Annotated in this window: 77 protein-coding genes and 4 pseudogenes; 40 read left to right on the forward strand and 41 right to left on the reverse strand. The window is 63.1% G+C overall.

The window, feature by feature from the left end:
• Positions 1-285 precede the first annotated feature (285 nt).
• Positions 286-1,569, forward strand: a complete 1,284-nt coding sequence (locus CXY73_RS09260) for a DUF1524 domain-containing protein (protein ID WP_104135451.1) — start codon at positions 286-288, stop codon at positions 1,567-1,569.
• Positions 1,570-1,706: 137 nt separating this feature from the next.
• Here the strand turns inward: CXY73_RS09260 and CXY73_RS09265 are convergent, their stop codons facing one another.
• Together CXY73_RS09265 and CXY73_RS09270 are read right to left on the reverse strand one after the other, a co-directional pair.
• Positions 1,707-3,362, reverse strand: coding sequence for an AarF/ABC1/UbiB kinase family protein (locus tag CXY73_RS09265; RefSeq protein ID WP_104177565.1), 1,656 nt, complete (start codon positions 3,360-3,362; stop codon positions 1,707-1,709).
• A gap of 55 nt (positions 3,363-3,417) precedes the next feature.
• Complete coding sequence (locus tag CXY73_RS09270; RefSeq protein ID WP_104177566.1) at positions 3,418-3,966, reverse strand: PadR family transcriptional regulator; 549 nt, start codon at positions 3,964-3,966, stop codon at positions 3,418-3,420.
• 125 nt (positions 3,967-4,091) lie between these two features.
• On the opposite strand from CXY73_RS09270, the gene CXY73_RS09275 reads away from it, so the two are divergent.
• Positions 4,092-4,418: a hypothetical protein gene (locus CXY73_RS09275; RefSeq protein WP_104177567.1), complete on the forward strand. Its 327-nt coding sequence runs from the start codon at positions 4,092-4,094 to the stop codon at positions 4,416-4,418.
• 74 nt (positions 4,419-4,492) lie between these two features.
• Here CXY73_RS09275 and CXY73_RS23550 read toward each other — a convergent pair whose 3' ends face one another.
• From CXY73_RS23550 to CXY73_RS09300, 6 genes are all read right to left on the reverse strand, one after another.
• Positions 4,493-4,588, reverse strand: a complete 96-nt coding sequence (locus tag CXY73_RS23550; protein WP_146071711.1) for a hypothetical protein — start codon at positions 4,586-4,588, stop codon at positions 4,493-4,495.
• A 209-nt stretch (positions 4,589-4,797) separates the two neighbouring features.
• Entirely contained in the window at positions 4,798-5,721 is a 924-nt protein-coding gene (locus tag CXY73_RS09280; RefSeq protein ID WP_104177568.1) for a hydroxymethylglutaryl-CoA lyase, read from the reverse strand.
• A complete protein-coding gene (locus CXY73_RS09285) occupies positions 5,721-6,959 on the reverse strand; it encodes a CaiB/BaiF CoA-transferase family protein (protein ID WP_104135456.1) in 1,239 nt (412 codons plus the stop codon). Before CXY73_RS09285 ends, CXY73_RS09280 begins: the two co-directional genes overlap by 1 nt.
• A gap of 30 nt (positions 6,960-6,989) precedes the next feature.
• Entirely contained in the window at positions 6,990-8,030 is a 1,041-nt protein-coding gene (locus CXY73_RS09290; RefSeq protein ID WP_158254089.1) for an ABC transporter substrate-binding protein, read from the reverse strand.
• A 30-nt stretch (positions 8,031-8,060) separates the two neighbouring features.
• Complete coding sequence (locus CXY73_RS09295) at positions 8,061-8,924, reverse strand: ABC transporter permease (RefSeq protein WP_199185325.1); 864 nt, start codon at positions 8,922-8,924, stop codon at positions 8,061-8,063.
• Position 8,925: 1 nt separating this feature from the next.
• The gene (locus tag CXY73_RS09300) at positions 8,926-9,744 is read right to left on the reverse strand and encodes an ABC transporter ATP-binding protein (RefSeq protein ID WP_104177602.1); all 819 of its coding nucleotides are present in this window, start codon (positions 9,742-9,744) and stop codon (positions 8,926-8,928) included.
• Between the two features lie 169 nt (positions 9,745-9,913).
• On the opposite strand from CXY73_RS09300, the gene CXY73_RS09305 reads away from it, so the two are divergent.
• Both CXY73_RS09305 and CXY73_RS09310 read left to right on the forward strand, forming a co-directional pair.
• Positions 9,914-10,663 (forward strand): IclR family transcriptional regulator, encoded by a 750-nt coding sequence (locus tag CXY73_RS09305; protein WP_199184270.1) that lies wholly within the window; start codon positions 9,914-9,916, stop codon positions 10,661-10,663.
• Positions 10,660-11,034 carry a YccF domain-containing protein gene (locus tag CXY73_RS09310; protein WP_104135458.1) on the forward strand — a complete coding sequence of 125 codons (375 nt, stop codon included), beginning with the start codon at positions 10,660-10,662 and terminating at the stop codon, positions 11,032-11,034. The genes CXY73_RS09305 and CXY73_RS09310 overlap by 4 nt, the downstream gene beginning before the upstream one ends.
• Positions 11,035-11,046: 12 nt before the next feature.
• On the opposite strand, the gene CXY73_RS22755 is transcribed toward CXY73_RS09310, so the two are convergent.
• The gene (locus CXY73_RS22755) at positions 11,047-11,502 is read right to left on the reverse strand and encodes a hypothetical protein (RefSeq protein WP_233198244.1); all 456 of its coding nucleotides are present in this window, start codon (positions 11,500-11,502) and stop codon (positions 11,047-11,049) included.
• Positions 11,503-11,519: 17 nt separating this feature from the next.
• On the opposite strand from CXY73_RS22755, the gene CXY73_RS21960 reads away from it, so the two are divergent.
• Positions 11,520-11,669, forward strand: coding sequence for a hypothetical protein (locus CXY73_RS21960; protein WP_158253045.1), 150 nt, complete (start codon positions 11,520-11,522; stop codon positions 11,667-11,669).
• Positions 11,670-11,890: 221 nt separating this feature from the next.
• Here the strand turns inward: CXY73_RS21960 and CXY73_RS22760 are convergent, their stop codons facing one another.
• The 3 genes and pseudogenes from CXY73_RS22760 to CXY73_RS09330 form a co-directional block, all read right to left on the reverse strand.
• Positions 11,891-12,178 carry a DUF3253 domain-containing protein gene (locus CXY73_RS22760; protein ID WP_255411380.1) on the reverse strand — a complete coding sequence of 96 codons (288 nt, stop codon included), beginning with the start codon at positions 12,176-12,178 and terminating at the stop codon, positions 11,891-11,893.
• Positions 12,161-12,301 (reverse strand): annotated as a pseudogene (locus CXY73_RS22765) (DUF2256 domain-containing protein); the annotation flags it as partial. The pseudogene CXY73_RS22765 and the gene CXY73_RS22760, both read right to left, overlap by 18 nt.
• Before the next feature lie 448 nt (positions 12,302-12,749).
• The gene (locus tag CXY73_RS09330) at positions 12,750-13,085 is read right to left on the reverse strand and encodes a hypothetical protein (protein WP_104135460.1); all 336 of its coding nucleotides are present in this window, start codon (positions 13,083-13,085) and stop codon (positions 12,750-12,752) included.
• Positions 13,086-13,576: 491 nt separating this feature from the next.
• On the opposite strand from CXY73_RS09330, the gene CXY73_RS09335 reads away from it, so the two are divergent.
• From CXY73_RS09335 to CXY73_RS22775, 3 genes and pseudogenes are all read left to right on the forward strand, one after another.
• Entirely contained in the window at positions 13,577-13,909 is a 333-nt protein-coding gene (locus CXY73_RS09335) for a helix-turn-helix transcriptional regulator (protein ID WP_104177571.1), read from the forward strand.
• A pseudogene (locus tag CXY73_RS23555) lies at positions 13,902-14,843 on the forward strand (type II toxin-antitoxin system HipA family toxin); the annotation flags it as partial. The gene CXY73_RS09335 and the pseudogene CXY73_RS23555, both read left to right, overlap by 8 nt.
• A gap of 74 nt (positions 14,844-14,917) precedes the next feature.
• Positions 14,918-15,127: a hypothetical protein gene (locus tag CXY73_RS22775; RefSeq protein WP_233198246.1), complete on the forward strand. Its 210-nt coding sequence runs from the start codon at positions 14,918-14,920 to the stop codon at positions 15,125-15,127.
• Positions 15,128-15,197: 70 nt separating this feature from the next.
• On the opposite strand, the gene CXY73_RS09345 is transcribed toward CXY73_RS22775, so the two are convergent.
• The 6 genes from CXY73_RS09345 to CXY73_RS09370 form a co-directional block, all read right to left on the reverse strand.
• Positions 15,198-15,416 (reverse strand): hypothetical protein, encoded by a 219-nt coding sequence (locus CXY73_RS09345; protein WP_104135462.1) that lies wholly within the window; start codon positions 15,414-15,416, stop codon positions 15,198-15,200.
• Complete coding sequence (locus CXY73_RS09350) at positions 15,413-15,652, reverse strand: hypothetical protein (RefSeq protein WP_104177573.1); 240 nt, start codon at positions 15,650-15,652, stop codon at positions 15,413-15,415. Before CXY73_RS09350 ends, CXY73_RS09345 begins: the two co-directional genes overlap by 4 nt.
• A gap of 101 nt (positions 15,653-15,753) precedes the next feature.
• Positions 15,754-18,540 carry a UvrD-helicase domain-containing protein gene (locus CXY73_RS09355; RefSeq protein ID WP_104177574.1) on the reverse strand — a complete coding sequence of 929 codons (2,787 nt, stop codon included), beginning with the start codon at positions 18,538-18,540 and terminating at the stop codon, positions 15,754-15,756.
• A 318-nt stretch (positions 18,541-18,858) separates the two neighbouring features.
• Entirely contained in the window at positions 18,859-21,756 is a 2,898-nt protein-coding gene (locus tag CXY73_RS09360) for a DUF3427 domain-containing protein (RefSeq protein ID WP_104177575.1), read from the reverse strand.
• The gene (locus tag CXY73_RS09365; protein ID WP_104177576.1) at positions 21,753-22,151 is read right to left on the reverse strand and encodes a (deoxy)nucleoside triphosphate pyrophosphohydrolase; all 399 of its coding nucleotides are present in this window, start codon (positions 22,149-22,151) and stop codon (positions 21,753-21,755) included. Before CXY73_RS09365 ends, CXY73_RS09360 begins: the two co-directional genes overlap by 4 nt.
• A gap of 85 nt (positions 22,152-22,236) precedes the next feature.
• A complete protein-coding gene (locus CXY73_RS09370) occupies positions 22,237-22,971 on the reverse strand; it encodes a nuclease-related domain-containing protein (protein WP_158253046.1) in 735 nt (244 codons plus the stop codon).
• 441 nt (positions 22,972-23,412) lie between these two features.
• Here CXY73_RS09370 and CXY73_RS09375 point away from each other — a divergent pair, with 441 nt between their 5' ends.
• The 4 genes from CXY73_RS09375 to CXY73_RS09385 are packed head-to-tail and all read left to right on the forward strand — an operon-like array spanning position 23,413 to position 29,467.
• Complete coding sequence (locus CXY73_RS09375; RefSeq protein ID WP_104135470.1) at positions 23,413-24,615, forward strand: DUF6361 family protein; 1,203 nt, start codon at positions 23,413-23,415, stop codon at positions 24,613-24,615.
• The gene (locus CXY73_RS22290) at positions 24,608-25,138 is read left to right on the forward strand and encodes a hypothetical protein (RefSeq protein ID WP_199185328.1); all 531 of its coding nucleotides are present in this window, start codon (positions 24,608-24,610) and stop codon (positions 25,136-25,138) included. The genes CXY73_RS09375 and CXY73_RS22290 overlap by 8 nt, the downstream gene beginning before the upstream one ends.
• Positions 25,131-26,363: a phospholipase D family protein gene (locus CXY73_RS09380; protein WP_199185330.1), complete on the forward strand. Its 1,233-nt coding sequence runs from the start codon at positions 25,131-25,133 to the stop codon at positions 26,361-26,363. Before CXY73_RS22290 ends, CXY73_RS09380 begins: the two co-directional genes overlap by 8 nt.
• Positions 26,360-29,467, forward strand: a complete 3,108-nt coding sequence (locus CXY73_RS09385; protein ID WP_104177577.1) for a helicase-related protein — start codon at positions 26,360-26,362, stop codon at positions 29,465-29,467. The genes CXY73_RS09380 and CXY73_RS09385 overlap by 4 nt, the downstream gene beginning before the upstream one ends.
• A 24-nt stretch (positions 29,468-29,491) precedes the next feature.
• On the opposite strand, the gene CXY73_RS23230 is transcribed toward CXY73_RS09385, so the two are convergent.
• Positions 29,492-29,623 carry a hypothetical protein gene (locus CXY73_RS23230; protein ID WP_255411378.1) on the reverse strand — a complete coding sequence of 44 codons (132 nt, stop codon included), beginning with the start codon at positions 29,621-29,623 and terminating at the stop codon, positions 29,492-29,494.
• Between the two features lie 134 nt (positions 29,624-29,757).
• Here CXY73_RS23230 and CXY73_RS09390 point away from each other — a divergent pair, with 134 nt between their 5' ends.
• Together CXY73_RS09390 and CXY73_RS09395 are read left to right on the forward strand one after the other, a co-directional pair.
• Entirely contained in the window at positions 29,758-30,585 is an 828-nt protein-coding gene (locus tag CXY73_RS09390) for a hypothetical protein (RefSeq protein WP_104177578.1), read from the forward strand.
• Positions 30,586-30,681: 96 nt separating this feature from the next.
• Complete coding sequence (locus tag CXY73_RS09395; RefSeq protein WP_104135474.1) at positions 30,682-31,305, forward strand: LysE family transporter; 624 nt, start codon at positions 30,682-30,684, stop codon at positions 31,303-31,305.
• Positions 31,306-31,413: 108 nt separating this feature from the next.
• On the opposite strand, the gene CXY73_RS09400 is transcribed toward CXY73_RS09395, so the two are convergent.
• The 8 genes from CXY73_RS09400 to CXY73_RS09435 all read right to left on the reverse strand — a co-directional run bounded on the left by CXY73_RS09400 (position 31,414) and on the right by CXY73_RS09435 (position 40,585).
• Entirely contained in the window at positions 31,414-32,595 is a 1,182-nt protein-coding gene (locus CXY73_RS09400; protein WP_104135475.1) for a mandelate racemase/muconate lactonizing enzyme family protein, read from the reverse strand.
• Entirely contained in the window at positions 32,592-33,701 is a 1,110-nt protein-coding gene (locus CXY73_RS09405) for a tartrate dehydrogenase (RefSeq protein ID WP_199185331.1), read from the reverse strand. The genes CXY73_RS09400 and CXY73_RS09405 overlap by 4 nt, the downstream gene beginning before the upstream one ends.
• Positions 33,702-33,765: 64 nt before the next feature.
• Entirely contained in the window at positions 33,766-34,182 is a 417-nt protein-coding gene (locus tag CXY73_RS09410) for a carboxymuconolactone decarboxylase family protein (protein WP_104135476.1), read from the reverse strand.
• Complete coding sequence (locus CXY73_RS09415; protein ID WP_104135477.1) at positions 34,175-35,092, reverse strand: NAD(P)-dependent oxidoreductase; 918 nt, start codon at positions 35,090-35,092, stop codon at positions 34,175-34,177. The genes CXY73_RS09410 and CXY73_RS09415 overlap by 8 nt, the downstream gene beginning before the upstream one ends.
• A 35-nt stretch (positions 35,093-35,127) precedes the next feature.
• Positions 35,128-36,312 carry a CynX/NimT family MFS transporter gene (locus tag CXY73_RS09420; protein WP_146071712.1) on the reverse strand — a complete coding sequence of 395 codons (1,185 nt, stop codon included), beginning with the start codon at positions 36,310-36,312 and terminating at the stop codon, positions 35,128-35,130.
• Between the two features lie 3 nt (positions 36,313-36,315).
• Entirely contained in the window at positions 36,316-37,719 is a 1,404-nt protein-coding gene (locus CXY73_RS09425; RefSeq protein WP_158254090.1) for an MmgE/PrpD family protein, read from the reverse strand.
• 20 nt (positions 37,720-37,739) lie between these two features.
• Positions 37,740-39,398, reverse strand: coding sequence for a FumA C-terminus/TtdB family hydratase beta subunit (locus CXY73_RS09430; RefSeq protein ID WP_104177580.1), 1,659 nt, complete (start codon positions 39,396-39,398; stop codon positions 37,740-37,742).
• A complete protein-coding gene (locus CXY73_RS09435) occupies positions 39,398-40,585 on the reverse strand; it encodes a CaiB/BaiF CoA-transferase family protein (protein WP_104177581.1) in 1,188 nt (395 codons plus the stop codon). Before CXY73_RS09435 ends, CXY73_RS09430 begins: the two co-directional genes overlap by 1 nt.
• A 149-nt stretch (positions 40,586-40,734) precedes the next feature.
• On the opposite strand from CXY73_RS09435, the gene CXY73_RS09440 reads away from it, so the two are divergent.
• Entirely contained in the window at positions 40,735-41,418 is a 684-nt protein-coding gene (locus tag CXY73_RS09440) for a GntR family transcriptional regulator (RefSeq protein WP_158254091.1), read from the forward strand.
• Between the two features lie 65 nt (positions 41,419-41,483).
• Here CXY73_RS09440 and CXY73_RS09445 read toward each other — a convergent pair whose 3' ends face one another.
• Both CXY73_RS09445 and CXY73_RS09450 read right to left on the reverse strand, forming a co-directional pair.
• Positions 41,484-42,344 (reverse strand): CoA ester lyase, encoded by an 861-nt coding sequence (locus CXY73_RS09445; protein ID WP_104135483.1) that lies wholly within the window; start codon positions 42,342-42,344, stop codon positions 41,484-41,486.
• Between the two features lie 38 nt (positions 42,345-42,382).
• Positions 42,383-43,582, reverse strand: a complete 1,200-nt coding sequence (locus tag CXY73_RS09450; RefSeq protein WP_104135484.1) for an acyl-CoA dehydrogenase family protein — start codon at positions 43,580-43,582, stop codon at positions 42,383-42,385.
• 168 nt (positions 43,583-43,750) lie between these two features.
• Here CXY73_RS09450 and CXY73_RS09455 point away from each other — a divergent pair, with 168 nt between their 5' ends.
• The 3 genes from CXY73_RS09455 to CXY73_RS09465 are packed head-to-tail and all read left to right on the forward strand — an operon-like array spanning position 43,751 to position 46,213.
• On the forward strand, positions 43,751-44,314 hold the full coding sequence (locus CXY73_RS09455; RefSeq protein WP_104135485.1) for a MaoC family dehydratase: 564 nt from the start codon (positions 43,751-43,753) through the stop codon (positions 44,312-44,314).
• Between the two features lie 3 nt (positions 44,315-44,317).
• Positions 44,318-45,460, forward strand: coding sequence for a CaiB/BaiF CoA-transferase family protein (locus CXY73_RS09460; RefSeq protein WP_104177583.1), 1,143 nt, complete (start codon positions 44,318-44,320; stop codon positions 45,458-45,460).
• Between the two features lie 48 nt (positions 45,461-45,508).
• Complete coding sequence (locus tag CXY73_RS09465; protein ID WP_104177584.1) at positions 45,509-46,213, forward strand: GntR family transcriptional regulator; 705 nt, start codon at positions 45,509-45,511, stop codon at positions 46,211-46,213.
• A gap of 22 nt (positions 46,214-46,235) precedes the next feature.
• Here the strand turns inward: CXY73_RS09465 and CXY73_RS09470 are convergent, their stop codons facing one another.
• The 3 genes from CXY73_RS09470 to CXY73_RS09480 all read right to left on the reverse strand — a co-directional run bounded on the left by CXY73_RS09470 (position 46,236) and on the right by CXY73_RS09480 (position 49,187).
• Positions 46,236-47,516: a TRAP transporter large permease gene (locus CXY73_RS09470; protein WP_104135488.1), complete on the reverse strand. Its 1,281-nt coding sequence runs from the start codon at positions 47,514-47,516 to the stop codon at positions 46,236-46,238.
• Entirely contained in the window at positions 47,513-48,034 is a 522-nt protein-coding gene (locus tag CXY73_RS09475) for a TRAP transporter small permease (protein ID WP_158253049.1), read from the reverse strand. The genes CXY73_RS09470 and CXY73_RS09475 overlap by 4 nt, the downstream gene beginning before the upstream one ends.
• A gap of 97 nt (positions 48,035-48,131) precedes the next feature.
• Positions 48,132-49,187: a DctP family TRAP transporter solute-binding subunit gene (locus CXY73_RS09480; RefSeq protein WP_104177585.1), complete on the reverse strand. Its 1,056-nt coding sequence runs from the start codon at positions 49,185-49,187 to the stop codon at positions 48,132-48,134.
• Between the two features lie 295 nt (positions 49,188-49,482).
• On the opposite strand from CXY73_RS09480, the pseudogene CXY73_RS22780 reads away from it, so the two are divergent.
• Together CXY73_RS22780 and CXY73_RS09490 are read left to right on the forward strand one after the other, a co-directional pair.
• Positions 49,483-49,800: pseudogene (locus CXY73_RS22780) on the forward strand (LysE family translocator); the annotation flags it as partial.
• A gap of 121 nt (positions 49,801-49,921) precedes the next feature.
• The gene (locus CXY73_RS09490; protein ID WP_104177586.1) at positions 49,922-50,413 is read left to right on the forward strand and encodes a DNA alkylation repair protein; all 492 of its coding nucleotides are present in this window, start codon (positions 49,922-49,924) and stop codon (positions 50,411-50,413) included.
• A 218-nt stretch (positions 50,414-50,631) separates the two neighbouring features.
• On the opposite strand, the gene CXY73_RS09495 is transcribed toward CXY73_RS09490, so the two are convergent.
• On the reverse strand, positions 50,632-51,345 hold the full coding sequence (locus CXY73_RS09495; protein WP_104177587.1) for an SDR family NAD(P)-dependent oxidoreductase: 714 nt from the start codon (positions 51,343-51,345) through the stop codon (positions 50,632-50,634).
• A gap of 146 nt (positions 51,346-51,491) precedes the next feature.
• On the opposite strand from CXY73_RS09495, the gene alr reads away from it, so the two are divergent.
• Positions 51,492-52,661: an alanine racemase gene (gene alr, locus CXY73_RS09500; protein ID WP_233198247.1), complete on the forward strand. Its 1,170-nt coding sequence runs from the start codon at positions 51,492-51,494 to the stop codon at positions 52,659-52,661.
• Positions 52,662-52,676: 15 nt separating this feature from the next.
• Here the strand turns inward: alr and CXY73_RS09505 are convergent, their stop codons facing one another.
• The gene (locus CXY73_RS09505; RefSeq protein WP_104177589.1) at positions 52,677-53,885 is read right to left on the reverse strand and encodes a CdaR family transcriptional regulator; all 1,209 of its coding nucleotides are present in this window, start codon (positions 53,883-53,885) and stop codon (positions 52,677-52,679) included.
• A gap of 292 nt (positions 53,886-54,177) precedes the next feature.
• Between CXY73_RS09505 and ald the strand changes: the two genes are divergently transcribed.
• From ald to CXY73_RS09540, 7 genes are all read left to right on the forward strand, one after another.
• Entirely contained in the window at positions 54,178-55,314 is a 1,137-nt protein-coding gene (gene ald / locus CXY73_RS09510) for an alanine dehydrogenase (protein WP_104177590.1), read from the forward strand.
• A gap of 179 nt (positions 55,315-55,493) precedes the next feature.
• Positions 55,494-56,960 carry a D-serine/D-alanine/glycine transporter gene (gene cycA / locus CXY73_RS09515; protein ID WP_104177591.1) on the forward strand — a complete coding sequence of 489 codons (1,467 nt, stop codon included), beginning with the start codon at positions 55,494-55,496 and terminating at the stop codon, positions 56,958-56,960.
• 78 nt (positions 56,961-57,038) lie between these two features.
• The gene (locus CXY73_RS09520) at positions 57,039-57,551 is read left to right on the forward strand and encodes a hypothetical protein (RefSeq protein ID WP_104135497.1); all 513 of its coding nucleotides are present in this window, start codon (positions 57,039-57,041) and stop codon (positions 57,549-57,551) included.
• A gap of 581 nt (positions 57,552-58,132) precedes the next feature.
• On the forward strand, positions 58,133-59,101 hold the full coding sequence (locus tag CXY73_RS09525) for a carbohydrate ABC transporter permease (RefSeq protein ID WP_146071714.1): 969 nt from the start codon (positions 58,133-58,135) through the stop codon (positions 59,099-59,101).
• Positions 59,098-59,997, forward strand: coding sequence for a carbohydrate ABC transporter permease (locus tag CXY73_RS09530; RefSeq protein ID WP_199185333.1), 900 nt, complete (start codon positions 59,098-59,100; stop codon positions 59,995-59,997). Before CXY73_RS09525 ends, CXY73_RS09530 begins: the two co-directional genes overlap by 4 nt.
• A 106-nt stretch (positions 59,998-60,103) precedes the next feature.
• Entirely contained in the window at positions 60,104-61,327 is a 1,224-nt protein-coding gene (locus tag CXY73_RS09535) for an ABC transporter substrate-binding protein (protein WP_158254093.1), read from the forward strand.
• Positions 61,324-62,088 carry a glycerophosphodiester phosphodiesterase family protein gene (locus CXY73_RS09540; RefSeq protein ID WP_104177593.1) on the forward strand — a complete coding sequence of 255 codons (765 nt, stop codon included), beginning with the start codon at positions 61,324-61,326 and terminating at the stop codon, positions 62,086-62,088. Before CXY73_RS09535 ends, CXY73_RS09540 begins: the two co-directional genes overlap by 4 nt.
• A gap of 106 nt (positions 62,089-62,194) precedes the next feature.
• On the opposite strand, the gene CXY73_RS09545 is transcribed toward CXY73_RS09540, so the two are convergent.
• On the reverse strand, positions 62,195-62,410 hold the full coding sequence (locus CXY73_RS09545) for a hypothetical protein (RefSeq protein ID WP_146071715.1): 216 nt from the start codon (positions 62,408-62,410) through the stop codon (positions 62,195-62,197).
• A gap of 158 nt (positions 62,411-62,568) precedes the next feature.
• On the opposite strand from CXY73_RS09545, the gene CXY73_RS09550 reads away from it, so the two are divergent.
• Positions 62,569-63,546 (forward strand): NAD(P)H-quinone oxidoreductase, encoded by a 978-nt coding sequence (locus CXY73_RS09550; protein ID WP_104135502.1) that lies wholly within the window; start codon positions 62,569-62,571, stop codon positions 63,544-63,546.
• A gap of 136 nt (positions 63,547-63,682) precedes the next feature.
• Here CXY73_RS09550 and CXY73_RS09555 read toward each other — a convergent pair whose 3' ends face one another.
• Positions 63,683-63,877 (reverse strand): hypothetical protein, encoded by a 195-nt coding sequence (locus CXY73_RS09555; RefSeq protein ID WP_146072794.1) that lies wholly within the window; start codon positions 63,875-63,877, stop codon positions 63,683-63,685.
• A 225-nt stretch (positions 63,878-64,102) separates the two neighbouring features.
• Positions 64,103-65,893 carry an NAD(P)/FAD-dependent oxidoreductase gene (locus CXY73_RS09560; RefSeq protein ID WP_104177594.1) on the reverse strand — a complete coding sequence of 597 codons (1,791 nt, stop codon included), beginning with the start codon at positions 65,891-65,893 and terminating at the stop codon, positions 64,103-64,105.
• A gap of 145 nt (positions 65,894-66,038) precedes the next feature.
• Here CXY73_RS09560 and CXY73_RS09565 point away from each other — a divergent pair, with 145 nt between their 5' ends.
• Positions 66,039-67,355 carry a helix-turn-helix domain-containing protein gene (locus CXY73_RS09565; RefSeq protein ID WP_104135505.1) on the forward strand — a complete coding sequence of 439 codons (1,317 nt, stop codon included), beginning with the start codon at positions 66,039-66,041 and terminating at the stop codon, positions 67,353-67,355.
• Positions 67,356-67,414: 59 nt separating this feature from the next.
• Here CXY73_RS09565 and CXY73_RS09570 read toward each other — a convergent pair whose 3' ends face one another.
• Positions 67,415-68,176 (reverse strand): IclR family transcriptional regulator, encoded by a 762-nt coding sequence (locus CXY73_RS09570; RefSeq protein WP_104135506.1) that lies wholly within the window; start codon positions 68,174-68,176, stop codon positions 67,415-67,417.
• Between the two features lie 193 nt (positions 68,177-68,369).
• On the opposite strand from CXY73_RS09570, the gene CXY73_RS09575 reads away from it, so the two are divergent.
• From CXY73_RS09575 to CXY73_RS23560, 5 genes are read left to right on the forward strand one after another with little or no spacing between them, the layout of a single operon-like run.
• A complete protein-coding gene (locus CXY73_RS09575; RefSeq protein WP_104135507.1) occupies positions 68,370-69,158 on the forward strand; it encodes a hydroxypyruvate isomerase family protein in 789 nt (262 codons plus the stop codon).
• A gap of 43 nt (positions 69,159-69,201) precedes the next feature.
• The gene (locus CXY73_RS09580; RefSeq protein WP_104135508.1) at positions 69,202-70,125 is read left to right on the forward strand and encodes a 2-hydroxy-3-oxopropionate reductase; all 924 of its coding nucleotides are present in this window, start codon (positions 69,202-69,204) and stop codon (positions 70,123-70,125) included.
• Positions 70,118-71,896 (forward strand): glyoxylate carboligase, encoded by a 1,779-nt coding sequence (gene gcl / locus CXY73_RS09585; RefSeq protein ID WP_104135509.1) that lies wholly within the window; start codon positions 70,118-70,120, stop codon positions 71,894-71,896. The genes CXY73_RS09580 and gcl overlap by 8 nt, the downstream gene beginning before the upstream one ends.
• Before the next feature lie 50 nt (positions 71,897-71,946).
• On the forward strand, positions 71,947-74,121 hold the full coding sequence (locus tag CXY73_RS09590; protein WP_369831231.1) for an FAD-binding and (Fe-S)-binding domain-containing protein: 2,175 nt from the start codon (positions 71,947-71,949) through the stop codon (positions 74,119-74,121).
• Positions 74,114-74,881 (forward strand): (Fe-S)-binding protein, encoded by a 768-nt coding sequence (locus CXY73_RS23560; protein ID WP_369831232.1) that lies wholly within the window; start codon positions 74,114-74,116, stop codon positions 74,879-74,881. The genes CXY73_RS09590 and CXY73_RS23560 overlap by 8 nt, the downstream gene beginning before the upstream one ends.
• 156 nt (positions 74,882-75,037) lie before the next feature.
• Here the strand turns inward: CXY73_RS23560 and CXY73_RS09595 are convergent, their stop codons facing one another.
• Positions 75,038-76,831 (reverse strand): L-lactate permease, encoded by a 1,794-nt coding sequence (locus CXY73_RS09595; protein ID WP_104177595.1) that lies wholly within the window; start codon positions 76,829-76,831, stop codon positions 75,038-75,040.
• A 177-nt stretch (positions 76,832-77,008) separates the two neighbouring features.
• Here CXY73_RS09595 and CXY73_RS09600 point away from each other — a divergent pair.
• A pseudogene (locus CXY73_RS09600) lies at positions 77,009-78,382 on the forward strand (L-lactate permease); the annotation flags it as partial.
• Here CXY73_RS09600 and CXY73_RS09605 read toward each other — a convergent pair.
• Positions 78,379-78,588 carry a hypothetical protein gene (locus CXY73_RS09605; protein ID WP_104177597.1) on the reverse strand — a complete coding sequence of 70 codons (210 nt, stop codon included), beginning with the start codon at positions 78,586-78,588 and terminating at the stop codon, positions 78,379-78,381. The pseudogene CXY73_RS09600 and the gene CXY73_RS09605 sit on opposite strands and share 4 nt — an antisense overlap.
• A 588-nt stretch (positions 78,589-79,176) precedes the next feature.
• Between CXY73_RS09605 and CXY73_RS09615 the strand changes: the two genes are divergently transcribed.
• The 3 genes from CXY73_RS09615 to CXY73_RS09625 all read left to right on the forward strand — a co-directional run bounded on the left by CXY73_RS09615 (position 79,177) and on the right by CXY73_RS09625 (position 82,359).
• Entirely contained in the window at positions 79,177-80,454 is a 1,278-nt protein-coding gene (locus tag CXY73_RS09615) for an ABC transporter substrate-binding protein (protein WP_104135513.1), read from the forward strand.
• Between the two features lie 91 nt (positions 80,455-80,545).
• Complete coding sequence (locus tag CXY73_RS09620) at positions 80,546-81,436, forward strand: carbohydrate ABC transporter permease (RefSeq protein WP_104177599.1); 891 nt, start codon at positions 80,546-80,548, stop codon at positions 81,434-81,436.
• Positions 81,433-82,359, forward strand: a complete 927-nt coding sequence (locus CXY73_RS09625; RefSeq protein ID WP_104135515.1) for a carbohydrate ABC transporter permease — start codon at positions 81,433-81,435, stop codon at positions 82,357-82,359. Before CXY73_RS09620 ends, CXY73_RS09625 begins: the two co-directional genes overlap by 4 nt.
• A gap of 117 nt (positions 82,360-82,476) precedes the next feature.
• Here the strand turns inward: CXY73_RS09625 and CXY73_RS22785 are convergent, their stop codons facing one another.
• Positions 82,477-82,779, reverse strand: coding sequence for a hypothetical protein (locus CXY73_RS22785; protein WP_104135516.1), 303 nt, complete (start codon positions 82,777-82,779; stop codon positions 82,477-82,479).
• Between the two features lie 660 nt (positions 82,780-83,439).
• Between CXY73_RS22785 and CXY73_RS09640 the strand changes: the two genes are divergently transcribed.
• Complete coding sequence (locus tag CXY73_RS09640) at positions 83,440-84,102, forward strand: hypothetical protein (protein ID WP_104135517.1); 663 nt, start codon at positions 83,440-83,442, stop codon at positions 84,100-84,102.
• Positions 84,103-84,199 lie beyond the last annotated feature (97 nt).

The raw sequence follows: 84,199 nt of genomic DNA on the forward strand, positions 1-84,199 counted from the left end.
GCTCCGGGATTGAACCGGCTGCTGCGGGCGGGGCGGTGAGGGTCATGGCGACGGCGCCTCCTTCACCCACAATTATAGCGCGAATCGCCCCTAAACACGAGAAAATATCATTAATATAGTGAGCTAGTATAAGAATTACTTACACCCCCGTGCCCCACAAGGGCCCGGCACAAACCGCAGCCGGTGACGCCGCGACCAAACCCGCGTCCCCGAAGGTGGAAGTGCCCACGCCGTGGAACAACGGATAAGTTCGTCTGGTTGTCGCAACACTGCCAGAGGAGCTCCATGTTCGCAGAACCCCGCCTTCGCGGACCGAAATTCTCCACGCTCACCTGGACCGTGCTCGGCCTGTCACAGGTGCTGTTGCTCGTGGCCGCATCGACCGGCGGGTTTTCCGGCCTGTTCCTGATGATTGGCGCGATCGGCGCCTTTACCGCCATCTATGTGCTGGCCACCGGTCGGCGCTCGTGGGCCGTCATCCCCACACGCAAGATTGCGAGTGTCGTTCTGGCCGGGGCGCTCGTCGCGGTCTTCGTCGGGTCGTCGCTGGCGCCGGCATCCGTCGACGCGAACCTGGCCAGCACGAGTGCGCAACCGACCGCAACGGCCACCCCTTCTGCGACGCCGAGCCCGACGCCGAGCCCGACGCCGTTGGCGTTCACCGACGAAGCGCCAACCGATCCAGCCACAAGCACACCGGCACCGGAGGCCGCAAGCATCGTTCTGGCCGATACGTCAGGGACCGACACCACAGCGGTCGCGCTGCTGGCAACCCTGCCAATCAAGGGCCGCGCGCCCAAGACCGGCTACGACCGCAGCGGCGGCTTCGGCACGGCCTGGCTCGACGTTGACCAAAACGGATGCGACACCCGTAACGACATCCTGACCCGCGACCTGACCAACATCGCCAAGCAAGGCGACTGTCGGGTCGTGACCGGCACACTGACCGGCCCATACACGGGAAAAACGATCAACTTTGTGCGCGGAACGGCGACGTCGTCGCTCGTTCAAATCGACCACGTCGTGGCACTATCAAATGCGTGGCAGACCGGAGCTCAGCAACTCAGCCAAGCCCAACGGGTGTCGCTCGCGAACGATCCGCTCAATCTGCTAGCCGTGGACGGTCGCACGAACTCGAGCAAGGGTGACGGCGATACGGCCACCTGGTTGCCGCCGCTAAAACCATACCGATGCGCTTACGTGGCACGGCAGATTTCTGTGAAGGCGACCTACGGGCTATGGGTGACGCAGGCCGAGCACGACGCGATGACCCGTATTTTGACTGCTTGCCCCGACGAGCGGGCGACGGCATCCGTTTTCGCGCCGGCTCCCGCTCCCGTTGTCGTCGTCCCTATACCGGTTGCCGAGCCTGCGCCCGTGGTCGTGGTGCCCGTTCCGGTCGCCGTCGAGCCGGCGCCCGTGGCACCGGTTGCGCCGGCACCCGCCAGCGCCTATTACAAGAACTGTGACGCGGCGCGTGCTGCTGGAGCAGCTCCGGTACACACGGGCGACGCCGGGTATGGGCGTCACCTCGACCGGGACGGCGACGGCGTCGGCTGCGAAAGCTAGCTGACCAGGCTGGCCGAACCAGCCGTTATGGCGTGCGCACCCCCGACCATAGAGCGGATGCCGCCCCGCCGGTCTGCCAGGTAGCCTCCGCGTCGACGGCTACCGCAACCACCCGCTCAAAACCCGCGACCGCCCGCTCAGAACCCTCGGCGCCCTGCAAACAGCGCGTGCAGCAGGGGGACGACCGACGCGACCATCAGAACGGTACCCAGCACCGTGTCATCCGCTCGCAGCAGGACGCCGGCGATGAGCAGCGCAGCGAACAGCAGCGCCGATACCGCTTGCCGCATAGTGCGCTCGAGTCGGGCGACACGTTTCTCGAGACCCGGGCTGGCCACCGCCACAGAGCCGTCTTCGACGCGGGTGATGAGCGCATCGAGGCGCTTTGGCAGACGAAAGGCGATGCCGGCGGTCTCCATCGCCTGCTTCGCGAGGTCCTGCACCAGATTGCCGCTCTCATCGCGCAGCAGCTGTGCCGCGTAGGGCTCGACGGAGTCCCAGAGGTTGAAGGCCGGGTTGAGCGCGCTGGATACTCCGGAGGTGAGCGACATAGCCCGAATGATGAGCAGAAAGTTCTCGGGCAGCTGAAACGGCAACGAGCGCACAACGTCGCCGAACTGCACCGCGAAGTCGCGAAACTCCCGCGGGTCCACCTCGCGCAGCTCAGCGAAACCCATGCCGCCGAACCGGGCGAACAGAGTGGTCATGGCCCGTTCGAGCTCGGTCGTCTCGGCCGAGGGAAGGAGCACGCCGACGTCGTTCATCGCATTGACCAGGCCGCGCCCATCGCGCGAGGCGGCCGCGATGAGCATTTTGCGCAGGCCAGTGCGCGTACTGGTGGGCACCTCGCCCATCATGCCGAAGTCGATGAACGTCAACTTCCACCCACGCTCACTGTCGGCGACCGGGGTGACGAAGATGTTTCCGGGGTGCGGATCGGCGTGAAAGAACCCCATGGTGAACATCTGGTCGAACATGACCTCAGCAAAAACTGGGGCCACCCTAGTCGGGTCGATGCCCGCCTTGATCAGGGCTTCAACGTCGGTGATCTTGATCGCCGTGACGTCTTCGAGGGTGAGCACCTTTCGGGTGGTGCGCTCCCAGACGACACCGGGCACGCCGACTCGGTCGTCATCGGCAAAGGCCGCCGCGAAGCGTTCGGAGCTGCTCGCCTCGTGCAAGTAGTCAATCTCCTCGAGGCTCGTCTGAGCGAACTCTTCGACCAACGCCGGCATGTCGACCCGGTTGGAGACGAGTTTCACATGGCTGAGCCAGCCGCCCACCTTGCGCAGCGCTGCCAGGTCGACGTCGATGATTTCGTCGATTCCCGGACGTTGCACCTTGATGATGACCCGGTCGAGCCCTGTGTCAGCAGCATCGAGCGAGATGAGCTGGGCTCGGTGCGCCTGCCCCAGAGATGCCGCCGCTACCGGCGTCTCGTCGACCGACGTAAAGGCCCGTTCGAGCGGCATGCCCAGCTCCGCCTCGATAGCAGCGCGAATGGCCACAAACGATACCGGAGCCACTTCATCCTGCAGCCCCTCGAGCTCTTTGGTGATCTCGGGCGGCAGCACGTCGAGTCGCGACGACATGAACTGCCCGACCTTGATCATGAGACCGCCAAGGTCGGCCGCGAGCACGTGAAAACCCTTTGCGAAGCGCTGCATCCGCTTAGAGCGGGTGCGCTCTGCGACTTTCACCAGCCCGATGCGAGGCAGGAACAACTCGAACCACCACGTTATGGCGAGATACCAGCTGGCAAAACGCAGAATGCGGCGGTAACGGGCGCGCATGTCGCCCGCGCCCGAATTCGAATCGTAGCTACCTCGACGAGCCAGTGGCACCCCGTCAGTCCTGGGCGAGGATCGAGTAGAGCTTGCGACGCGCGTCGTCGAGTACCGCGACGGCCTCTTTAACCTGCTCGGGCGAGCCGGTGCGGCCCACCTGCGCCGCCGCCTGGGCGAGCTCGATGCCGGCCTTCGGTAGTGCCGCATGGCGGTGGCCAGACGTCGACGCGGTAGATTCCCACGGCGCACTCGTGTCGGCGTCAGCGACAGCTGCGCGACCCTCTTCGGTCAGCGAATAGATCTTGCGCCCGTTGCTCTCTTCGGCGCTGATCAGGCCCTCATCGGCCAGCAGCTGCAGGGTCGGGTAAACCGAGCCGGCGCTGGGCTTCCAGCTGCCGCCACTGCGTTCCTCGATTTCGTGAATGATCTGGTAGCCGTGCATCGGTTGCTCGGCGAGTAGCGCCAGCACTGCCGTGCGCACCTCGCCACGACCGGCGCGGGTACCCGTGCCCGCTTGCTTCTCGAACCGAGAGCGGAACTGCTCCATCGCCTGCCAGATGCCGTCGATGTTGCCAGCGTTGAACCCGCCGGTTGGGAATGAATTGCCCATGATTGCCTCCTCAGTGTGACGTACGAACGATACTCAACGATACCCAGCGATGCGTCCGAACGATACATACAAACGGATGCTCAGGGCTGGCTCCCAGACACAACAGTCGGGTCTAGCGTTGAACCATGGAAGAGACAACGTCGCCCCTCACCCACATCGCCGACGTTCGAGCCGATGCCAGGGTCGAATTTGGCCGCCTCGGTCACAGCACGGTCCTAGCCTCCCCCGGCGTGCGTGTGATCGTACTCACTTTCGAGGCCGGCTTTACCCTCAAGAAGCACTCTGCTCCCAAGATTCTGCTCATGCAAGCCCTCGACGGACTCCTGCGCGTCACCGCCGGTGGCCAGATCACCGATCTCATACCCGGCGCCCTATTGAGGCTCGATGCCAACCTTGAGCATGAGGTCGAAGCGCTTGAGGAATCACGGCTGATGCTCACCCTGATCGGTTAGTCGCCACCATAAAAACCCTCCTCAACTTCATCTGGCGCGGTGGCAATCACCCGACCCGCACCTTCTGTCGCGCCCTACCGCAACCGCCGCAACCGAATCGCACCCTTCGCCGTCGACAGATTGACCACGACCTCACCCTGTCTGATCGGCAGTTTACCGCGGGCGACCATGCGGCGTGCAGCTCATCAGGCCAGCTCCATGACTTCACGCCATCCCCCGCCGCCGCCCACACGAGGCGCACGTCTTATCCGTCTTGCCCGGTGCAAGGTCGGCATCGGCGGGTTTTCGCTGACGGTGGACCATACCTACTATTTTGTGCGATAGCGCTGCTCGCGCGCGTGGCCTGCTTCTTGGCCGAGCGCCACTTTCGCCGGCCCAATCACATTACCCAGTCGAACGCCTTCGCGGGTGAGCGGGCGCCCTGGGCGGCTTTCGAACGATTCGGCTCGTCGAGCTCCATCAGCAACGCTTCCGATACGCGCACGAGCGACCCGAAAACGTCGGGCGTCAGCCACGGCGGGCGTGTGGCAAAGAGGATATCCTCGCTCGCGGTGTTGCCGCTGGCTCCCGGCGCGAAAGGGCATCCGCCCAGACCACCGAGTGCTCCATCCACCATCGTGGCCCCGGCGGAAATAGCCGCGAGCGTGTTCGCCACACCCAGCCCCCACGTGTCGTGCCCGTGAAAAACGATCTCGCGGGCCGGCGTCTCGAGGCGCACACGCGTAATGAGCGATGACACCTGAGCCGGAACCGCCTGCCCGAGCGTGTCACAGATCACCACGTGCGAAGCCCCGACTGCGCGTTCGTCTTGCGCAATCTCCACTACCCGCGACGGGTCGACCTGGCCGTCGAACGGGCAGGTGAACGAGGTCGCGATGCACAGCTGGATCTGCCCATCCACGTCACGGCTGATCTCCACGGCCACCGGCATGGCGGCGAGGCTCGCCTCTGTGGTGCGACCAATGTTGGCCTGGTTGTGGGCATCCGTTGCGGAGAAGCAGTATTGAAAGTTGCGGGCACCGGCGGCGGCGGCGCGCTCCACGTGCCGCGGCGTGGCGACCCACACCCAGCACCGCGCAAGCTCAGCGGGCGTGAGCTCCGCGAGTACCTCGAGAGTGTTCGCCATCGGCGGCACGAGGTCGGGCCGGGCCATCGACCCGATCTCCAGCGACTCCACCCCAAGCGCGAGCAATGACCGAATGGTCGAGAGTTTGCGTTCGGTAGAGAGCATGCCGCCGGTGAGTTGCAGGCCGTCGCGCAGGGTAACGTCGCGCAGCACCGCGGCGGGTTCGAGGGTGAACATCAGGCGGGCTGCAATTCGCTCAAAATGTGGTCTATCTCGGCAGAGGTCTTGCCCAAAACCCTAGACAGCACCTCTCGAGTGTGTTCCCCGAGGTCTGGCCCGAGGGTCTTTATATCGAGCGAGCGTTCGCCGATCACCGGCACAATGCCAGGGAAACCCACGCCAGGCAAAACCTGTGACCCGTCTGAGACATCGAAGCGCTGGATCATGTTGCGCGCCTCGTACTGCGAGTCCGCGCAGATGTCGGCCGCCGTATATATAGGACCAGACGGAACCCCCGCCTCTTCCAAGACGGCCAAAGCCGCGGCTGCCGAAAGCCCCAACGTCCACGCCCCGATGGCGGCGTCAAGCTCATCCCGCCGCAGCCACCGCGCCGCGTTGTTCTGCAACCCCGGGTCGCACCCGAGGTCGTCGCGGCCGATCACGTGCATGTAGCGCTGGTAGATTGCATCCGCGTTGCCGGCGATCACGATGCTGGCGCCGTCACTGCAGAGGTAGGCGTTGGTGGGGGCGATGCCGTCCATCCGCCCGCCGACACGTTCCCGCGTTACGCCATACGCCGAATAGTCGGGTATCAGCGATTCCATCATCGACAGCATCGATTCGTTGAGCGCCACGTCGATGACGCGTTCGTGCAACTCGATCGCAGCATCCGTTCGCCCCTGACGTACCTCGCGCTGAAACAGGGCCATTACCGAGCCGAAGGCCGCATAGAGCCCGGCGATCGAGTCGCCGATCGACACGCCGACCCGAACGGGAGGCCGGTCGGGGTCGCCCACGAGCTCTCGAAAGCCGCCCATCGCCTCGGCGACCGCGGCGAATCCGGGGCGCTGCGAGAGCGGCCCGGTCTGCCCGAACGCCGACACCCGGGTGAGAATGAGGTTGGGATTCACCGCGTTCAACTCGGCAGGCCCAAGCCCCCACTTCTCCAACGTGCCCGGCCGAAAATTCTCGAGCACCACGTCGCAGTGCGCCACGAGTTCAAGCACAGTGTCGCGCCCCAGCGCGGTCTTGAGATCGAGCACGATCGACTTCTTGTTGCGGTTGATCGTACGAAACAGCATTGACGTGCTGCCGGCGTGCAGCCGCCAATTGCGCAACTCATCTCCGGTTCCGGGGCGTTCCACCTTGATCACCTCTGCGCCGAAATCGGCCAGCATGCGCCCGGCCGTGGGCGCGGCGATGAAGTTACCGAGTTCGAGTACACGCACTCCGGCGAGCGGGGCCACGTTGGTCATATCAAGTCCTTTCGAGCGGATGCCGTGCGCCTATTTGCCGCCAACGAACTCGTTCGTGAAGGTGGTCGCCAGGTCGATCTCGGCGTCTCCGACCTCAGGGTTCGCGATGCGCTGCGTGTCGAGCACGGCCTTGGCACCGGCTTCTGAGTTGCGTCCGTCTTCGGTGAGCTGCGGCTTGAGCTGCTCAATGAGCGCGGCGTAGCGTTCGAGGTCTCCGCCGCTGAAGGTCTCCGGCATCTCGGCCGCGATCTCGGTGCCGGTGTGCTCGGCAATGTAGGCGAGCGTCTTGGTGAGCACGTTCGCGAGCTTCTGCGCGGTTTCGGGGTTCTTCTTGAGCCAGTCGCTCTGCGCGTAGAACGACGACGATGGCCACATGTCGGTGTCGTAATGCTCCTCCACGCCGGCGGGCGAGCGCAGGTCGGCGAGGCTCACGGTCTCGGCGCCGGTGCGCTCTGCGAGCACCGACACGTCGGGCTCGAGCATCACGCCGGCCACAACTCCACCCGACTCCATGGCGGCCACAGCGGATGCCCCGGCGCCCATCGCGACGACACTGACGCCATCGGGATTCAACCCCGCCTCCTCGAGCAAAAAGCGCAGCATGGTGTGGGTGGAGGAGCCCGGCGCGGTGACGCCAACGCTCTTGCCGATGAGGTCGTCGAGGGACTTGATCTCGGAAGTTGATCCTGGAGCCACGACGAGGGCAATGGCGGGCGACTTGCCCATCTGCACAAACGAGGTGATGCTCTGGTTCTTGGCCTGCATCTGAATGGTGTGCTCATAGTAGCCGCTCACCACGTTCACGCTGCCGCCGAGCAGCGCGGTGAGGGCCTTCGACCCGCCCTGCAGATCTTGCAGATCAACGTCGAGCCCCTCCTCCTCGTAGTAGCCGAGTTGCTCGGCGAGGGTGGTGGGCAGGTAGGTGAGCAGAGTCTGGCCGCCGATGCCGATGGTGACTTTGGGAATGGCTGCGGCATCCGCTCCCCTGCCTGCGGTACTACTGCAGCCGGCGAACAGGGTGGCGGTGAGCAACGCTGCGGCGGCCACTATGATTTTCTTGCGTAAGGACACGATGTTCTCTTTCTGTCGGAAGATCAGCATTTAGGCACCTGGAACCGGGCGCCAGCGCAGCAGGTAGCGTTCGATTCGGTTTACGCCGAGGTCGACGAAGAGCACCACGATCATGAGGATGAACATGCCCGCGAACACGCCTTCGGTGTCAAACACGCCCTGGGCCTGAGCGATCACGTAGCCGACCCCGGCGGCGGCACCGAGGTATTCGCCCACGACAGCGCCCACGATGGCGAAGCCCACGCTGATGTGCAGGCTGGAGAAGATCCAGGTGAGGGCGCTCGGCAGCACGACGTGCTGAATGAGGTGGCGTTCGGTGGCGCCGAGCATGCGGGCGTTGTCGAGCAGCACCTTGTCGACGCTTTTCACACCCTGCAGCACGTTGAAGAACACAATGAAGAACACCAGGGTGACGCCGAAAGCTACCTTGGATTCGATGCCGAGCCCGAACCACAACAGAAAGATGGGGGCAAGTACCACCCGGGGCAGGGCGTTAAACATCTGTACGAATGGTTCGAACAGCCGCTCGAGAAAGCGCACTCGGGCAAGTAGAAACCCGAGCACCAGGCCGAGCCCGGTGCCGATAATGAAGGCGTACAGGGCTTCCTGAAGCGTGATCCACAAGTGCGGAAAGATGAAGCCCGTGACGATCCAGTCCCACACGGCCTCGCCGATGGCACTCGGCAAGGAGAAGAAGAACGTGTCAATTATTCCCGCGCGTCCGAGAATCTCCCAGGCGCCAAGCACCAACGCGGTCAGCAGCAGCTGGTACACGCGCATCAGGGTTGCGGGGGTTTCGCTGCGGGAGTGGGCCGAGCCGCGGCGGGGCGTGCGAGGAGCGGATGCGGCGGACGCGGCGGACGCGGCATGTGCTCGAGTGGTCGTCGTTGACATGTCAGGCCGCCTTCGCCGCGTAGGTTTTGGCCACTTCGTCGCGCAGCCTGCCCCAGATCTCGCGGTGCAGCTCCACGAACCGCGGGTCGTCGCGAATTTCAAGCAGGTTGCGCGGGCGCGGCAGGGTGATGTCGTATCGGGCCACCACGTGGCTCGCGGGGCCGGCGCTGAGTAGCACGACCTCGTCGCTGAGGGCGATGGCTTCGTCGAGGTCATGGGTGATGAAAATCACGGCCTTGCCCGATTCCTGCCAGATATCAAGCAGCTCGTTCTCCATGATCTGCCGGGTCTGCACGTCGAGGGCGGAGAAGGGTTCGTCCATCAGCAGAATGTCGGGGTTCACGATCCAGGCCTGCGCGATAGACGTGCGCTTGCGCATGCCGCCGCTCAGCTGGTGCGGGTAGCGGTCTTCGAAGTTGGACAAGCCAACCTTGGCGAGCCAGCGGCGAGCCTCGGCGGCCGCTTCCTTCTTACCAACGCCACGCATGATGAGGCCGAGCGACACGTTGTCGAGCACGGTCTTCCACGGCAGCAGGGCGTCCTGCTGAAACATGTACGAGGCCCGGCGGTTGACGCCCACCACCGGGGCACCGAAGCTACGCGCCTCGCCCTCGCTCGGCGCCATCAGCCCAGCGGCCATGTTGAGCACCGTGGACTTGCCGCATCCTGTCGGGCCCACGATCGACACGAACTTGCCCGGCATCACCGTGAGGTCGATGCCCTTCACCGCGAAATACGAGCCGCCCTGGGGCGTCACGAACTCCTTGGTGCAGGCATCGAGTTGTACCGCCGGTACGTGCGCTGTTTCTGTTGACGTCATCGTCATGCATTCCTTACAGGCAGAGCGTGAGGTTTATCGCTCACATTGTGAGTGAGTCACTCACAATGTGGTTACATGAACCCTAGTGGCGTTATGTGCCCGACCGCAATGGATAATGGCGCTGTGACAAACGGATGCTTCGCTCGCCCCGCGCAGACAAGGACACCTCGTGACAGAAACAGCTGGTAATCGCATTCTGGTGCTGGGCAAGATTCGCCAGATCATGGATTGCTTCACCGTGGAGGAACCCACCCTGTCGCTCACCGCGATTCGCAAGCGCGCCGGACTACCCGAAAGCACCACGCAGCGTCTCGTGCAGAACCTGGTGTCGGAAGGATTTCTCGACCGTGACGGCAGCGGATACCGCATCGGACTGGCCGTGGCCCGCTGGGCCATCAATGCTACTCACGGCCTCGACGTGATTCAAGCCTCCCGCCCGGTTCTGCAAACCCTCCGCGAGCAGACGCAGGAGTCGTCGGTGCTCTACGTGCGATGGCGGCAGTACCGAACCGTGGTGGCCACGGCCCGCTCGCCGCGCGCCATCTCGCGCGTGCTCGAGGTGGGCACAGTCATGCCGCTGCACCTGGGCTCGGCCGGCAAGGTGTTTCTCGCTTTCGACGAGTTCGCTCGGCAGGAGCTGCTAACCGTTGCGCCGGAGGAGGCACTGCCCGCCCAGCTGCTGGATCAGATTCGCAACCAGGGCTGGGCGTCATCGTTTGAGGAGCGCGAGCCCGAAGTTGCCTCGGTGAGCTCCCCCGTATTCGACCACCATGGCAACGTGGTGGCTGTGGTGGGCATCGTGGCCCCGTTCTCTAGGCTCAACGAGGCGACCGCGATTCCAGGGTATACGGAGCCGGTCGTGGACGCCGCGGCGCTGATCTCGGAGGCGCTCGGGTTTGAGAGACTAGAACAATCATGAAAACCCTCCTCAACATCATCTGGCTCGTATTCTCGGGCTTCTGGCTGTTCCTCGGCTACATGTTCGCCGCGCTCATCATGTGCGTACTCATCGTCACGATCCCTTGGGGAATCGCAGCAGCACGCATCGGCGTCTACGCGCTCTGGCCGTTCGGCAAAACCGTGATTGAGACACCGAACGCCGGCATTGCGTCGTTGCTCGGCAACGTCGTCTGGGTCGTTCTGGCCGGCTGGTGGATCGCCCTCGAGCACCTGCTCTCGGGCATCGCGCTTTGCATCACCATCATCGGCATCCCCTTCGGAATCGCCAACTTCAAACTGATCCCGGTCGCGCTCATGCCGCTCGGCAAGCAGATCGTCGACACGCCCTAACGCTTGTAGGGGTCAGACAGTCGGCGCTGAAGCGCTGCGCGCGTGCGCGCGTTCCGCCATCCGCTTTGCGCGTGCACGTCGAAACAGAACGAGAAAGAGCGCGAGCGCCACGGCACCAACGCCGCTGGCGACCCACATGTACCAGGTCTGCCCGGCCATGGCGAAGAGCACTGCGCCAACCGTGACCACGAAAGCGAGAAAAGCTAGGGTGAGATAGCGGTCGTCGGCCCTCGCAAACGGATTCCGCACCTCAAGTGGCGGCTCAGTCACCGGCTCCCAGACCACGATGAAGAACGTGGCGACGGGCCCGAGAAACAGAGAAAGCACGAACCAGGTCCAGCGGGAACGGTTTTTCTGTTCGGCCAGGCCCGCATTGACGAGGGCCAGCACGAACCAGCCGCCGCCGTTGAGCCACCAGCTGTTCTGTTGGGGAGCCTGGTTGACTATCTCGCTCATGAAGTTGTGCATGCGTCATGCTCCCACGAATGGCGCGTGCAGGTACTCGTGAAGCAGCCGACCTGCGCTATCTCACCGTCCTGCGCACTGAACGCCTCGGCCAGCTCGTGGGCCATGTCAGCCGCAAGGAACTCGACGGCATCGATGATGCCCTACGTATCGCCCCGCAACTGGACTGATGATTCAGCCGCACACGACTCGTTCCGTGCGCAACCCGGTAAGTGACGTGCGTGACGCACTGCCGCTCGACCGAGCGGATGCTGCAGACCTTGATTCACGCCGGCCGCGTAGCCGTCTCCCGAGACCAGTGAGTCGCAGGTCACTGTCATGTCGATCTCCCCTGTCTCCGCCGCCACTGTGATTTGACACCCAGATCTGGCGCACGGCAAGTGGTGACCATTTACCGCGGTGTTCGCAACCGAATCGCACCCTTCGCGGTCGACGGATCGACCACGATTCCGCCCTGCGTGATCTGCAATTCGCCGCGGGCGACCATGCGGCGTGCAGCTCGGCGGGCCGGCTCCATCAGGTCGCGCCATTTTTCGCCGCCGATGGCTCGCGCCGCGTCAGACGGGCAGAAAGTGGAATCGTGCGCCCGGGCCTGGAGCAGTGTCACGATCGTCGCTTCGAGTTGCTGGTCTGTCGCGTTGACTCCGTGTGACCGGCACGCCGCCGAGCAATACTTCACCGAATCCCAGTTGTTGGCCCACTTCGCGCGCCACTCGATGCGACGCCCACACGAGGCGCACGTCTTATCCGCTCGGGCAACTGCGGGGTCAGCATCGGAGGGCTTTGGTTGACGGTGCGCCATGCCCTCTATCTTGCCGCGCGACCGGAGATAGTTGACACAAATTTCCGCATAAATGCTTCTCTCCGCTGCGCGCAACTATTTACCGGCAACCGGAGCAAGCGATCCCCGCATCGTGGTCTCGGTAAACGGACACGACGTCGTGGTCGATCTCAAGGCCGTCGCCTAATCCGCAAGAATTCCACGGCCAACAATGCTTTCCGCTCAGCGCGAGGGTGGCGCCTGACCTGCGAGCGGGAGAACCTCCGGCCGTGGTTTCTGCTTTTCGTTCCAAAGGTCGTAGGCAGTCTGCATTCCCCGCCAGAGTTCCGCGCTCGTCCCCAGAAGCAAGCCCAGCCGCACTGCCATGTCCGCGGCCGGTGATTTCGGGCAGAAAAAAGCGGATGTCGACGGCGGCACTGTGGGGCACAATGACGCGGTCGTGGCCTCCCGAGCGAGACAGTAAAGCCGTTCAGTCAAGGCTCGCTCGGTGGGCCGCCGCATCGAACCCCGCGGTGCGCTGCCTGAGTTTGAGCGACTTTAGGGACGCTGCGAAGGCTCGTTCAAACGCGGCAGCGTCCTTCGAGCGGATACCGTAGAGCCGACTCACCCACTCACCCACCTCGATCCGGATATGACTCCAGAACAGGCCGCGGGTGACGACGACAGCCTCAACATCCGCAATCGCGGTCACGATAGCGACGCCACCCAGGGTGACCGTGACGGAGTCACCGTGAAGTGCGAGTTTCCAGTCGCCTGCGCTGGTGAGGGCCTTGCCCCAGGCGGATGGCTGCCAAGTCGGCGGCATGCTGGTTGTCCTCTCGCTAGCTCGGCAAGTTCGATCCGGTTGCAGGACCCACGGCTGAATGGCCGTGTATTCCAACAATTGTCCTGAGTGCGCGAGGCGGGCTTCAGCCCGCACTCCGCACTCTAGTCAACACGTAGCCCGCCCACGGCCCTCAGACAGGGCTATTTTATGGAGGTTCTGGCAAATCAGAGCGCCATGGCCTTGATCGCCGCCGGCCGGCCCGCAGGCCGCTCATCGCGGAACGGCGCTGGCGCTCACGTGGCAGAGTGGACTACTTGGTCACCGCATTTTTCCGGGTGAAGCCGCTGGCGCGGCTCTGATTCCATTGTCGTTCCGCCCAGCCCTCCCCGAGATAGTCCTCAATGAACAGGCCTGGGCGAGGAGATACATTTCGATCATCTTCCAGGTTCTCTTTTGAATTCAATGAGTAGTATTCCGCTCATTATCCGTCTCAATGTGTAGAATACTGGTCATACAGAGGGTTGACTATCATGGCTGAAAAACGAATGACACCGATTCCTGTTCGGCGAGCCATCCGCGAACTCGGAAACGACACTCAAACCTGGCGCAAGCTTTTGGGATTGACTATGGAGCAAGTCGCAGACCGCGCCGACATAAGCCGCAGTACCCTCGCAAAATTGGAGTCCGGTAACGGCGGCGTCCGCCTCGAGACCGCGCTGCGCGTCTTCCGAGCCCTCGGAATTATGGACACGGTCGTCAACAGTGCCGACCCGTACCGCAGCGATGTGGGCCGGCTCCGATCCGAAGAGATTCTGCCGCAGCGCGTGCGTCAGAGCACGCCGAAGCGCGTGTCGGATGCCTGACGCCGAAGTCTGGGTGCAGCTGGGCGGCATAGATGTGCGCGCCGGAACCGTCTACTCACACCGTCGGCGTGGCTCCGTGAGCGCTACGTTTACGTACGCGCCTGAGTATCTGGCGCGGCCAGCCTCCTACGCTCTCGACCCAGCCCTTCCACTGTCGTCTGGCGCGTTCAATACAGCAGATGGGCATCACCTGTTCGGCGCGTTCACCGACTGCGCCCCTGACCGGTGGGGGCGCAGACTCCTCGAACGGTCTGAACGCCGTCGAGCTTCCCGAATTGGTGTTACCGAGCGCAGCTCTGGCGAACTTGACTTCACCCTCGGAGTCAGGGATGACCTACGCCAAGGAGCCATTCGGTTTCGCACGCCTGGCTCCGATGAATGGCAGGCCGAAGCGGCCGGAAGTGTGCCGCACCTCGTTGACCTGTCGCGGCTCCTTCGTGCCGTCGAATCGGTGGAGAGCGAAAACCCTGATGACGACGCCCTGCGCTTGCTGCTGGGAGCCGGAAGCTCGATCGGAGGTGCACGCCCGAAGGCGGCCGTGGTAAACGGCCAGGGTGATCTATTGATGGCAAAATTCCCGCGTGTGAGCAGTGACGAATGGGATGTCATGGCTTGGGAGCACCTATCCCTCACCCTCGCCTCCCGCGCCGGCATCAGCACTCCCCGCAACGAGTTGATGTCCGTGGCCGGTCGAAATGTCCTTCTCCTCAATCGGTTCGATCGGCAGGGCTCGCGCCGAATCGGGTACGCGAGTGCCATGACCATGCTCGAAGCGGTCGACGGTGAGCGGCGCAGCTATCTGGAAATCGCCGAGATCATCGAGCAGACATCGCCGTCGGCCACGAATGAGCTCAATGAGCTCTGGCGGCGAATTGCATTTTCCGTCCTTATTTCCAATACCGACGACCATCTCCGTAATCATGGTTTTCTGCGCTCAGACTCCGAAGGCAGTTGGAATCTGTCGCCAGTTTTTGACCTCAATCCCAATCCGGCACCGGGACCCAAAACTTGTCGACAGCCATCGACTTCGACACCTACGCCGCCAACACCGACACACTTCTTGAAGTGGCTCCCTATTTTCGTGTGCGCAGCCCCAAGACCGTGCTCGCAGAAATAGCCCATGCGGTCTCGGGATGGGTAGCCGAAGCACGCCGTCTGGGCATCACCGAGGGCGAGATTGACCTGATGTCCGGAGCTTTTGCACCGGGAAGCCGATAGGGCAGAGCGATTGCCCCAGCCGTCAGCAGATTCCCGTCGCCACCAAGCGGAGCGGCACCGATGGGCATCCTCACTCCGGAGAACAGAGCAGAGGAAACGCACCCGCCAGCCCGATGAGGGCCGCCTCCCCCACGATTGGAATGCCGTAGTCGCGGGCCTTGCGCGCCTTGCCCGAGAGGGAGTGCGGGTCGGCGGCCACGAGCAGTATGACCTTCTTGGTCACCGCACTCTTCGGGGCGAAGCCGCGGGCCAGCAGCTCCGATTCCCAGTCGCTGCGGGGTCGGTTCATCTCACCAGGCCGAGCTCCTCGGCCAGCTGTACAAGCGCCTGCGCTTCGTGCGCGGAGAGCTGCCGGTCGAGCAGGCAGCGGTCGAGCAGGACCAGGTAGTTCTGGTGTTCGGCCGGCCCGGTGATTTCGGGCAGGCGAAGGCTGATACGTTCCAGAAAAGCGGATGCCCTCTGCTCGGTCGCGAAATCCGGCCGCGCGTACCACGGGCGCTCCAAAAACAAGATCGTGGTCCACACGCGACTCTGCCTACGCGACCCAACAATCCCGTTGATCGAGCCTGCCGAGATCTCGATACGCCCACGGGATTTTGTCTGCGGGCAATTCTCTGGCAGCGGCGTCAGCGGTTGCGGCGGTACGGGGTGAATGGTTTGCGGTACCCGCCGGCCGGCTTCACAACCGGCATCGACGGGCTGCCATCGAGGGCGAGCGTGGTCTTGCAGCGCGGGTAACGCCGACAGCCGAGAAAAGCTCCGCGTTTGCTGGTGCGCTCGACCATGAACCCGAGGCCGCAGCGCGGGCAGACGATCGAGTGCAGCACCTCGCCGATGGCGTTCGTGCGCAACATGGCCTGGTCGCGGATGAGTTCCATCACGAAGCGCGATTCGCGATTGTTGATGGTGACCAGAAGCACGCCGCGGCGAGCTCGAGTGAGCGCCACGTAGAACAGACGACGCTCTTCGGCTTTCGGAAATTTTTCAGCGGCCGGCATAGCGAGCCGCAATACCGGGTCGTTGGGAATGGTGCTCGGAAATCCCCATTTTCCCGACACCATGCCGGGTATCACGATGTAGTCGGCCTCTCCTCCTTTCGACGCGTGGATCGTCATGAACGAGATGTCGAGCAGGTCAGCGAGGGTCTTGCAGCCCTCCAAGTAACTGCTCTGGTAGCGATACCGGCCGAGTACGAGCACCGATAGCTTGCGCCCCTGGACGCTCGGGATCTCGCCACTCGCCACGCGGGTATGCAGAGTCGTCAATCGATGGCGTACGGCTGCTGCCACGGCATTGTCCGTGTCGACCGTCATGATCTCCATCGTTGGCGCATACTCGGCGGTCGACGAAACGACGCTCTTCGTGATCTGCCCAGGGTTCTGCATGACGAAGGCGCTCGAGACATCCGCTATTGATTGTGGAAAACGAAAGGTGCGCTCGAGACGCATGGTCTCACTCGAGCCGAACCGGTTCTCGAAACCGGTCATGACTGAGACATCAGCGCCGGCGAAGCGGTTGATACTCTGCCAGTCGTCGCCGACCGCGAACAGATGGCGTCCGGGTGCGTCAACGAGCGCACGAGCCAGGCGGGCACGGGCAAAGCTGGCGTCCTGAAATTCGTCGACCATTACGAGGTCATATGGGCTTTCCCAGTCACCATCTTCAAGGTGCTGCGCCGACAGCGTCAGCATGTCCTCGAAGTCGATGCAGTCGTCAGCCGCCAGCTGCTCATTCCATTCCCGACGGATGGCCGTGAACAGTCTCAGGAACGACGCGTCCCGGTAGCGCACGGGGCCGTGGGCGAGCGCTGCGAGGTTCTCGCTCAGCTGCTCTTCGGTGAGGCAGTTGCTTTTGGCGTGGATGAGGAAGGTGCGAAATGTGCCCAGCAGGAGTGCGTTCTCGATCGGCTTCTGGCCGACGGCGAGCCGATCGGCGTTGGGCTGCAGGGAGATGCCCCGTTCGGTGAGCTCGACGCCCAGGCGGGTAAGGTCTCGTCCACCCCACAGCTCAGACGTCGTGGTCTCGAGCAGAGTAGTGCCGTTTTTGTGGTGGATTTTGCGCTTCCATGCAACGCCCTCGAGATAGCCTTCGAAGGGCGACGAGCCATCCGCATCAATCGCCCAATGCTCGTGGTAAACGTTGATCGCCGGGTAGAAGAAATCAGGGTGGTATTGCCCGTGCGTGGGGTCAGCGGTCTCAACTTCATAGCGCTTCTCGTAAATGTAGTCGACGCCATTGAAGAACAGCCAGTCAGCGATCATCCGCTCGCCAGCGCTCTTGACGGTTTCGCCGCGCGACGTCTGAAACCCCTCGCTCGCGTCGGCCTTCTCCCCGTTATCGTCAGGGTAGTCACGGGCCAGCACCGCGCGAAAAAAGTCCCACTCCGAGCGGAACATGACATCAGTAGCCCGAAGTCGGTCAACGATCCGACCGAGTTGCTCGATGTCCTTGCCACCCTCAAGCCACGGCGCCAGCGACGGCTTCTTGCCGGTGGCCTGACCGATGATGTCGAGGCCGAAGGCGTGAAACGTGCGGGCAACGACCTTGTCTGCGTCAAGCCCCAGCGGGGTGAGGCGGTCGCGAGTGCGCTGCTGCAGCTGTTTGGCTGCAGCCGAGTTGAAGGCGAGCATGAGTATTTTGTCGGCCGGAATGAGCTTGCGATGCAACGCGTAGCCGGCTTTGGCGACCATCGTGGACGTCTTGCCGGAGCCTGCGGATGCGATGACGAGCATGCGGTTGTCGAAACAGATCACGGCGCGCGTCTGCTCTGGGGTCAGCGGCGCGGATTCCACATTGTCGAAGAATTCGCGGCACTCATCCGATTCTCGCTCGAGATGGTTTTGGTTTTCACGTGCAATTACAGCCTGCAGGTCTTTCGACCAGTGGGCAATCATATCGGCGATGTCAGCCGGCTGGGCACCAATATGAGTTTGCAAGGCTTCGTCGTCGAGGAGGTGACTGAAGCCCACGACGGCCTTACGAGCGGCCCAATCCGTGCCGAATTCGGTTGTGATCCAGCCTTTGACCTGTAGGTGTTCGGTGAGCGCGTCAGTAAAGCTATTCAACCAGAGCGTCGCCTGGCGGGCTGCCGCATCGAACTCCGCAGTGAGCTGCAGCAGCTGCAACGACTGACGCGACACGGTGAAAGCGTGTTTAAAGGCAGCAGCGTCTTTCGAGCGGATGCCGCGGAACCGGCTCGCCCGCGCTCCCACTTGCAGCTCGATCCGACTCCAGAACAGGCCGCGGGTGACGATCACCGTCGCGACATCCTCGACCGCGGTCGAGGCAGCAGTACCTTCTATGGTGACCGTGACGATGTCGTCGTGGAGGGCAAGTTGCCAATCGCCCGCGTTGGTGAGGGCCTTGCCCCACGCGGAGGGCCGCCACGTGGGGAGGACGTGTCTGGTCTTCAAGAAGTGCTTCTTGAACTCATGGTTGGCCCCCGGTTAGGTCGTCCCGTAAGAGCTGATGGACGAGTAGCTATGAAGTACGCCTCATCGGATCCGCATTCCCATGAAGCAAACCGCGCTCGCGAGAAACTAATATATATGTCGCAATGTAGCGATACGCCGGCTAAGCTCGCGGCCCTCGGACGGGGCGTTTTTGCGGACAAGTGACCGATAGTTCGATTGTAGAAGACGATACGGCAATAATTGAGACACGAGGACGCGAGTCTTTCTCGACCGCTCCCTCGAGACGCCGGCGGCGAGCTGTGATGCTCCGATGGCGCGCTAGGACTCTAAAGCGCGAGCCGCGAAGTACTCATAAAGACTCGACTCAATAGGAATCGCCAGCCCCAACGTCATTGACACCACATCGTGGCCACCGACGCCCGACATCTTTGTCTGACGGGCGTCCTGAGATGTCGCTTGTCCGAGATAGTAGAAATCGGTTCCTTCTGCGTCATCCTTCTTTGCGAAAACATGAAGGGGAAGACTGTTTTCAACAATCGCTTTCACCTCACCGCTTGCAAGGGTGCGCCTACTTCGGGTGAACCAGGTCAACGTCGAAGGGTTGAGAAACTCGTCTCCATAGTTGGTGCTTTCGGACACCTCAGACCCCTTGTGGTACGTGACAAATATTGGGCAGGTGTTTGAGACAAAATCGACCTTGTAGCCGTATATCGTGCTTTGTTCGTTGGACTTCCAATTCAGCAGACGGCAAGCGTCCTTGCGGGAATAGCGTTGGCCCACCTCCAGACGTCCGGTCCAATTGTGTCGATGGCGCGCGAGGTATAGCCCGGTCTCTACAACGTCGTTAACGTGCTCTTGGAACACCAGATCAGCGTTCCAAACCGCGGCGAACTTTTCGCTGAGGTCGTACACGCCATCACTTACAGTGATGACCGGTGCGGCGCCGTACTTTTCGGCTTCTGCCGCGGTAAAGAATTCCAAACTCAAGATGCCCAGTACGGAGGCAAGTGTTGCCGGATCGGTTGCCAGAGCACTTTTCTCAAGCAGTCGCGTGAAGGCTTGCACCTCTAGACCGTCCGCGCTGGACAAAAGCTCCTTGAGCAGCAGTAGCTCATGAGGCCGCTTACCATTCAGTAATTCGCCGGAAAGAAAGGTCAAAACTCCGTCTGCGTACTCTCCGACCGGAACGTTCATGGCACCGACCTTTTGGAGAAACCGCCAATAATTCTTTGCTTTTGTTGCAATGACGGTGGGATCCACTAAGTCGAAACGCGCAAAGTCGATTAGTAAAGGCACTCGGCCTAGGCGGTTCTGCACCTCGAGGAAGGACTTCTTAAGGTTCGACATGCTGTCGAGAGTCGTCGTTGCAAGGGATGCAAAAATTCGCTCTCTTGCAATAGCGTCAAAGTTGACGCTGGAAAGGCCGGCTATGGCACCGGCCTCTTGTGCGTCGATGATTTTCTTGCGGATCGAATCCTTGTTCAGGCTGCTGTCTCCGAAGAGTGCTATGGGAATCAGATAGTTATTTTCATAGTTGCCGATGAAGTCGATAACTACTAGGTGATCTTTGCCCGCGGCCTTCCGAAGTCCCCGTCCGAGCTGCTGGGTAAACACGATACTTGATTGTGTCTGACGCAGCATAACGACCTGATTGACTGAGGGAATGTCGATCCCCTCATTGAAAATGTCGACAGTGGCTATGTAGTCAAGCTCGCCGCGCTCGAGCATCTGCACGACCGCCTCTCGTTCGTCCACCGAGTCGGACCCGCTCAGCGCGCGCGTTCGGAGATGCTTTCCATGAACCTCGCGCAAGTTGAGAAGTGCCGAAAGGGCCATCGCCTCATCGTTCCTGCTACAGAAGATTAGGCCGCGTACCGGTGCGCCCGCGTGTCCATACTTTTCGATCGAGGCCACGAGGTAGTCAATGCGTTCAGAGGCGACAAGGTGCTTGAGGTCCGAGAGCTTGTCTATTACCTCGCCGTCTTTGACGTAGTCGGTTACGCCGTAGTAGTGAAAGGGTGCCAGCATGTCTGCCTCTAGGGCCTTTTGCAATCGGATTTCGTATGGCACATTGAAATCGAACAGCTCAAAGACGTTGAAATCGTCGGTTCGCTCGGGCGTCGCTGTCATTCCGAGCAAAAATTCTGGCTGGAGGTGTTCGATCACACTCCGATAGCTCTCGGCGCCCGCCCGGTGGACCTCGTCGATCAGAACGTAGTCAAATGCATCGGGCTCAATCCCAGCGAGATTCGCCGGCCTCGATAGGGATTGAATCGTAGCGAACACATAACGACGATCGAGTTCCCTTTTCGTTCCCACAAATTTGCCAAAGTCGCTGTCCGGAGCTCCCAAGACGCGCTTGAATTCAAATATGGCACGGTCCAAGATCTGCTCACGATGCACCACGAACAACATCCGTTTCGGTGCGCATGCCCGCACGTCGAGCGCCGAGAGGATCGTCTTTCCAGTTCCCGTCGCAGAAATAACAACCGCGCGTTTCTCCCCATTATCACGCAGTGCTGCAATCTCAGCGAGTGCTTCGACTTGCATTTCGTTGGGCTGAATGACTCCGCTGACTGGCAGATCAGTCACCGGCTCAATCGGGCCGATTGCAGCTGACGATGCGCGTATGGGTGCGATCCACGTCAGCGCGTACGCGTCAATCCAGTCTTTGGTAAGGGGAATCGAGGCATCAATATGAACCTGCGCGGCGCGATTAAGCTGCTGGACGATGTCCCCGTTAGGCAGAGCCGAAAAGCGCAGATTCCACTCGTGGTTGTTCAGGAGTGCGCGATCCGTCAGGTTCGAGCTACCTACGATCGCCGTGGTACTCGCCTCCTGCTCAAAAATGTATCCCTTGGCATGAAAGCCGGCAGAGGAATCTGGGTGCACGAAAACGTTGATTCCATCGAGATTGACGAGTTCCCGAAAGGCTGCAGGCGAGTTGAATCCTAAGTACGTGGATGTAATGATCGTGCCCGAACCTCGAAAATCGATAATTGCCTGCTTGAGCAGGGCTATCGCGCTTGGTGTGACGAAAGCCACACTAAAGATAAAGCGACGCGAGCGCTTTAGCTCTTCACGAATCGCTCGAAGCATCGTGTTGCCGGCCGAATTTGAGACGAGCGTCGGGTTAAAGACTTGATCGGCCTTTACTTGCGAGTTAAGAAATCCAAAGTTGTTGTCGATGGTCAGTTGACGGCTAGTCGCGCTCACTCGCGAAAGTCTTTCATTACCTGCACGACTGCCGGAATGTCAGCAGGTGCCCAATCAAGCTGGTCCAGATCGGCAGCCTGAACCCACCGAATTTCTGAGTGCTCGGTAAGTCGAGGCTCTTCGCCGGTTAGGGAGCAGTAGTAAGTCGTCAAGATAACGATCCCGAAGTCGTACTCGTGCTCGGTGGTTTCGATGCGCGCTCCGATCTCTGCTGCACAGAGCAACTCTTCTTCGAGTTCGCGGAGCAAAGCCTGCTCGGGTGATTCGTTCGCCTCTATCTTGCCCCCGGGAAACTCCCACATATCGGGTAGGGACATTGTCGAACTACGACGTGCTGCGAGAATTGTCTGGCCTCGAGTGAGGACGGCGCCGACGACATTGATTCTCTTCTTCACAGGTGAACTCCGATGCCTAGCCGTCAATCCGTAACGCCAGCTTAGCCAGCGCGGTCCGCTGGTGATCAAAGCAGCCGCAGGAGCTTCAAAGACCGCCGATGACTCCGAGGACCAACTTGTTGTAAAGAGGCAAGCCCACGAACACCCCGAGTGTCGCAGCTAACGCGAAACTGAGCAGGGTCCATGAGACTCGCCGCACGCGCGCTGTCTTTACATGGCTGTCGATTACAGCGAATTTCGCCATCAGACTCGGAGTCGGTAGCGATGTGAGTGCAGTCCAAGTCGCTGACGCGTCAACTATCGCTGCAAGCTCAACCAGATCGCCTTCGACGAGAGAAACTGGTTGTTTTAGAAGCCAACGGCGCAAACCGACCGCATCCATCACAGTGACGATGGCGGGCCTCTTCTTGATCGTGATCGGCCCGGGGCTGACCAGCGCGATCACGGCCTGCGCTGCCGGGAGCTGAGGCATCCGCTCTCGCAGCATTTTGGTGACGCGGGTGGCTTCAAATATGGAGTTGCGAAGGTAGGGCTGTTTCTGTCCATTGACCATAATCGTCCGCTCGGCGACCCAGATCTTTTTGCCGCGGTGATGTTTGGTGTTGATGGTGCAAATTCCGCCGGGGCCCACTACGAGGTGGTCGATGGCGGCGCCGGCTTTGCCGATCGGGAGGGCGTGGAAGACTCGCCACTCGGGCGGGAGCCGGCGGAGAATCCTGCCAACCTTGATCTCGCCCTGGGCACCGCGGTACCAGGCGAGGCTGTCGGCGGCCAGCGGGGAGATTCCCCAGAACCGGGCGAAACGTGTGCGCGCTGGCACCGACAGGTGATGACCACGCCGTCATGGGTCGCCTCGACGCTGTCGACAAGAGTGGAGAGTTTGTCCTTCGCTTCACTCACTGCCATGGTTTGCAGGGGACGATTCTAGCCTGACCGCGAATGTAGCCGGGTGAGCATCGTCTATCGAAGCAGCTTCTCGCGATCCGTTTCGCCGCGGTCGAAGATACTGCTGTCGCGATCGAGCACTGCCGAAAGGGCCGCCAGGCTGGCTCCGGCGTTACTCCGCTCGAATTTATCGTCCCGTTCCAAGGAAGGGCCAACGCCCGCGCCGGGATTTCGCTGCTGGAGCTGCGCAGGTGCAGTGCCGCCAGCAGGTGTGGGCCGTCCAGGTGGGAGAGCGTATAGACTTCTGCGGTCCCAAACGAGCCTCCGTCGACGCGTAGTCTGACTTTATACACGGCCGTGGTCACAGGGGGAAGTAATGCCATCACTCGTTGCATGGCTCGATGCATCGAGCGAAGACCAGCGTCGCATGCGGGAAATCGTCAACCTCTTCAGCGAGCGCGATAGCCGCGACGAGCTCGGGTTCGGTCAGGTTCGAGACGCACTAAGCGATTCCCTCTTTCCTGGCACGTCGACGCTGCTCACCCGTGCCCGCTACATGCTCCTCATACCCTGGTGCTTCACTGCGGCACAGTCGACCGGTCGGTCCGCGGATGACATCAGCGTTGCCGTCACCGCCAACGAGCGCGACTTGATCTTGGCGCTCAGGACGGGCGGCGACGAGCAGGGGCTGCTCGGAAGGGTGGCTGGCGCGAATCTCAAGACTCTGCCGTCTAGCGTGTACTGGGCGGCGCTTCGCAAGTACGGCATTCTCAGCTCGCCGTCGATGGACCGCCAAGACGCGATCGCCTTTGATTCGGCGAGCTCGGTGAGCGACGGGGAGATCGACAACGACCGGATCGGCGCCTGGTCTCCGACCCTTCCCGTAGCGCCGAAGGGATTCCCGTCTGAATCAGCGGGCAATTTCGATCTGTCGCCGTCAGAGGCGAACTGGCTGCGCGACCGCATGGCCGAAGGCAGCGAAGGAACGCTTCTTGGCCATCTGGTGGAATATCGACCCGAGGCTGCGAGCATCACCCCCTGGGACGATCCAACTTCACGTGAAGTGACCGGTGCCCCGCAACAGGTCTTGCAACACGCCAAGCTGTTTTCGTTCGCAGCGCACGGCGCGGCCCTGCTCTACAACCTGATGCTGGCCGAACAGTACGAATGCGCCGGGTACAACCAGATCGTTGCGCCGGTGGACCGATACAGCGACAAGCTCAGGGAATGGCAGCAGGAACGTGATCTCCTTGCCGATGAACTGAGCTCGTGGGACCGAACCGACTTCTGGACCAACATCGACGCGGGAAGCGGCTCGGTGGCGCCGCGATCACGAATGTTCGTCAATGACTGGTTGGATGCGTCGCTCGTCCTGGACACTCACGACCTCTCCGGTGGTCGAGACATGATTCGGTCCCGCGAGCGCCAGCACAAAGGCGCCCAGTCACGGCTCACCAATCACAAGCTTCTGCAGTCCTGGCAAGGGGCATCCGGAGCGGGCCGATTAGCGTTTCGCTGGCCCCAGGTAAATCGGATTCTCACCGACCTGCACGACGGATTGGAACGAACGGATGCTTGAACCCGACGCGCGCGCCGCCCTCACTGAGCAGCTCCGCCCACCCGCCGGGTATGAGCTGCTCCACGCTGTCGGTACCACGTTCACGCTCGACCTCACCAGTGCTCTGGCCAGCCCCCTGTCGTTTGCGGCGCACCGTGTGCGCGAGAGCGACGATCCCATTGCAATTCTCGACGCGGTGCGGCGAGCCGCCGATCGGGTAGATATCTTTGCCCAGGCCGGCCAGATCGTCGCCCCCCGACAGGCCTCTGATCTAGTCGCCTTCCTCGAGCCGATGCTGCATCCGGTCACCGCACGGTGCCCCGGTGGGCTCTTCCACCCGAAAGTGTGGATTCTTGAGTATGGCCGCGGCAGCGACCGCGCGTACCGGCTGCTGTGCTCGAGTAGAAACCTCACCGCTGACCGCAGCTGGGACATGGTCGTGCGCCTCGCACGGTACCCCCACCAACGTAGATCAGCCGGCGAGTGCCCCGGCACGCGACTTCCTTACCGCGCTCCCCCGGCTTGCTGTCACTCCCTTGACTGAAAACCGAACGCTCCACATAGCGGACTTAGCGCACCGCGTCAGCCGCGTGCGCTGGGAGGCCCCTGGTGACGTGCGCGAGGTCGTGCTGCATGCCCTGGGCATCGGGCGCCCGACGACGGCAGACTTCGACGGTAAGCGCCACCTGATTGTTTCGCCGTTCCTGTCCGATGACGGCATCGCCCGGCTCGCCCCCGCCAGATCGACCAAGGTGCACGTCGTCTCCCGAGCAGAAAGCCTGGACCGACTCCGGCCGGAGACGCTGAAGCGGATCGTCCCCTATGTGCTCGACGACGCGGCCCGCGACACGGCAGAGGTCGACGGTGACCCACTCGAAGGCCTGCACGCCAAGACGTTCGTTCTCGACAGACGCGACGGGTCCCACGTCTTTATCGGGTCCGCGAATGCGACCAACGCTGCTTTCACGCAGAACGTCGAGTTCATGATCGAGTTGATCGGCCCCCTGCCCCGCATCGGCGTCGAGGCCGTCTTCGGCGAGAAATCGGCTCTGTTCCAACTGGTCGTGCCGTATCCGGCCACCGGCGGCGTAGAGCACAGCGACGACGACAAGGCTGATCATGCGTTGGAGTCGGCGATCCGGTCTCTCGCCACCTCGCGCCTGCGCAATACTGTGGTCGCATGCGACGAGTCGAACTTCGACATCCTCGTCGAGTCGCTCGATTCGACGCACCCACCGGCCGATCTCCAAATTTACGTACGTTTGCTGACGAGGCCGGGGAATTCGCATCCACTCCCGGTGGTCACTGGCGAGAGCGTACGGTTCGAGGCCATGCCGCTTACCGACGTGACCCCGTTTCTTGTGATTCGAGTCGTCGACACCCGCGGCGAAGAGCGCAGCACCGTCGTGCGGGTCGAGCTCGTCGGCGATCTCCCTGGGCGGCGGGACGCCGTGCTCGCGCGGCAGATCGACACTCCGGAGAAGTTCCTTCGCTTCTTGATGCTGCTGCTCGCCCAGGACAGCGATGATGGGGCGCTTTTCACTGCGGGTGGCGGGGGTAGTTTCGGTGACTGGGGCGCCGACGGTGTCGGTCTCTTCGAGGCGCTGGTGCGCTCGGTGGGCGCTCGCAACTCCGGACTTGACGACCTCGGTCATCTGATCGAGCGCCTCCAAGCGGATGCCGCGGCGACCGTTCTTCCCGCGGGTTTCGACGAACTCTGGGCTTCTGTCTGGTCGGCACATCTCACTTTGCAGGGCGCCCGGCTGTGACTGTGTTCAATGCTGAGGCTGTGCTCAGCGAGCTCAAAGGATTTCAGCGCGACGCCGTCGACCACGTCATTCATCGGTTCTATGGTTCTGCCGATGCGAGCCGCCGATTTCTCGTCGCCGACGAGACGGGGCTTGGTAAGAGCGTGGTGGCTCGCGGTGTGATTGCGCGAACCATCGAACAGCTACAACACGATGACACCGTCGACCGGATTGACGTGGTCTATATCTGTTCGAATACTGACCTGGCACAGCAGAATCTTCAGCGGCTCAACGTGACCGGCAACCCGCATCTCGCGTTCACCAGTCGGCTGACGCTGCTGGCTTTGGAGTCCCGACGTCTCGGCGGTACCGCGATCGACGGCAAGGTTGTGAATCTGGTGTCGTTCACTCCGGGAACGTCCTTCAACAACTCAAGTTGGCGCACCGGGTCGAAGGAAGAGCGTGCCCTGCTGCATGTGATTCTGAACGATGAGCTGCAGCACAATCTCGCTCAGAGTCACGCCTCACGGCTCTTCTTTCAAGGCACGGTGCGCACGGAGAAATCGTTCTCATACTGCGTGGAGTGGATCCGACGAGTGCTCGACGGCCCGGTTCACGAGCCGATCCTCACTGCGTTTCGCAGTAACGCGTCCAGCCTCGGCTTGCTAGCTCGGTACCAGCGCATCGTCGACGACATCGTGCAGAACGGGCTGCCGACGGAGATGAACGTCATCAAGGAAATCACCGCTGAGCTACGGGGGGCTCTTGCGCGTGCCAGTGTTGAGACACTGGAGCCCGACCTCGTCATTCTTGATGAGTTTCAGCGCTTCAGCCACTTGCTCGATCCGGAGACGGGAGGCGACGCCGCCGAGCTTGCGCATCACCTTTTTGACTACGGCCAAGCCAAGGTCCTGTTGTTGTCGGCGACGCCGTATAAGGCGTACACAGCCCCAACAGATGACTCCGACGACGACCACTACACCGATTTCATTGCCGTCCTGAGCTTTCTCGCGGGAGGAGCGACGGCGGATCTGTCCGAGGTGAAACGGCTCTTCGAAGAATATCGTGCCGGCATTGCGGCAGGCGCGTTGGTGGCGGACATCGCGGCATCCCTGCGCATTCGCCTACTGCGCTGGATGAGTCGTACCGAACGTCCGCAGCTCGGCGCTGACGGAATGCTGCGGGAGCGCCACATTACCTCGGCGTTGCCGTCGCCGGCGAACCTCATCGGCTTCGCCGGGCTGCAGCGTCTGGCCCAGGAGCTCGACGCGCCGATCTCCGTTGAGTATTGGAAGTCGATCCCCTATTTCGGCAACTTCATGGAGAACTACCAGGTCTCCAGGGCGCTCGACAAACGACTCGAGGACGCGGAATCTGCACAAGCGATCGAGCCCTATTTGGCGGGTTTGGATACGCTCGATGCCGAGGCATTGTGCTCTTACGAGCCCGTCCGGATTGGGTACGGACACATAGGTAGCCTCGCTGAGGACATGCTCGAGTCCGGGCTGTGGAAGCTGCTGTGGCTGCCTCCGTCGATGCCGTACTTTGAGCCGGGCGGGCCCTTCGCAGAGCGTGGTGTCGTGTCGGCCACAAAACGGCTCGTGTTCTCGACGTGGACTGCGACACCTACAGCGATTGCGAGTTTGCTCAGCTACGAAGCGGAACGACTGACAGCGTTCGGTTCGACCCGCCTGACCCGAAACACGGCCGAGGCACGCAAGAATCTGGCGTCCCGTCTCAACTGGGCGACCGTGGATGGGAGGGCCAACGCCATGTCGACGCTGGCACTTTTTTGGCCCCACCCCGCGCTCGCACTGCAGGCCGACCCGCTGGATGTCGCTCGTCGCCATGCCGGGATGCCGGTGCGAGTGCCAGCGCTTGCTGCGGAAGCTGATGTGCAGGCCTCCTTTGACGGCGAGGCGGTCGCTGGTCAGGCTTGGCAGGCGTATTTCAGCACGCCTGGCATGGTGCCGACCGGCCTGACTGCTGCTCGCGTGACGTCCGCCATGGAGAGTCGCGGAGCTGAGCTGCCTGACGATGAATCACAAACGAGCGCAGGCCTACGCATCCACGTCGATGCAGCGTTCGATGCCGGTCAGGCCGGAGATGACGTGTCGCACGAGCATTTGGCGCGACTCGCGCTTCATTCCCCGGGCAACATCGCCTATCGGGCGCTGTCCAGGCTCCGGACCATAGCGGATGCCACCACCGACGCAGGATTGTGGAGTGCTGCAGCGCTGCTGTCGAACGGACTCCGAAGTCTGTTCAACCGACTGGAGACCACGCTGCTGCTCGATCAGCTCTACTCGACCGGGGAGGCCTACTGGCTCGTCGTGCTCCGGTATTGCGCGGACGGCAACCTGCAGGCATCCATGGATGAGTACCTATTCCAGCTGCGCAGCGAAACCGGGGGCACTGCCCTCACCGACGAAGTACTCCTCCAGCTCGCCGGGCGCGCTTACGACGCAGTTACATTGCGGCCGTCTACCTACCGCGCTCGAGATCTCGCGGACCCCACCACCAGTATCCCCTTCACAGCCCGATTTGCCCTGCGGTACGGAGGCAAGCAACAGGAGACCGAAAGTGCTCGCCAGCCGGAGATTCGAAACGCCTTCAACAGCCCATTCTGGCCGTTCGTGTTGGCGTCCACCAGCGTCGGCCAAGAGGGCATCGACTTTCACTGGTGGAGCCATGAAGTGCTGCACTGGAACCTGCCGTCGAACCCGGTGGACTTCGAACAACGCGAAGGCCGCGTCAACCGCTTCGCCGGCCACGCAGTGCGCAAGAACATTGCAGCCGAGCACTGGCGGGATGTTGTTGCGTCAAGCGAGTCAAACCCCTGGAAGGTTGCATTTGACGCCGCCCAGACGGCTCACCCCGAACTCGGGGAGTTCGCCCCGTACTGGCTCTACCCCGGTGCGTCCAAGGTGGAGCGGCAGATCATCACCTATCCCCTCAGCCGCGATATCGAGAAGGTCGAGCGCCTCAAGGACGCACTAACTCTGTACCGGCTCACTCTCGGACAGCCCCGCCAGCAGGACATGCTCGAGATGATGCAGCGGCGTGGGGTCAACCCGTCGCAGGTCGCGAAACTGGACTTGAGCCCTCCAGTGCGGGATCGCTGACCTGAAGGCGCGGCGTCGGTTCGGTCAGGCCTCGAGAGGTTTTTCGACACTTTGGTTCTGCCAGCTGCCATAGCTGACGTCGGCCTGCTTCTTAATCGTTGTCGATGCGGGGCTGACCACGACGATCACAGTCTGCGCGGGCGGGACCCGCGGCATCCGATGACGCCTAGCGGCGAATGCCGTGCCGCTCGGCGCCGGAGTGTTTGTCGCCAGAAAGCGGGGCGGCTGGGAGGCTTTGCTCAGGAGCGGCTGGACACAATAGAAACCCCAGCCAAACCGAAGGGCCCCCTATGAGCAATTTCCAGCGCATTCTGAGCATGGCAGCAAAAGCCCTTGAACAGAAAGGGCAGCCGTCGTCGGGCGGGTCAGGCAAGACGGATTGGCGCGAGATGGTGCGCACCGCAGCCGACAAGGTCACCGGAGACAGCAAGCCCCCGGCGAACAACGTGCAGCGCAGCGCCGCTCCCCTCTCTGGTTCGAACGTGAGCGCCCAAGACCGCGCGGCCATCGCCCGCTACGACTATCTGTTGCAGACCGCGCAGCCCCAGCAGCTTGAGCAGGTTCACCGCGACGCCTTCGCGCGGCTCACGCCGGCGCAACGCGACGAGGTCAACGCCCAGCTGCGCGCAGAGCTGCCCTCCAACGAATATCCGGCATCGACCAGTCCGGACGACCTGGCCCGATCGGCCACCCGCGGCGAAGCCCAGAATCCCGGCTTCCTGAAGAAACTGTTCGCCAAACCGTCCGGCCGAGGAGCCGCCAGCGCACTTGCCGGAGCGGGTGTCGCCGCTGCCGGGATCGGTGCTGTCGGGATCGGTGCCGGCGGACTACTTGCCGCCGTCGCCGGTGGCGCGGTGCTCAGCACTGTGGCCGGGCCCCTCCTGGAACAGGCTGCGGGACTGGGCGTCGATTTTGAGAGCCTCGCCGGCGGTCTCGAAGGAATCACCCAGGGCGTCGATGTCGAAAACCTCGCCGGCGGTCTCGAGGGAGTCACCCAGGGCTTCACCGACGGCGCGGGCGAGTACGCGACCGGACTGGGCGAGCAGGTGTCTGATTTGGGATCGAACTTTGAGATCCCCGGCCTCTCGGCACTCGGCAACTTGTTTGGCCGCGACTAGACAATACCGACGAAGGCGGCTTCGCTAGCAGCCGGCCGGGACTCGGCCGGGGTCTGTGTCGCCATCGGCACGATGGCACTCGCGCTACGCTAACGTGTGCAACTTTCCCTCTGGCTGGCCCTCGTGGGCGCCGGCGTGCTAATCAGCTTCACCCCCGGCGCCGGTGCGATCAACACCATGAACAACTCGCTCACCAGCGGATTTCGCCGTTCGATCTGGGGAATTTTCGGGCAGCAGGCTGCACTAATCGTGCACATCATCGTGGTGGCACTCGGCGTCGGGGTACTCGTCTCCGGCTCACCCATACTCTTCAACGTCATCCGCTACGCCGGAGCCGCCTACCTGGTGTTTCTGGGCATCCGTTTAATTCTGCAAAAACCCGACCCGTCTCGCGATACAACCGTGACGTTGACCCGGGAGCCAGCCTGGTCAATGTTTCGCCGCGGCCTATGGGTCAACCTGCTCAACCCCAAGGCTCTCGTGTTCTTTCTCGCGTTCATGCCGCAGTTCATCCAGCCGGAACAGCCGCTGCTCCCCCAATATCTCGTACTGACCGTCACCGTAGTACTGATCGACATCGTCGTGATGTGGCTGTTCTTCGCGATCGCGGCCAAATCGTTTCAGCGCTTCACGAACACCACTCGCGGCCAGCTCATTCTCAACCGCACCTTCGGCCTGCTGTTCATAGCCGTCGCGCTGCTGCTGGCGCTGGTGCACTGAGCGGGTAAACCCAGGCGCGCCTGACCATCAGCGCTCTCGGAATGAGCCAGCCGGTCGTCGTCGGGTCCCCGCGCGGATCGCGGAGCAAACCTCCGCCCGACCGGTTCCCTACAACGCGAGCGCCGGCTCCCCCAGCGCCCGCATGACCGAGTACAGGTCGGCTTTTCCCTCGAAGCCGATCCCGGGCAGGTTCGGCATCGTGATGAAGCCGTTCACCACCTCTGATCCATCGGGAAAACCTCCGAAGGGCTGGAACAGGTCGGGATAGCTCTCGTTACCACCGAGGCCGAGGCCGGCCGCGATGTTGAGGGACATCTGGTGGCCGCCGTGCGGGATACAGCGCGAGCGGGACCATCCGTTCTGCTCGAGCATATTGAGGGTGCGCAGGTATTCCACGAGCCCGTAACTGAGCGCGCAGTCGAACTGCAGCCAGTCTTTCTCGGGTCGCAGGCCTCCGTAGCGAATGAGGTTGCGGGCGTCCTGCATGGAGAACAGGTTCTCGCCGGTAGCGATGGGCTTGTCGTAGGCGGCGGCAACCGCCGCCTGCGCTTCGAAGTCCAGGGGATCGACGGGCTCTTCATACCAGAACAGGTCGTACTGCGAGAGCGCCCGAGCGTATTCCACGGCGGTCGCCTGGTCGAAACGACCGTTGGCGTCTACGGCCAGTCGCTGATGCGGTTCAAGCATGCCCAGCACGGCTTCGATGCGCTGCAGGTCGTCGGCAAGCGGCGCTCCACCGATCTTGGCCTTCACCACGGTGTAGCCGCGGTCGAAATAGCTCTGCATCTCATCGGTCAGGCCGGTGAGGCCGCGCTCGGGCTGGTAGTAGCCGCCGGCGGCGTAGACGAAGACCTCACGGTTAGGCGTTCCCGTACCGAAACGCTCGGCCAGCAGCTGAAACAGCGGCTTTTCCTCGATCTTGGCCAAGGCATCCCAGACAGCCATGTCAACCGCGCCCACCGCGACGGATCGCTCACCATGCCCGCCGGGCTTTTCGTTGGTCATCATGGTGTTCCAGATGCGTTCCGGGTCGAAGTTGTCGCGCACCGGGTCGAGCAGGTCGACCGGGTCGGCTTCGAGCAGGCGCGGCAACAGACGCTCGCGAATGATGGCACCCTGGCCGTAACGCCCGTTGGAGTTGAAGCCATAGCCCACGACCGGGCGGCCATCGCGCACGACGTCAGTGACAACGGCGACCACGCTCAGGGTCATCTTGCTGAAATCGATAAAGGCGTTGCGAATCGGCGAGCTGATCGGCATGGTCTGCTCGCGCACATCAACGATTCTCATCGCAGAACAGCCTCGGCCGTCACTGTCGCGAAGGCGGCGGCGAGGGCATCGGAGACCTCTTCGGTGGTGGCGCGTCCGCCGAGATCGGGGGTGCGCACATCCGTTTCGAGCAGCACGTGGCCCATGGTGTCGACGAGCGCGGCGCCCGCTTCGGGGTGGCCGAGGTGGTCGAGCATCATCGACGCCGCCCAGACTTGACCAAGCGGGTTGGCCTTTCCTTGACCGGCAATGTCGGGTGCCGAGCCGTGCACCGGCTCGAACATCGAGGGGAACTCGCCCTCGGGGTTGAGGTTGGCCGAGGGCGCGATGCCGATGCTGCCGATGATGGCCGCGCCGAGGTCCGTGAGAATGTCGCCGAACAGGTTGGAGGCCACAATTACGTCGAAGCGGCCCGGGTCCAGTACGAACAAGGCTGCGAGGGCGTCAATGTGATATTCCGAGATCTCCAGAAGCGGATGCTCCTGCCCCAGTTCGCGCAGAATCTCGTCCCAGAACGGCATGGTGTGAATGATGCCGTTGGACTTGGTGGCGCTGGCCAGGCGGCCCTCGCGCTGTTCGGCGAGGTTGATGGCATAGTTCATGGCCCTGGTAACGCCAAAGCGGGTGAAAATCGATTCTTGGATGGCGACTTCCTGCGGTAACCCGCGATAGAGACGTCCGCCGCTCTCGGAGTATTCGCCCTCGTTGTTTTCGCGCACGACCTGAAAGTCGATGCCGCCAGCCGGCACCTTGCGCAGCGGGCTTTCGATTCCGGGGAGGAGCTTGATCGGTCGCAGGTTGATGTATTGCTGGAACGCGCGCCGGATGGGAATCAGCAGGCCCCACAGCGATACGTGGTCAGGAACGCCGGGAAACCCGACCGCGCCGAGCAAAATCTGGTCACACTCGGCGAGCTGTTCGATGCCGTCGGCGGGCATCATGGCCCCGGTGCGAGCGTAGTACTCGCAGCTCCAGTCAAAATTTTGCCATTCAAAAGCGAACCCGAAACGGTGGCCGGCCAGCTCGAGCAGGCGCTGTGCCGGGGGCATCACTTCGGTGCCGATTCCGTCGCCGGGAATGACGGCAATGCGGTGGGTGGGAATGGTCAGGTGGGTGGGAATGGTCATGGGGTTACCTCCAAGTTTGGATAGTTCGTTTGGGAAGGGTGAAGATCTGAATGCGCCACATTTCCTACGCGCCGGTGCCCGAACCACCCTCGTGCACGCTCACGGTCGGCTCGATGCCATCGGCACCGACAACCTCTCGCCAAGCCTCGAACCCACCCTGGAACGCTACGATGCCAGCCTCGGGCAGCGAGATCTCGATCGCTTCCAGAATCTCGGTCGCCGACACCCCAAGGTCCAGAGCCACCCGGATATGGCTTTGGATGTGCCCCTTCGACGCGCGCATCACCGTGAGGCTCACGATGAAGATGAGCTCCTTGGTACGCCGGTCCAGGGTGCGCTGGTCGAGGTACGCGGCCGACACCAGGTGATTCGCGGCCTGCAGCACCGGAAAATCCTGTTTCGCCATCACCTTGTGGTAATCGAGCACATAACCACGCTTGCGGGCCATCTCGTCGATGTAGTCCTGCGGGTTCTCAGACATGAACTGCTCCTTCTGATTCGGATCGAATTGCTAGGGATCGAAGCTCGAACTGGTTGACGACTTCGACATAGCGCACGACCTCGGTATGGTCTAACAGCACGGTGTTCCCGAGCACCCGACGGGCCTCGGCGAGCACCCCCACGGTCGTGTCCGTGATCGGCGTGCTCATTCCGGCACCGAGCGCCTGAGCGATCGCCACGTCCTTGAGCATGAGGTCGAGCGAGAAACCGGAATCGAACGTGCCGTTCAGCACGTGTTTGGCGTACTTCACCTCGGTGGCCTGGCTGCGCCCGGTCGACGAATTCACTACGTCCAGCATTACCGCAGCGTCGATGCCAAAGCTGCGCGCCACCGTGAAGATCTCGGCCGCAGCCGCGAGATTGGTGGCCGACAACAAATTATTGAGCGCCTTCGCGGCGTGCCCGGACCCGCTCGGCCCCACCACGGTGATGCGGGTGCCGAGCGGAGCCAGGTGTTCCATCGCCCGCTCCCGATCAGCCGCGAGCCCGCCCACCATGATCGACAGCTCCCCGATGCTGGCCTTTGCCACCCCGCCGGACACCGGGGCATCCACGAACGCGATCCCGGCGGAAGCGGCCTGGGCGGCTAGCCGCTGCGTGCTCGCCGGCTCCGACGAGCCCATATCGATCACGAGGCCACCGGGCTCGAGCTGGGCGAGCAGCGCTACCACGACGGATTCGACGATACGGCTGTTGGGGAGCATCAGGATCACCGTGCGGATGCCTGCCGGAAGCTCCTCGAGCCCGGCCAGTGTCCGACCGCCCACCGCGGCGGCGAGCGTGGCGCTCGCCGCCGCATCCACGTCGTAGAGCAGCACGTCACGACCGGGCGCATAGCGGCGAACCATCGGGTCGCCCATTTTGCCGAGGCCGATGAACAGTGTGGTCATAATGTCTCCTTTGACAGTGTGGAAAAGTACAGTGCTCAGGCCACGGGCACCGGGGGCGGAGTAGTTCGAGCCAGCACCACGGCGATGTATCCGGCCACGATCTGCACCGCACCCACAATGATCCACAGCGCTACCTCGGGCACCGCCGCATAGAGCAAGCCGAATGCGAGCGGGCCGGCACCGCTGCCGATGTAGGTACCGATCTGCATGATGCCCGTCGCGCTTGGCGTAGCCGGACCGGCCACGCGGGACACCACAAAGTGGGTGAGTCCGGGCCAGCCCCAGCCAATGCCGAGAGCCAGCAGCATGCCCACCACGAAGGTCCACTGGGTGTCGACGGCCATGAGCAGCACCCCAACGCCGCCGACGCACATCATGGTGGCCACGGTCGCGAGGGCGAATTTGCTGTTTGCCCGATCGGCGATCCGTCCCACGATGACGCGCACGGTGACGCTGAGCAAACCGCCTACGCTCAAGAGGGTGCCCGCCCACGCTAGCGGCAGGCCGCGCTCGATGCCGGTGATCACCGCATACGCGGTGACGGCACCGGTGGCCGCGGCCGAGAGCGTGGTGACGCTCGTCATCAGCAGCAGGTACTTCATCAGCGCCGGTGTCAGCGGCACGTGTGAGCCGCCCTGCCGATGGCGCGAGAGTTCCCCGCGCGGTACCGACCACCAGAACAGCACGCCCACCGCGAGCGCGAACAAGCTCGCCAGACCGAAACCCCAATGCCACCCCAGGGTGAGCGCGAGCGCGGGCACGGCCAGCCCGGCCAGGAACGCGGAGAACGGGATCGCCGATTGCTTAATACCGAACGCGGTCGCGAGCATACCGCGCCGCACCCGCAGGTTGATCAGCTGATTCGCCGCCGGGTGACTGATGCCATTGGACACCCCACCCACTCCAGCCCACACCAGCAGCCAAGCCCACGACGGCACCAAGAATGCGGCGCCCGCGAGGCTCAGCGCGCCGACGACCACCCCGAGGAGGGTTGCCGAGCGAATGCCCGACCACGACACGAGCCGGCCGGCCAGCAGGGACATCACCGCGGCCGAACCCCAGTAGCTGGCCACCGCCGCGCCGAGCACCCACTGTGGCGCCGGCACATCGCGCTGGATCTGCACGAACAGGGCGCCAAGCAAGAATACCGGCAGCCCGCCAGTGATGGTGGCGCCCACCGCGAGCACCACCGCACGGGAGCCCGACTCGCGCCGGCGCATCACTTACGCACGAGAGGCAGTGACAGTATCTCTGGGCACTGCTACGCCTCCACCGAGCACTGTGGAGTCGTCGAGCTCGGACACGCTTGCGGCCAGTGCCTTCGCCGCGGGCGCCCCGATCAGCCCTTCCGCCTTCTGCACGATGTCGGCCCAGGTTGCCCGGTCGCCCGGCGCCCCACGGAAGGAATTTTCGCTCTTCTCGATCACGGTTCCGTTTCGGAGCACAACCTGCACTTCGGCCTGCCACCGAGCCGGGAATGCGGCCTCGAGCGAGTCGCTGCGATAGCACTCGACTTTTTCCATCCACTCCATTAACTCCGCGGCCACGGCAGGTGCGTCGTCGAACTGGTCGACAGTGGCGCGCCCGGTTGCGAGCGCGACCGCCGCGCCGAACGGCATATTGAACTGGGCGTCCACCGGCGTGTTGACCACGAGTTTGCGTGCCGCGGGCTCAGACACGAGCGAGGCACCGGCCCGGATCACGCCGACCCGGATGCGTGCGACATCGTCGATGCCGAGCTTGGGGTTCTGCTTGCGAATGTCGCGCAGCAGGTCAATGTTGCCGTGCATATAGCGGCAGCAGGGGTAGAACTTGATCGAGGTATCGAGCGCGCTGCGGCCGAATTCGAGCGCCAACTGTCGGCCCTCGACCACGCCCGCGCCGTACTGCACGAGAAAGCCGTCTCGGCCCTCGATGGCCGTGGCCGGTGCGGTGAATCCGGCGGCGGCGAGCTTCGCGGCGCGAATACCCGTGGCCGCGGCATGCCCGGCGTTGAGCCGTTTGGTCCAGGAGCCGTCGGCCAGAAATTCGAGCGAACCAGACGCCATGTTCGCCGCCAGTCCGAGGGCATGCGCCGTCTGCTCCACCGTGAGACCGAGCAGCCGGGCCGCCGCCGCCGCGGCACCGAGGCAGCCGGCCACCCCCGTGGGGTGAAAGCCGCGCCCGTAGCTCTCGCGGGCACCGAGCAGCACGCCCACCGTGCACATCACGTCGTAGCCCACGATGGCGGCTTGCAGTACCTCACCGGTGAGCGACTGCCGCGTGCTGGCGAGAGCGAGCACTGCCGGGAAGATGACGACGCCGGGGTGCAGCGAGGACTCCTCGAAGGTGTCATCGAGTTCGAGGCCGTGTGCGGTGATGCCGTTCACCAGGGCGGCGCTTTCCACCGTGGCAAAGCCGCTCGTACCAGCTCCATCCACTCCGTGCAGGGCGGCCGGAAAGAAGGCCGTCGGCTGCTGCGATATTTCGACGGCGGCACGGGCAGCCACCGCCGAGTCGCGGTGAAACCCGCCGCCGGTGATGGCGTGGTAGTCGAGCAGTAGCAGCCGCATCCACTCTGCAAGCTCGGGCGACACTGTGTGGTCGGCCACGGCGTGGGCGGCGAGACGGTGTGAGACGGTACTCATGTCGGTGCCTTTCATAGCAATCACGGCAGCAGGCGCGTGGGGCTGAGTCCCACGAAGGTGCGGTCGTCTTTCTGGAAGAAGTCGTTTCCTTTGTCGTCGACCACCAGGAAGGCGGGAAAGTTCTCGACCTCCACGCGGAAGACGGCTTCCATGCCGAGCTCGGCGTAGTCGATGACCTCGACCGAGCGGATGCAGTCCTGCGCCAGCCACGCGGCCGGGCCGCCAACTGAGCCGAGGTAGAACCCGCCGTTGGCCTGGCAGGAGGCGGTGACTGCGGCGGAGCGGTTACCCTTGGCGAGCATCACCAGCGAGGCCCCGAGCGCCTGAAATTCGGCCACGTAGCCGTCCATGCGGCCGGCCGTCGTTGGCCCAAACGACCCCGACGGCATTCCCTCCGGCGTCTTGGCTGGGCCGGCGTAATAGATGGGGTGTTTGAGTAGGTAGTCGGGCACGCCCTCGCCGCGCGCAATCCGCTCGCGAATCTTCGCGTGCACGATGTCGCGACCCACGATGAGTGTGCCCGTAAGTGAGAGCCGCATGCTCACCGTGCAGGCACTGAGCTGGGCGCGAATCTCCGCCATGGGCACAGTGAGGTCGATGGCAACGGATGCCGACGCATCCGTTATTTCTGCCAGCCCGGTACTCGGGATGAACCGGGCCGGGTCGCGTTCGAGTTCTTCGAGGAACACCCCCTCCGGGGTGATACGGCCGAGCACCTGACGGTCGGCCGAGCATGACACCGCGATCGCAATGGGCAGCGAGCCGCCGTGGCGAGGCAGACGCACCACCCGCACGTCGTGGCAGAAGTACTTTCCGCCGAACTGGGCGCCGAAACCGAGCTGGGTCGTGAGCTCGAACACCTTCTGCTCGAAGTCTTGGTCGCGATAGCCGTGTCCAGCGTCGCTGCCCTGCTCGGGCAGGGTGTCGAGGTAGTGGGCCGAGGCGAGCTTGGCGGTTTTCAGGGCGAATTCTGCGCTGGTTCCGCCGATCACGATGGCGAGATGGTAGGGCGGGCAGGCTGCGGTTCCGATGCTTTCGATCTTCGCCTTCAGGAACTCGAGCATTCTCTTTTCGTCGAGGATCGACTTGGTCTCCTGATACAGGAAGGACTTGTTGGCGCTGCCGCCACCCTTCGCCATGAAGAGAAACTCGTACTCCAGCCCCTGCCCGAGGCCGATCTCGATCTGCGCGGGCAGGTTGTTCTGCGTATTCGCCTCGGTCCACATATCGACCGGGGACATCTGGGAGTAGCGCAGGTTGAGGTCCTGGTACGCCTGATAGACGCCGTGGCTGAGGCTGCGAGCATCCGTTCCGTCGGTCTGGATGCGGTGGCCCCGCTTGGCGGAGATGATGGCCGTTCCGGTGTCCTGGCACATGGGCAGCACTCCGCCGGAGGCGACGTTGGCGTTCTGCAGCAGGTCGAGTGCCACATATCGGTCGTTCGCCGAGGACTCTGGGTCGTCGATAATACGGCGCAGCTGGGCCAGGTGGGTGGGACGCAGAAAGTGGGCCAGGTCGCGAAAGGCCGCATCGGCGAGGGCCTCGATCGCGGACTGGTCTACCTCGAGCACGGCCTCCTCTCCACTGCCGCGCACCCTGTAGCCGGCCACGTCGAGGCGGCGCATCGGGGTGTCGGTGGGGCCGAGCGGCAACTGGTCGACATAGCTGAACTCAGCCATCACAGCACGCCCGCGCCGGTGAGCTCGTCGATGGCTGCGGCGCTGTAGCCGAGGGCCCCAAGGATAGACCGGGTGTCGGCACCCACGTCGGGCACCCGGTCCATACGCACGGCCTGCCCCACCACGGTCACGGCCGGGAGCAAAGCCCGCACCGGTCCAGCCGAAGTCTCGACGGTGCGCCAGCGGTTTCGCGCGCTGAGCTGCGGGTGGGTGAGGACGTCTTTCACCTCGCGCTGACGTGCAAACGCCACCGTTGACTCGGCGAGGCGGCGTTCCATCTCCGGACCATCGTGGACGGCAAAGACCGCATCGACCACGGCATGCAGCTCGGTGCGGTGCGTCAAGCGCACACTGCTGGTGGCGAAGCGCTCGTCGTTAATCAGATCCGGTCGTTCCAGTACACCGGTGCAGAACGACGCCCACTCGCGGTCGTTCTGCACCGAGAGCACGACGTCCACGCCGTCTCCGGCCCGGAACGTGCCGTAGGGGGCGATCGAGGCATGGCTGGTGCCGGCACGGGCCGGAGCGGTTCCGCCGTATTCGGTGTAGTAGAGGGGAAAGCCCATCCACTCGACCACGGAATCGAAGAGGCTCACCTCGACCTCTGACCCTTCACCGGTGCGCTCGCGGTGAAACAGGGCGGTGAGAATTCCGGAGAGGGCGTACATGCCAGCGCCAATATCCGCCGTAGGAATACCAGTCTTGGCGGGAGCCTCCGCGGTGCCCGTGATCGCCACGAGTCCGGCCTCGCTTTGAATCAGCAGGTCATAGGCCTTGGCGTCTCGGTACGGGCCACTACTGCCATATCCGCTGATGGAACAGGTAATCAGGGTCGGGTAGCGCTCGCGCAATTCGGCGGCGCCGAGACCGAGGCGAGCCGCCGCATCCGGTGCCAGATTCTGCACGAAGACGTCGGCGGTGGCAAGCAGCTCGTGCATAATCGCCAGGGCCTCTGGCCGTTTCAGGTCGAGGGCGAGACTCTCCTTGTTGCGGTTGAGCCAGACGAAGTGGCTGGAGAGCCCGTTCACCGTCTCGTCGTAGCCGCGGGCGAAATCGCCTGTGCCTGGACGTTCGATCTTGATCACTCTGGCGCCCTGGTCGGCGAGGTGTCGGGTGGCCAGGGGTGCAGCTACGGCGTGTTCGCAGGAGATCACCGTGATGCCCTCGAGGGGCAGAGTCTGGGACATATTCAACCTTCAACACTGACGATAAAATGCATGATTCTCTAAACAATGTATCATTTTGAAACGGAGGCATCTACCCCTCGTCCAGTGGATGCGGTTCGGATAGAGTGAGGCCTTTGACCGCCACCCCGCGAAAAATGCAAGGAAATCCGATGGGAATAACCGAGGCGCCCCCCACAAAGCGGGATCAGATCGTCGACGAACTGCGACGCCTGATTCTCAGCGGCAATCTGCCCCGCGGCGCGAAGCTGCCCCAAGATGAACTAGCCCGCCAGTTCAGCAGCAGCATCACCCCGGTGCGCGAGGCCCTGCGCGCCCTCGAAGCCGAGAACCTCGTGGTGAGCGAACCTCGGCGCGGAGTTCGGGTAGCCGGTATCAATTTCGAGCGGGCCAAAGCGACTTATATTATTCGCCGGCTCACCGAGAGCTACGCTATGCGGCGTGCGGCTATCCGACTCTCCCCGCTCGAACTGCGCCAGGCCGAAGTGCTGCTCGACGAGCTGAACGCGGCCACCGCCCGCCACGATTCGGATGCCGTCCGCCAATTGAATAAGCGCTTCCACTTCTTCTTCTACGAGCGCTGCGGCATTCCCAGCCTGGTCGAAGAGATCGATGCTCTCTGGAGAGTATTCCCGTGGGACTTGCTGCTCGACTCCCCCGAACCGGCCGAAGACTCCGAGGCCGAGCACCGAGCGATGCTCGAAGCCGTGCGCGCCGGAGACGCCGAAGCGGCGGGGCTGGCCCTCGAGCATCACGTGTCGCGCAGCTTCATTGCGCTGAACGCGCGCTACACCGGCAAGCCGCCCGCCGACCCTTTCGACATCGCCAACGACTGACGCGCGGTTCGTTGGCCAGGGCGACGGATGCCGTACGTTGTGCTGGGCGCACCGCCCGGACACGTTCACGCTTGCGCGGCCTCTGCCCCACGGCGGGCGAGGATGCGCTCGGCCCGTACGGTGACCGGGCGGTCGATCATCTGTCCGTTCACCTGAGCTGCACCCCCGGTGGCGCCGATCACGCTGCGTGCCCAGTCGATCTCGGCCGGCGTGGGGCGGAACGCGGCCGCCACCGGTTCGAGCTGGGCGGGGTGAATGCAGAGCTTGCCGCCGAAGCCGAACTGCCGGGCGAGGGCAGCCGAATCGGTCACTGCCCCGGTGTCACTAATTTGCACGCTCGGCGAGTCAAGCGGCGCTTCGAGGCCGGCCGCGCGCGAGGCGACGACGATAGCCGACCGGGCGTAGTCGAGCACGCGGTCGCCAGCACCGGCGTTGATATCGAGGGCGTAGTCGATGGCGCCGAAGGCCAACCGAGTCACGCCCGGCACCCGGGCCAGCTCGGGCGCGTTCTGCACGCCGGCGGCGGACTCAATCAGCGCCACGAGCGCGAGCGGCGGTCCGGCAACCCCGGCAAACGCGGCCGCGACCTCGCGGAGCAGTTCGGGGTTTTCGGCCTTGGGCACGACGAGACCGAGCAACCCGTGGCCGGGCCGCGCGGCGAGGTCACGGAGAGCTGCGAGCTCCGCGGGCAAGCTCACAGCCCCCGCGGCGTTGACGCGCACGAGGGCGCGAACCGGGTCGGGGCCGGCGGCAAGGTGCTCGAGGATGGCAACCAGGGCATCCGCTTTAAACTCGGACGCGACGGCGTCTTCAAGGTCGATAATCACGACGTCGGCCGCTGAACCGGTGGCCTTGCGAAAGCGCTCTGGCCGGTCGCCGGGCACGAACAGGGCGGTCACGACGCTGGCCGTGGTGGTACGGGACATGGTGTCTCCTGGCTTGATCGGCACGAGATCGGTGACGCTCAGTATGAGCGGGGCAGGCCGAGCACCTTGGTGGCCACGAAACTCTTGATGAGGTTATTGCTCACCGGAGCGGTCTGGAACATGCGTGTCTCGCGAAACTTGCGCTCCACGTCGTACTCGTCCACGAAGCCGTAGCCGCCGTGGGTGTCGAGGCACGCATTGGCAGCGGCCCAGCTGGCCTCCGAGGAGAGGTGCTTGGCCATGTTGGCCTCGGCGCCACACGGCGCGCCAGCGTCGAAGAGGCGGGCTGCTTCGTAACGCATCAGGTCGGCCGCACGTACCTTCATGTAGGCGTCGGCAATGGGAAACTGCACGCCCTGGTTGCTGCCGATCGGGCGGCCGAAGACCTCGCGGCTGTTCGCATAAGCGCTGGCTCGGGCACTGAACCAGTAGCCGTCGCCGATGGCCTCGGCCGACAGCAGAATGCGCTCGGCGTTCCAGCCGTCCAGTACGTAGCGGAAACCGCGGTCGACTTCGCCGATCACCGCGCTTTTGGGCACCCGCATGCCGCGGTAGTGCACCTGGTTGGTGGCGTAGTTGAACATTGTGCGCACTGGGATGGTTTCAAGAGTGTGCGGCTGCTCGGCACGAACCTTGCGCAGGTCGACGAGGAACAGGGTGAGGCCCACGGTCTTGTCGGCGCCCCGGTCGCTCGTGCGGGCCAGCACCATGGCCAGGTCGGAGTCGTTGATGCGGCTGGTCCAGTTCTTGTGGCCGGTGATCACGAAATCATCGCCATCGGCCTCGGCGCGGGTGCGGATGCTCGTGGTGTCCAGGCCAGCGACATCCTCGGTGACCGAGAACGCCTGCAGGCGCAGCCGGCCGGCCGCGATTTCCGGCAGATATATGGCCTTCTGGGCTGCTGTGCCGTGGCGTAGTAGCGCGCCCATGATGTACATCTGGGCGTGACAGGCGGCGGAATGACCGCCGGAGCGGTTGATCTCCTCCATGATCACGCTGGCCTGGGTGAGGGAGTAGCCGAGGCCGCCGTACTCGGTGGGGATGAGGGCGCTGAGCAGGCGGGCTCGGGTGAGGGTCTCCACGAATTCCTGCGGGTAGCTGCGGTCGCGGTCGCTCTGGCGCCAATACTCATCAGGGAAGCCGGCGCAGAGGTCCCTGGTGAACTGTCGGATCTCCTGCACCGAGAGCGTGGCCGAAGCCTGCGGAGTGGCCGGTGCAATGTCGAGCAGGTTTGGCATGAGAGCTCCTTAACGAGTGCTGGACGAACGGATCGATACGAGACTACATAATATATTATCGACACACTAGCCCCGTTTATGTCCGCGGGTTCCACTTGACTTTGCCTTATTCTTCGCGGAAACTGGCCACCGGCAGACAATATATTCTGCGCACGAGGAGACCCACTCATGACCGAGCACACCCTGTCCCGCGATTCCACCGACCGCGTCGTCGCGGGATGGACCGGACGCCTCTGGGAAGACTTCGCCGTCGGCGATATCTACTACCACCCGCTGGGCAAGACCGTCACCGAGGGTGACAATCAAATGTTCACGTTGATGACGCAAAACGTGGCCAAGACGCACATCGACAGCAACTTCGCGCTGCGCACGGAGTACAAGCTACCGCTCGTGAACTCCACCTTCATCCTCGCGCTCGTTACCGGGCAGTCCACCATCGACCTGTCGATGAACGTCTTCGCCAACCTCGGCTGGGACAAGGTACGCATGCCCAGCCCGGTCTTCGAGGGCGACACCATCTACTCGCGCTCCAAGGTGCTGGCCACCCGGGCCTCGAAGTCGCGTCCCACCCTGGGCCTCGTGACCGTGGCGACCGAGGGGTACAACCAGAACAGTGTCATCGTGATGAGCTACCAGCGCACGTTCATGGTCTACCGCGAGGGGCACCTGCCCGACTTGGAGGACACCCGCCCGAACGAGGCGAGCCTGCCTGCGACGTTCGAAAAGAGCTAGAGGATGGGCGCATTGCCGTTGGCCGGGCTTACGGTCGTCTCCCTTGAGCAAGCCGTCGCCGCGCCGTTCGCTACCCGGCAGCTCGCCGACCTCGGCGCGCGGGTGATCAAGGTGGAGCGGGACACCGGCGATTTCGCCCGAGGTTACGACGAGACCGTGCACGGCATGTCGAGCTACTTCGTGTGGCTCAACCGCAGTAAGGAAAGCATCGTGCTCGACCTGAAGAGCGACTCGGGCCTGGCCGTGCTGCGAGAAATGGTCAGCCGCGCCGACGTGCTGGTGCAAAATCTCGCACCGGGGGCTGTGGAACGGCTCGGTCTCGGACCCGACGATGCCCTCGCCTTCAACCCGCGGCTCATCCACGCGTCTATCTCGGGCTACGGCCGCGGCGGCAGCTATGAGCAGAAGAAAGCCTACGACCTGCTCGTGCAGTGCGAAGCCGGCTTGCTGAGCGTCACTGGCACACCCGAGGACCCTGCTAAGGTCGGCGTCTCCATCGCGGATATCTGCGCCGGCATGTACACCTTCTCGGGAATCCTCACCTCGCTGCTGCAGCGCGCCACGACCGGGCGCGGCGACGTGCTCGAGGTATCGATGCTCGAGGCGCTCGGCGAGTGGATGCACCAGCCTTACTTCTTCGCCGAGTACGGCGGTACTCCCCCGCAGCGCAACGGCGCACAGCACGCGTCGATCGCGCCCTACGGCCCGTTCGATACCGCGGACGGCACGGTCTTCTTCGGTATCCAGAACGAGCGAGAATGGGCGACGTTCTGCACGGATGTGCTGGGCCGCCCCCTTCTCGGGATGCAGCCGGATTTTCGGGGCAACGCCCTGCGGGTGCAAAACCGGCCAGCGCTGCACGCGGTGATCCTCGATGTGCTCAGCGCCCTCACCTCCGTGGAGGTGCTCGCTCGACTGGACCGCGCGAACATCGCCAACGCGCAACTGCGCAGCATGCACGATTTTTCGGCGCACCCGCAGCTGGCCGAACGCGGGCGATGGCAGAATGTCGACTCACCGGTGGGGCCGGTGCGCAGCCTGATTCCGCCGGTGACGAGCCGTGAGACCGGGTTTCGCATGGACCCGGTGCCGGCGATCGGGCAGCACACCGAGCAGATCCTGGCTGAGCTCGGGCTCACGCTGTAGCTGCGCTGCCGTAAATTAGGAGTTATCCTGCCCGAGAAAGGACCCGCGATGGCCTCCCGCCGCCCTTCGACGCGCGCCCGCCCCCAGCTGAGCGATGAGGCCTCGGGCTACGTGCGCGGCATGATCATGTCCGGTGAGCTGCCGCCCGGCACGGCCGTGCGCGCCGAGACCATCGGCGCGGCACTGGGCATCTCCACCACACCGGCGCGCGAGGCGCTGCAGGCGTTGCGGGTAGAGGGATTTCTGGAGCTGGTGCCGCGGCGCGGATTCCAGGTGGCTGTGCTTACCGGGCAAGACGTGCGAGACCTCTTCACCGTGCAAGCGTTGATCGCCGGCGAACTCGCCGCCCGGGCCGCCGTGGCCGCCACTCCCGAGGATCTCTCCGAGCTCGAAGCGCTGCATCACGAACTGATCGCAGCCTCCGCGCGCGGCAACCTTGAGCTGCTCGAGGAGAAAAATCACGCTTTCCACCGGGAGATCAACCTGATCGCCGGTGCGCCCAAGATCATCTGGGCGCTCGGCTTGATGACGCGGTATGTGCCCCGGAAGTTCTATTCCAGCATTGCGGGCTGGCCCGAGGCCACTGCGAACGATCACGCCCAGCTGCTGGCGGACATCCGTTCCCATGACGCACAGGCCTCACGTGTGGACATGCAGGCGCACGTCGAGCACGCCGGCGAGCTGCTCGCCGTACACTTCGACGAGCGAACAAGCGCGGCGGCAGTTGACGTGACAGCTGGGCCGCCCGACTGAGTCGGGTGGCCCAGACGTCAACTTAGAGCGCGAAGGTCGAGAGCTGCGGTACAAAGGTCACGATGACCAGGGCGATCAACAACACGCCGACGCTCGGCAGAGCCGCCTTCGCAACTCGGAGGATGTTCATTCCCGTGAGCCCACTCGCGACAAACAGGTTGAGTCCGAGCGGTGGAGTCATCATGCCGATCTCCAGGTTGAGTACCATGATGATGCCGAAGTGGATCGGGTCGACGCCGAGTTCCATCGCCACCGGCAGCAGCACCGGGGCGAGGATGAGGATGGCGCTCGAGGTCTCCATGAACATGCCCACTACGATGAGCAGCAGGTTCACGATGAGCAGGAACATCACGGGGGTGAGATTTGATCCCAGCAGCGCCTCGCTCACCTGACCTGGGATGCGCTCGGCCGTGAGCACGAAGGAGAACAGGATTCCGGAGGCCACAATGAACATGATCATCGACGAGGTACGCGCGGAGCCCATGAGAATCGAGACCAGGTCCTTCACCTTAATCTCCCGGTAAACGAAGATCGACACCACGAGGGCGTAGAAGACGGCCATGGCCGCCGCCTCGGTCGGGGTGAAGAAGCCCGCGTAGATGCCGCCAAGCACGAAAACCGGCAGGAACAGGCTCAGCGCAGCGTCGCGCAGAGCACGGAACCGCTCCCCGTTAGTCATGCGGATCGCGTTCTCGCCCATGCCGTACTTGCGGCGGCGCGAGATGACCACGGCCAGGATCAGCAGCCCGATGCCGGCCATGATGCCCGGTCCGATGCCTGCCACGAACAGGTCGCCGATGGACTGCTCAGTCGAGATGCCGTAGACGATCAGCGGGATCGACGGCGGGATCAGGATACCTAGCGAGCCCGAGGTGGTGACCAGGCCTGTGGAGAAGTCTTTGCCGTACCCGTTCTTGATCATCGCCGGGATGATCAGCGTTCCGACAGCGACCACGGTGGCCGGGCTGGATCCGCTGATCGCGGCGAAAAACATGCAGGCCAGCACGGCGGTCATGGCGAGTCCGCCACGGAAATGGCCGACCAGCGCGTTGGACGCGTTAATGAGCCGCTTACTGATGCCGCCCCTGCTCATTAGGTTGGCCGCCAACACGAAGAACGGTATGGCCATCAACGGGAAGGTATTGAGCGAGTTGAACAGCCGCTCCGGCACCTGGGTAAGCGGGATGCTGGTGAAGAAATAAAAGTAGAGGAACGACGTTAGCCCCATGGCCACAGCGATGGGCGTCGAGGTGAGCAGCAGGCCGAAGAGCAGAATGAGCAAGACGAGCAGGCCTTCGATCACAGTGTTCCCTCATCCTTCGTCATACCGGCCTCTTCTTCGGCGCGCTGGAATTCACTCTTGTCGCCGTCGACGGATGCTGACAGGCCGCGAATGAGACGTACCAGGATTTCCACGGCACGCAGCAGCATAAGCGTGAAGCCCAGTGGCACCGCTAACTCGACCACCCAGAGCGGAAGTTTAAGCGTGGGTGTCACGGTCGCCACTGAGAACGGCTCGAACAGCAGCAACCAGGCGAAATAGCCCACGATGGCGAGGTAGACGATGGTGACCAGGATGCCGAGAATGTCCATGCGGCGTCGGCCGATCTTGCCGAGGAACGGTTCGAAGACCTTGACGGCGATGTGCTCGTTGTAGCGCAGTGTCACGACGGCGCCGAGGAAGGTGGAGTAGATGATGAGATAAATGACCGTCTCCTCACTCCACCAGAGATGGATGTTAAAGATCGACCTGAGTAGCACCTGGGCGATGGCGACGAGCGCCGCGACAGCGAGGCAAGTGCAGACCAGGAAGTTCTCCACCCGAGTCAGGACGGAACTGAATCGAAGAATGGGGAGTCCTTACGTTGGAAGGGCAGCACGACGAAACCCGTGCCGACGGGGAAAACGAGGGCGGTGGCTAGTCGCGGTTGGCGAGGAGTTCTGCGATGATCTCTGGGCCCAGCACTTCGGAGTACTCTTCCCAGACGCTTGGGATTACCGTTGCCATCAGGGCATCGCGCTCCGCGTCGGTCAGCTGAATGATCTCGGTGGATCCTTCGGCGATGATCGCCTGCTTGGCCTCTTCGTTCACCTCGGCCGCGATCTCCCGGTTGTAGACACTGGATTCGTCGACGGCGTCGAGAACGAGCTGCTGCAGGTCATCGGGCAGCGACTCGAAGAAGTCATTGTTGATAGCCGGAATGTAGCCGATGTAGCCGTGGTTGGACTCGGTGATGAAGTCCTGAACCGTGTGCATGCTCTGCGTTTCCATGTTCGACCAGGTGTTCTCCTGACCGTTAATGACGCCCTGTTCAAGCGCGCTGTAGACTTCGGCGAAGGCGAGGATCGAGGGGATGGCGTTCCAGGTTTCGAACTGACTCACCAGCACATCGGCCGGCTGGATGCGAAAGCTCAGCCCGGCCATGTCCGCTGCGGCTCGGATCGGAACGTTGGCCCCCATCTGTTTGAAGCCGTTGTCCCAGAGGCCGAGCGGCTTAATTTTCGCCGCGCGCAGGTCCTCGTTATCGAAGATCGCCTTGCCCACTACGGAGTCACGAGAGGCGATCTCTGCGATGTCCTCGCTGCTCTCAAACAGGAATGGCAGGTCGAGCAGCTGCAGCTGCGGGGCGAGAGTGGTGAACTTGGCACTCGCCGGGGCGATCATCTGGATGCTGTTGGACTGCAATGCCTGAAGCTCGTCCTTGTCGCCGTACAACGAAGAGTTGGGGTACAGCTCGACCTCGATGCGGCCATCCGAGGATGCTTCGAGGATCTCCTTGAATTTCTCGGCGGCGGCGCCCTTGGGCGTGTTCGTCGTCGTCACATGGGAGAAGCCGATCGTGTAGACCTTGTCCGCGTCTCCGCCTGATGCGCCAGACCCGCGGGCTGATGAACACGATCCGAGAACGAGGACGGCTCCGAGGGCGATGGCCGTGGCCCCGATCAGGCGGGATTTACGGGTATGTTGTTGCATTGTTTCTTCCTTATCGTCATTGATTAGGCGGTACGTGACGAGCGTTGCGTCAGGTTCATCCAGAACGACGCTACCAAAAAAAAATATGCTCTGAACCAAAATAATGCATTATTTTTATAACGAATGCATTGCTGCGGCTATCGAGTGGTGTGCGCCTGTCAGGCGTTCCCTGCTGTTTTGACAGCATCAGGTGAGGTTCCGCCCGTACCGACCTGGGCCAGAATCTTCGCTGGTGACGCAAGCGGAGGCATCCGCCGTGCGCGCGCTACGCTAACGTGTGCAACTTTCCCTCTGACTGGCCCTAGTGGGCGCCGGCGTGCTAATCAGCTTCACCCCCGGCGCCGGCGCGATCAACACCATGAACAACTCGCTCACCAGCGGATTTCGCCGCTCGATCTGGGGAATTTTTGGGCAGCAGGCTGCACTAATCGTGCACATCATCGTAGTGGCACTCGGCGTCGGGGTACTCGTGGCCGGCACACCCATACTCTTCAACGTCATCCGCTACGCCGGAGCCGCCTACCTGGTATTTCTGGGCATCCGCTTAATTCTGCAAAAACCCGACCCGTCTCGCGATACGACCGTGACGCTGACCCGGGAGCCAGCTCATTCTCAACCGCACCTTCGGCCTGCTATTCATATCCGTCGCCCTGCTGCTGGCGCTCGTGCACTGAGGCGGCTCAGGGCACCACGAGCGGGCGGCTTGCCCAGCCTGGGCGAGGCAGAATAGACAGATGAGCGACCCTGGCGATTTCGTGGATCGCACGCTGCAGTACGAGGCCACCTGGGAACGCGCAGCCGAGTCGCGGGCTCGGTTCGGGACCAAGCTTGAGTTCTACGGCGCCTCGGTCGGCGCCGTGCGCGGCACCATTCGTGATCTGGCCCGCCGGTGCAAGAACATGACGCACAATGAGGTAACGGCGCTGAGCTCTGAATTGTGGAAGGTTCCGGTCTTCGAGCGCCGCCTCGCCGCGATCGTGCTGCTGCAATCCAACGTGATCCGACTCGACAACACCGATCTCACCCGCATTGAGGGGTTTCTACGTGACGCGGTGCTGCCGGAACTGGTCGATCCGCTCACCCTCGACGTAGTGCTCCCCCTGGTGCGAGCGCTCAACGGGCCGAGTCGTTTGAGAGCGGATGCCACCCTCGAGCGTTGGACCCGCGACGGCGACCCCTGGCTGCGCCACGCCGCCAGCGGTGTTGCCGCGAGAATCACGCCATAGGTCCAGCCGAGTGCACGGATTCCCCAGACGTCGAAGACGATGGCGCAGCCGCCGCACCGCGGCGCACTTCGGCATCCACTGGCATCGGTTTTATGATTGAGGCCGAAAGTCATCATCTGCCTCTGACATTTTATGATTCCCCGAAGTCTTCTCGTGAAGTGCTGCACGCGCACAACGGATGCCGCCACCTACTGACGGCATCCGCTCAATTACTGCAGTTAGCGCGCGGAATAGCCGCCGTCGACCAGCAAAAACAAGACGAGCGCGGCAACCTCGGCGCTCGTGCCGAGGCGGCCCGTCGCGTGCTGGGCTTCGAGGGCAGAAATCGCCTCGGCGTTGAGCGAGGAACGCACCAGCGGAGTGTCGATGAAGCCAGGGCCGACGGCGTTGGTGCGCACGTTTCGGGCCGAGTATTCGAGCGCGGCGACCTTGGTCAGGCCGACGAGCGCGTGTTTGCTGGCCACGTACGCCGCGTTCTGGGCAATGCCGACGGACCCGAGCACGCTGCTCATGTTGACCACGGCACCGCCGCCGGCGGCGACCATCGCGGGCAGCTGATAGCGCATGCCGTAGAACACGCCGCTGAGGTCCACGCCGATGACGCGGTCCCAGGCGTCGATCTCGTAGTCGCCGATGTCGGCGGGGGCAGCGCCGATGCCCGCGTTATTCACGGCCAGGTGCAGGGCACCGTAGGTTGCCACGGCGAAGTCCACCGCGGCTTCTGACTCGGCGGCGATCGATGTGTTCTGCTGAAAGGCGGAGGCAGTTCCCTCGGCAGCGATGATCTCATCGGCGACGCGACGCGCTGCCTCGAGATTAATATCGGTGATCACAACGGATGCGCCCTCGCTCGCGAGTGCCTTGGCGATGGCCTCGCCAATGCCGCTTCCGCCGCCGGTGGCGATAGCGACCTTGTCAGTGAATGTACTCATGCCGTGCCTCCTTATTTCAGGCCGAAGCGCCTGCGACCGCGCAAACCACGCGGCGGTCAAAACTATCCCCTATCAAGAGAGTCCACGAGGGGCGCATGAGTTTGTAAACATCTGAGGGCAGGCGACCGGGGGCTAGGCTGCAACGTGTGAAATCTGCAGCGCTGTCCCCCGCCACGGAACGGCTGCCGGAACGTGCGGCCGTGATCGACCTCGACGCGATCAGGTACAACGTTCGCCACCTCGTTCAGCTTGTCGCCCCGGCCGGACTGATGGCGGTCGTTAAAGCGGATGCCTACGGCCACGGGATCCTCCCTGTCGCCCGCGCTGCGCTCGAGGCTGGAGCGCACTGGCTCGGCGTCGCGCACATTTCGGAGGCACTCCCGCTTCGAGCTGCGGCCATCCAGGTGCCGGTGCTGGCCTGGCTACACACCACGGACAGCGACTTTCACGCCGCAATCGCCGCGGACATTGATCTCGGATGCTCGGGCTGGGAGTTGCCGCTCATCGTCGCGGCCGCGCAGCAGCTGCGAAAGACCGCACGCATCCACTTGAAAATCGACACCGGTCTGGGCCGCAACGGCAGCACTCCCGAGGACTGGGCCAACCTCGTGCATCTCGCCCGTCGCGCTGAAATTACCGGCGACGTGACGGTCGTGGGAATCTTCTCGCACCTCGCGGTGGCCGACGAGCCTTGGCGCGTGGAGACCGACGAACAGATTGCGGCCTTCACGACGGCCGTGGCACAGGCGCAGGCAGCGGGGCTCCGACCGCTGGTACGACACCTCGCCAACAGTGCCGGCGTGCTGTCTCGCCCCGACACACACTTCGATCTGGTGCGCGCGGGACTGGCCATCTACGGCTTGTCGCCGTTTGCCGATCAGACCCCGACCGAACTCGGATTACGGCCGGCAATGACCCTGCGCACGCTGGTCTCAGTGTGCAAAGAAGTGCCCGCCGAGCAGGGCGTGTCTTATGGTCTCAACTACCGCACGGCCGCCCCGACCACGCTCGCTCTGATCCCGCTGGGCTACGCCGACGGCATTCCGCGCATCGCGACCGGAGGTCCGGTTCGAATCGACGGCGTGACCTATCCCGTGGTCGGGCGCATCGCCATGGACCAGATGGTCATCGACCTCGGCCAGGCCGGGCTCGTGGCCGCGGGCAGGTCGGTTATCGGAGCCGAAGCGGTGTTGTTCGGGCCGGGAGACGACGGCGAGGCATCCGTTGACGAATGGGCGGCGGCGGCTGGCACCATCAATTACGAGGTGGTCACCCGCATCAGCCCGCGCGTTCCCCGCGTCTACCGCAACGCCTGAGACCGCGCCAGGCCGCTACAGGCGGGGTCGGCCGGCCCAGCGGTCCGCTTTGAGGGCCAGGTGCAGTTCGAGACGAGTGCGCCCACCAAGTGGGTCAACACCCAGCAGAGAACGGATACGCCCCAGTCGGTTGTAAACGCTGGTTCGATGCAGGTGCAGGTGCTCGGCGACCTCGGCCACGGACCCGTCCTTGTCGTAGAGCAGCTCGAGCACGGGCAGCAGTTCCCCGTTACGATCGAGGTCCCGCAGCTCCGAGAACAGCGATGATTCGAACGCCGACACGTCTCGACCCTCGACGGCTAGAAATTGATAGACCCCCAGAGCACGAAACGAGACGAGCCTGCCCAGTTGGGTATCTACCCTGGCTGCCTGCACGGCGCTCCGCGCCTCGGTATAGGCGCTGGGCAACCCGCGCAGGTCGGTGAAGGGTTCGCTCAGCCCAAGCAGAGCGGGCGCCGCCAATTGGCCACCACGACGCGCAACTTCGAGCTCGAAACGTCGCAGGACCTCGGACTGGTCGAAGCCGTCGATCTCGTCGTGCAGCAGCAGAACGGCATGCGTTTCGGTGCCGGCCGAGAACAGCACGGTATCGATGCCGAGCGTGGCATGAAGTGCGGAGAGCCGGTGCAGCAGGCTACTCTCGGCGGGGTCGCGCTGGGCGGTGTCACCGTGCCCAAGCAGTGTGGCGAGCCGCCAGGGTCCGCGCCCGTACACGCACGGCCAACCACCCACCGCCACGACGGCATCGCGGTCGCCCAAACAGGCGGCGAGAAATTGCGCTTCACTGGCGATACGCCCGTCAGGATCCGCGTTCGAGCGGTTGAGAAGCATCTCCGCGAGGGCGTCCAGCTCCGAACGGATGATGCGCAACTCACGCAGAATCGACTCCGGCGTCTGCTCGTCGTCGAGCTGGAGGATCCACAGATAGCCCACCCGGAATCCACGCGCCAGCAGCGGCACGCACACGCGGCCTAGCATTCCAAGATCGGCATTGGCCGGAACGGGAACCGGTTTTACCGCTGTGGCGATACCATGGCTCAGCTGCCAAGCGCTGACGTCGGGCGGAACGAGCTTGCTCAGCAGAAAATTCGTGCGCACACGGTCAGCCGTAGGTCGATGCGCGCTATACGCCAGCAGCCCGCCGTCGAGGTCTTCCAGCGAGAGAGCACGGCCCAGATGCGCGGCGATAATGACTACCGCCTGGTCGATATCGGCCGCTTCCATAGCTTCAATTCTACGGAGCCGTGTGGACGTCTGGCGACAATCAACGAGCCGTGACGCTACAAATGTCGAGTCGGCCACGGGATGGCTGCCGGGTGGGACACACCGGGCTCCGACGTTGGCAGCGAAGAATCCCTGAAAAAGCGGCAAATTCGGGGTGGTGAGGCGTGCTGCGGCGCAGCCCGCGGCATCCGCTGCCCGTCTGTCGAGCGGGAGAGCCGCGAAAACCCGGGTTTATCGTTTTCACGCCGACCAAAGTCGATCGGCATGCGCCTACCAGGAACAGGAGTTCCCCATGATCATTGGTGTTCCCACCGAAGTTAAAAACAACGAATTCCGAGTGGCTATCACCGCCGCCGGAGTACACGAAGCCAAGCTGCACGGCCACGCCGTGCTGGTGCAGGCCGGCGCCGGTATCGCCTCCGGCTTCGCCGACGCCGACTACGAGGCTGCCGGTGCCGTGATCGTCGAGACCGCCTTCGAGGTGTGGGCAAGCGCCGACATGATCCTCAAGGTGAAAGAGCCGATCACCGCCGAGTACGCATATTTTCGTGAGGGCCTGATCCTCTTCACCTACCTGCACCTCGCCGCAGAGCCCGCCCTCGCCGACGCGCTGCTCGAAGCGGGCGTCACCGCCATCGCCTACGAGACCGTGCAGAAGGCCGACCGTTCGCTACCTCTGCTCGCACCGATGAGCGAGGTCGCCGGACGCCTGGCCGTTCAGGTCGGCGCCGCATCGATGACCCGTCCCGGCGGCGGCCCCGGCATTCTGATGGGCGGCGTACCCGGAGTGCGCGCCGCCAAGGTGACCGTCATCGGCGCCGGCGTCGCAGGCTCCAACGCCGCCGCCATGGCGCTCGGCATGGGCGCGGACGTCACCATCCTGGACATCAACATTGACCGCCTACGCGAGCTCGACGCCCTGTACGCCGGACGTCTCAAGACCATCGCATCGAACGCCTACGAGATCGACCACTCCGTGACCGAGGCCGACCTCGTGATCGGCTCCGTGCTGATCCCCGGAGCCAAAGCCCCCAAGCTCGTCACCAACGAACTCGTGTCGCGCATGAAGCCGGGCTCCGTGCTAGTCGACATCGCCGTGGACCAGGGGGGTTGCTTTGAAGACACCCACGCCACCACCCACGAGGACCCCACCTTCCCCGTGCACGGCTCGATCTTCTACTGCGTCGCCAACATGCCCGGCGCCGTTCCGCAGACCTCGACCCTCGCGCTGACGAACGTCACCCTGCCCTACGCCCTGTCAATCGCCGACCGGGGCGTGCGCGCCGCGTTCGAGCGTGACGCCGCCCTCGCCGGCGGTCTGAACATCGCCGCCGGAAAGATCGCGAACCGCTCGGTGAGCGTCGCCCTCAACCTGCCGCTCGCGGACTGGACCAACCTGGTCAGTCAGATTGAACCCGCGCTGGTCTGATAGCACTGTTTTCGAAGCGCTCTAGCAGCGCTGTTCTAAAGTGCTGCTCTAGCAGCGCTACGTAGCGGATGCCGGTCGCAGGCTTATCGGCCGGCCCCGGCATCTGCTGCCCACCTTTTCTCAGAGCTCGAAAGACCCGACGCCCTGTCAATCGCCTGGACTACAAGGAAGTAACTCCGATGTCGCAATTGAAAACCAACACTCGACCCGCCCCGAACGCGCAACCACACCTGGCCCGATCACTGTCGAACCGTCATATCCAGCTGATCGCCATCGGGGGCGCGATCGGAACGGGCCTGTTCATGGGGTCAGGGAAGACTATCTCCCTCGCCGGGCCGTCCGTGATCTTCGTCTATATGATCATCGGCTTCATGCTGTTCTTCGTCATGCGGGCCATGGGCGAGTTGTTGCTCTCCAACCTCGACTACAAGTCATTCAGCGACTTCGCCGGTGATTTGCTCGGGCCGTGGGCCGGCTTCTTCACGAGCTGGACGTACTGGCTCTGCTGGATCGTGACCGCCATCGCTGAGCTGATCGCCATTGCGCTGTATACGAGCTTCTGGTGGCCAGATCTACCACTCTGGATACCGGCCCTCGGTGCCGTGTTGATTCTGCTTGGCTTCAACCTCACGAGCGTCAAGGCGTTCGGCGAGACCGAGTTCTGGTTCGCGCTGATCAAGATCGTCGCGATCGTCACGCTCATCATCGTGGGGCTCGTGATGGTGTTCACGAAGTTTCAGTCCCCCGGCGGCGCTGCGGCGAGTCTCAGCAACCTATGGAACGACGGTGGGATGTTTCCGACCGGTCCGATGGGGTTCATCGCCGGCTTCCAGCTCTCCGTGTTCGCGTTCCTCGGGGTCGAGCTCGTGGGCACGACGGCCGCCGAAGCGCAGCACCCGGAGAAGAACCTTCCCAAGGCCATCAACTCGATTCCCATTCGCATCATGCTGTTCTACGTTCTGGCCCTGATCGTGATCATGGCGGTCACTCCGTGGCGTGAGGTCACCGCCGATGTGAGCCCGTTCGTGGCGATGTTCGCCCTCGCGGGGCTCGGCGCAGCCGCGGCCGTGATCAACTTCGTCGTGCTCACAAGCGCGACATCCTCGGCGAATTCCGGGCTGTATTCCACATCGAGAATGCTCTTCGGCCTGTCGGTCGAGGGTACGGCACCGGGGCGTTTTCAACGCCTGAGCCGCCACCGGGTACCGGCCAACGCGCTGTTGTTCTCGTGCATGTTTCTGCTCGTATCCGCTGTTCTGCTGTATGCGAGCTCGTCGATCATCGCCGTGTTCACCGTGGTGACGACCATGGCGTCGGTACTGTTCATCTTCGTGTGGACCATCATCGTGGTGAGCTATATCGTGTACCGCAGGCGCCGCCCGGCAATGCACGCGGCCTCCAAGTTCAAAATGCCCGGCGGCGTATACATGTGTTACCTGCTGCTCGCGTTCTTCGTCTTCCTGATCTGGGCACTCACCCAGAAGGCCGACACCCTGCAGGCGCTGCTCGTGACGCCGGTGTGGTTCATCGGGCTTAGCGTCGTATGGCTGATCATTCGCCGTCGCCCCGAACTGGCTACCCATCAGGAACTTCACCGGGCCAGCGTGCAGGCCGATCGGTCCGCGGCACTCGCCTTCCGGAGCTGATACCGCCGGAGCGGGGTCGTCTTCCGTCAACGAAATCGCAGGGTCGGGCCACGCTCGAATGATCGGTACGCTGGCGGCATGGAGAACACCGAGAAACCGCAACCGCGCCGCGCCGTCGTGGCTGCTGCCGTGGGCTTCGCGGCCGTGGCCGCCTACGCGATTGTGGGGGCCCTGCAGATTCTGGTATGGAATCCGCTGGCGGCGGTTCCGGGGGTCACGCTCGGGAAGATCCGCGCTGAGATGGCGCGCGCGGATGAGTCACTCACTGCGAACTGGGTGCTCGCCTGGGGCGCGATCGGGATTGTACTCGCCACCGTCGTTCTGCTGGTTGCGATCGTGCGGATGAACAGTCGGGTCGGCCCGGTGGTCGCGGCCTACCTGGTGCTGTTGGTCTTTGCAGCTCCCGGACACTTCTTTGTGGGCTTCAGGCCCGGCATGTCGCTCGCTGACACCTTTCTGATTTCGGGCGAGGACCATGCCCCGTGGGGCATGGCGCTCTACGTCGTCAGCGCCGCCAGCCTGCTCGCTTTGATCGTGCTGATTATTCGGGCCGGGCGCTCCGCCACCGCTCGCGCCGTGAGGCACGGGTAGTCCGCATCTTTCGCTTGCCGCCTTCCGCCGTACCAAATTAGCCGGAGTTTCGCACTGTCGAAAGCTGTTGGAGCCGCCACAATCTGCTCGCGCAGCCAGCAAGCCACACACGCGAGCAGACTTCGGTCGCGCGGGAGCGCTGAACGTGCTCGTGCTCGTGCTCGTGCCAAAGCCGTATTGCGGCAGGATCAACGGATGAGCAATGCTGGCACCGTTGTGAATCGAACGGTGCACGTGCGAGGCGGTACCGTACCGGGCATCCGACGGGTAGTCCCACCTGAGGATTGAGCTCGACCTCTGTGGCACGGCTGCGGGGAACCGCCCGCGATGCTGCTCGGAAATCGTCCGTGCACAGCGTACTTGCACCCGAGACGAGACGCGATACCGCCTAAGTCACACCGAGGGTGCGGCGCCCAAAGGCGTCTAAAACTTTGGGGTGTTGTCGTAGTTCACTAACACGTCATCGAACTCGCTTACAATAGCAACCGCTTATTCACTTGGCCTCACTAACTTCATCCTTGAGACCCACCCATTGACGTCCGACGTGAGGCAACCAGACCAGTGCACGAGATGAGAATCCGTTGAATTCCGCCACGGCCGTGCTGGAACAGCCTCCTGCGGAAGCCGCGACGACGCGCACGGAGACTGTTCCGCCACCTCGCCGGCCACAACGTCGTCGCAATCGCAGACATGACTTTACTGGGTACGCCTTCGTCCTCCCCGCCCTGGCAATTCTGGTCGCCTTTTCGGTCTTTCCTATTCTTTATAGCTTCGTTCTGAGCGTCTTTTCGTGGGATATGCTCACCAGCGGTCCGCGGTTCGTGGGCCTGGACAATTATTCCGACTTGCTGACGAGCGGCGAGCTATATCGCAGCCTCAGCCTCACGGCGGTCTACACCATCATCACTGTTGGACCCTCGATGGCGCTCGGATTAATTTTTGCCGTTCTGCTCGACCAGAACATTAACGCGATCAGCGTTTACCGATCATTCTTTTTCGCTCCGTTAATGACATCGACCGTCGCCATATCTGTCGTCTGGCTGTGGATTTACCATCCGGACTACGGTCTGATGAATGAGGCGCTGGGATTCCTCGGTGCCAGTCCGGTGAAATGGCTGAATGATCCGAACACAGCTCTGCTGGCACTAGCGATCATGTCGGTCTGGAAGAACATCGGGTTCTGCGTCGTGCTGTATCTTGCAGGACTTCAAAGCATCGCCCCGAACGTCGTTGAGGCTGCCACTATGGACGGTGCTGGATTCTGGCGCGTGGTTCGGAGTATCAAGGTGCCATTACTCGGCCCGACGAGCTTTCTGCTGATTATTCTTCTGACGATCGATCAATTCCAGACCTTTGCGCAGGTCGACGTAATGACCCAGGGTGGGCCAGCGGGAGCGACAACCCTAATCGTTCCACTGCTCTGGGAGCACGCCTTCGAGCTTTTCCAGATGGGGTACGCGTCAGCTATTGCCGTAGTGCTCTTTGTTATCGTCATGCTGCTCACACTCGTGCAGATGTTCATCGTCGGACGCCGGGTGAATTACCAATGAGCGTCGTGTCGCAACTACTGCGCAGCGAACGGATGCTCCGCACGGCTCCAATCCAGATCCGCGGGCGACGCGCCCTCCACAGCCGAGCAACCCGTCTGACACGGCACGTGGTACTCATCGCGCTGTCGCTCGTGATGGCCTTCCCCTTTCTCTGGATGATCCTCACATCTCTGAAAGGCGCAGAGGAGGTCTTCGCTCAGCCGCTGTCATTTCTGCCAAGAACGCTCGAATGGGGCAATTATCTTGAGGCGTGGAACGCGGCGCCGTTCGGCACATTCTTCTTGAACAGCCTTATCATGTCCCTTGGCATCGTGCTCGCTCAGCTGATTACATGTTCACTCGCCGCATACGCTTTTGCGTTGATCGATTTTCGCGGGAGCCGGCTGTTGTTTCTCGTCGTGCTGGCCACCATGATGGTGCCCTTTGAGGCCACCATGATCCCGTCATATCTGGTGATCAATGGGCTCGGACTCCTGAATTCGTTCCTCGGACTAATTCTTCCGAGCGCTACCAGCGTCTTCGGAATCTTTCTGCTTCGTCAGTTCTTTCTGACTATTCCAAAAGACATCCTCGAGGCTGCGGCAATCGATGGATGTTCGCACTTTGGTACTTTTATGCGCATCGTCTTGCCGCTGTCGAAGCCAGTGCTCGCGACCTTGGCGCTCTTCTCCTTTCTCGGGGCGTGGAACAACTACCTCTGGCCGCTGCTGATCACGACCGAGACGTCGATGCGCACCGTACAGGTGGGACTCAAGTATCTGGTCGATGAGGAGATCGGCACTCAATGGCCGCAACTGATGGCTGCTTCGACTTTCGTGATCGTACCCGTGCTCGTACTCTTCCTCGTTCTGCAGCGGTTTTTCATCAAGGGTGTGATGCACACCGGAGATCACTGATGCCCTGCGCCCCGTCTACCAACTGCCTCACAACCCAGCACCAATCGATTGGCAAATAATGATTCGATCCCACCGCAAGTTCCGCCTGATCCGTTCTCTCGGAGTGATGGCCGTCGCAGCCCTGACCCTGACCTCGTGCGCAGCAACACCTACTGGCGAGGAATCCAAGACAGTTTCGATCGACTTTTGGACAACACAACAGGGCGAGTACAAAGACGAGCTCGCGGCATTCACTGCGCTCCATTCCGATATCACGGTCAACCCCTCATTTATGGGCGATTATGACGAGATGCAGCAGAAAGTGCTAGCCGGCATCGTCGGTGGAACCGTACCGCAGGTCGTTCAGTTGGGCCAGCGTTATGGCATCCCCCAGGTAGCTGACTCCGGCATGCTTCTCCCGATTGGGGACATCCTCGCTTCTGAAACGGTCGAGGATATCTTTCCGGCCTTCTTGGAACGCTTCACTTACAAAGAGAAGCTGTGGACCGTGCCATTCCAGAGCAGCACACCAGTTTTGTACTACAACAAGACGCTGTTTGACTCGAAGGGATTTGTGCCGCCGGAGACCTGGGACGAACTGGTCGCAACCGCGACGAACCTCACTACGCCGGATGTGTGGGGCTTCAATACAGCAGCCGACATTCCCTGGTACTTTCAGCCGATGACTTGGAACCGGGGCGGGGAACTTCTCGATAACGACGGTGAGGTCAACCTCGACTCAGCTGAAGCGATCGAAACCCTGACATCATTCCAAAACCTCGTCTACAACAGTAAAGCCATGCCACAAAACCAGCACGCAACAGCCAAGGAAGACTTCATCGGCGGACGGCTGGCGATGTTGTTCGCTTCGGGATCAGGACTAGCAGGTACTCAGGAGCAGGTCGGCGACGCATTTGAGGTCGGAGTTGCCTACATCCCCGGAATCGTCGACGGTCAGGCGCGGTCGGTTCCGATTGGCGGAAACAGTCTCGGCATTTTCGCCTCAAGTCCCGCGCAGGAAGAGGCGTCGGCGGAGTTGGTTGAGTTTTTGACGAATACCGAGAACTCTGCAGCGGGGAGTATCGCCTCCGGGTACATCGCCATCCGATCGTCGTCATTGGAACTTCCAAAATTTCAGAAGCACCTCGTGGAAAATCCAGAGTTCAAGGTGACCATCGACCAGTTGGAGTACCTGCGCGGACAGGGGATCAGCCCTGCTGATTCCCTCATCTGGAAGGGCATCATCGACGCGTTCGAGTCGATCGAGACGGATCCTGAGGCGGATGCCGCGGAGCTCCTGGGCGCGCTTCAAGTCGAAGTCTCCGACTACCTGGCAGACTATCGAAAATGATCATTTTAGCGCACCGCGGGGCATCCGGGCACGCCCCGGAGAATACGCTTTCTGCCTTCTATCGAGGCCTGGACCTCGGGGCTCACGGTGTTGAATTTGACCTTCGTCGTTCGAGTGACGGGGAGATCGTGGTGTTCCACGATCTCACAGTTGACCGCACTACTGACGGTCACGGTCCCCTAGCCGAGTACACCTGGCCCGAACTACGCCACCTTGACGCAGGAAGCTGGTTTTCGCCGCGATTCGCTGGGGAACGCATCGTACGATTTGTCGACCTTCTCTACGCGTTCGGCGGGCGTCAGATCCATCTGGCTGTTGAGCTGAAAGCGAACCACATTGAGGAGGATGTCTGGGCCATGATCACGGAGACCAGCCGACATGCGACCATTACCGTCACCTCCTTCGACTTGACAAATCTGAAGAGAATGCGTGAGGTATCTTCCGAGGTACGTCTCGGATATCTGACCAAGACGCTCGATGAGCGCACCGTGGCCCAGGCTAGATCGGTGAGTGCTGAGCAAATATGCCCCGATGCATCCGCTCTGAGTGTTGAGCAAATGCAAATGGCCCGCCACGCGGCTCTTGAAGTGCGCTGCTGGAACTCGCGGCCGGTGGGAGCGATGCAGAATGCAGCCGCTCTTGGGGCAGATGGGATGACTGTTGATTTTCCCGACAGACTGGTCGACTATCTGGCGACCCACGGTGGATCGGGAGAATGGCCCGGCCACGAGGCCGCGCTAACAGTACAAACCCGAGGGTAGCTGCTCGCTGCTGCAGGTAGGTCAGGGGGCAAAAGGACGGCCCGAAGGACCTTGCGGAGCGCATAGCGACCGCTGCCCTCTTCCGTCATCTCGCGCAGCGCGAGCGTCAGTCGACGACTTCGATTTGAGTGCGGATGTATTCCTTCTCACGATCGGAGAGTGTCGCCGGGCCTGGCTCGATAATCGAGTCACACAAGCGGGCGACTTCGGCCAGCGCCTTGGGACTCAAGGGGGCGTCCAAGTTCGCGAGGATCTCGTGCTTGAAGTCAATGTCAAGGTACGGCCACCAGCGATCGATTGGTGGCAGAACGATCTCACTCATGAGAATCTCCTGTTCAGCGGCCAGAGTCGAGAGCCACATCTCAATGATGCGCCGAGTTCGGCAGTGCCGATAGGGGCGACGCGTCGTTGAAACGAATGCCCGCCGGCTGACACCTCGACGCTGTTGGTCGTGTCGTACCCCGCGCGTAGGCTGCGGACATGCGCGCAATTATCGTGAACTCTCCTGGTGGTCCTGAATCCCTCACCCTGACGACGGTGCCCGATCTCGTTGTCGGGGCCCACGACATCCGTTTGGAGGTCGCAGCGGCGGGCGTGAACCGAGCGGATATCCTGCAACGGCAGGGCAATTATCCCTCACCGGCCGACGCGCCACAGTGGCCGGGGCTGGAGGTGTCTGGCGTGGTCATCGAGGTAGGCGACGACGTGACCCGGTTCGGCATCGGCGATCGGGTGTGTGCGCTGCTCGCCGGCGGCGGCTACGCCACTGAAGCCGTGGTGCACGAAGACCTGGCGTTACTGGTGCCACTGTCAATGGACCTCATCGACGCCGCAGCCCTGCCGGAAGCCCTGGCCACCGTGTGGTCGAACGTGTTCATGGACGCTGCGCTCCAGCCCGGAGAAACACTGCTCGTGCACGGCGGCGGGAGCGGAATCGGCACGACCGCCATCCAGCTCGGCCGCCTCATGGATGCCCATGTGGCCGTGACGGCCGGATCCGCCGAGAAACTCGCCGTGTGCGAAAGCCTGGGGGCGCAGATTCTGGTCAACTACCGGGAACAGGATTTCGTCGCCGAGATCAACACCGCCACCGACGGTCACGGTGCCGACGTGATCCTGGACATCATGGGTGGCGGCTATGCAGCCCGCAATATTGAGGCGGTCGCGGTGAACGGGCGCATCATGGTGCTCGCCAACCAGAGCGGCGAACCGGCCCGGTTCGACCCATTTCGCCTCATGCAGAAGCGCGCCCGCTATTGGGGCACCACCCTGCGGTCGCGGCCGCTGGCCGAAAAGGTCGCCATTCTGCGTTCCCTGGAATCGGCGGTCTGGCCGTGGATCGCGTCGGGTGAGTTTCGACCGGTGATCGACGGCCGGTTCTCGTTTGCGAGTGCAGCGGATGCGCATCGGCGGCTGGAATCATCGACTCACGTCGGCAAGATCGTGCTGGTGCCCTGAACCGACCGTGAAGTCAGCGCGAGCAGCCTTCGCGCGAGCAGCCTTCGCGCGAGCAGCCTTCGCGCGAGCAGCCTTCGCGCGAGCAGCCTTCGCGCGCCGATATAAAAAAGGGGCCGCACCGACCGGTGCGACCCCCTCACTTCTCTGTCGAGCGGCTACGTCTGTTCGGCTGCAGCGGCGCGAGCCAGCTCGGTCCACGGCTGGGTGAAGGCGGGCGTGACCCCGTGATCACGCCGAGCAGGACACCGCCGATAATTACGACGATCCAGCTGAGCTCCGAGCCGAAACCGACCGACAGCACGACGGCCAGCATCATGGCCATGGAGACCACGTGGTGACCGAGGCGACGACCACTCCGGCGCCAGCGCCGAAAATAGGAAAGCCGAGGGCCACTTTTTGTCGACACCACCTCGTGAGCTATCGCTGTGGCCTGTCTTGAGTGCTCGAGTCGGGTTCTCCCGTCGTGAGGCACGGACTGTGCACGATGAAGTGCAGTGGCAGCACCTCACCGGGCCAGCAAACCGGGCGCGAGCAGTCGAGCGAGCGAACGAGCGACTCAGCGGGTGTAGTGGGACTCCTGCACCTCGTACACCGGGGTGTCAAGCCCCTCCATGCGTGCCTTGATCTGCAGCGCGAGGTAGTTCGAGTAGTGCCGGCTCTGGTGTAGGTTGCCGCCGTGAATCCAGAGTTGCGGCACGTTCGTGGGCTTCCACATGTTGCGCAGCTCCCCCTCCCACGGCCCCGGGTCCTTCGGGGTGTCGGAGCCGTAGCCCCAGCAACGGCCGACCTGGTCGGCGACCTCCGGTGAAACCAGGTCGGCCAGCCATTCGTTCATGGAGCCGTACCCTGTGGCGTACACGATCAGGTCCGCGTCCAGCTCGGTGCCGTCGGCGAGAACCACGGAGGTGGGCGTGATGTGATCGAGCTGGCCCGATTTCACGGCGACCCGGCCGTCGATCAGCAACTGCGAGGCGCCCACGTCGATGTAATAGCCCGACCCGCGGCGCAGGTATTTCAGGAACAGGCCCGAGCCATCCGTTCCAAAATCCAAATCGAAACCAACATCGCTCAGCTTTGAGTAGAAGTCGGCGTCACGCTTTGCCATCTGCTCGAAGACCGGAATCTGCGCGGACGGCAGAATGCGGTACGGCAGCGAAGCAAAGAGCAGGTCGGCCTTCTCGGTGGTCACTCCGTTGGCCAGCGCCTGCTCAGAGTAGAGTCCGCCGAGCGCGAGGTCCATGAGTGAGTCGCTGCGGGAGATGTGTGTCGACGAGCGCTGCACCATGGTGACGTCGGCGCCGTGCTCCCACAGGTCGGCGCAGATATCGTGGGCCGAGTTGTTCGACCCGATCACGACGGCCTTTTTGCCGGTGTAGTCGCCCCCACCGGGATGCTGCGAGGAATGGTGTTGTTCACCTTTGAAAGACCGGGCACCCGCAAAGACCGGCGTGTTGGGGTAGCCAGAGACGCCGAGCGCGAAGACCAGCTGCTTGGGGCGTAGGGTGACCGGCGTGCCGTCGCGCATGACCTCGACCACCCACTCCTGGGCATCCTCGTCGAAGGTCGCCTTCGTGCATTCGGTGCTCGACCAGTAGTTGAGTTCCATGATGCTCGTGTAGTGCTCGAGCCAGTCGCCGATCTTGTCTTTCGAGGCGAAGACCGGCCAGTCCTCGGGAAACTTCAGGTAGGGCAGGTGGTCGTACCACACCGGGTCGTGCAGGTGCAGCGACTTGTACCGGTTACGCCACGAATCCCCAGCTCTGGCGTTCTTCTCAATCACGATCGTGGGAACGCCGAGCCGGCGCATGCGGGCAGCCAGGCCGATGCCGCCCTGCCCGCCGCCCACGATCACGCAGTACGGCTGTTCCTCGTAGCCGAGCCGCGCCTCCTGGGCGGTTTTCTCCTCGAGCCACGAGGTGCGGCCCTTCGCAATTTCGTGGGAGACGCCCTGTTCGCGGTTACGGCCTTTCTTTTCTTCGAAACCCTTGAGTTCCTGCATTGTGGTGAGCAGGGTGTAGCACCGGCCAGCGTGCAGGCGCAGGTGTGCGTACCCGCGGGCCTGGCCGGTTTCGAAGGTCACCCACGCCTCGGCAGCACCGGCGTCCCCGGTCGCGGGTTCGGCGAGCGCCCAGTTGTGCGGGCGCACTTCGTCGAGGGTGGCGGTGAGCATCCGTTTGATGTCGGCTTTACCTTCGAGGGTCTTCAAATTCCAGGTGAAGGACACGAAATCGCGCCAGTAGCAATCGTCGGCAAACAGCGCCGCGGCGCCGTCGACATCTCGGTTCTGCAGGGCCGTGTCGAACCGGGCGAGCCAGTTGTCGACGACGGTGCTCGGTGAATCGGGCATGTCACTCCTTTGTGATCCAGCGGAAGGTCAGCCCTGTGTCGGACGCGACCTGTATGTTCAAGTACAGGGCCGCAGGGGTTACATCGGCGTTACACCCGGTGCTTCTGATCGGCGTCATCGTCGGATCCAATGGAGGAGACAGCGCATGTCCTACGGGCCGAGCACCCCGGTTCTCACAGCTGGCCAGCGATTCTCCTGCCCCAAAGAATATGAACGGATACTCCGCGCGGCCCACGAACGCGCCCAGGCCGATGCGCCACCGCCGGCGATCACCGCCGCGGTGTGGGAATCCTGGCAACGTTCCCTGGCCGCGGGCATCGACCCCGACCGGCACCTGCCTCGGCATCTGCACGAGGTGGCCGACGTCGTGGCGCTGCGCCGTGGGCATCCGCTAGAGACCGTGATGCCGGCACTCAGCGAACTTCTGGCCGATGAGAGCGCGGATGGGCAGCACCTGCTCGTGCTCGCCGACGCTCGCGGCGAGGTACTGTGGCGGGTCGGCAGTCGCTCGGCCATGCGGCAGGCCGACGGGCTTGAGTTCGTGGAGGGCGCTGACTGGTCCGAGGCCGGCGTGGGCACCAACGCCATCAGCGAAGTGGTGCTGAGTGGGCGCGCCGCGCAGTTATTTTCGGCCGAACATCTCGTGCGCACGCACCACGAGTGGGCGTGTACGGCCTCACCCATTCGAGACCCGGATAGTGGCGTGGTGATCGGGGTTTTAAACGTGTCCGGGCCACTCAACACGGTCACGGCCGACAGCATGCGGATGGTCAAGTGCGGGGTTCGGGTGGCCGAGGAGTTGTTGCGGGCGGCGCGACGAGAACCGGCGCGTCGGTCCGGGTCGGTGGCTGCCGGGCGCTCATTGATGGTTTCATCTGTACTCTCGCTCGAGCTGCTCGGTGAGAGCCCGTCGGTACTCGGCGCCGACAGCAGTCGGATGCCGTTGTCGCTGCGCCGCGCGGAGATTCTGGCCCTGCTTGAGTCACGGGAGCGCGGCTGGAGCGCCGACGAACTCGCCTATGCCGTTCATGGGGAGACCGGTTCCGCCTCGGCTATCCGCATTGAGATGCACCGTATTCGCCGGGTGCTCGGCGACGCGCTGGAATCCACGCCGTATCGCCTCGCACCCAGCCTGCGCGGCTCGTCTGACTCGGCGCGCGTGTTACGATTGGTGCGCGGCGGGCAGGTGGCTGCTGCCCTCGCGGCGTACACCGCCCCGTTACTGGTCCGGTCGACCGCCCGGGCTATCGAACCGCTGCGCGCCGAGCTCACGAACGCGGTGGGGGCATCCATTCGCGCCAGTGGAAACGCCGAGCTGCTGCGCCTCTGGTGCGCAACCGAGATGGGCAGCGATGACCGCGCCGCCGTGCCGATCCTCGGCCGGGTGGTCGGTTTCGAAGATGCCGCCTATCTAGCGTCGCTCGCCCGCCTCAGCCGCATCGACCTCGAGCTCGGCGGCTAGAACCATGGGGAGGGCTGCGTACGAGAGGGACTGAGGCGCAGCACCGCATCCGAAGCCACCTAGGCTGCCGGATTCAGGTCCAGAGAAATGGAGTCCGCAGCGGCGCGCAGCGCGGGAATGGCACGCTGCGCAAACGCATCGTCGACCCGCGACACCGGCCCGGACACACTGATGGCGGTGGGCGTCGGCGCATTCGGAACCCCCATCGCAAAGCAGCGCACACCGAGTTCCTGCTCGCCGTCGTCAATGGAGTAGCCGCGTTCCCGGATCCGAGCCAGATCGGCCAGCAGATCATCCACCGTTCCGATGCTCATGGTCGTGGGCCTTGGCATGCCAGTCCTGGCCATTATGACGCGCACGGTGTCATCGCCCAGCTGCGCCAGAATGGCCTTGCCGACCCCGGTAGCGTGAGCATGCGCGCGTCGGCCGACCTCCGTGAACATGCGCATGGAGTGTTTGGACGGAGCCTGGGCGATGTACAACGCCATGTCGGCATCGAGAACGGCCATGTTCGCCGTCTCCCCGAGTTGATCGACCAGCGACCGAAGTTGCAGGCCAGCGTGGGCGCCCAGCTGCTTGCTGGCTGCCGTTCCGAGGCGAATGAGTCCGGGGCCCAGAGCGTACCGCCGGTTGGCGAGCTGGCGAATGTACCCCTTGGTCATCAGCGTGCGCAGCAGTCGATGGATAGTGGGCAGTGGCAGGTCGGTAGAGGCCGCGAGCTCACTCAGCATCACCTCTCCACCGGCAGCCGTGATCAGCTCCAGGAGTTCAAAAGCCCGTTCCACGGACTGCACCCCGCTACCAGCTGCGCGTTCTGCCATCTCCAGGCCTCCAGACCGTGTGTAACAACAGATATCCGCATTGCGGAAATCGTCGCCCGGTTCCCCAGAGTACACAGCAGTTGACGCGGGGCCGCACTAACCATAGTCTTTTCGTATAACAGAAACTAACTTCCACGATGCGAAATATATGTGGATCAAAGTCGCTCATTTGTCGACTCGAGCAAGGATGCCCATGCTGTACACCGTAAACTGCTCCATCCTCCTGACCGAGCTGCCGTTACTCCAGCGCCCGGCCGCGGCGAAGGCCGCCGGCTTCAACGCGGTCGAGTTCTGGTGGCCCTTTGCCGCCGCAGTTCCCACCGAAACGGAGATTGCCGACTTTGAGAACGCGATCACGGACGCCGATGTTCGACTAACCGGTTTGAACTTCGCGGCCGGGGACATGCCGGCCGGGGACCGGGGTCTGGTCTCCTGGCCCGCCCGTTCCAACGAGTTCCGAGACAACCTGGCGGTCGCGGCCGGCATCGGCGAGCGCCTCGGCTGCACGTCCTTCAATGCCCTCTACGGAAACCGTATCGACGGCGTCACCGCCGAGGAACAAGACGAGCTCGCTATCGAAAACCTCTCCCTCGCCGCGCGATCCGTCGCCCTGATCGGTGGCACCGTGCTGCTTGAGCCAGTGAGCGGGGCGCCGAAGTATCCCCTGCGAACGGCGACCGACGTGTTGTCCGTTATCGACCGGGTGCGCGCCGAGACCGGCGACACGAACATCAAATTGCTCGCCGACTTCTACCACCTCGCCGTCAACGGTGACGACGTCGAAGCCGTGATCGCCGAACACGCACACGAATTCGGCCACATCCAGATTGCCGACGCACCCGGTCGCGGCGAACCAGGAACGGGCACCCTACCGATTCACGAGTGGCTCGCGCGCAGTCAGGAGCTCGGCTACCAGGGCGCCATCGGGCTTGAGTACAAGACGACCACGGCTTATCCGTTTGCCTGGCTCGAAGCTGTCTAACCGACCACGCGCATCCGCCACCATTTAGAAAAGGACAACGAAAATGATCAATGTTGCCGTCATCGGCCTGGGGATCATGGGCCTTCCCATGGCGATCAATCTCGTCAAAGCCGGCCACAACGTCATCGGTTTCAACCGCAGCCCGGCACGAATCGATCAATTGATTGCCGCGGGCGGCCGCGGCGCGGCCAACATCGCCGAAGCCGTGCGGGATGCCCATGTCGTGTTCACGATGCTGCCCGACTCGCCCGATGTCGAAAACGTCGTCGGCGGCCCGGACGGCGTCTTCGCCAACACCCCGGCCGATGCTACGTGGATTGACACCAGCACAATCCGTCCCGATGTTACCGTTCGCCTCGCCAACGCTGCACGGGAGGCCGGGCTCAAGGCCGTCGACGCCCCCGTCTCCGGCGGCGAGGCCGGCGCGATCGAGGGCACCCTGTCGATCATGGTCGGCGGGGACGCCGCCGACGTCGAGGCCGTTCGCAGCCTACTCGACGCGATGGGAAGCACCGTCGTGCACGTCGGTCCGGCCGGGTCTGGCCAGACGGTCAAGGCCGCTAACCAGCTCATCGTTGCCGGTACCATCCAGCTCGTCGCCGAGGCGCTCGTATTTCTGGAGGCACACTCGGTCGACACCGAGGCCGCCGTCAAGGTTCTGGCCGGCGGACTGGCCGGCAATCGAATCCTGGACCGCAAGGCGGCCTCAATGGTGGCGCGCCGCTTCGAACCGGGTTTCCGGGTCGACCTGCACCACAAGGACCTGGGCATCGTCACCGCCGCTGCCCGCGCCGCCGGCGTCGCCATTCCGCTGGGTGCGATGGTGGCCCAGCTGATGGGCGCCCTGCGTGCCGAAGGCCACGGTTCGCTCGATCACTCGGCTCTGCTGTTGCTGGTCGAGCAGATGTCCGGCCGCTCGCACACCGAAACACCGACGATTCAGCTCCAGGGAGAACCACATGTCTAAAATGCGTGCAGTCGACGTCGCCGTCGCCATCCTCGAGAAAGAGGGAGCCACCCAGACCTTCGGCGTTCCGGGCGCCGCCATCAACCCGTTCTACTCGGCCATGCGCGCTCACGGCGGCATCGACCACATCCTGGCCCGCCACGTAGAGGGTGCGTCGCACATGGCCGAAGGATTCACCCGCACCAAAGCCGGCAACATCGGCGTGTGCATCGGCACCTCCGGGCCGGCCGGCACCGACATGATGACCGGGCTCTACTCTGCATGGGCCGACTCGACGGCCATCCTCTGCATCACCGGCCAGGCTCCGGTGAGCAAGCTGCACAAGGAAGACTTCCAGGGCGTCGACATCGCTTCTATTGCGGCTCCCGTCACCAAGATGGCCGTCACCGTGCTCGAGGCCGGGCAGGTTCCCGGCGTCTTCCAGAAGGCGTTCTATCTGATGCGCTCCGGCCGTCCGGGCCCGGTCTTGATCGACCTGCCGATCGATGTGCAGCTCACCGAAATCGAGTTCGACATCGACACCTATGAGCCACTGGCGGTAGCCCGGCCCGCAGCATCGGTTGCCCAGCTGAAGAAGGCACTCGCCATGCTGCTGCTGGCCAAGCGCCCGGTGATCATCGCCGGCGGCGGCGTGATCAACGCGGATGCCTCGGAGCAGCTAGTGCAGCTCGCCGAGGTGTTAAATGTTCCGGTTATTCCCACGCTGATGGGCTGGGGCAGCATCCCCGACGACCACCGGCTCGCGGCTGGCATGGTGGGACTGATGACCTCGCACCGCTACGGCAATGCGACCATGCTCGAATCGGATTTCGTTCTCGGCATCGGTAACCGCTGGGCCAACCGGCACACTGGCGGCCTCGACACGTACACGAAAGGCCGTACGTTCATTCATATTGACATCGAGCCCACCCAGATAGGGCGGATCTTCTCACCAGACTTCGGCATCGTCTCCGATGCCGCAGCTGCGCTTCGCGGTCTGGTTGAACTGGCACGGGAATGCAAGGCCCAAGGCGGACTGCCCGATTGGGAGAGCTGGGTTGAGAGCTGCGTACACCGCAAGAACACGATGCAGCGCAAGACGCACTTCGACAATGTGCCGATGAAACCGCAACGCGTGTATGAGGAGATGAATCGGGCATTCGGCACCGAGACCCGATATGTGACCACGATCGGGCTCTCTCAGATTGCCGGGGCACAGTTTCTCAATGTGTTCCACCCGCGGCACTGGATCAATTGCGGCCAGGCCGGTCCCCTCGGCTGGACGCTGCCTGCTGCCCTGGGGGTAGCCGTGGCCGATCCGACGAAAACGGTCGTCGGGCTCAGCGGCGACTACGACTTTCAGTTCATGATCGAAGAACTGGCGGTGGGCGCTCAATTCCACATCCCGTACATCCATGTCGTCGTGAACAACTCCTATCTCGGCCTGATCCGGCAGGCGCAGCGCCGGTTCGACATGGATTATCAGGTGTCGCTCGCGTTTGAGAACATCAACTCGCCCGAGCTTGAGGGCTACGGCGTCGACCACGTCAAGGTGGCCGAGGGCCTCGGCTGTAAAGCCATCCGGGTGCGCGAAGCCGACGATCTGCAGGCAGCGTTCGCGCAGGCACGGGATTGGATGGCCGAGTTCCGGGTTCCCGTGGTCGTCGAGGTCATCCTCGAGCGGGTCACGAATATCTCGATGGCCGCCGCCGAGATCGATGCCGTGACCGAGTTTGAAGCCCTGGCCGAGACAGCAACCGATGTGCCCACCGCGCTCTCCTTCGCGGTCTGACTCGCCTTTTTGACCTAGTGCACGTGCAATTCACGAACAAAGGAGTTCTTGTGAGTACAACAACCGTTAACGCCCCGAGCGCCAGCATCATGTTCGGTGCGCTCCGCGCGGCCGTGACCGACCCAGCCCGGGTGAAGACCCGGGCCCTCGACCGGTACGCCAACGCCCACGATGCCTCACATTTCCTGCTGATCCCGCAGGCGGTCGTGGTGGCCACGGACGCTGCCGAGGTCGGCGCGCTCCTGTGCGCCGCTGCGGCGCAGGGCGCACACCTCACGTTCCGGTCGGGAGGCACTAGCCTGAGCGGGCAGGCCATCACCGACGGGGTGCTGGTCGATGTGCGTCGCAACTTCAAGAACATCGAGGTACTCGACGACGGCCTCCGGGTGCGGGTGCAGCCGGGCGCCACTGTGCGCGCCGTGAATATCCGGCTGGCCAAGTATGGCCGCAAGTTCGGGCCCGACCCGGCCAGCGAGTCCGCGGCAACCATTGGCGGCGTCGTGGCAAACAATTCCTCTGGAATGGCGTGCGGCACCGTCGATAACACCTACCAGACCCTCGAATCGGTCGTTGTGGTGCTGCCCAGCGGCACCGTCGTTGACACCGGGGCAGCGGATGCCGACGACCAGCTCCTGAAGCGGGAGCCGGTCTTATACAACGGCCTGCTCGAACTCGCACGGCGCACCCGGAGTAATCCGGCATCCGTCGCCACCATTCGGCAGCAGTTCTCGATGAAAAACACCATGGGGTACGGCGTGAATTCCCTTCTGGACTTCGACCGGCCGGTAGACATGCTCGCGCACCTGATTGTGGGCAGCGAGGGCACGCTGGGCTTCGTGGCCGAGACGGTATTTCGTACCGTGCCCAAACTGCCGCATGTGACGACGGCGCTGCTCGTATTTCCCGGGCTCGAAGCCGCCACAGCCGCGCTGCCCGCCCTCGTGGCGACCGGCGCGGCCACCCTGGAACTCATGGACGCGTTATCGCTGACCGTGGGGCAGCAAATGCCCGGTGCCCCGGCCATCGTGCTCGACCTCGTTGTTCAGGAGCACGCCGCCCTTCTCGTGGAATACCACGCCGAGTCGTCCGAGAAACTAGCGCAGCTGCTTGAGACCGGCATGCAGACCGTCAACACGCTGAATCTCACCCTGCCGGCCGATTTCACAACCGATGCGGGCATCCGCGGCCAGCTGTGGTATCTGCGTAAGGGGATCATCCCAGCCGTGGGTGGCACCCGGCCGCAGGGCACGAACGCCCTGCTCGAAGACATCGTGGTTCCCGTGCCGGCGCTCGCCCGCACCTGCATGGAACTCATTCGGCTGTTCGCCAAGTACGCGTACGAGAACTCCATGATTTTTGGTCATGCCAAAGACGGCAACGTGCACTTCATGCTCACCGACGATTTCAGCAGCCCGACCGGGCTGGAACGGTTCAGCCGGTTCACCGAAGACCTCGTCGACCTCGTGCTCGGCGAGGGTGGTTCGCTCAAGGCCGAGCACGGTACCGGGCGCGTAATGGCACCCTACGTGCAACGCCAATACGGCGACGAGCTCTATGACGTCATGCGGCGCATCAAGGTATTGTTCGACCCGGCCGGCCTGCTCAACCCGGGTGTGCTCATCAATGATGATCCGAACGCGCACCTCAAAGATCTCAAAGCCATCCCAGCCGTGGCAAGCGAAGTAGACCGCTGCACCGAGTGTGGCTGGTGCGAACCGGTGTGCCCGAGCCGTAACGTGACGCTCACACCCCGGCAGCGCATCGTATCGCTGCGTGCAATCGAGCAGGCCCGGCTCGATGGCAATCTCGCCCTGGTGGCCGAGCTGGAAAAAGATTACGAGTACGACGCCGTGCAGACCTGCGCCGCCGACGGCATGTGCCAGACAGCCTGCCCGGTCACGATCAACACCGGCGACCTCATGAAACGCCTGCGCCGGGACGACGCCAACCCGGTCGAGAAAGCAATCTGGAATGTTGCCGCGAAGAACTGGGGCGCCGTGTCTCGGGGTGCTGGCGTGGCCCTGAATGTGGTTCGCACGGTACCCGTCGGCGTCATCCTCGCGCCCAACAAGCTGGCCCGCGCCGTGCTCGGCACAGACGCCGTGCCCCTCTATTCCCCTGAATTGCCCGCTGGCGGCGCCAGCCGTAAACGTCGGGCGGTGACGACTGCGCCCAAGGCGCACCCATCCATCAAAGTTGAAGAAAGCGAAACCAGCCATGCGTAATCCACCGTCGGAAATCACCCGGCAGCGTGCCTTGCCAGCGGATGCGCCGCAGGCCGTCTATTTTCCCGCTTGCGTGCAAACAATGTTCGGTCCGGCCACTACCGGAACTTGCGGCGTACAGGTCAGCTTCGAGCAGTTGTGCGAACGCGCCGGCATCACCCTCCTCGTTCCGGCCGGAATCGATGCCCTATGCTGCGGCACACCATGGTCGTCCAAGGGCATGGCCGACGGGCTCGCCACCATGAGCCAAAAAACCCTTGCCGTCCTGCGCGCCGCCACCGGCGAGGGCGAACTGCCTGTCGTCTGTGATGCTTCTTCCTGCACCGAGGGCCTGCGCCACATCATCGAGGGCGACACCAGCGCGCGGCCCTTGACCGTCATTGACGCGGTCGAGTTCGCAGCCATCCACATCCTGCCGGGCTTGCCGGGGTATAAAAAAATCGAGTCTCTCGCGCTGCACCCCACCTGTTCCTCGACCCGGATGGGCATCAACCCGGCCCTCGATACCGTCGCCGATGCCATCGCCGAACACGTCGAGATCCCCGAGAACTGGGGTTGCTGCGCGTTCGCCGGCGACCGAGGAATGCTCCACCCCGAACTCACCGCATCCGCCACGCGCGCCCAAGCCGCGGACGTCGTCGCCATGGACGCCACCGCCCACGCCTCCTGCAACCGCACCTGCGAGCTCGGAATGACGCGTGCCACCGGCAAGCCGTATCGCCACGTACTCGAGTTGCTCGAAGAAGTCACCCGGCCGTAGGCCCACCTCTCTGAAACCGGGGTTTCTGAGACATGCTGTGGTGAATCGCCAACCCGCGTCGCGTGTCTCACATTCTCCGGTTTTTTGTGCGCGCCCGGAACAACACAGCGGGCGACAACGGATGCCTCCGCTGCCGCCCGCTGCCGGGTGACGGTACTAAACGCGCGTCGGTTCGGGGGCCAGCACGGCCGCCTTCTGGCGCAACATCCAGCGCACGATCAGCCCGAGCGTCGTCATGAGCAGCACGAGCATGATCGAGCCGAGGTTGAAGCCGAGGCCGTAAATGAAAATGAACGAAATCGAGCCGGCTGCGATGCAGTAGTACAGCGTGACCAGGATCGTCTTGCGCAGCAGGTCTCCCTCCCGGCCGAGCAGTCCCACCGTCGCCGAGGCTGCAACGATGTTGTGGATGGCGATCGGATTTCCGCCGGCGCCTCCTACAGCCTGTGCGACCACCACCTGCTCCGGGTTGACCCCGATGGCGTTACCGGTGGAGAACTGGAACTGGGAGAATGTGAGATTCGACACGGTATTGGAACCGGCGACGAACGCTCCGAGCGCTCCGATGAACGGGGCGATGAACGGCCAGGAACTACCCGAGACGGCCGCGGCGCCCTCGGCAAGGGTCACCGGCATGCTCGAGAGATCGGACATGTTGAGGTCCGGCCCGGACTGGATCAGCACGCGCACGAGCGGCACGGCGAACAGCAGGGCCACGGCGGTTCCGGCGAGTTGCTTGCCGGAGACCACCCAGGTCTCGCGAATCTGCCTGCCGTTCATGCGGTGAAGTGCATAGGCGAACAGCGACGCCAGAATGAGCAGGAAGGCCGGCGAGTAGAAGGGCTGCACGGCAGCAGAGATATCGGTGCCCAGAATGTTGTTGAACGGAATGGCGATGCCGGTGAGGAATCCCGTAACCGGCGTAATCACCCGGCTGCCGACCAGTAACACGGCCATCAGCACGTAGGGTGCCCAGGCACTCACGATACTTATGCCACGAGCGGATGCGACGGGTGCCGCCGCCGGTTCTATTGTTCCCATCCAGCGCGGGCTCCACGTGGCGCGCGGGCCGAAGTCGAAGGTCTTCTTCGGCATCAGGAAGCCCTTACTTGAGGTGAACATCACCAGGATGAGTCCGAAGAGGCCGCCGAACAGTGAGGGGAATTCCGGGCCGAGGAAGCGGGCCACGAGAACCGAGGGGATGGTCATGGCAACCGAGGCGTAGAGCGCGAACGGCCAGATCGCGAGCCCGTCACGAAAACGGCGCTCGGGGCCGAAGAAGCCCGTGAGCATGCACACGAGAATCAGCGGAATGAGTAGTCCCACGATCGCGTGCATCGACGCCACCTGGAATCCAATCGAGGCCACGAACTCAGCCATCGTGACGCCGAGCACGGAGAGGCGTTCGGCCACTGCCGGATCACCGCCGAGTCCGCCGCCGACGCCCACGATGATGGGGGTGCCGACCGCGCCGAAGCTCACCGGCGTGCTCTGGATGATGAGGCCCACCATAACGGCAGCCATCGCCGGGAAGCCCATCGCCAGCAGCAGCGGCGCGACGACCGCGGCGGGAGTACCAAAGCCTGAAGCGCCCTCGATGAAGCTTCCGAACAACCACCCAATGATGATCGCCTGGATGCGCCGGTCGGGCGAGATGTTGTTGAACCCGGCGCGGATCCTGGACATCGCTCCTCCGACCGTCAGCGTTGACAGCAGCAGGAGAGCACCGAACACGATGTACAGCAGGGTTGCCGCGATGATCACTCCCTCGAGGGAAGCGGCGATGACTCCGAGAAAGTCCATCTTCCACACCACGAGGGCCACGATCACGGTCGCGATGTAGCCCACTGGCATGGCGTACTTGGCGGGCCATCGAAATCCGGCGAGCAAAATGCCCACCAGCAGAATTGGTGCCAGCGCTAGAAGGCTCAGCACAGCAAGATTGTCCACGATTAGGTCCTCTCTGACCAATTTTCGTATGGTGAAATTTTAATATTGCTTTGTGGATGTCATTCTAGGGCGTCGCTCCATTCAGGGTCAACGGATGTGCCGCCTTTAGACGCAGGCAATGACTGACAAGGCCGCACCCACGGTCCAGAGCCAGCGCATCACGATGTTCGGTGCCCCATTAGTGATGACATGCGGATTCTGTCGATCCTGATCGCCTTCTGCTTCGGCGCCCTGCTCGAGGCACTGGCCGGTTTCGGGGCACCGGTGGCCATCACCGCGGCCATGCTACTGGCCGCCGGCATGAAACCACTCAAATCGGCGATGGTGGCGCTACTCGCCAACACTGCCCCGGTGGCTTTCGGATCGGTGGCGGCGCCGATCATCGCACTCAGCGGCGTCACTGGGCTCCCCATTCATGACCTCGCGTCGATGATCGGTCGACAGACCCCGTTCATGGCCCTACTGGTGCCGCTCGTGTTGGTCTTCATCGTTGACGGCAAGCGCGGCGTGAAACAGACCTGGCCGGTGGCAGTAGTCGCCGGCGTTATCTTCGCGGTGGCACAGTTTCTCGCTTCCAACTTTCTCGCCGTCGAACTCGTGGACGTGATTGCCGCCCTCGCGACCATTGCCGCCGTACTGGTCATGTTGAGGTTCTGGCAGCCGCGCGAAACCATCGGATTCTCAGCGGCAGCAACGAATGCACCCGCGGATGACCTGCAGGTGCTGACCGGCGCCGCCGACAACGGCGGTGCGCTGGCAGTTCGGGCCGGAACGCCGACTGCCGCCTCCTCCTTCGCTGTGGCAGCGTCATCGATCGATGCCGCGCCGGTGAAAACGACGCGGCCCGGCGCGCGCCAGGTATGGACGGCCGTCGCCCCCTACCTGATCATTATCGTGATCTTCTCGATTGCCCAAGTGCCGATAGTCAGGGCCTGGCTGACCGCTTTCGGCAGCGTGACGTTCCGGTGGCCGGGACTTAATGTGATCGACCCGGCCGGCAATCCGGTTGTAGCTCAGCTCTTCAAACTGGACCATCTCAAGGCAGCGGGCACATCCGTGCTGATCTCCGGTGCGGTCCTGATGGCCTTATACAAGATCACGCCCCGCCAGGAACTGCGGATCTACCGGGAAACCCTGCTGCAACTGCGCTGGACCATCGTCACCGTCACCGCCGTGCTCGCCCTGTCGTTCGTCATGAATTTGTCCGGACAAGCCAGCACACTGGGCGTCGCACTGGCCTCTACCGGCGGTTTTTTCGCCCTGCTCTCCCCGCTGCCGGGGTGGATCGGTGTGGCCTTGACCGGCTCCGATACCTCGTCGAACTCCCTGTTCGGGCAGCTGCAGGTCTCCGCCGCCAACTCGGCTGGCCTCTCGCCGGTCTTGATGGCTGCGGCGAATTCCTCAGCCGGGGTGCTGGGCAAGATGCTCTCGGTGCAGAATCTTGCCGTAGCCGCAGCCGCCGTCGGACTCGCCGGCGCAGAGAGCACGCTCCTACGCAAGCTCATCGGCTGGAGCCTGGGCCTGCTCGTGCTGCTCACCCTCTTGATCTAGCTCCAATCCACCCCCGTACTCAACTGGATGGTGCCCCCACGCTCCAGATCGACCAGCTGACGCAGCCATTCAGCGACCCGCGCGACTGGCTTGCCCCAGGCCCCTTCGGAAATTGCCTCATCCCAGAATTTCAGGTGGTGAAGCCCGGGCGGCAGCAGAAACGGCAGCGCGGTGCCGATCAGCGGGTGGCGAAAGCCGCCACGCATCCGCTCATTCAGCCAGCCGATCTCGTCGTCTTCTAAAAGTGCCCGCCGAGCCGGGTCGACTTCGCGGGCGGCTTCGTGATATCACGCCGCGCCGTGATGAACTTTTGCATCACCTCGGCGGTCAGGTCGGCTTAGACCTGACCGCCCAGAAAGAGGATCAGATTTGGGCGTGGCACGTCGCTGTCAGGCGAGGCCGGGCGCAGAGCGTAGGCACGCAGTTCGTCAACATGCACGAGCGCATCATCGGGCTCAGAATCAGAGGTGAACTCGTCATGATTGCGTTGTACCGCTCCAAGATCAGGTCGGCTACGCCCTGCGGTGATTGGGGCATGGCGATCGTCGCCCGCAAACTACACCCCTTCGTCTACTCTGCCGGCCGACCAGGCACTTCGCCGTCATTTTCGATCGGAAAAGTGAGATTTGCTAGTTTGACGTTCAGCCAGTGGCGAACGTACGCTGGGAGTGAGGCTCTTGCCCACGTCGCTTTGCGCGCCGACGTCTGTCGGCTGCCTTTGGCAAATGCGCGGTATCTCAGGCACCCCCGACCACAGCAGATCGGGGGCAGGTTGTCCAACGGAGGAAAATCACATGCGCAAAAGAAGACTATCTATTATCGCGGGTGCGGCTCTGGCCGGCCTCGCCCTGGCTGGCTGTTCCCCGGCCGCTGAGAGCGCCGACGACGGCAACGCCAATCAGGTTGAAGTTTTCACTTGGTGGGCCTCCGGATCAGAAAAAGTAGGACTGGACGCCCTCGTCTCCGTCTTCGACGAACAGTACCCCGACGTGGACTTCAACAACGCCGCCGTCGCCGGCGGTGCAGGCTCGAACGCCAAGGCCGCCCTCGCGTCTCGGCTTGAGGCGAGCAACCCGCCCGACACCTTCCAGGCCCACGCCGGTGCCGAGCTCACCGACTACATTGCCGCCGGCCAGCTGCAGGATCTGAGCAGCTTCTACGAAGAGAACGGTCTCAACGAGGCCTTCCCAGCCACGCTGATCGACCAGCTCACCTCCGATGGCAAGATCTACTCGGTGCCGAGCAACATCCACCGCGCCAACGTCACTTGGGTGAACATCGACGTGCTTGAGAGCGCGGGCATCGACCCGGCTGTTGCGCCCGCCGACATGGACGCCTGGATTGCGGATCTCACCACGCTTAAGGACTCCGGCGTCGAAACTCCCCTCTCCTTGGGCACCGAGTGGACTCAGATGCAGCTGCTCGAGAATGTGCTCATTGCCGATCTCGGCGCGGAGGGCTACACCGGCCTGTGGGACGGTACCACCCCGTGGGATGGTCCCGGCGTTGCGACGGCCGTTGACCACTACAGCCAGCTGCTCGATTTCGTCAACAGCGACTATGTCGGACTGGACTGGGATGCCGCCACGCAGCTCGTGCTAGACGGCAACGCTGGCTACAACGTCATGGGCGACTGGGCCGAGGCTGCATTCGTGCAGGCTGGCCAGACCTACGGCACCGAGTACACCACCTGGGCCACCCCGGGTACCGAGGGCATCTTCGACTTCCTCGCTGACTCCTTCACCCTGCCCGAGGGTGCCCCGCACGAGGCGGCAGCCATCGATTGGCTGACCACGATCAGCTCAGCCGAGGGCCAGAAGGCGTTCAACATCGCCAAGGGTTCCATTCCGGCAAGAACGGATGCTGTCGCATCCGATTACCCGGCCTACCAGCAGACCGCGCTGAAGTCGTTCAGCGAAGACACCGTCGTCAGCTCCCTGGCGCACGGTGCTGCAGCGGCGGCCTCCTGGTCGGCTGACCTTTCCTCGGCCATTGGCAAGTTCGGTTCCGACCGTGACAGCGACGCTTTGATCGCTGTAATGGTCTCGGCTGCCTCGAGCGCACTGGGCTAATCTGCTTCATCCGCACCCTGCTGGCGAGGCCTCTGCCTCGCCAGCAGGGTGCTCTAACGCTGCAACGATTCAACGCACGGAAAGGCGCATTGTGCGCAAGGGAGTACGCAACTGGGGACCCCCGCTTCTGCTGGTGTCCCCCACCATCCTCATCCTGGGAATCTTCGTGTACGGCCTCATCGCCGCCAACATTCAGGTTTCCACGACCAACCGGCACAGTCTCGCGCCCGAGTCCGAGTTCGTGGGCCTCGAAAACTACCTGGCCCTCCTCGGTGAGGATCGTTTTCTGCACTCGCTGTTCAACCTCGTCATGTTCACGGTTGTCTTCATCGCTGGCACGATGCTGTTCGGCTTCATCTGGGCGTGGATGCTCGACAAGGGCGTAAGCGCCGAAGGCGTCTTCCGTTCCGTCTTCCTGTTTCCGATGGCGATCTCGTTCGTTGCCTCCGGTGTGGTGTGGCGCTGGCTACTCAACAGCGCAGAGGGTGATCGGGCATCCGGTCTCAACCGCATTTTTGAAAGCCTCGGGCTCGGCTTTCTGCAAAACGCTTGGTGGAATGAGCCCATCTGGGGCATGGCTGCCATCGCCATGCCCGCCATCTGGCAGCTTTCCGGCTACGTCATGGCCCTGTTCCTGGCCGGCTTCCGCGGCGTTCCGCAGGAGTTGCGCGAGGCTGCTCGCATGGACGGCGCCTCCGAGTGGAAGCTCTACCGTTTCGTGGTCTTCCCGCAGCTGAGCCCGATCGCGTTGTCGGCATTGATTATTGTGAGCCACATGTCGCTCAAGGTCTTCGACCTGATCATGTCGGTGACCGGTTCGATTTACCAGACCGAGGTACCCGCCACCTACCTGTGGGTCACGCTCACCTCGAATGACTATGCCAAGTCCGCCACGATCGCCACGATCTTGCTGCTACTGGCGTCGCTCTTCATCATCCCTTACCTCATTCAAACGTGGCGTTCAGAGAAGGCGAACCGATGACCGTCACCGAAGAAGCACCCCCGGTCTCACGACCTCGGGCTGATCCGGCCCCGCGCACGCCCAAGCCGGCGCGCCGCTTCACCATCGGGCGCACGCTTAAATACGTGCTCCTGATTGTCTTCGTCTTCGTGGTACTCATTCCCGTTTACGTGCTCATCGTGACCAGCTTCAAACCACCGGCTGACGTCACAGCGTCAACGTCGTGGGGGCTCCCGGTGCGGTGGCCCTGGGAGAGCGTAGCCCCGGGCGGACCCACCGGCTTCGATAACTGGACCGGAGCCTGGGCTGCCCTCGCCCCGTCGATCGGCCGCACGTTCCTCTTGGCCATTCCGGCAGCGCTGATTTCATCGTTCGTCGGTGCCATGAACGGCTTCGTGCTCTCGCGCTGGCGGTTTCCGCACGCCGACATCGTCTTCACGTTCATCCTGTTCGGAATGTTCATTCCGTACCAGGCCATCATGACGCCGCTGGTGCAGATGAAGACATCCCTCGGGCTGCCGAGCGATATCTCGACGCTGCTCATGGTGCACGTGATCTACGGGCTGCCGATTTGCACGTTGATTTTTCGCAACTACTACGTGAGCATTCCGATGGAACTCATGGAAGCCTCGCGCATGGACGGCGCCGGTATGCTGCGCACCTTCGCCTCGATCGTGCTGCCCCTGTCGCTGCCGGGTTTCGTGGTCACGATCATCTGGCAGTTCACCAACGCCTGGAACGACTTTCTGTTCGCCATGTTTCTCTCAGACACCAGCGGTGGCCCGGTCTCTCTCGCGTTGAACAACCTCGCGCAGGGTGCGCAACTGGCCAATTACGGTACGGCCATGGCCGGGGCGCTCATTGCATCGCTGCCAACCCTGCTCGTGTACATCATCCTCGGCAAGTACTTCATCGGCGGGCTCATGAGCGGATCGGTCAAGTAACTTCTCGCGCGGTCAGTCTCGGTCTCGGTCTCGGTCGGCTGTGGCTGCATCCACTTCGGCCGGCCGCGCGGGCACAACGTTGAGGAGGTGTGCAGAACTGCGGAGTTATCCCGCTGATCACTCCGGGCGATTGCGGCCCTTTACGGCGATAATCTCCGCGGTTATACACGCCCGGTCCAGCAGCTCGCCGCGGCTTCGAATCGGCGCATGCCCCATCTCGTTGTCGTTCTGCCGCTCAGGCCACTTCAAACCGGCGAGAGCTTCACCGTCGAGGACCGGCCGCTGCACATTACCGTGCTCGCCCCCTTCAAAACGGATGCTGCGCCGTCTGAAATTGCGCAGGTCATAGCCGCGACGATGGCAGGGCAGGATGCCCTGACGGTAACCATCGGGCAGAACGAGCTGTTCGGCCGCCGACACAATATTCCGATGACAGTTATCGACGACAGGCTACGTCGCACGATAGTTCCGAGTCGCTGTGCTGTTCAGAAACGCTGTGCTGTTCAGAAATACTGTGCTGTTCAGAAATACTGTGCTGTTCAGAAATACTGAGCGGGACGCCGCCATCGGCGACTTCGGGCAGACGTCTTCGCCAAGTCAATAATCCACTGTTTTGTGGGAATGCCGCGCAGTTTGTCGGCCGCTACCTGGGCCTGCACAGCGGCAATGCGCTCCTGATTCGAGACTGGGTCACGCTCGACGCGGACTGAGCGTTGCAGCGCATTCACTGGCCGGGCCATGGGTTCACTCATCAGCGGCGTTTCTGATTCGTGCGCCTTGTTGATTGTTGTGCACTTCGGAAATTCTCGCCAGCCAAGCGTGATGCAGCGGCCAGGGTGCGGTCTGTCACCGCGGCCACGACGTCACCCTCGTGCTCAGCCGCCCCACCAAAGCCGGGCGTCTGCACCTAGTTGATGAGCCAGTCACCCTGAAGCGAACTGTAAAGATGGGCCTCATCGAAGAGGAGCACGATCGATGCTGTAACCGCAAGACAGCACCGACCACCGACACGGCTTCGATGTTCGTGGGGTGTAGCGCGGTACGGACCGAGGCGGCTCGGGCGGCGAGTACGCTCGAAAAGTGCTGTCTCGCGATCTAATCCGTCTATACCCCGAGCTCTACCACGTGGCCGCCGATGGCAGCTGGCCAGCCATCGAGCGCCACGGGCTGCTCAGTCCGGCCGCGCTCGTGACCCGCTGGGGCGTCAAACAGGGCGCGCCGCAGGCCGCTATTCTCGGCAGGCGACGCGGTGAGTCACGCGTGCTCGAGCATGGGGAATTCGGGACCGCGGTCATCCGTCATCAAAAGGCGATTCACGAGCCGTCGTTGGAGGATACCCTCGACGATATGACGCTTGCCGAGTGGTACGCCGCAGTGAACGACCGGGTGTTTTTTCACCTGCAGGCGCGCTTTCTGCAGGAACTTCTGCGGGCCCGGTCGTATCGGGACGACGCCCACACAGTGATCACCTTGAACACGAAGAGTCTGGTCGCCGCGCACGAAGACGAGATCGAGTTGAGCGCGATCAACTCCGGTTTCGCTCAGCGGCACAGCAAGGAGCCACGCGGGCGCGACACCTTTCTGTCGATCGCGGACTATCAGCATCCGACCCGGTCGCACGCCGCGACCAAAGGGCAGGACGTCGCCGAACTCGCGATCCCGCGCGGCGTGCGCGACCTGCGTGATCACGTCGTGCGTGTCGAACGGATGCGCGAGGGCACCGTTCTCGAGCGTCTCGCCTGACCTGGGCGCCGCCACGCCCCCGTTACCTTGTTTGTAACCTCGGATGGTGTGAGTATCTGAGGGAGTTGGCCTGTCGGGTCCGGCATGATTGTTGCCC

Origin of the sequence: Cryobacterium sp. Y50 (assembly GCF_002929805.1) — a bacterium.
GTDB lineage: Bacteria > Actinomycetota > Actinomycetes > Actinomycetales > Microbacteriaceae > Cryobacterium.

Bases quoted from the DNA above. Each gene is read 5' to 3' on its own strand.
- CXY73_RS09260 (WP_104135451.1), top strand. From the start codon at position 286: ATGTTCGCAGAACCCCGCCTTCGCGGACCGAAATTCTCCACGCTCACC.
- CXY73_RS09265 (WP_104177565.1), bottom strand. From the start codon at position 3,362: ATGCGCGCCCGTTACCGCCGCATTCTGCGTTTTGCCAGCTGGTATCTC.
- CXY73_RS09270 (WP_104177566.1), bottom strand. From the start codon at position 3,966: ATGGGCAATTCATTCCCAACCGGCGGGTTCAACGCTGGCAACATCGAC.
- CXY73_RS09275 (WP_104177567.1), top strand. From the start codon at position 4,092: ATGGAAGAGACAACGTCGCCCCTCACCCACATCGCCGACGTTCGAGCC.
- CXY73_RS23550 (WP_146071711.1), bottom strand. From the start codon at position 4,588: ATGGTCGCCCGCGGTAAACTGCCGATCAGACAGGGTGAGGTCGTGGTC.
- CXY73_RS09280 (WP_104177568.1), bottom strand. From the start codon at position 5,721: ATGTTCACCCTCGAACCCGCCGCGGTGCTGCGCGACGTTACCCTGCGC.
- CXY73_RS09285 (WP_104135456.1), bottom strand. From the start codon at position 6,959: ATGACCAACGTGGCCCCGCTCGCCGGAGTGCGTGTACTCGAACTCGGT.
- CXY73_RS09295 (WP_199185325.1), bottom strand. From the start codon at position 8,924: ATGTCAACGACGACCACTCGAGCACATGCCGCGTCCGCCGCGTCCGCC.
- CXY73_RS09300 (WP_104177602.1), bottom strand. From the start codon at position 9,744: ATGACGTCAACAGAAACAGCGCACGTACCGGCGGTACAACTCGATGCC.
- CXY73_RS09310 (WP_104135458.1), top strand. From the start codon at position 10,660: ATGAAAACCCTCCTCAACATCATCTGGCTCGTATTCTCGGGCTTCTGG.
- CXY73_RS22755 (WP_233198244.1), bottom strand. From the start codon at position 11,502: ATGCACAACTTCATGAGCGAGATAGTCAACCAGGCTCCCCAACAGAAC.
- CXY73_RS21960 (WP_158253045.1), top strand. From the start codon at position 11,520: ATGGCGCGTGCAGGTACTCGTGAAGCAGCCGACCTGCGCTATCTCACC.
- CXY73_RS09330 (WP_104135460.1), bottom strand. From the start codon at position 13,085: ATGCCGCCGACTTGGCAGCCATCCGCCTGGGGCAAGGCCCTCACCAGC.
- CXY73_RS09335 (WP_104177571.1), top strand. From the start codon at position 13,577: ATGGCTGAAAAACGAATGACACCGATTCCTGTTCGGCGAGCCATCCGC.
- CXY73_RS09345 (WP_104135462.1), bottom strand. From the start codon at position 15,416: ATGAACCGACCCCGCAGCGACTGGGAATCGGAGCTGCTGGCCCGCGGC.
- CXY73_RS09375 (WP_104135470.1), top strand. From the start codon at position 23,413: ATGCCATCACTCGTTGCATGGCTCGATGCATCGAGCGAAGACCAGCGT.
- CXY73_RS22290 (WP_199185328.1), top strand. From the start codon at position 24,608: ATGCTTGAACCCGACGCGCGCGCCGCCCTCACTGAGCAGCTCCGCCCA.
- CXY73_RS23230 (WP_255411378.1), bottom strand. From the start codon at position 29,623: ATGCCGCGGGTCCCGCCCGCGCAGACTGTGATCGTCGTGGTCAGCCCC.
- CXY73_RS09390 (WP_104177578.1), top strand. From the start codon at position 29,758: ATGAGCAATTTCCAGCGCATTCTGAGCATGGCAGCAAAAGCCCTTGAA.
- CXY73_RS09400 (WP_104135475.1), bottom strand. From the start codon at position 32,595: ATGAGAATCGTTGATGTGCGCGAGCAGACCATGCCGATCAGCTCGCCG.
- CXY73_RS09405 (WP_199185331.1), bottom strand. From the start codon at position 33,701: ATGACCATTCCCACCCACCTGACCATTCCCACCCACCGCATTGCCGTC.
- CXY73_RS09410 (WP_104135476.1), bottom strand. From the start codon at position 34,182: ATGTCTGAGAACCCGCAGGACTACATCGACGAGATGGCCCGCAAGCGT.
- CXY73_RS09415 (WP_104135477.1), bottom strand. From the start codon at position 35,092: ATGACCACACTGTTCATCGGCCTCGGCAAAATGGGCGACCCGATGGTT.
- CXY73_RS09420 (WP_146071712.1), bottom strand. From the start codon at position 36,312: ATGCGCCGGCGCGAGTCGGGCTCCCGTGCGGTGGTGCTCGCGGTGGGC.
- CXY73_RS09425 (WP_158254090.1), bottom strand. From the start codon at position 37,719: ATGAGTACCGTCTCACACCGTCTCGCCGCCCACGCCGTGGCCGACCAC.
- CXY73_RS09430 (WP_104177580.1), bottom strand. From the start codon at position 39,398: ATGGCTGAGTTCAGCTATGTCGACCAGTTGCCGCTCGGCCCCACCGAC.
- CXY73_RS09435 (WP_104177581.1), bottom strand. From the start codon at position 40,585: ATGTCCCAGACTCTGCCCCTCGAGGGCATCACGGTGATCTCCTGCGAA.
- CXY73_RS09440 (WP_158254091.1), top strand. From the start codon at position 40,735: ATGGGAATAACCGAGGCGCCCCCCACAAAGCGGGATCAGATCGTCGAC.
- CXY73_RS09445 (WP_104135483.1), bottom strand. From the start codon at position 42,344: ATGTCCCGTACCACCACGGCCAGCGTCGTGACCGCCCTGTTCGTGCCC.
- CXY73_RS09450 (WP_104135484.1), bottom strand. From the start codon at position 43,582: ATGCCAAACCTGCTCGACATTGCACCGGCCACTCCGCAGGCTTCGGCC.
- CXY73_RS09455 (WP_104135485.1), top strand. From the start codon at position 43,751: ATGACCGAGCACACCCTGTCCCGCGATTCCACCGACCGCGTCGTCGCG.
- CXY73_RS09460 (WP_104177583.1), top strand. From the start codon at position 44,318: ATGGGCGCATTGCCGTTGGCCGGGCTTACGGTCGTCTCCCTTGAGCAA.
- CXY73_RS09465 (WP_104177584.1), top strand. From the start codon at position 45,509: ATGGCCTCCCGCCGCCCTTCGACGCGCGCCCGCCCCCAGCTGAGCGAT.
- CXY73_RS09480 (WP_104177585.1), bottom strand. From the start codon at position 49,187: ATGCAACAACATACCCGTAAATCCCGCCTGATCGGGGCCACGGCCATC.
- CXY73_RS09490 (WP_104177586.1), top strand. From the start codon at position 49,922: ATGAGCGACCCTGGCGATTTCGTGGATCGCACGCTGCAGTACGAGGCC.
- CXY73_RS09495 (WP_104177587.1), bottom strand. From the start codon at position 51,345: ATGAGTACATTCACTGACAAGGTCGCTATCGCCACCGGCGGCGGAAGC.
- CXY73_RS09505 (WP_104177589.1), bottom strand. From the start codon at position 53,885: ATGGAAGCGGCCGATATCGACCAGGCGGTAGTCATTATCGCCGCGCAT.
- ald (WP_104177590.1), top strand. From the start codon at position 54,178: ATGATCATTGGTGTTCCCACCGAAGTTAAAAACAACGAATTCCGAGTG.
- cycA (WP_104177591.1), top strand. From the start codon at position 55,494: ATGTCGCAATTGAAAACCAACACTCGACCCGCCCCGAACGCGCAACCA.
- CXY73_RS09520 (WP_104135497.1), top strand. From the start codon at position 57,039: ATGGAGAACACCGAGAAACCGCAACCGCGCCGCGCCGTCGTGGCTGCT.
- CXY73_RS09530 (WP_199185333.1), top strand. From the start codon at position 59,098: ATGAGCGTCGTGTCGCAACTACTGCGCAGCGAACGGATGCTCCGCACG.
- CXY73_RS09535 (WP_158254093.1), top strand. From the start codon at position 60,104: ATGGCCGTCGCAGCCCTGACCCTGACCTCGTGCGCAGCAACACCTACT.
- CXY73_RS09540 (WP_104177593.1), top strand. From the start codon at position 61,324: ATGATCATTTTAGCGCACCGCGGGGCATCCGGGCACGCCCCGGAGAAT.
- CXY73_RS09545 (WP_146071715.1), bottom strand. From the start codon at position 62,410: ATGAGTGAGATCGTTCTGCCACCAATCGATCGCTGGTGGCCGTACCTT.
- CXY73_RS09550 (WP_104135502.1), top strand. From the start codon at position 62,569: ATGCGCGCAATTATCGTGAACTCTCCTGGTGGTCCTGAATCCCTCACC.
- CXY73_RS09560 (WP_104177594.1), bottom strand. From the start codon at position 65,893: ATGCCCGATTCACCGAGCACCGTCGTCGACAACTGGCTCGCCCGGTTC.
- CXY73_RS09565 (WP_104135505.1), top strand. From the start codon at position 66,039: ATGTCCTACGGGCCGAGCACCCCGGTTCTCACAGCTGGCCAGCGATTC.
- CXY73_RS09570 (WP_104135506.1), bottom strand. From the start codon at position 68,176: ATGGCAGAACGCGCAGCTGGTAGCGGGGTGCAGTCCGTGGAACGGGCT.
- CXY73_RS09575 (WP_104135507.1), top strand. From the start codon at position 68,370: ATGCTGTACACCGTAAACTGCTCCATCCTCCTGACCGAGCTGCCGTTA.
- CXY73_RS09580 (WP_104135508.1), top strand. From the start codon at position 69,202: ATGATCAATGTTGCCGTCATCGGCCTGGGGATCATGGGCCTTCCCATG.
- gcl (WP_104135509.1), top strand. From the start codon at position 70,118: ATGTCTAAAATGCGTGCAGTCGACGTCGCCGTCGCCATCCTCGAGAAA.
- CXY73_RS23560 (WP_369831232.1), top strand. From the start codon at position 74,114: ATGCGTAATCCACCGTCGGAAATCACCCGGCAGCGTGCCTTGCCAGCG.
- CXY73_RS09605 (WP_104177597.1), bottom strand. From the start codon at position 78,588: ATGCGTGGCGGCTTTCGCCACCCGCTGATCGGCACCGCGCTGCCGTTT.
- CXY73_RS09615 (WP_104135513.1), top strand. From the start codon at position 79,177: ATGCGCAAAAGAAGACTATCTATTATCGCGGGTGCGGCTCTGGCCGGC.
- CXY73_RS09625 (WP_104135515.1), top strand. From the start codon at position 81,433: ATGACCGTCACCGAAGAAGCACCCCCGGTCTCACGACCTCGGGCTGAT.